Raw genomic sequence first — 111599 nt, 5'->3', positions numbered from 1 at the left:
ACGGGCTGGGTTTGTCGGCGGTGGCGGAGTGGGTGGAGCGGCCGTCGCAGGTGGAGGTGTTGCGGGGGCTGGGGGTGCGGGTCGGGCAGGGTTTTCACCTGGGTCGGCCGGTGCCGTTGCGTGACGTGGTGAGCGCGGAGCGCATGCCGCCGAATGGCGCATTGTCGTCTCGGGTGGTCGGAGCAGAGGATGGTGCGCGCTCCTGATCTCCGCCCGATGGGATGCCCGTGTCGTCTTGTGGTTTGCGTCGTCTTGAGTTGAGTGTTGCCGAGCCTGAGCTGTCGGTGGACTTCTTCGCCGGTGTGCTCGGTTGGTCGGTGATAGCGGAGCCGGGCGGGTCTTTCTCGGGCTGGGTGGGTGACAGACTCGTGGCGGGAGTTGTTGCGGGAGAACAGGGTTGGCGTGTGTTCTTCGGTGGCGACGAGCCGCGGGAGCTGAAGGTCAATTCCTCTGTGGACACCGGCAGGGTGCTGCACGGTCCGTGGGCTCCGGCGCCGCGGGCTGGTGAGCCGTGCTGGGTGGAGTTGATGACCGCGGAGCCCGATGACGAGTACTGGGTGGCGGAGCTGGGCTGGGAGGTGCGGCCCGGTGTCGAGGACTTCGTGTTGTTCACGTCGTCGCGGCACGGTGATCCGCGCCCGGTGGCGGGTCGTCTGACGACGGATCGGGCGTCGGGCTGGCAGGTGTACTTCGCGGTGGACGACGTGGAGGCCGCGTGTGCGCGGGTGTCCGAGTTGGACGGTCGTGTGCTGCTGGAGCCGACGACCGTGCCAACGGGACGGATCGCGTCGATCGAGGGTCCGCACGGTGGTGCGTGCGTGGTGCTGGAGCAGCCGAAGGGCTGGGGTGGCACCTGGGCGGTGAGCTAGGCGTCCAGTTCGGGTGGGAAGCCGCCGGTCGCGATCGGGCCCCAGGTGTCGATGGTGATGCGGACGAGGGACTTGCCCTGGCGGAGCATGGCGGCGCGGTACTCGTCCCAGTCGGGGTGTTCGCCTGCGATGCAGCGGTAGTAGTCGACGAAGTCCTCGAGTGCCTCGGGCAGGTCGAGGATTTCGGCGGTGCCGTTGATCTGGACGTAGGGGCCGTCCCAGTCGTCGGAGAGCACGCACATGGTGACGGCGGGGTTGCGGCGGGCGTTGCGGACCTTGGCGCGCTGGGGGTAGGTCGCGATGACGATGCGGCCGTGCTCGTCGACGCCGCAGGAGACGGGGGAGACCTGGAGTCCGTCGGTGGTGCTGCGGTGGGTGATGAGGACGCCGTGGTGGCGGGTGCGGAGGAACTCGAGCAGCTGCGGCCGGTCGACGACGTCGGCCGTGGCGATCTTCGGCATGATGTGCAGCATGGCACGTTTCACCTCGTTCGACGGTACGGAGCTCGCCTATCGGGAGGCGGGCGACGGTGTTCCGCTGGTCGTGCTGGCGGGTGGTCCTGGCCGGGCTTCGGAGTACCTGGAGACGCTGGGCGGGCTGGACGCGTCGCGGCGGCTGGTGATCTTGGACAACCGGGGTACGGGGCTGTCCGGGGCGCCGGTGGATCCGTTCACGTACCGGCGGGACATGCTGGTGCGGGACGTGGAGATGCTGCGCCGTCACCTGGGGCTGGACGTGGTGGACGTGCTGGGGCACTCGGCGGGTGCGGGGATCGCGATGGGGTACGCGGCGGATTTCCCGGACCGGGTGGGCAGGCTGGTGCTGCTGACGCCGGCGTTGCGGTCGGTGGGGTTGTCGCCGGAGCAGAGCGACTGGGACGTGTTCCTGGCGGCGCGGGCCGGTGAGCCGTGGTTCGAGGCGGCGACGACGGCGTTGCGGCGCACGGCCGAGGGGGACACGTCGGTGGAGAACCGGGTGGCGGCGTCGCCGTTGTTGTACGCGCGGTGGGACGAGCGGGCGCAGGCGCATGCGCGGGCTGAGCTGGGGCAGTGGAAGTACGAGGTCGCGCTGGGGTACAACGCCGAGGGTGCGTTCGTGCCGGGGGTGTTGCGGCGGGCGTTGGCGGACTTCGACCACCCGGTGCTGGTGTACGCGTGTTCGGAGGATCCGATTTCGCCGGTGCGGCGGTGTGCGGAGCTGGCTGATCTGTTCCCCGGTTCGACCCTGCACGTGCACGAGGGTGTGGGGCACTTCCCGTGGGTGGAGGAGCCGGACGCGGTGGCGAAGCGGATCGCGGAGTTCCTCGACGCCTGAGGCGTCGTCAGTGGACCTGGGCGGTGGCGACGCGGTCGCGGCCGTTGCTCTTGGCCTGGTAGAGGGCGTCGTCGGCGGCGAGCAGCAGGGGGCTGAGCTCGGTCGCGGAGTCGGGGAAGACGGCGGCGCCGACGGATCCGGTGAGGCCGGTGATGACGCGGGTCTCGCCGACGCGGTCGACGACTTCGACCTCGAGGCGGGCGATGTCGAAGCGGATGCGTTCGGCAGTGGCGCGGACCTCGTTGGTGCCGACGCCGGGCAGCAGGACGGCGAACTCCTCGCCGCCGAAGCGGCCGACGAGGTCGTAGGAGCGCACGGCGTGTTTGAGGGCGTCGGCGACGGCGCGCAGGACGCGGTCGCCGGCGAGGTGGCCGTAGGTGTCGTTGATCTGTTTGAAGTGGTCGAGGTCGAGGATCAGGACGCCGACGGTGGAGACGAGGCGGCGGGCGCGGGCGATCTCGCGTTCGGCGACGTCGTGCCAGAAGGTGGCGTCGACCAGGCCGGTCTTGGAGTCGGTGCGGGCGGCGATGCGGAACTGCGGCAGCAGCAGGCCCATGTGCAGGGCCAGGACGGTGAGCAGCAGGATCGGTGAGAGCCACGGCCGGGCGGTGGCGATGATCGCGATGCCGGAGCCGAGGCCGACGGACGCGGTGACGATGAGGACGTCGGAGGCGTGGCCGAGCGCGGTGCGCATCGGGTTCGCGGGGTTGGTCATGATGATGGCGCCGACGACGAGGGCGTAGTTGACGAACCAGTAGAGGAACCCGGCCACGACGAGTGCGACCAGCCCGCGTGGACCGTCCAGGTCGGACGGGTTTGTCGCGGAGAACATGGCCAGCACCCATTGCGCTGCGGCGCATCCAAGTACGACAGTGGCGGCGGAGAACAGTTTCCGGTAGAGAACCGCCCGGCGTTTGTACACCCGCAGCCACGCGTGCAGGTAAATGGTCACGACCAGCAGGACGACCAGTGGCATCGGGAGAACGAGCACGCCCGCGAACTGCCAGACCGACTGCATCTGCGCGTGAGGAACGCCCTCAGAGGAGATTTCGCGGATGCGTTCGATGCCGCGCGCCGCTTCCAGGTGTGTCAGCGCGGCGACGGAGAGTGCCGCGAACCAGATCCAGTGGCGCGCCTCGACAGGGGTAAGCCGTGCGGTTGCGAGCGTGACGAGTGCCGCCGCCACGGCAGTCGTCACGACGTAGGTCAGCACGACAGGAGGAAGGGACCATAACTTCCACCGGCGCGGGTCGAGCCAAGGCACGCTGCCACCCCCACCGAAATCCACTAGGAACAAACCACTGTAGCTACCGGGTCACGCGAAGTCGTGGCTCCATGTGGGGGACCTCACTCTGAGTAGTCCTCACCTTTTTCACCCCCTTCGCACAACCGCAACACATCCCACAAGGAGACGGTCATGATGAACCGCGCGCTGTCCACCGACTGGACCTTCACCTCGACGGACTGGACCTTCGCGAAGTCGACCGACTGGACGTTCACCTCCACCGACTGGACGTTCGCGTCCTCAACGGACTGGACGTTCGCGTCGACGGACTGGACCGTCTGACACTTGTGAGTGCCGCCGGTTGGGGAGGGTGCTGCGCCGGCACCCTCCAACGCCGTCACGACATGTCCTTGTCCACTTCCACTGGTTGAATCGACACCCTCGCGTGGTCAGGGGGTGTGTGGTGCTCACGTTCGGTGTGCTCGGCCCGCTGCAGGTCAGCCGGGACGGGTGTGCCGTGCACGTGAACGGCCCGAAGCAGCGGGCGCTGCTCGCGACGTTGCTGCTGCGGGTGAACACGGTCGTGCTCAAGTCCGTGATCGTGGACCGGCTGTGGGGCGTGGACGCGCCGCCGGCGGGTCGCACTTCGGTGCAGATGTACGTGCTGCGGCTGCGCAGGATGCTCGGTGACGGGGCCGTCATCGAGACCCACCCGGACGGCTACCTGCTGCGGGTGCCGCACGACGCGCTGGACCTGACCAGGTTCCGCGACGCCGTGCGGGCGGCCGCGGGCGCCGGGGGTGAGGACGAGCGGGCGTTGCTGGGGGAGGCGTTGCGGTGCTGGCGCGGGCCGGTGCTGCCGGACGTGGCGTCGGAGTCGTTGCACCGCGAGGACGTGCCGCCGCTGGCCGAGGAGCTGATGCGGGCGCGGGAGCGGTTCTTCGACGTGAGCCTGGAGCTGGGCCGGCACGGTGAGGTGATCGGTGAGCTGGTGCGGGTGACCGAGGAGCACCCGTGGCACGAGACGTTCTGGGCGCAGCTGGTGGAGGCGTTGCACCTGGCCGGTCGGCGTGCGGACGCGTTGCGGACGTATCGGAGGGTGCGGCGCAGGTTCACCGAGGAGCTCGGGGTCGAGCCCGGTGCGCGGCTGCAACGGGCACATCAGACGGCGTTGACGGCGGGGGACGGCGGTGACCTGGTGCCGGCGCACGTCATCGCGCAGGTGCCGGGTGGGGTGAGCCGGTTCGTCGGGCGCGAGGACGTGATCGCGCGGCTGGACGAGCTGGCGTTCGGGCCTGGTGCCGCGGACCGCACGATCGTGATCTCCGGTCCGCCGGGGGTGGGCAAGACCAGCTTGGCCGTGCACGTGGCGCACCGGTGGCGTGACCGGTTCCCCGACGGTCAGCTGTACGTGAACCTGCAGGGTTTCGCGGCGGACCCGCCGTTGCCGGTGTCGGCGGCGCTGACGAGGTTCCTGGGTGCGCTGGGGTTCGGCCGCGACCAGATGCCCGCGGAGGTCGAGGAGCAGGCGGCGTTGCTGCGCAGTGCGCTGAGCGGCAGCCGGATGCTGCTGGTGCTCGACAACGCCGCCGACGCGGGCCAGGTGCGGCCGTTGCTGCCCGGCCAGCCGGGGTGCGTCGTGCTGATCACCAGCCGTCACGACCTGCGCGGCATGGTCGTGGACCCCGGTGCGACGGGGCTGGCGTTGGACGTGCTCAGCGACAGCGAGTCCCAGGCGGTGCTCGCGGACCTGGTCGGCGCCGGCAGGGCCGAGGCCGAACCCGAGGCGCTGGGCAGGCTCGCCGACACCTGCGCGCACCTGCCGCTGGCGCTGCGGATCGCCGGGGCGAACCTCGCCGCGGACCCCGGCTGCAGCGTCACCGACTACGTCACCGAGCTCACGACCCGCGACCGGGTGTCCGCGCTGGCCATCGACGGCGACGAACGGTCCGCGGTGCGCGCCGCGTTCGACCAGTCCTACCTGCGGCTGCACCGCGCCGACCAGACGTTGTTCCGGCTGCTCGGTGTCGTGCCGGGCCCGGACATCGGAGTGGACGCGGCGGCCGCGCTCGCCGGCACCGGCACCGCCGAGATCCGCCGGGCGTTCGACCGGCTCGCCGCCGCCGGTCTGCTGCAGCGCACGGCACCCGGCCGGTGCGGGTTCCACGACCTGATCCGCTCCTACGCCGCGGGCCTGGCCCGTGAGGACGGCTCGGACACCGATGACGCCTTGTGCCGGCTGGTCGAGCACTACCTGCGGCGGGCCACCGCGGCGGCGCGGGTGGCGTTCCCGGTGGCGGCGTTGCGCGACGAACCCGTCGACCCAGGGTTGAGCGAACCGGACGCGGTCAGGTGGCTGGAACAGGAACGGCACAACCTGCTGGCCGCCGTCACGTGGGCGGCGACCCGGCCGCCGGCGCAGCGCCTGGCGTGGCGCATGGTCGACGTGCTGCACGGCTACCTGCGGGCCTGCGGTCACACCAGGGAGGCCATCGCGACGTTCGTGGCGGCGTTGCGCGTGGCGATCACCGCGGGCAACAACGCCGCCCGGTTGTCGCTGCTGGACCTGCTCGGGCAGATCCTCTACAACGTCAGCGAGTGGGAACGGGCCGCCGAGCACCACGAACAGATGCTCGCGCTGGCCCGTGAGCTGGGCGATCCCGGCGCCGAAGCGGAAGCGCTGCTCAACATCGGCAGGCAGATCATCCAGCTCGGCCGTCCCCAGGAGGCGCTGAAGTACCTCGGATCGGCACTGGAGCTGGCCCAGGCGACCGGCAACGTCGAGCTCGAGCTGCGGACGTGGAACTCGATCGGCAACGCCACCACCTACGCCGGCCGCCCGGACGAGTCGTTGTCCGCGCACGACCAGGCGCTGGAGCTGGCCCGCGGTCTCGGGCACCGCGAACACACCCACCGCTGCCTCAACGGCCGCGGCATCGCGAGGTGGGCGCTGGGCCTGCTCGACGAGTCGGCCGCCGACCACGAGCGCGTGCTCGCCTACTGCCGCCAGGCAGGGCAGCGCATCGGTGAGGTCGCGTCACTGGCCTGCCTCGCCGAGGTCCACCTCGACGCCAGGCGCCTGGAGCTGGCCGGCCGCGTCGCGCAGGAGGCCCTGGTGCTGAGCACCGAGCTCGCCGAACGCCGCACCCAGGTCAACGTGATCATGGTCCTCGCGGGCGTGCACCACGGCCTGGGCGAGCACACCGAAGCGCTCCGTTCGTTCCAGGACACGCTGCACCGGGCCCGTGAGATCGGGTTCGGCTACGGCGAGTGCGCCTCCCTGCTGGGCCTTGCGGCCGCGCACCGCGAGCTCGGCGACGCCCACACGGCCGCAGCGTGCGCGGAGGAGTCGCTGAAACTGTTGCGCGCCAACCACCAGCTCCTGCTCGAAGCCGACGTGCTCACCGAGCTCGCCCGCGACCAGATCGCGCTCGGCGACACCGCGGCCGCGGCGGTGACGGCGACCGAGGCCGTGCAGGTCGCGGCCCGTCACGGCAGGGCGCTGGCCGAGCGGCGGGCGCGCGCCGTGCTGTCGGAACTGGGGGAGTGACCGCTCCGGTCGCTGTCAGAACGGGCAGTGTTGTCAGTCCGGCATCAGGGTCCTCTAGAACTGCGGCACCGACCGGCTGACCTTTCTCCACTCCCACGCCGCCCCCGCCGCGGCCACCGTTCCCAGCCCGGCGATCGCGGCGATGACGTGGTGCACCGGCCACCAGTGCGCCGCCGCCCCCGCCGCCGCGATGCCCAGCCCCTGCGAGACCCGCAGCGCCGTGACCGCCAGCCCGAACGCCTGCCCCCGCGTCGCGTCGGGCACCGAGCGCACGAACAACGCGTTCGCGAGCAGCTGGTACCCGCTTGCCGCCCCCGACAGCCCGAGCAGCACCAGCGACCACGCCAGCCCCGGCGAGAACGCCATCGGCAGCAGCACCGCACACGACACGACCGCCAGCCACGGCATCCACCGCAGCCCTGGCGCGCGTGGCACCCGCGCCAGCACCAGCATGCCCACCGCCGTGCCCGCCGACACCACGCCGAAGATCGCCCCCACCGCCGCCGGACCCGCACCCAGCCGGGCCGCCAGCGGTGCCGCGAGCGCCTCCGCCGCGATGTAGAAACCCGACACGCACGCCAGCGCGACCAGCGCCCTCAACTGGCGGTCACCCCACACCAGCCGCGCGCCCCCGACGAGATCCCCCGGCCACGCCCGCACCCGCGGGCCACGCGGGGCGGGGCGGTCCAGCAGGAACACCAGCACCAGCAACGCCGAGACCCCGAACGTCACCGCGTCCGCCACCAGCACCGGGCCCGGCCCGAGCCACGCCACCAGGGCGCCGCCGGTGAGGAACCCGGCGACCTGGGCGGCCTGCGTGACCGTGCTCAGCACGGCCTGCCCCATCGGATACCGCTCGTCGGGCAGGACCTGCGGCAGCAACGCCGCCCGCGCCGCCCCGTGCGGGGCACCGGCGAACTGCACCAGCACCAGCAGTGCCGCGAGCGCCGACAACGGCATCCCCGGCACCGCCATGAACAACAACAGGACCGCCCGCACGAGATCGGCGGCCACCATCACCTCTTTGCGCGCGAACCGGTCGGCCAGGCCCGAGAGCAGCGGCCCGCCGACCAGGTCCGGCAGGAACGTCAACGCATACGTCAGCGCGGTCAGGCCGGCGCTGGCGGTGCGGTCGTAGACGTGCACCGTCAGCGCGACCCTCGCGAACTGGTCCCCGGCCACCGACACCACGTGCGCCACGAACAGGGCGCGGAACTCGCGATCGCGGGCGAGCTCGCGGTAGCCGGGCATGCCTACAGAATGGACGACCAGAACCCGCACCGGTGATCTCGGGCGAAATCAGTTCCCCCGATCGTGCCCGGCGCCAGCGACTGCACCGGCGCCCGCCACCCCGGATCACCCGTCCGCGCGAACCGGCCCCACGCGGCGATCATGTAGTCCGACACCGCCCGCTGCGCCGGCGAGAGCGTGACGCCGGGGAACTCGAACAGCATCACCAGCTCCGATCCGTGATAGGCCTGGTAGTCCGGGAACGGTGGCAGCGGGAAGATCAGCGGCGCGTCCTGGTCGGCGAACTCGTACCCCGACACCCGAGCGTGCCGTCCCAGCTCCCGGCGGGCGAGCTGTGACGGGCACGACCACGACTTGTCCGTCAGCACCCGCGCGATCTCGGAGCGGGCGTCCCCGTCACCGTCGACCGGGTACCGCGCCGCGACCTTCTCGGCCACCCCGGCCCCCAGCAACGCCGTCAGCTGCCCCAGATAGGCGGTCTCGGGCACCGGCTCGGGCCAGAACAACGGCGCGAACAACGTCATCTCGTCGTGCGTCGTCCCGACCAGCGTCGGCACCCGGTTCATCCGGCCGGTGCGCTGCGCCACGACCGGATCGATCGGCAGCACCGCCGTGTCGAACGCCGGGTACGAGAACTGCTCGTGCACCGTCAGCAGCTTCTCCACCGGCTGCGCCCGCAGGCACGCCACGTCCGCGCAGCCCAGCACCCCGGCACCGGCCTTCTCGACCTGTGCCCGAGGTCGCCACAGCGTGGTGAACTCGCCCGGCGTGGTCAGTGAGGGTGAGGTCAGCCCGCACGGCCCGGACTGGATGATCGCCTTGGCGAACAACCCCGCCGCCCGCGGCGACGCCAGCTGCGCGCACACGCTCAGCCCACCCGCGGACTCGCCGAAGATCGTCACGTTGCGCGGGTCGCCGCCGAACGCGCGGGCGTTGCGCTGCACCCACTTCAGCGCCGCCTGCTGGTCGGCCAGGCCGAACGTGCCCGACCCCGCCAGACCGGGATGACCGAAGAACCCGAACACCCCGAGCCGGTAGTTGACCGTCACGATCACCGCGTCGTTCTTCGTCGCGAGCCACCGCGCGTCGTACTGCGAGGCCGCCCCCGCGGTGAACCCGCCGCCGTGGATCCACACCATCACCGGCCGCGGCTTGGCCGACGTGCCCGCCGGAGTCGTGACGTTGAGGTACAGACAGTCCTCGACGTCGGATGCGGGCAAGCCGAGCTGCGAGTTCTGCGCGCACATCGGCGCGGGTGTCGTCGCGTCCCGCACGTCCCGCCAGGGCGTCACCGGCTGCGGATCGCGCCACCGGTTCCCGCCCACCGGCGGCGCGGCGAACGGGATGTTCCCGAACGTGCGGTACGTGTCGGTGACCGTTCCCTTGACCGCACCTTTGTCGGTGCGCACCACCGCGCCATCACCCCCGGCGGCGGCCGGAGCCACCACCACGGCACAGGCCATCACGGCGGCGAGCACCGCCGTCAGCATCCTCTTCACATCGCTCCCCAGAAATCGCACTTGTGGTCCTTCACGAAATCCGTCGGCCCGACCGCACCCGCGGCCAGCGACTGCACCGGCGCCCGCCACCCCGGCACGGAATGGCGCCGAACGTGCGATACGCGGCCGTCACCGTTCCGGCGACAGCGCCCTCGTCGTCAGCGTCCTTGCCATGAGTCGTCGAACCCCTTCGGACTCGAACGTATCCATGTCCGGGAGGGCCGGAAACCGAATAAAGGCAGTTGTCCCGTCCATCGAAAGTTGATGATCCGGTTCACCCTGTTGCCGACATACCGACCGGTCGGTACCCTCACGACTCGTGGGTGACACAACGTTTCCGGAGCAGCCGGTCGTCGACGCGCTCGTCTTCGACTGGGGCGGGGTCCTGACGGTCTCCGTGCCCGAGTTCGTCGGCGCGTGGCTGCACGCCGAGGCCATCGACCGCGAGGTCTACCACCGCATCATGCGCGAGTGGATGAGCCGCGAGGCCCGCCCCGACAACCCCGTGCACCGGCTCGAGACCGGCGAGCTGACCGTGGCCGAGTTCGAACGGCTCCTCGCCGCCGAGCTGATCACCACCACGGGCGCGCGGATCGACGAGAACGGGCTGCTCAAGCGCATGTTCGGTGGCGCGTCGCCCGACCCGGCGATGGTCGAGCTCGTCCGCAAGGCCCGCGCGTGCGGCCTGCACACCGCGTTGCTGTCCAACAGCTGGGGCGAGGGCTACCCGAAGGACCTGCTCATCGAGTTGTTCGACACCGTCGTGATCAGCGGCCGCGTCGGCCTGCGCAAGCCCGACGAGCGCATCTACGTCCACACCCTCGAGCAGATCGGCGTGCCCGCCGCCCGCGCGGTGTTCTTCGACGACGCGCCGGTAAACGTCGACGCCGCCCAGGCCGTCGGCATGCACGCGTTCCGCCACACCGGCGCCGAGTCCACCCGCGCCCACCTCGCCACCCTCGGAGTGAACCTGTGACCGACCTTCCCGGCCTCGACCTGCAGGCGCTGGCCACGCACCTGGGCACAGGCCCGCTGACCGGCGAGCTGTTCCCCGGCGGCCGCTCCAACCTCACCTACCGCGTCACCGACGGCACCCAGCGGTGGGTCCTGCGCCGCCCGCCGCTCGGGCACGTCCTCGCCACCGCCCACGACATGGCCCGCGAGTTCCGCGTCATCTCCGCCCTGGAGCACACGTCGGTGCCGGTCCCGCACGCGCACCAGCTCGTCGAGGACACCTCCGTCATCGGCGCGCCCTTCTACCTCATGTCGGAGATGCCCGGTGTGGCGCTGCGCGAACGCAAGCAGTGCCCGTGGCTCAACTCCGAGAAGGCCACCGTCCTGTCGCGCAAACTCGTCGACGTGCTCGCCGACCTGCACTCCGTCGACCCCGACGAGGTGGGCCTGAGCGACTTCGGCCGCCCGGAAGGGTTCCTCGCCCGGCAGGTGAAGCGGTGGGGCAAGCAGCTCGACGCCTCCCGCAGCCGCGACCTGCCCGGCATCGACGAACTGCGCGACAAGCTCGCCGCCACCGTCCCCGACTCGCCACGCGTGGCGATCATCCACGGCGACTACCGCCTCGACAACGCGCTGGTCACCTCCTCTCCGCTGCAGATCAGCGCCGTGCTGGACTGGGAGATGGCCACCCTCGGCGACCCGCTCGCCGACCTCGGCCTGCTCTACGTCTACTGGCAGGGCCTCGGCGTGGACCCGGGAATGGGCACTGACCCGATCACCGGCAGCGTCCCCTCGATGCCCGGGTTCCTCTCCGCCGACCAGCTCGTCGCCCGCTACACCGCCCGCACCGGCACCGACACCTCCGGCCTGGGCTGGTACATCGCCTTCGGCTACTTCAAGCTCGCCGTCATCGTCGAAGGCATCCACTACCGCAACACCCTCGGCAAGACCGTCGGCGCCGGCTTCGAAAAGCTCGGCGCCTTCACCGTTCCCCTCGTGCGGCAGGGTCTCGCCGCCGCCCACAAGGAGCTCTGACCATGGACTTCGCCTACGACACCAAGACCGAGGAACTGCGCGCGAAGCTGCTCGCGTTCATGGACGAGCACGTGTACCCGGCCGAAGCCGTCCTGGAGCAGCAGCTGCACGACGCCGCCGACCCGTGGGAACGCCAGCCGATCCTCGAAGAACTCAAGACCAAGGCCCGCGAACAGGGCCTGTGGAACCTCTTCCACCCCGAACACGGCGGCCTGACCAACCTGCAGTACGCGCCGCTCGCGGAGATCACCGGCCGCAGCCCCCACCTCGCCCCCGAAGCGCTCAACTGCGCCGCGCCCGACACCGGCAACATGGAAGTGCTGACCATGTTCGGCACCGACGAGCAGAAGAAGCAGTGGCTGCAACCGTTGCTCGACGGCGAGATCCGCTCCGCGTTCTGCATGACCGAACCCGAGGTCGCCTCCTCCGACGCCACCAACATCGCCACCCGCATCGAACGCGACGGCGACGACTACGTCATCAACGGCCGCAAGTGGTGGTCGTCGGGCGCGATGAACCCCAACTGCGCCATCTTCATCGTGATGGGCAAGACCGACCCCGACGCCGACCGGCACCGCCAGCAGTCGCAGATCCTCGTCCCGCGCGACACCCCCGGCATCACCGTCAAGCGCGCCCTGCACGTCTTCGGCTACCAGGACTACGCGCACGGCGGCCACGCCGAGATCATCTTCGACAACGTCCGCGTCCCGGCCTCGAACCTCATCGCCGGCGAGGGCGAGGGCTTCGCGATCGCGCAGGCCCGCCTCGGCCCCGGCCGCATCCACCACTGCATGCGCCTGATCGGCATGGCAGAGCGCGCCGTCGAACTGATGTGCCGCCGCGCCGTCTCCCGCGTCGCGTTCGGCAGGCCCATCGCCACCCAGGGCGTGCTGCACGAGTGGATCGCCGAGTCCCGCGTCCGCATCGAACAGGCCCGCCTGCTCGTGCTCAAGACCGCGTGGCTGATGGACACCGTCGGCAACAAGGGCGCCCACACCGAGATCCAGGCCATCAAGATCGGCACCCCGCTGATGACCGAATGGGTCATCGACAAGGCCATCCAGGCCCACGGCGGCGCCGGCGTCAGCCAGGACTTCCCGCTCGCCGAGCTGTGGGCCGCCACCCGCACCCTGCGCATCGCGGACGGCCCCGACGAGGTCCACCGCATGTCGCTGGCCAAGCGGGAACTCAAGAAGTACCTGTAGTACGCACGAGTGGTGGTGTCCGCGCGGGCACCACCACTCTCCTCGTGACCGCGCACGCCACCGGGGCGACCAGGGTCGCTGCGGCTGGAAAGTGCTCAGTTGTTGAGCGCTTCTCGGGCGACCAGCGCCGCCCGGCACGCGTGCACGAAGTCCCAGAACACCTCGGTCGTCGTGTGCCGGCGATCCGACCGCGAGTTCTCCGCGAACATCGCCGTGCGCAGGGGAGTGGTCAGCTCCAGCTGAGCGCCCTGCCGCGACCGCGTGCGGTTCGCGATGTTCGCCCGGTCGTAGCCGCCCAGTATCGGGTGGTCCACCGCGTCGATCGTGTGAAACCCGGCCCGCCGCAGCCGCGTCAGCAGCTCCAGCCGCAGCAACGCGTCCCGCCCGCCGACCAGCACCGCGCGGTCGTGGTCCTCCAGTCCCGCCGCCGCGGCCGTGCACCCGTGCAGGCCCAGCGCGTGCGAGGCACCCGAAACCAGCTCGCGGGCCACGCGGTCGTCGCAGTTCGACGACGTCACGTGCAGCTCGTCGTTCGCGACCGACCGCAGGCCCTCGAACATCCAGTAGTCGTGCGTCTGCCCGATCGGCACCCGCGTCGACGGGTGGTAGCCCGCGATCGCGAGGCACAGTTCCGACGTGCCGACCTCGATACCGCCGCCGTGCGGGGCGAGGACGACGGACGGCGTGCGGGGCCGGTGCCGCTTGAAGCGACGCCGGTAATCCACCCGTTCCACCAGTCGGGGATCGGCGTAGAGGTCGGAGTTGGACGCGTAGACGTCTAACGCCGCCCACTGAGGCTGGGGTCTCATGGCGGGCGGAAGCCTACCTGGCATCACCCGGATGGCCGCCGCCCGCCAGGCGTATCACGCGTCGATCTGCTTGGGCGCGTCCTCGCCCGAGGTGATCGAGATCTTGCGGGGCTTCGCGCGTTCCGCGATCGGAATCCGCAGCGTCAGCACACCCGCGTCGTACTTGGCGTCGATGCGGTCGGTGTCCAGCGTGTCACCCAGGAACAGCTGCCGTGAGAACGCGCCCAGCGGCCGCTCCGACACCTGCATCTCGACGTCCTTGCCGATCGGCCTGCGCTCCGCCTTGACCGTCAGCACGTTGCGCTCCACGTCGAGCTCGATCGCGTCCGGCGTCACGCCCGGCAGATCGAAGCACACCACGAACTGGTCGCCGTCGCGGTAGGCGTCCATCGGCATCGCGGTGGGCCGAGACCACGTACCCGGAGTCCCGAACACCTGCTGCGTCAGCCGGTCCAGCTCACGGAACGGGTCAGTGCGCATCAACATCTGACACCTCCTGTAATTCCTCGTTGGACTGTCAATGCGCTGCACCACCGTTGTAGCATGTCGTCGAAACGATGACAAGTGCCGAGCGTCATCGGAAGGACGACACATGACGAGCGACTACGAGACCGTCCGCGCCACCGCCGCCTCACCGGGTGACGCCCGTGAGGTCCTGGCCGCGTTGATGCTGCTCAGAACCCTCCGCGACGAACTGTCGGGCTGGGAACCCCAGCTCATCGAAGCCGCCCGCGCCCTGGGCACCAGCTGGGCGGACCTCGCCCCGGCCCTCGGCGTGGCCAGCAGACAGGCCGCCGAGAAGAGGTACCTGCGCGTCCGCCGCACCGGCGAGACCGGCACCGGCGACGAACGCGTGCAAGCCGAACGAGACCGCCGCGCGGGCGACAAGGCCGTCGCCACCTGGGCCCGCGACAACGCGACCGTGCTGCGCATGCTGGCTGCGCAGGTCGGGCCGCACCACGCCGGAGTGCAGGAGGCGCTCGGCGGGGAGGACGCGGCGGGGCTGCTGGGGCCGCTCGCGGAGGCCGGGCCGGGGTTGCAGGACGGGCATCCCGGGCTGGCCCGGCAGATCGCGGCCATCGGGGAGCAGACCGACCAGCTGCGCATGGACGCGCAGAACCGCAGGTCAGGGAGCTGAGCCGTCAGCGGTTGTGGAGCCTGTGTTCAAGCCAGCAGCGCGCGCCTTCGGTGGCGTCCGTCCCGGCGAACTTCCGCTCCCAGAGGCGCACGAGGGAGGCGGTGTACGCGGTGATCCCATCTGGATCCGCTGCTCGGAAGCCGTCGAGTTGCCCGGCCCATGCCTCAGCGTCTGCCGGCTGGTGTCCGGCGGCGATGAGCCGGACCGCGATCTGAGCGCCGTCAACCCAAGGAGCGCCAGACCTCCACCTGGCCGGCGCGGTCGCCTCATCCCGCCGAGACGACCGCGCGACACCACGGCATTCCTCACCGAGGCCGACCAGGCAGCAAGTCGACTTGGCCGCGACGCGAACTACCTGTGGACCGCGTTCGGCCCCACCAACGTCAAGATCCACCGGGTCACTGCCGCGATGGAACTCGGGGACGTTCAAGTCGCGGTCGACCTCGGTCCCCGCGTCGACATCCGCGGTCTTCCGACCAGCAGGACGCACCTGAACAAGTCCGGTACCACCGGCTGTCCCGCATCCTTGTCCGCGAAATGATCAGATTGCCTCGTCCAGCCACCCACGCCGTCGAGTTGGCTCACCGGATGGGTGTTCGCGGCACCGACCCGAGTCAGTCGTAAGGTGCCTCGACATGGCGACCACCATGCTTCCCCCCGACTTGCGCGCGGATGTCGAGACATTGTGGGGATACCACGACATGGGTCACGAACCTCGCCGCTGCGACGTTGGCATCGGCCTGGGCAGCCACGACCTCGGTGTCGCCGCTTACACCGCTGAGCTTTATCACCAGGGCTTGTTCCCGCGCATCGTGTTCACCGGCGCCAACGCGCCCACCACGATCGAACGATTCCCTCGCGGTGAAGCCGTGCACTACCGCGAACACGCCATCGCACTCGGCGTGCCCGCCGAGGTGATCAGCATCGAGACCCAGGCCACCAACACCAGCCAGAACCTCACCAACAGTCGCCAGATCCTCGCCGACGCGGGAGTCCGACCCGAGTCGGTCATGCTGATCTCCCGGCCCTACCAGCAGCGACGAGCTTATGCGACCTGCCGCAAGGTATGGCCTGAGGTCAACGTCATGTGCTCGTCCCAACCGCTACCACTCGACGAGTACGTCGCCGGAATCGGCGACGTAGACCGCGTGATCAACATGTTGGTCGGCGACACCCAGCGCATCACCGAGTACCCCCGACGAGGATTCGCCATCGAACAGGACATGCCCCACAACGTCGTCGGCGCGTTCCAGCGGCTTGTTGCGGCCGGCTACACCAGCCGCCTGATCTAACGACGCTGACGCGCGACCATCCTTTCAACGACTCGGGGCGAGGGCGCGGCCGTCGGTGTTCGAGAACAGAGGCGCTCGGCCGGCGCACGGCGCCGAGTGCGAGCACGTGCGCTGGGAGTTCGTCGGCGGCAGCGGCGCGTTGACCGTCCTTGCGTGCCCGCAGCACGTCCACCATGAAGCTGGAACTGCGGTAAAGCGCTACACCAGCGTCAACGTCCCCACCGACGCATCCAACTCCGCCTCCACCCCCAGCGGCAACGACCACGAGCCCGCGCAGTGCCCGAACCCGAACTCGCCCAGCACCGGCACCCCCAGCGACCCCAGCCGGTCCACCAGCACCGAGGACACGTCACCGCACCCCGTCCACGACCCCAGCACGATCCCCGACACCGGCTCGAACCACCCCGCCCGCAGCAGCTGCGTCAGGATCCGGTCCAGCCGGTACGGCTCCTCGTCGACGTCCTCGAGCAACGCGATCGCCCCGTCGGGCGGCGGCGCCCACCGCGGTCCGCCCACGCCCGCCGCCAGCAACGCCGCGTTCCCGCCCGTCAGCACCCCGCGCGCGACGCCGGGCACCACAGGCGTTCCGGCCGTCCACGACCGGACGTCCTCGAACAACACCGAGTACAACCGCGCCTGGGCCAGCGGGTCGTCCACGAAGTCCGACGTGCCCGGCATCGGCGCGAACACCGTCGGCAGACCGACCGCGTTCAGCTCCGTGTGCAGCACCGTCACGTCCGACGACCCCACGAACACCCGCGGCGGCAGGTCCTTCCACGGCACCAGGTCCGTCATCCGCAGGCAGCCGTAGCCGCCCCGCACGCAGAACACCGCCTCCACGTCCGAGCACCAGCCCGCCACGAACTCCTCGGCCCGCGCGGCGTCGGAACCGGCCAGGTACGGCAGCGACCACGGCGTCACCACAGGTGTGGTGACCTCCAGGCCCCACGACTGCAGCACCCGCACTCCTGCCGCGAGCCTCGAAGGCAGGGCCGGGCCGGCCGGTGACACCAGCGCGACCCGGTCCCCGCGCGACAGCGAGCTCACCGAGACAGGTCCAGCACCGGCACGCCCGGCGGCTCGAAACCGAACACCTGGCCGTAGAACGACAGCTCCGCCTCCAGCGCGGTCTTGATCGTCTCGGCCTTGCGGAAGCCGTGCTGCTCGCCCTCGAACGTCAGGTACGCGTGCGGGATCCCCGACCCCGCCAGGTCCGCGGCGAACCGGTCGGCCTGCTCAGGCGGGCAGATCTCGTCCTCCAGGCCCTGCAACAGCAGCACCGGGCCCGACACCGACCGGGCCTTCGTCGACGGCGACCGGTCCCGGTAGCGGTCCGCGGCCTCGGGCAGCCTGCCGACCAGGCCCTCGACGTAGCGCGACTCGAAGTCGTGCGTCTCGCCGCCCTCCGACGTCCAGCCCGCCAGGTCCAGGATCGGGAACGCGACCATGCCGCACCGGTAGGTGTCCGTGGAGGTCAGCGACGCCGCCGACGTCCAGCCGCCCGCCGAGCCGCCGCGGATGCCCAGCCGTGCCGGGTCCGCCGTGCCCTCCTTCGCCAGCTGCTGCGCCACGAACGCGCAGTCCTCCACGTCCACCACACCCCACTGCTCGCGCAGCCGCTCCCGGAACGCCCGGCCGTAGCCGGTCGAGCCGCCGTAGTTCACCGCCACCACACCGATGCCGCGGCTGGTGAAGTACGCGATGTCGGTGTCCAGCTTCGGCAGCGCACGCCCCGTCGGGCCGCCGTGCACGTGCACCACGTACGGGGGCAGCTCACCCTCGGGCCCCGCGAAGTCCGGGTTCGACGGCGGGTAGACGTAGGCCGGGATCTCCCCGAACACCCGCTCCACCGGCACCGGCAGGTACGCGGCCTCCGGCGACTCCTCGCCGCCGGTCAGGTAGGTCAGCTCCCCGTTGGACAGGTCCAGCCGCACCACCGCGAACTCCGACGTCGGCCCGGCCGCGCCGCAGATCACCACGCCGTCGCGCACCGACAGGTCCGGTGCCCACGTCGGCAGGTCGGTCTGCACGTCGGTCACCGTGGCGCTGCGTTCGTCGAGCACCGCCAGGTGCCCGGACCGCACCACCAGGTACCGGCCCGGCGAGAGCGTGGCGAACCAGCGGTTGCCCAGCCGCCACATCGGACCGCCGAGCTCCTCGGAGCACGGCGCGAGATTCTTGCGTTCCCCGTCGGGGGAGATGCGGAAGAGGTTCCACCAGCCGTCGGGGTCGGTCAGCGCCAGCAGGGAGTCGCCCTCCCACTCGAACTGGCACACCGCCTCGGTCCGCGACCCGGCCACGACCTCGTGCTCGGAGGAACCGACCGACGCCACGCACAGCTCGGTGCCGTCCCACGGCATCTGCGGGTGGTTCCAGCCGATCCACGCGAACTTCGTGCCGTCGGGGCTGATCTTCGGGCCGGTCATGAAGTGGTGCGAGGCACCCAGCACCCGCACCTCGCCCGCGGCGGTGATCGCCACCAGGTCGCGGTGCACGTCGGTGCGCGCGTCACCGGTGATCGTCTCCCGCACGCACCACACCTCGCCGTCCGGTCCCGCGGACAGGTCGGCGTAACGCACGCCGTGGTGACGGTCCGGCTCCGGCGTCAGCGGCTCGGGTTGCGGGGAGTCCGGGTTGAACACGTACACGCGCTGGTCGTCCCAGTTCGTGAACGCCACCCGGTCCTCGGACAGCACGACGAACGGCCGGCCGCCGTACTCGTGCACCCGGTTGCGGGCGTTCCACGGTGCGGGCAGCACGTCGGCGCCGTCGCGCACCAGCGCCACCCTGCCGCCCTCGGCAGGCCGGCTCTCCGCCCACCACACCCGTTCGCCGTGCAGGTCGGCCCACTGGAACCCCCCACCCGGCTTCGACGTGTCGCCTGCCGTGATCGGCGAGGTCCAGGTCCCGTACGAAGCGATCTTCACCACAACCCGACCCTATACGCGGAGTGTTTGGTGGGGGAGGACCTGCCGACGATCTCCGCGTGGCCTAGGGTCGTAGGTGCCATGGCTCGCGTCATTCACGTATTCCGCGCACCCGACCGGTTCATCGCAGGGACCGTCGGGCAGCCCGGCGACCGCACCTTCTACCTGCAGGCCTCCGAGCAGAGCAGGTTGATCAGCGTCGCGCTCGAGAAGCAGCAGGTCCAGGTCCTCGCCGAACGCATCGGCTCGCTGCTCGAGGAGGTGCACCGCCGCTTCGGCACCGACGTGCCCGACGACGCGCCGCCCGACGACCTCGACACCGAACCCCTCGACGTGCCCGTCGAGGAGGAGTTCCGCGTCGGCACCATGGGACTGGGCTGGGACGCCGAGTCCAAGGCCGTCGTGATCGAGCTCCTGGCGATCTCCGAGGAGGAGGTCGACGAGGCCGTCGTGCTCGACGACACCGAGGAAGGCCCCGACGCCGTGCGGGTCTTCCTGTCGCCCTCGGCCGCCCGCGCGTTCGCCGAACGCGCCGACAGGGTCGTCAACGCCGGCCGCAAGCCCTGCCCGCTGTGCGCCGAACCGCTCGACGCGGACGGCCACATCTGCCCGCGGCAGAACGGCTACCGCCGCACCGAAGAAGACTGACGTGGACACCTCCGCGGCCCTGGAGTTGCTGAACCACGGCCGCATCGAGGTCGAGGGCCGTCTCGTCGACGCCTCCAACGCGACCCTGTTCTGCAAGATCTCGCTGGACGGCGTCGACGCCCAGTGCGTCTACAAGCCCGTGCGCGGCGAACGGCCGTTGTGGGACTTCCCCGACGGCACCCTGGCCGGCCGCGAGGTCGCCACCTACCTCATCTCCGCCGCCGGTGGGCTCGGCATCGTGCCGCCGACGGTGCTGCGCCCCGGCCCGTTCGGCTCCGGCATGGTGCAGCTGTGGGTCGAGACCCGCGAGGAGGACGAGCTCGTCGACATCATCGGCGTCGACGCCGTCAAACCGGGCTGGATCCCCGTCTTCCACGCCCACGACCGCTTCGGCGACCCCGCCGTGCTCGTGCACGCCGACCACCCGCGCATCGCCCTGATGTCGGCGTTCGACGTCGTGGTCAACAACGCCGATCGCAAGGGCGGCCACGTCCTGCACGCTCTCGACGGCGCGGTCTACGGCGTGGACCACGGCATCTGCCTGCACACCGAACCCAAGCTGCGCACCGTGCTGTGGGGCTGGGCCCGCGAACCCCTGCCCGCCGAGGTGCAGGAGCCGTTGCGGCGCCTGAGATCCGAGCTCGACGGAGCACTGGGCGAGGCGCTGCACGACCACCTCACCCGCGCCGAGGTCCGCGCCGTCGCCGAACGCACCGACAAGCTGCTGGCCGCCGGGGTGTACCCGGAGCCGTCCGGCGACTGGCCCGCTATTCCGTGGCCCGCGTTCTGACCCGCCTCAAAACGGCCCGACAAGCCGCGCCCGGCTCGCTAGCCTGAGTCCGGTGATCGACGAAGACGCCCGATCCCGGCTCATCCGACGCTTCGGCCCCGACGTGACCGGCTGGATCGACGCACTGCCGGACCTGGTCGCCACCCTGGCCGCCCGCTGGGACCTTACCGTCGTGAAGCTCATGCCCGGCAGCACCGGCACCACCTTCCTGTGCACCGACGCCGTGCTGAAGCTGTGCCCGCACCACGAGGTCGCGGCCCTGGAAGCGAGCGCGCTCACCGCCTGGGCCGGCACCGACGCGGTGGTGAACCTGATCGACGCCGACCTCTCCCGCGGCGCGCTGCTGCTGGAAGCGATCAACCCCGGCACACCCGCGCCCGACCCGGCCGTGGTCGTTCCCGAACTCCACGCCGCGGACCCCACCGGCTTCCCGCCGCTCGCAGCCCGCGTCGACTTCCTCTTCGAAGTCCTGCTGCCGCTGCGCACCGGCACCTACCACGCCACCGAACACCAGCACGCCCGCGAACTCGCCGGACACGACGTCGAACCCGTCCTGCTGCACGGCGACATGCACCCCGGCAACGTCCTGCAAGGCCCGCACGGACCGGTCGCCATCGACCCGCGCGCGCACGCCGGCGACCCGGCGTTCGACTGGATGGACCTCGTGCACGACGGCTACGACCTGCACGGCGCCGACGTCGACCTCGACCGCGTCCACGAGTGGCTCACCGCCTTCAAACCGTTCTACGGCTAGGGTTTGCCACCGTGCGTTCTCACGACTACGGCCGCGACGTCCTCTCCACGCCCAAGCGCAAGAAGGTCCCCGAGATCCCCGCCGAGCCCGGTCTCGTCGTCGAGGACCCCGCCAGCGGCTTCTGCGGTGCCGTCGTGAAGTTCGAACACGGCCAGGTCGTCCTGGAGGACCGCCACGGCCGCCACCGCCTGTTCCCGCTCAACCCCGCCGGCTTCCTCGTCGACGGAAAACCCGTCACCCTCGTCAAACCGATGCCGCAGCCCCAGAAACCCCGCATCAGCGCCTCGGGTTCGGTCCGCGTCGAGGGCCTGCGCGCCCGCACCGCCAAGGCCAGCCGCATCTGGGTCGAGGGCAAGCACGACGCCGAGCTCGTCGAACGGGTCTGGGGCCACGACCTGCGCGTCGAGGGCATCGTCGTCGAACCCCTCGACGGCGTCGACGAGCTGCCGCAGCGCATCGCCGAGTTCGGCACCGCACCCCACCGCCGCCTCGGCGTCCTGGTCGACCACCTCGTCGCCGGATCCAAGGAACAGCGCATCGTCGACCAGGTCCGCGACGACAACGTCCTGGTCACCGGCCACCCGTACGTCGACATCTGGCAGGCCGTCAAACCTCAGGCCGTCAAGATCGAGGCCTGGCCGGTCGTCCCGCGAGGCGTGCCGTGGAAGGAAGGCGTCTGCGCGGCGCTGGGCTGGGGTGAGACGTGGGAAGGGTGGCAGCGCGTCCTCGGCGCCGTCGGCAGCTACCGCGACATCGAGTCCGACCTGCTCGGCGCCGTCGAGCGGCTGATCGACTTCGTCACCGTGCCCCAGGACTGACACACGGGCGGCGGGCGGTGATCCACCCGCCGCACTCCTCACTCCGCCGGCACCGTTCGCCCCGCACGAACGGCCGCGGACGGTTCCGACACCGCCGGTTGATCGATTTCGTTACGGTCGAGGGCCCAGCACGGTGAATCTCGGCGCCGCGCACCCCCGGTTGGTGTATGTATGGGCCATGGCCGCGCTGATCTGGCTGATCGTCGGGATACTGCTCGTCGTCGCCGAGGTTCTCTCCGGTGACTTCGTGCTGGTCATGCTCGGCGCCGCGGCGCTGGCCGCGGCAGGCGTGTCCGCTCTGGGTGCCGCCGACCTGGTGAGCGTGCTCGTCTTCGCGGCCTCGTCGGTCGGCCTGATCGTCGGGGCCAGGCCGTTCGTGAAGAAGCGGCTGCAGCTCGGGTCGGGGATCAAGATGCACCACGAGGCACTGCTCGGCGCCAAGGCCGTCGCGGTGTCGCGAGTGGACGAGCACGGCGGACAGGTCAAGATCGGCGGCGACACCTGGAGCGCCCGCACCCTCGACGGGTCCGTGGTCGAAGAAGGCGAAGCCGTCACCGTTGTCGAGATCTCGGGTGCGACCGCCGTGGTCATAGCGGCTGTGTGACCCAGAAGGATGTGAACCGAGTTGGACCCGATCACCGCTGTGGTCGTGGCCGTCATTGCGATCTTCGTGCTGACCATCGCCGTCAAGTCGGTGCTGGTCATCCCGCAGGCGCAGGCCGCCGTCATCGAACGCCTCGGCCGCTTCCGCACCACCGCGGCACCCGGCCTGAACATCATCGTGCCGTTCATCGACAAGGTGCGCGCCCGCATCGACCTGCGCGAGCAGGTCGTGTCGTTCCCGCCGCAGCCGGTGATCACCCAGGACAACCTCACGGTCTCGATCGACACGGTCGTGTACTTCCAGGTCACCGACCCGCGCAGCGCGGTGTACGAGATCTCCAACTACATCGTCGGTGTCGAGCAGCTCACGATCACGACGCTGCGCAACCTCGTCGGTGGCATGAGCCTGGAGGAGACCCTCACCTCCCGCGACCACATCAACGGCCAGCTGCGCGGTGTGCTCGACGAGGCCACCGGCCGCTGGGGCCTGCGCGTCGCGCGCGTCGAGCTCAAGTCCATCGACCCTCCACCGTCCATTCAGGACTCGATGGAGAAGCAGATGCGGGCCGACCGCGAGAAGCGCGCCATGATCCTCACCGCCGAGGGCCAGCGCGAGTCGTCCATCAAGACCGCGGAGGGGCAGAAGCAGTCGCAGATCCTCGCCGCCGAGGGCGCCAAGCAGGCCGCGATCCTGTCGGCCGAGGCCGAGCGGCAGTCGCAGATCCTGCGGGCGCAGGGTGAACGTGCCGCCCGCTACCTGCAGGCGCAGGGTCAGGCCAAGGCCATCGAGAAGGTCTTCGGCGCGATCAAGGACGGCAAGCCGACCCCGGAGGTGCTGGCCTACCAGTACCTGCAGACGCTGCCGCAGATGGCGCAGGGCGACGCGAACAAGGTCTGGATGATCCCGTCCGACTACGGCAAGGCCCTGGAAGGGTTCGCCCGCATGCTCGGCGCTCCCGGTGACGACGGTGTGTTCCGCTACGAGCCGCCGGCCGACAACGCCGAGCGGCCGCGGCCCGAGGACGACGACGAGTCGGTCGCCGACTGGTTCGACACCGCGCCGGATCCGAAGGTCGCCGAGGCCGTCGCCGCCGCGGAGGCCGTGGCCCGCAAGGAGGTGCCCGGCCCGCTGAGCACCCCGCCCCGGTCGGTCGCCGCGGCGGCACCGATCCCGGAGCTGGAGGCGGAGCAGCCGCGTTCCCTGCACCAGCCCGACGAACAACTCTGACCAGCACCTTTGAGCGGCCCATCCCGAACGGGGTGGGCCGCTCAAGATTTTTCCGGGTTCGTGTCGATCGAACGGTGTGCCCGTTCGACCTGGGCGTGAAAGGGTCCACAACGGACCCGTACGAACCACTGGGAGAGACCGACATGAAGTTCATGCTGATCTGGCGCGTGACCTCCGACGAGGCCTGGGCCAACGTCGGCGAGATCGACTTCGACACGATGCTCGAGACCGTCGGCAAGTTCAACGAGGAGCTGATCGAGGCCGGCGTCCTGATCGCCGCCGAGGGCCTCGCGCCCGCCGAGGAAGGCGTCGTCGTCGACTACTCCAGCGAACCGCCCGTCGTCACCGACGGCCCGTACGGGGAGACCAAGGAGCTGTTCAACGGCTTCTACCTGATCAACGTCCCCACCATCCAGGACGCGGTCGAGTGGGCCAAGCGCATCCCGATGACCGGCCCCGGGTTCAAGACCGAGGTCCGCCGCGTCCCCACGATCGACGAGTTCCCGCAGGACAACGAGTGGATCAAGAAGGAACGGGCCTGGCGCGAGTCCACCGGCCAGCTCTGATCTCATAGGCCCCATGAGCAGCAGTGACCCGACGGGACGCAAGGCCGTCGCAGCGGTGTGGCGCATCGACTCCGCGAGGATCATCGGTGCGCTGACCCGCTACACCGGCGACTTCGCGCTGGCCGAGGACCTCGCCCAGGAAGCACTGGCCGAGGCGCTGGTGACCTGGCCGCGCGAGGGCGTGCCGAACAACCCGGCCGGGTGGCTGCTCACGGTCGGGCGGCGCCGCGCGATCGACGCGTTCCGCCGCCGCAGCGCCCGCGACGAGAAGTACGCCGCCCTCGCGCACCACCTGCCGGAGGGCGGCGCTCTCACCGGCGCCACCGAACCGGGGCCCGCGCCCGACGACGTGCTGTGGGACCCGGACCAGATCGACGACGACACGCTCGCGCTGATGTTCACCTCGTGCCACCCGGTGCTCTCGCGCGAGGCGGGGGTGGCGCTGACGTTGCGCGTGATCGGCGGTCTGACCAGCGACGAGATCGCGCGGGCGTTCCTGGTGCCGACCGCGACCGTGCAGGCCCGCATCACCCGCGCAAAGAAGACCCTGGGCGCGGCGAACGTGCCGTTCGAGGTCCCGCCGGTCGCCGAACGCCCGGCCCGGCTCGCGCAGGTCCTCAGCGTCGTCTACCTGATCTTCACCGAGGGTTCCTCCGCCAGCTCCGGTGACGAGGTGATGCGCCTGGACCTGGCCGGTGAGGCGCAGCGGCTCGCTCGGATCCTCTCGCGGCTCATGCCCGAGGAGCCCGAGGTCCACAGCCTGCTCGCCCTGCTGGAGCTGACCGCCGCGCGTTTCCCGGCCCGCCGCGGGCCCGACGGCGAGACGATCCTGCTGGAGGACCAGGACCGGCGCCGCTGGGACCGTTCCGCCATCGCCCGCGGTCGCGCCGCGCTCGCCAGGGCCACCGACGCCGGTCGCGGCTACGGCTACTACGGGCTGCAGGCCGCGATCGCCGAGTGCCACGCGCTGGCCGCGTCGGTCGAGGACACCAACTGGGACCGGATCGTCGTGCTCTACGACGGCCTCGGCCGCCTGGCCCCGTCCCCGGTGGTCGACCTCAACCGCGCGGTCGCGGTCTCGATGGCGAAAGGACCGGCCGAGGCGCTGCCGATCGTCGACGAACTCGCCGCGGGCGAGGCGTTCAAGGACTCGCACCAGCTTCCCGGCGTGCGCGGCGAACTGCTGCGGCGGCTCGGCCGGCTCGACGAGGCGCGGGCGGAGTTCGAGACCGCGGTGCGGCTGTGCGGCAACGAGCGTGAACGCGCCGTGCTGACCCGCAAACTCGACGCTCTGGTGACTCCAGGAAACTGAACGTGTGCGTTTCGAGGTGTGCCGGACGGGTTCCGGCGGGCGAAAACGGGAACTGCTGACCGACGTCGCGGCCGTCGTGGTGTGCGGTGGCATCGACCTCATCTCGGCGGACGGGTTCGACGAGGCGGCCTGGGTGATCGGTGCCGCCGGCCTGCTCTCGGTGCGCAGGAAGTTCCCCGCGGCCGCGGCGGTGCTGGTCGCCTCGATCGGCTTCCTCACGCCCGGCCAGCTCTTCGCGGTGCTGTTCTGCGCCCTGTACACCGTCGGCACCCACGCCCGTGTCGGCGCCGGTTCGCTCGCGGTCGTCGTGGCGCTGGCGGGACTCACGGTCCCGCTGCCGGATGACGACGAGCTGGTCAACCTCACCTTCCTCGCGTCGGAGGTGGTGTTGCAGATCGTGCTTCCGCTCGCGTTCGGTCTGTACATCCGCCGTTACCGGCAGATGGTGGTGATGCAGCGGGATCAGGCCGTGGCGCGGGAACGCGACCGGATCGCCTGCGAGATGCACGACGTGCTCGGCCACAAGCTGAGTCTCATCGCGCTGCACGCGGGAAAGCTCGAGCTCACCGGCACCGCGGACACCGAGACCGCGCGGCTGCTCGGCGGGACCAGCCGCGCCGCCATGCGCGACCTGCGTCAGATCATCGGCGTGCTGGACGCGGAACCGGTGACGGTGGCCGACCTCGTCGAGAGCTCCCGCCGCGCGGGCGTGCGGGTCGAGTCGAGGCTGTCGGACGACCTGCGCACCCTCCCGCCGCGGCGGGCCGACGCGGTGCGGCGCGTGGTGCAGGAGGCGTTGACCAACGTGCACAAGCACGCCGGAGCGGTCGACGTCGTCGTCGAGTTCGAGATCGTGCGGGGCAGGCCGCGGCTGACGGTCCGCAACAGCCCACCGGCACAGCCGCCGCGCACCTGCGGCACCGGCTCCGGCCGCGGCCTGGCGACGCTGGCCTCGGACGTCGAGAGCCTCGGCGGCACGATGAGCTGGGGCCCGCGCACCGACGGAGGGTTCGAGGTGACCGCGATCTTCGAGGCGGCGGTCTCCGAGGCGGGCGGAGGCGTCCGATGATCTCCGTTGTCATCGCCGACGACGAGCACCTGGTCCGAGCCGGCATCCGGGGCGTGCTGGAGACCGCGCACGACATCGCGGTCGTCGCGGAGGCCGCCAGCGGGTCCGAGGCGCTGCGACTGGTGCACGAGCACCGGCCCGACGTGCTGCTGATGGACATCCACATGCCCGGCGGTGACGGGCTGGCCGCGGCCGAGATGGTGTGCCGGCACGTGCCGGGCACCGCGGTCGCGATGCTGACCACGTTCACCTACGACCGGTACGTGCAGGGCGCGCTGCACTCGGGGGCCGTCGGGTTCCTGCTCAAGGACATGGAACCGCGTGCGCTCATCGACGCGGTGCGGGCGATCGCGGCCGGCGACGCGGTGCTCGCACCCCAGGTGACCCGGTCGCTGCTCACCACGTTCCGCGACCGGGACCCGCGGCGCGCGAACCGCGCCCGAGCCCGGCTGGCGGAGCTGACCGACCTCGAACGCACGGTCCTGCGGCTGCTGGCACGGGGCCTGTCGAACGCCGAGATCGCCCGCTCCTGCGAGATGAGCGAAGGCTCGGTGAAGGCACACGTCAGCCGGATGCTCGTGAAGCTCGACTGCGGCAACCGCGTGCAACTGGCGGCGGTCGCCTACGACGCGGAGGACGACTACTGACGGGCACCGCCGCCCGGGTGACCAGTGGTGCGGCATCCGGGTGGCCGGTACCGGCTGGACGATAGTTACATCCCCCGGCACCGGTTCCCGCGGCCGTGTCACGTTCGGTTTGTGAACAAACTTCGCTCGACCGCACGGGCGAGCGTGGCGATCGCGGGCGCGATCGTCGTCGCAGGGCTCGTGCTCTACCTGCTCCCGACCGGCACCAGGAAGGACGACACACCAGAGGCCGCCAAGACCGACCTGCTGTCCGAGGTGCAGCAGTTCTCCCAGGGCATGTCCGCCGAGACGGGCTACACGCGGCCGACCCAGGCCGAGCGCACCGCCATCAGCACCGGTGTGCAGCGGGTCCTGGACAACGCGCCGAACGAGGCCAAGGACGTGCTCGCCGCGGTCGGCTACACGATCAGCGAACGCGTCGACACCGCCACGCAACGCAAGTACCACGAGATCTCGGACAACGCCGGGAACCCTCGCGGCTGGGGCCGGGTCGTGATCGACACCTCCGAGAGCACCCGTCTGGGCATCGAGGTGCCGCACCCCAAGGCCGACCAGGACAGCGAGTCCCTCGGGGTCGAGCTGTTCCGCAAGGCCCCCGGCTCGGTGCTGGTGGTCGCCGGGGCACACCGCCGCGCCGCGGAGAACCTGGTGGCCGACATGGCGCACACGACCACCAGCGTCTTCGAGGACCTGCACGAGCTGCTGGTGCGGCGCCGGGTGCCGGTCGTGCAGCTGCACGGGTTCCAGAACGAAACCGCCCCCGACAGCGACGTCGTCGTCTCCGCCGGGCCGCCGCTGAGCAGCCCGCTGGCGGTGCAGACGGCGCAGCGGCTGGAGTCTGCGGGCCTGTCGGTGTGCAAGCCGTGGGTAACCGGATGTCCCGGCCTGGAGGCCACCACCAACGTGCAGGCGCGCTACTCCGACGAGCAGAAGGCCGAGTTCGTCCACGTCGAGGTGTCCAGGGACATCCGCGACAACCCTTCGGCACGGGACCAGGTCGCGTCCGTGCTCGCCGGGAAGAAGGGCGACAGATGAGCCGCACCCGAGTTCCCGGCGTGCTGGCACCCTGGCTCGTCGGGCTGATCCTGTTCTCCCTGCTCGCAGGCGGCGCCACCGCCTACCTGGCCCGTCCGCGCGCGGTCTCCCCGGTGCCCCAGTCGGTGCTCGACGCCCGGAGGGAGAGCACGATGTCGGCCGCGCAGGCCATCACGCGGTCGCTCAACGGCGGTTTGAGCAGCATGGCGGAGGTCGCCACCGTCGTGGACGAGTCGATCCGGCAACGCAACCGGGCACTGCTGATCCCGTTCCGGGCCCGGATCTGGAAGTCGCTCTACGTCCTGGACCAGACCACCAGGACCGTGGTCGCCCAGGTCGGTGAGCCCGCCCAGCCCGCGGTGCTCGGCGAGCCCCTGCCCGAGGAAGCGGGCATGAAGATCGCCCAGGTCGGCACCACCCACCAGATCGTGCAGTACACCCCCGTCGGCAAACCGGCCGACGCGAAGTACCTCCTGGTCGGGCACTACGACCCGAACCGGCTCAGCGACCTGCTCACCGTGGCGGGCGCGGAAGGCACCTGGCTGGTCGACCGGTCCGGCTCGGTGATCGCCGGCGTGGGCACCGGCACGCAGTTGCCGCAGGGCTTCGTCCCACCGGCCACCGACCCCGGCGAGAACGCCGCGGGCAGCGAGGCGCGGCGGACGGGCGACCGGATGGACGTGCTGGCCTGGGCGTCCCTGACCGGACGGGCGCCGTCGAACGGTCTCGGCTGGACCGTGGTGTCGAACAAGCCGGCCACCGACGTCGCCGTGGCCACCGACGACTCCCGGCGTCGCGCCGTCACCGTCGGCCGGGTGCTGACGGCCGTGGTCGTGGTCGTGTTCGCGGCCCTGTTCCTGTTCGTGCAACGGCCGATCCGCAGTCTGCGGAAGGTCAGCGGCGAGCCGGAACCCGCGGTGCCCGGACCCAAGTACGGCGAGGCGGGCCGCGTCGCCCAGACGTTTGCACAGGCGTTCGCCCAGGCCCGCACGACCACAGCCGATCAACGGGCCGATCACCGGGCCGACGAGGAAATGGCGGAGAAGCGATGACCACGCCGGAGCGCCGTCCCCGGCGTTACTTCCCGATCGCGCTCGTCGTCTGGACGCTCGGCGCCACCGCGTTCCTCGGTCTCGGCGCGGTCGTGGCGACCGCTCCGTCGTCGTGGCTGGTGGAGGACATTCCGCAGAGCGTGGTGACAGAACAGCAGACGCGCACGGCCTTGGCCGCCCGTCAGCTGCAACGTGCGCTGGACAGCGGCGCGTCGGACCTCAACGCCGTCGCCGCGGGCATCCGCACGCTCAACGACATCGACACACCGAACCGTCTGCTCACCCAGCTGGTGGCCACCCGGACCCGGTACCGCGGAGCCGCCTACCTCTCCCCGAACGGCACCGTGGTGGCCAAGGCCGGCGAGGACGTCGACGCGGGCGCGATCGCCGCGTCGGACAAACCGGCGCTCGCGGCCGCCGCGCCCCAGGGCGTGTCACCGCGGGTCTTCGTCGCGGTGCCGGTCACCGGTGACCGTGCGGGCCGGATCGTCGCCGAGTTCAAACCGCAGGCGCTGATCTCGCCGCTGGCCCTGGCCGGTCCTGGCAACACGCGACTGCTCAACGCCGACCGGCTGGTGATCGGCGCGACGTCCGGCTTCACCGCGTTCGAACCGCTGAGCAGGCCGGACCTCGACCAGGCCGCCCAGTCCGCGAAAACCGCGGGAGCGGGCGCCGCCCTGCACGACGTCGACGGCCGCCGGCACCTCGTCAGCTGGGCTCCGGTCACCACGGCGGAACAGACCCGGCAGCTCGGCCTCGTCCTGGTCACCGACCGGCCGGAGACGTCGCTGACGCTGCCGCACTCGTCGGAGCGCAACGAGCTGGTGCTGCTCGGCGTGCTCATCGCCAGCCTGACCGTCGTGATCTTCGGCTGGCTCTACGCGGTCGTCATCAGCCCCCTGTGGGCACTGGCCCGCGATGCCCGGCGGATCGCGGGCGGCGACACCGCCTCACCGGTCATCGTCCGCCGCTACGACCACCTCGGCCTGGTCGCGCGAGACCTCGAACGCGTCCGCCGCGGCCTGCTCGGGAGGAGCTGACATGTTCTTCCTGTACACGGTGTACGCCGGAATCCTCGGTGTGCTGCTCGTCGCCGGGATCGTCGAGCAACGCCGGCACCTGCGCAGCCTGCGCAGCATCCCCGACCGGATCCTGGTCAACGGCATCCGGGGCAAGAGCTCGGTCACCCGGCTGTGCGCCGGGGCGTTGCGCGGCGGTGGCCTGACGGTCGTCGCGAAGACCACCGGCACGGCGGCCCGGTTCATCCACCCCGACGCCACCGAGGAGCCGGTGTACCGCAAGTTCGACATCGCCAACGTGGTCGAGCAGATCGGCATCGTCCGCCGCGCCGCGGCGGCCCGGCCGGACGTGCTGGTCATGGAGTGCATGGCGGTCATGCCCGCGCTGCAGGAGGTCAACCAGACCAAGCTCATCCAGTCGACCATCGGCGTGCTGAGCAACGTCCGCGAGGACCACCTGCAGGAGATGGGCCCGACGCTTCCGGACGTGGCACGGTCGCTGTCGCGGTCCATGCCCGTCGGCGGCGTCTGCGTCACGGCCGAACGCGACCTGCTGCACATCCTGCAGGAGGAAGCCGACAAGCGGTCGTGCCGGCTGATCGCCGTCGACCCCGAGGACGTCACCGACGAGGAGATGGACGGGTTCGCCTACCACAGCTTCAAGGAGAACGTCGCCATCTCGCTGGAGGTCGCCCGCCTGGTCGGGGTACCGCGCGACCTGGCGCTGAAGGGCATGTGGCAGGCACCGCCCGATCCCGGCGTGCTCACCGTCGAGTCCTACCGCTTCGGCGAGAAGACGTTGCGGTTCGCCAACGTCTTCGCCGCCAACGATCCGAGGTCCACCGTGATGAACGTGCAACAGCTCATCGAGCGCGGGCAGATCTCCTCCCCGGTCTTCACCCTGATCAACTGCCGGCCCGACCGGGTCGAGCGCAACGGTCAGATGGGGGAGATCGTGCCGGAGCTGCTCACCGACAAGCTCTTCGTGATCGGCCACCCCAGCCGCTCGGCACTGGCCAAGGCGCCCTCGACCTGGCGGGGCGAGGCCTTCGACCTGGGCGGTGCGAACCGGCCGGTCGAGGAGATCCTGAAGGCGATCGCCGACCAGATCGACGGCGAGGCGTCGCTGGTCGCCATCGGCAACATCCACGGCCAGGGCGAGCTGCTGCTGCACCACCTCGAACAGGAGGTGGAACGGTGCTGACCGCGACGTTGACGCCCGAGGTGGCGGTGCTGGCCATCGCCATCGGGCTGGTGTTCTCGCTGGGCTGCTACCTGGTGTCCAACCTGTCGCCGGGCGGGATGATCACCCCGGGCTGGCTCGGCCTGGCCCTGATCACCGACCCGCGCAGGCTGTGGATCATCGCCGGGGTCACCGTCGTGACCTACTTCGGCACCCGGCTGCTGCAAAAGCTGGTGATCCTGTACGGCAAGAGGCTCTTCGCCACGGTGCTGCTGCTCGGTGTGTTCCTGCAGCTGACGATCTTCCTGTTCCTGTCGAACGACAAGCCGTTCCTGTTCTCCCACGGCACGCTGGGCTTCATCGTGCCCGGCCTGATCGCGTACCAGTGCGTGCGGCAGCCGATCAAGGCCACGCTGATCTCGACCAGCGTGGTGACGATGCTGTCCTACGTCGTCCTGCTCACCGGCGTCCTGCTCAACTACCTGCCCCACCGCTAGCTCCACGTTCGGGTGGCACACGCGGGGACCTTTCGTACGGCCAGAGCGAACGAAAGGTCCCCGCGTGCGCAACGGCAACGACGCGGGGTGAACCTTAAATCCGTTAGGGCGACATCTGTGGCACTCGACCGGGTGACGTGGGAATGATGTTGTGATGAACTCGCTGCCCACCACCGTGGCCTCCGCGCTCGCTGAGGCCAACAGCGAGAACACCGACTGGCCGGCGCACTGGCAGTCGCTCACCGCCGTGTCGATCGAGCTGCAGTCGCTGCTGGTCACCGACCCCGGCCCGGAGCTGGTCGGGCTGATCGAGCACATCGTCACCCAGCTGGCCGACGGAGTGGCCGCCAGCCGAAGACACCGGGTCGAACTGGCCGAGCTCGCCCACCGCGTGCTGGCCACCCACGCCCGCGCGTGCGCCGAGACCCGCCCGGACCCGGTCCGCCTCGCCGACTGGCTGCTCGACCTGCAGCTGCACCACCCCGACGCCCCCGACGTCAGCCTGTCCGCGTACGCCGACGCGCTCGACGACGAAGGACTGGCCCACTACCGCGAACGCGCGGTGGAGTTGTTCGAACCGCTGCCGGTCATCGGGTTCGGCGAGACGGGCCGCTACGACCGCGCCCGCTGGGCGTTGCTGCGGGTCATGGAGGAACTCGCCGAGTACACCGAGGACGTCGACCTGCAACTGCTCGTGCTGTCCAAGGACCTGTCCTCGGGCTGGCACTACCTGCAGGTCGCGACCGTGCTGCGCGACAACGGCCGCTCCGAGGAGGCCCTGGAGTGGGTCGAACGCGGCCTGCGCGCCGTCGGCGGCCGGGGCGCGGCACTGCGGCTGATCGACCTCGCGGTGGAGGAACACCTGCGGCGAGGCCACCCCGAACGCGCGGTGCAGGTGTGCCGGGAGGCGTTCTTCGCCCGGCCCAACCTCGACCTGTACCTCAAAATCCGCGCGCTGGTCGTGCACACCGACGAGTGGCCGCCGCTGCGGGCCGACCTGGTCGACCACCTGGTGCGCGACGGCAGCCGCCTGGCCGTCGAGGTCTACCGGCGCATCGTGGAGGTCGAGCTCGCCCGCCGCGGCATCGAGGAGCAGGAACTCGTCGTCGAATGGCTCGAACAACTGCGCGGCCTGCAGCCCGACGCGTTCGCCGACTACCTGGACCACATCAAGTCCCGGCACGTGGCGGACCGTCAACTGCTCGACGAGTTGTCCAAACGAGGGATGTAGGCGTTTCCGGTTCGGATAGTCCGTTCTCGTACTATCCTATTTCGCATGACCGAGGCCGGAGGGGGTCCGGTCCGCCCACGGCCGAGCGCGCTCGAGCTGGGCGGACACCGACAGCAGCGTGCACTCGTCGTGCTGGCGGCCCACCAGCTGCACCGCGAGCGGCAGACCGGTCGACGTGCGGCCGGCGGGTACCGCGGCGGCGGGGTTGCCGACGATGTTCCACAGCGGCAGGAACGTCGTGTAGTGCGCGGCCGCGAGCAGCGCCGACACGACGTTGCGGCCGTCCCACTCGCCGACGCGGATCGGCGCGCGGGTCAGCGCCGGGGTGAGCAGCACGTCGATCGAGGTGAAGATCCGGTTCGCGTACGCGGTGAGGTCCGCGTCGTCCTTGGCCGCCCAGCGCACCGCGGCGCGCGGCAGGCGGCGGCCCAGCTCGCCGACCGCGCGGGTGCGGGACTCGACCAGGTCCGGGAGCTCCATGCCGGTGCGCGCCAGGTAGGCGTTGTGCAGGTAGCGGGCGGCGAACTGGGTGGACGCGGTGACGTCGCGCATCGGCGGATCGAGCCGCACCACGTCGTGGCCGAGATCGGTCAGCAGGGCGGCGGTGTCCTGCACGACGTCGCGGACCTCGTCGGCGAGCGGGATGCCCGGACCCCACGGCCGCAGCGACACCCCGATCCGCAGCCGGCCCGGATCGGTCCGCGCGGCCTCGGTGAAGCTGGTGCGCGGCGGGTGCGCGACGTGCGCGTCACCGGGAACGGCGCCGCGGAGCTGGTCGGCGACCAGCGCCCAGTCCATCACCGTGCGGGTGATCGGCCCGGCCACGACCAGGCCGCCCCACATCTCGCGTTCGGGGGCCAGGGAGATCCGGCCGCGCTGGGGCTTGAGCCCGAACAGGCCCGTCACCGCGGAGGGGATGCGGATCGACCCGGCACCGTCGGTGCCGATCGCGGCCGCCGCCAGTCCCGCCGCCACCGCCGCGGCCGACCCGCCGCTGGAACCGCCGGGGGAGTGCGTCAGCGACCACGGGTTGCGCGTCGGCCCCGCCCAGCCGCTCTCGGTGTAGGGCCACAGCCCCAGCTCGGGCATGCGCGTCCTGCCGATGATCACCGCACCTGCCTCGCGCAGCCGCGCCACGATCGCCGAGTCCGCGGGCTCCGGTGTGCGGGCGGCGTTGGTGCCCTTGGTGGTGGGCAGGCCCTGCAGGGCGATGTCCTCCTTGACCGCGATCGGCACGCCCAGCAGCGGCAGGTCCTCCCCGGCCGCCCTGCGCGCGTCGGCCGCCTCGGCCTCTGCCAGGGCTTTCTCGGCGAACACCAGCCGGAACGCGTTGAGCTGCGGATCGACGCGCTCGATGCGGCCGAGGTGCTCGGCGACCAGCTCGCGCGCGGTCACCTCACCGGACCGCACGGCGTGCGCCTGCCTGGCGACCCCGGCGAAACACAGCTCCGTCAGCTCCATGAACCGACCCTAAGCGCCCACAGGTGATCTACGGAATGGGAGTGCACAGCATGAGAGTCCTCGCGATGGCCACCGCCGTCCTCGTCGCGGTGAGCACGACCCTGGTGTCGACGCTGCCCGCTCACGCCGCGACCATCAGCCGGGCGGACATGATCGCCCGCGCGAAGACGTGGCTGACCGCCGACAACGGCAAGCCCGTGCCCTACAGCCAGACCAGCTACTGGGGTGCGGAGGGCTACCGGCAGGACTGCTCGGGCTACGTCTCGATGGCCGCGAAGATCGGCGCGCCCGGCCAGCGCACCGTCGAGCTGTACGACACCTACTCGACCAGAATCGCCGCCGCCGACATGCGGTGGGGCGACATCGTCGTCGACCCGGTCGGCACCGGCACCACCCGGCACGTCGTGATCTTCGACAAGTGGGCCGACCCGTACAAGAGCGCGTACTGGGCGTACGAGCAGCGCGACGTCTACGGCACGACGTACCGCGTGCTGAAGTACGGCCTGAGCGGCACCGACGGCTACTTCCCGCGCAAGCTCAACAACGTCACGGGCTGAGACTCTGCCGGGTGCGGTGGTTGGCGACGGCCACCCGGTTCGCGCACTTGGTCGAGCAGAACCTGCGGCGGCCGTTGCGGCTGGTGTCGACGAAGACGGTGTCGCAGCCGTCGCGGTCGCACCAGCCGATGCGCCCGGCGTCCTCGCAGAACAACGCCGCCATGCCCGCCGCCGTGTAGGCCTTGACCCGCACGTCGGTGGGCGCGTCCTCGCGCGCGTAGTGCAGGTGCGGCGCGCGTCCGTCGTGGGTGGAGATGTAGTGCGTGGTCGACGACTCGGCCAGCAGCTCGTTGAGCAGCTCCACGGTCGGGTCGCGGAAGACTCTGCGCAGGCGCTCGATCCAGTCTCGTACGTCACGTTCCTGGCGGGCGTCGAGCGACCCGAGGGGCTTGTAGTCCGACGCTTTCAGCACGTCGAGCAGGTGCGCGGTCTCGTCGGCGTTGACCAGGGTCGCGGCGAGCTCGGCGGCCGCCCCGCCGTAAGGGTTGAAATGCACTAGACCATGACATCAGGCTGGGGTCATGATCGCCACCTGCCCCGCCTGCCGCTGGCCCTGCTCCTCCACGATCTCGGCCCACGGTCCCGTGTCCTACGTGCGCTGCGTGTGCGGCCTGTTCCTGGTCGTGGAGCGCGGGGTGGTCACCGCGACCGCCGGGACCAGCACGTTCGCCCCGATTCACCACGGGTGTGGTGATCTTGCTAGTGTCCCGGACCGTGAGCCGTCGTGATCTTCTGTGCGACACCGCGATCCAGATCCTCGCGGTGGAAGGCGGCCGGGGCCTGACCCACCGCGCGATCGACCGCGAGGCCGGCGTCCCCATCGGCACGACGAAGAACTACTTCCCGACCCGCGAGGCGATCCTGACGGCCACCGCGGCCCGCATGACCGCCCTGCACCGCGCCGCCGTGGACCGCCTGCGGGAGACGACACCGGCCGACATCAGCGCCTCCGATGTCGCCGAGCTCTACCCGGCCCTGCTGCGCCGCGCGGTCGCCGACGACCCGACCCAGATGCTCGCGATGGTCGAGCTGTACCTGGAGGCCGTGCGTCGGCCGGGCGTGCGCGAGGCGTTGTCCGGGATGGTGCTCGCCAACGCCGAAGCGGCCGCCGCCCTGCAGCAGGCGGCTGGCCTGCCCTCGACCGTGCGCGACACGGGCCTGCTCGACGCCTACTTCCTGGGCGTGGCGATCTCGCTGCTCGCGCTGCCGCTGGACACGCTGGAGACCGTGGGCCTGGACGACCCGTACGCGCTGGGGATCGGCGTGTTCTCCGCGACCGCGCCTAGTCCGGCCGAGGCGCCAGCAGAACGGCGATCAGCGGAATCCCGGTGAGCACGGTGGTCGCGAAGCCCACGACCGCGAACATCGCGAGCCCGAAGTGAATGGCGCCGTCGCCCTTCGGCGTGGTGGCGAACACCCACGCCGCCACACCCGCGCCACCGGCCCCGGCCAGGGTGATGGCGCCCATCGCGCTGACGAGGGCTGCGCGGCGTTCGCGCTTGGCCTGGTGCTCCAGCGCCTGCGAGCAGTGCTCGAACAACGCGTCGTGGATGGCGAGGCTGTCGTCGGTGTCGAACCCCGAGAAGCTGACCAGCTCGTCGTCGTCGAACCGGACGGCGCACATCAGATCGGTTCCCCGCGTGGTCACGTCGATCGCGCGGACCTGGTCCCACGTCCAGGCCTGCCGCACACCCGCCTTGACGCGGGCCAGCCCGCCTTCGTGCAGCTCGAAGGTCTCCTTGATCCGGGCGTTGCGCAGCATCACCACGGCGGCGGGCACGGAGATCAGCATCGGGTACCCGGCGGCCAGCAGAGCGAGCTCGGCGCCGCCGAAGTCGAGGACGAACGCCAGGACGATCAGCAGAGAGCAGAACAGCGACACGACCAGCGCGACCACGGCGCCGAAGTGACTTCGCGCGACGGGATGCGTGCTCAGCAAGGGACCCATTCGATCAACCTACCTATGGGGTCCGACACTCCCCGAGGATCGCGATCAGGGTTTCGTATGTCTCGTCGACGCTGGTGCCGGCGGTCTGGACGACGGTGGTGTCCGGGGTGAGGTAGGCGGCGAGGTGCTCGTGGATGCGGCGGATCACCGTCGCGCCGCCCAGAGCCTCGACGGCGGGGTCGACGTGGTGGCCGCGGCGGCGGAACCGGTCGATCGTGGTCTCGGGCGGGGCGAGCAGCACGATCTCGACGTAGTCCGCGCCCGCCGACGCGGCGGCCTCGGCGAAGCTCGCGCGCTGGCCGCGGTCGGTGACCAGCTGGGGCATCACCACGTCGTGGCCCGAGGCCAGGTGGGTGGCGGCCATGGTGAGGGCGAGCGGGCGGACGAGTTTCACGGTGCCGCCGAAGTCGTCCTGCCAGCCTCCGACGAGGCGGACGATCTCGTCGGCGTCGAGGTTGAGCGTTTTGGGGTGGTCGGCGGCGTAGCGGGCGGCGAGGGTGGACTTGCCGACGCCGGTGGGGCCGTTGAGGTGGATCAGCCGTGGCACTTGATCAAGGCTAGTGGCCGACCTTCACCAGCTGGTCGATCGCCGTCGCCACCAGCGCGATCGCGATGTCGGGCGACTTGCCGCAGCTGGCCGGCCGCGGCGGCACCGGCTTCTCGGTCAGCGTCACCCGCCACTCCCGGCCGTCGGTGTGCCGCACGGTCGCGGCGTCGTGCGTCTCGGCGACGACGGTGAGCACGTCGCGGGTCTCGCCGATCTGCTGCCGCACGGCGACCTCGGCGACCTGGCCGCGCGGGGTGAAGCAGGAGCGGCCCCGGCAGCGGTCGGCGACGATGCCGTCGGTGAGCACGCGCTGGGCCAACTGGTGGTCGAGCCGCCCGTACAGGTGACCGGTGGGCAGCAGGACACCGGTGGGTGCGAAGCGGTGCCCGCCGGTGTGCGTGCACTCCCACAGGTTCAGCGCGGTGGCGATCGGGCGGCCGTACAGGGCGCAGCACACGTCGCGTTTGCTGTTGGTGCAGATCAGCAGCAACGGGTCGTTCACGGGGGTGCCGAACGCGGTCGAGCGGCCCGCGCCCAGTGCCTCGAAGTCGAGCTCGAGTGCTTCCTCCGGCGCGGCGAGGTCGGCCTGCTCCAGCCAGGACGCGCCGGGCCGCGTGGAGGCCAGGTACACGCGCCGCGTCGCGGGCTGGTGGTCGTCGGCGTGCTTGCCGGGGCGGCGGATCAGCAGGATGCGCACCCCGGTGCCAGCGGCGCGGCGTTGCAGCTCGGCGCCGAGGTCGGGGTCGAGGTGGCTCTCCAGCAGGGCGTCGCGGCCCCAGGGGCCCGGCTGCTCCAGGCACAGCCACGCCGTCGCGGTCGCGGCCGTGCCGGCCAGCGGTTCTCCCGCGAACTCGGAGAGTATCGAGCACCTCATCTGCACACTCTATACGGCCGTTCGGGTGACGGATTAGGTCACCCTTACCTTCAGGGTCCTGAACGGGGTTCACGAAGATCGCCCGCTCAAAACAGGGCTCAGTGTTCGAGTTCGGCGATCCGCTGCCGCAGTGCGGTCTCGAGCCGGGCCCGGTAGCCGATGAACAGCTTGTTCGCGAGGTAGGGAGCCCAGTTGCCCTGCGGGGCGATGTTGTAGACGCGGTGCACGAGCAGCGCGCCCTCGGGATGCGGGTGCAGCGAGTCCTCGCCCCGGTACCACCAGTCGCCCCAGGTGGCGATCACCCCGGCCTCGCGGTCGACGAGCCGGTGCGACCCGGACTCGCCGGCGTCGGCGAACAGGCGCTCGCGGACCTCCTCCAGGGGTGCGCGCACGACGCCGGACACTTCGAACAGCAGTCTCATCGGTGCTTGTCCTCCCAGGCGCTGTACCCGCCGACGGTGCCGTCGCGGGTGGCGGTGGCGAACCAGGTGAGCCAGGCGCGTTCGGCGCGCAGCATCGCCATCCGGTAGTCGAGCTCGATCCACGCCAGCTGCGGCAGGCCCATGCCGGCGAGCCGTTCCAGCAGCACGGCCAGTGCAGTGAGCTGGGCGTCGACCCCGGCGCTGCGTTGCTCGACGGCGGCGAGCGCGTCGTCCGGTGGCATGAGGCCGACCAGGGAGATCCCGGCCTCGAACCGCCGGTACTCCGTGGCGGGCACGGCGATGAGCTCGCGCAGCCAGTCGTGCAGCTCGGTGGTGCCGGGGTCGGTGATGGCGTAGACGGTGCGTTCGGGGCGGTTGCCGGCCTTCTGGGTGGCGCTCGCGGTGATCAGCTCGTGGCGGTGCAGCGACTCGACGACGGTGTAGAGCGAGCCGTAGTTGAGCTTGATGACCTCCTCCTGGTGGCGTTCCCGCATGGTCTGCGCCATCTCGTAGGGGTGCATGGGGCGCTCCGACAGCAGCGCCAGCACCGCCAGTGCCAGGGGGTTCGTGCGCTTGAAAGGCATATCCGCTCCCGAATACTCGGCACCGAATATAGCGGTTAGGGTGGCGGTCATGACAACGGTGATCACCGGGGGAAGCCGGGGCATCGGTGCCGCGACCGCGCGCAGGCTCGTGCGCGACGGGCACCGGGTAGTGATCAGCTATCGCCAGGCCGAGGACGAGGCGCGCCTGCTGGAGAAGGAGCTCGGCGTGCTGGCCGTGCGGGCCGACACGGCGAACGAGGACGACGTGGCGCGCCTGTTCGACGCCGCCGGCGACGACATCACCGGCGTGGTCAACAACGCCGGCATCACCTCACCGTCGGGCCCGCTCGCGGACCTGCGGACCGAGGACCTGCGCCGGGTCGTGGACGTCAACGTCGTCGGCGCGTTCTTCGTGGCCCGGGAGGCGTCACGGCGGATGACGCGCGGCTCGATCGTGAACGTGTCCTCGGGCGCGGCGACGCTGGGCAGTCCGGGGGAGTACGTGCACTACGCGGCGACCAAGGCCGCCGTGGACGCGATGACGATCGGCCTGGCCAAGGAGCTCGCGCCGCGCGGGATCCGGGTGAACTGCGTGCAGCCGGGCACCATCCGCACCGAGATCCACCAGCTCTCGGGTCAGCCGGACCGCCCGGACCGCGTCGCCGGTCGGGTGCCGCTGGGCCGTGCCGGGGAGGTCGACGAGATCGCGAACGCCATCGCGTGGCTGCTGTCGGACGAGGCGTCCTACGCGACTGGGGCGATTCTGCGGGTGACCGGCGGGACGTGACGCCCTCGTGAACGTGCGGACTTTCGCCTCTGAAACGCCCTTGCGCGAGGCCCCTAAGCTTCTCCGTCATGTCCGCGCCCACGCTCACCGAGTTCGTGCTCACCCACACGACACTGACCCCGGTGCCGCTGGTGCCGGAGGTCGTCCTGCACAGCGCGGTCGAGGCGATGGACCTGTGGGAGCTCACCCGCCACGACCAGCCGCCGTTCTGGGCGTTCCCGTGGGCGGGCGGCCAGGCCCTGGCCCGGCACCTGCTCGACCACCCCGGCCTGGTGCGCGACCGGAAGGTCTTCGACCTCGCGTCGGGGTCCGGGCTGGTCGCGATCGCCGCGGCGCTGGCGGGCGCGGACTCGGTGACCGCCAACGACATCGACCCGCTGGCGCTGGCTGCGGTGGAACTCAACGCCGCCGCGAACCACGTCGTGGTCCGCACGCTGGAGGGCGACCAGCTCGACAGCGACGCCCACGGCGCGGACGTGGTGCTCGCTGGTGACGTCTTCTACGACGCGCAGATCACCGCACTGGTGCTGCCGTTCCTGACCAGGGCGGCCGCACGCGGCGCGCTCGTGCTGCTGGGTGACCCGGACCGGGCGCACCTGCCGCGCGACCGGTTCGTCCGCAGGGCCCGCTACGACGTGCCGGTGCCGCTGACGCTGGAGAGCACCGAGACCCGCAGCGCCACGATCTGGCGCGCCTAGTGGCGTGGCGCTAGTTCGTGACCAGGCAGAACGGGTGCCCGGCCGGGTCGGCGTAGACGCGGAACCCGGTGCTCTTCTCCGAGCCCTGCAGCAGTTTCGCGCCCAGGGCGAGCACGAGCGGTTCGGACTCGTCGAGGTCGGTGACCATGACGTCGAGGTGGATCTGCTGCGGGTGCTCCTGGCCCGGCCACTGCGGCGGCGAGTAGTCGTCGACCTGCTGGAACGACACGCGCATGCCTGATGGAGTGCGCATGGTCATCCACTGCGGCGTGGGGTCGACGATCTCGCCGCCGAGCACCTTGACGTAGAACTCCGCGACCACGGCGGGTTCCGGGCAGTCGATCACGACGTCGTACAGATAGCCCACCGCCACAGCGGGGTCCCCCTATCCGATCGAGATGGCCTCGAGCTTGGCCTTCAGGTACTCGCCGCCCACCACCTGCGGGTAGCGGCCGTCGAGCGAGACTATCCGGGCGTCGCTGTCGGTGTTGTAGAAGAAGATGAGCGAGACCAGGTCCTCGTCAGGGGCGGAGGCGTCAGGCGGCAGCACGCGGTGCGGGGTGGAACGCCAGCGGTCCGACACCCAGCGGGCCATCAGGTCGCCGATGTTGACGGTGAAGGCGGCGGGGTCGAACGGCGCGTTCTCCCACACGCCGTCGAGGGTGCGGACCTGCAGGCCGCCGACGCCGTGCTGGCGGTCCAGGATCGTCACGGTGCCGAAGTCGGTGTGCTCGCCGATGCGGAACTGTCCCGGCCCGGCGGGACCGACCTGGCGCAGCGGCGGGTAGTGGTTGACGTTGAGCGTGTAGGAGGACCTGGTGGTGTGCCGGGTGAACAGGTCCTCGGTCTCGCCGAGCGCGACGGCGAAGATCGTGAGCAGCTCGTCGGCCAGCGCCCGCATCCGCCGCACGTACTCCGCCACCGCGGGTTGCAGCCCCGCGACCTCGGCGGGGAAGACGTTGGGGCGGAAGAAGAACGGGTCGTCGCCGGCCGGGTCGTCCGAGCCGAACGCCAGCGTCTCCTTCAGGTCCGGTGGCGCCATCGCCCCGCCGGCGCGTCCGGTCGCCTGCTCGTCGGGCGGCATCCAGCCCCGCCCGCCGGTGCGCACGGCGTAGGGCTGCTTGGCGGTCGTGGGCAGAGCGAAGAACTCGCGGGTCAGCCCCCGCACCCGCTCACGCAGCTCGTCGGGGACGCCGTGCCCGGTGATCAGCAGGAACCCCGACTCCCGCAGCGCTGCGTCCACCCGCGCCGCCACCTCGGCACGCCGCGTGCCGTCGAACCACCCGGACAGATCCACCAGTGGAACACCCATGGCTGCACTCCTACCGCCACCACGCGATCGGCGCCAGCGATCTAGCCCAGCCGTTCCACCACGAACGCGGTGAGGAACCCGGCGGTGGTGCACAACCCGGTGTAGAGGCGGGCGCGTTCGTAGGCCTCGGGGATCATCGTGTCCGCGATCATCGCCAGGATCGCCCCCGCGGCCACAGCCGTGATCACCGCGATGAGCTGCGGCGACGCGGCGTCGAGCAGCACGTTGCCCAGCGCCGCCGACACACCACCGGCCACGGCGATCGCACCCCACACCCCGAACACGTAACCGGCCGAGCGGCCCGCCTGCTTCATGCCCGCGACGCTGGACAGCCCTTCCGGGACGTTGGAGATGATCACCGCCGCCAGCATCGCGACCCCGATCCCGCCGCCGCCCAGCAGCGACACGCCCAGCACGACCGATTCGGGCACGCCGTCGAGCAGCGCACCGACCGCGATGGCCGTGCCGCTGCCCGCCTGGTCCTGTTCGGACGGCTGGTTGCGGCTGCGCTTGCGGTGCCGGGCACCGCGCCGGGCCAGCAGCACGTTCGCCAGCACGTAGATCACCGCGCCGCCGAGGAACCCGGCCGAGGTGGCGAGCAGCCCGCCGTTGCGCTCGGCCTCGTCCATCAGCTCGAACGCCGCGGCCGCGGTCAGCACCCCCGCGCCGAACGCCATCACGACGGCGACCACGTCCCGCGGCACCCGCACGAACCAGGCGACGAGCGCGCCCAGCACGAGCGCACCGCCGCCTGCCAGTCCCCACAGACCCGCTTCCACCCACTGTGACATTGCCTGGGGATGTCCTAGATCTTGGCGAAGTACACCTTGAGATCATCGGCGAGCAGCTCCGGCACCTGGTGCCCGGAGTAGTGACCGCCGCTGCCGAACTCCGACCAGTGAACCAGGTTGTGGTGATCGCGCTCGGCGAAGCGGCGGATGGTCTGGAAGTCGTCGGCGAAGATCGCCACGCCCATCGGGAACGTCGTCGGCTCGGTCGGGGTGTCCTCGCGGTGCGCGTCCTCGAAGTACAGCCGCGCCGAGGACCCCGCGGTGCCGGTGAACCAGTAGATCGCGACGTTCGCGAGCAGGAAGTCCTTGCTCACGGCCGGTTCGCCCATCAGCTGCATCGTCCACGCGAGCTGCCCGGCGGGGGAGTCCGCGAGCGCGAACGCGACGTTCTGCGGCCGCGCCTGCTGCAACTTCGCGTACCCCGACAGGTTCTCCCAGAAGTTCTGCAGCACCCCGAGCCGCCGGAAGTCGTCCTCGGTCAGGCCCTCCATCTCGGCCGGGTCACCCGACGGGAACGAGAAGATCTGCGTCACGTGCACCCCCGCCACGTGCTCGCCGCCCACCCGCCCGACCTCGGGCGCGATGATCGACCCGGCGTCGTTGCCGTGCACCCCGTAACGCCCGTACCCCAGCCGTGCCATCAGCTCCGCGAACGCCCTCGCGATCCGCCCCGAGTGCCAGCCCGTGTCCGTCGTCGGCCCGGAGAACCCGTAACCGGGGATCGAGGGGATCACCAGGTGGAAGTCCTCCCGCAGGTGCTCGATCACGTCCACGAACTCCATGACCGAGCCCGGCCACCCGTGGATCAGCAGCAACGGCAACGCTTCCGGGTTCGTGCTGCGCACGTGCAGGAAGTGCACGTTCGTCCCGTCGATCTCGGTGACGAACTGCGGGAAGGAGTTCAGCCTGCGCTCGACCGCCCGCCAGTCGAAGTCCTGCGCCCAGTACCGTGCCAGCTCCTGGACGTCCGCGACGTCGTCCCCGTACCGCGAGCCCGCCCCCGGAACCTGGTCGGTCCACCGCGTCCGCGCCAACCGGAACTCGAGCTCCTCGACGTCGGCGTCGTCGATGGCGATGTGGAATTCCCTGATCTCCGTCATGACACCGAGGCTATTGGGCATTGCGGCCAGCCTCTGTCCTAAAGTCTGCTCCATGTTGGAAACCTCGGCACGCCTGCTGCGCCTGCTCGCCCTGCTGCAGTCCCGCCGCGACTGGCAAGGCAGCGAACTCGCCGACGAACTGCAGATCAGCCCCCGCACCGTCCGCCGAGACGTCGACCGCCTGCGCGAACTCGGCTACCCCGTCAACGCCACCACCGGCAGCTTCGGCGGCTACCGCCTCGGAGCCGGCGCCGAACTACCCCCGCTCCTGCTCGACGACAACGAAGCCGTCGCCGTGGCAGTCGCCCTGCGCACCAGCCCCGTCACAGGCCTGGAAGAGGTCTCCCTGCGCGCCCTGCTCAAACTCGAACAGGTCCTGCCCTCCCGCCTGCGCCACCGAGTCTCCGCCCTCGAGCACGTGGAACAGGTACCCCGCGACACTCAGGCCCCCGCCATCGACCCGGACCTGCTCTCCACCCTGGCCGCCGTCTGCCGCGACCACGAAACCATCCGCTTCGACTACAACGCCCACGACGGCACCCCCTCCCGCCGCCGAGCCGAACCCCACCGCCTCGTCAACTGGGGCCGCCGCTGGTACCTCGTCGCCTGGGACGCCGACAAACAGGACTGGCGCAGCTTCCGAGTCGACCGCATCACCCCACCCACGCCACCCCACGGCCCCCGCTTCACCCCACGAGACTTCGACGCCACCTCCTACGTCGCCTCACGCGTCTCGTCCGCAGCCTGGCGCTTCCAAGCCCGAGTCCACGTCCACGCCCCAGCCGACGCCGTCGCCGCCCGCATCAACGCCGCCGTCGGCACAGTCGAAGCCGTCGACGAGACCTCCTGCGTGCTCGTGACAGGCGCCGACTCCGTCGAAACCCTCGCCGTGTGGATCGGCATGCTCGGCTTCGACTTCGAAGTCACCTCACCCCCGGAACTCGTGGCACACGTTCGCTCTCTTGCGGCCCGCTACGCCCGCGCCGTACAAGACTGACCATGGCCATCACCGGACGGGACATCGAGCACCTGCTCTACACCGACACCCCCGACCCGATCCTGGTCCTGCACAACGGGGAACCCGAGATCGTCGCCGCCGCCCGGCTCGGCGGGTACACCGGCGCGGTGGTGGTGTGCTCTCGGTCGGAGATCTTGAGGAGGGTGGGGGAGAGGGACCTCAGCGAAGAAGATCTTGCAGGTCTTGCGGCGGTGCTGACGGAGGCCATTCAAGACCCAGCTCAGCAGCGGCCGCAATGGCCCGCTTGACCAGATCAGGCCGCCCTTTGAGGTGGCCGGGCTTGGTCTGGCGCAACATCACCACGATGTCCGGATAACGCAGGGGTCCGGGAAACTGGAAACCCCCCTCGTACAGCCGCAACCACGCGTCCACCATCTCAGGCCACGGCTCTCCGACGGCCCAGCTACCCGTGAGCTCCAGCATCGCGTGATCATCACCGCCCTTGCCGAGCAGCTCGATCAGCTCGGGAAAGAACACCCCGTCGTCGTCGTCGTCGTCATCGCCCCATGCCAGGTCGGCCTCGTGGAGCCGGCGCAGCACCGGTAGGCACTTCTCGACCGGCGTGACCATCAATTCGATCCGCGCCGCCGCGATCTGGATAGCGCTGCCCGACAACAGCGGGGTCACCGCATCCCGCAACAGCGTGCTGACCTCGTCCAACGTCACGTACGGTTCTGACATCAGCAACCACTCCGCCTGCGCCTCACGTTCGCGGTTGCTCAGGCTCACCGCGAAGTGCCGGTCGGCGTCGCGCTCCATCCAGAACCACAGCACCACGCTCGCCCACTCGCTCGACGACAGCCGTGACTTCCAGAACAGCGCGAGCCGCTGCCAGTCGTCCACGCTCAAACCCAGCTCATCGGCGTAGACCTTCGGCCGCAACACCAAGGCCAGTACGACCAGGTTCAGCGAGTACTTGGCATCGCGTGCGGAATCCACCAGCGTCACGGGCACGTAGTCGCCCCGTGATCCGCGGGTCTCGTCCCGCACCGCGAACAACCTCGACACCAGGTCGAACAACCCGTCCCGGTCGGCCTTCTCGGCGAACTCCCGCAGGAAGTCCAGCACCGGCTTGCTCGTGGTGAGCGCCATGAACGACAGCACCGAGTACAGCTCTGTGTCGTCCACCGTGGACTTCCGCTTGGACCGCGCCGCGTCTTCCTTCCGCAGCTGCGTCAACCTGTCCCACACGAGCCGCGCCACCAGGTACTCGCCGAAGGTGGCGTGCAGGAACTCGTAGGTCCGCAGCTTGGTGCGGTCCTCCCGCACCGCCTCTGTCTTCTGCACGAAGAAGAACCGCCCCAGCACGGTCTCACCAGCAGACAACCGGGTCTGCGCGCCGACCATCCGTTCCGGCGAGTCGACACCCAGCAGCTGCACCAGATCCGCCGTCACCTCGTGCTCGGCGACCCACTGCACGCCGCGGTTGAACATCGCGAGCGCCACCACCGACAGCCGTTCCAGCTCGTACTCGACGTCGTCGTCCAGATCGGCCTCGGACCGATCGGTGCCCGCCTTGGTCACCTCACGCCGCGCGAACCGGTCAAGCAACCGCTCGTACAACTGCCCGCGGCTCATGCTCAGGTGATCGCGCTGGAAGGAGCTGTCGACAGCGTCGTACAACGCCAGCATCAACAGCAACAACGGTTGGGTCGCCAGGTCGGGGTACAGCAACACCGTCTCGGCGGGCAGGGGAGGGTTGACCGAGTTCCACACGTCCAGCCAGGTCCGCACCTGGTCGTCGGAGAACGGCATCAGCCGCAGCACGTGCGTTCCGAGGGGCAGCTCCAGACCCGCGCACACACTCAGCCTGCTGGTCACCACGAACACCGCCGGCCTGCCCATGTCCTGGAGCTCCTGCTGGAACTCGGAGATCTGGGTCAGGTAGCGGGTCTGGCTCACGCCGGTGGCCTGCAACAGCTCGTCGAACCCGTCCAGCACCACCACCGGCACTGCGCCGCTGTTCTGCTTGGTCTGCCGGGAGAACTCGGCGAAGGTCACGCGTTCGTGCAGCAGCCGGTGCAGGCCGTGCTCGATCTGCCGCACCAGGTCGGCGTCGGCCGGTGTGCTGCGCAGCTCTACCCGCACCACGGCGAAGTCCGACTCCGGCAGCCGCGCCGCCAGCATCTCGGTGAGCACCGACTTGCCCGAGCCGGGGTCACCGAGCACCAGCAACGGCGTCGCGAGCGCCTGAGGTGAGGTCAGATAGCCGGCCAGGTAGGCGTAGAGGTCCTCGCGGACGTCGACGTCGTCCCACCACGCCTGCAACGACGGAGCTCCGCGCCGCTCGATGCCGACGACGACCTGGAAGCGCGGATCGACATAGGCGTCGGCCAAGGTCGGGACGTGTACGTGCTCCGGCACCTCGGACGGGTTCACCAGGGGCCGGTTGAGCGCTCCCCGGTACTTGCCCGCGAGTTCCGCCAGGCGCGTCTCCGGCGTGAGGTCTGTCGTGGTCTGCGCGAGAACGTCCTCCAGTCGCGCCAACGCGGACCGCGTCACCCGGCCGTCGTGGATCGAACACCAGAACCTGATCTCGGGGTACTCGGCGGCGAGCTGGCCGAGCAACTCCTCGTACCGTTCCACCGCGCGCTCTGGAGCGGTACCCATGGTCACGGCCTGTGCCCGATCACGTTGGGTCTCGTTGAAGTCGTCCCACAAAGCCAGAGTCGTCAGCGACTCGAAGAGTGCGCTGCCGAGAGCGCGGTACAACACGCGTACGTGGTCGAGATTCTCCTCGTACGGGCGGTTGACCGAGGGGAGCGGCAGCTCCAAGGCCCACGGGTTGTAGGACGTGACGAGTTCCCGATCTTCAGCGGTCAGCTTCACGCCGAGTTGCTGTTCCTCGAACGCCTCGAAGAACGCCGTCATCACCAGCACCGCGTGCGCCGCGTGCAGCTGCTGTGTGCGGGTGTAGCGGCTCACGCCCCGGCGCTTGCCCGACACCTTGGAGATCAGCTCGTTGCTGAGCCGGATGAAGTCGGGCTTGGCGTCGAAGAGGCTCAGCACCTCCCACAGTCCCAACGAGCCCAGGAGCAACGCGCCGCCGAGCAGCTTGTCCATGGTGGCGATGACCGGGTGGTCCTTGCCGCCGAGGATCTTCACGGCCTCGTTGTAGCTGTAGGTCTTTCGCACCCGAAGTGTCTACCTGACCGCGGGCCCGTTCAGCCCGAGAACAACACCAAAAGACCAATCGCGATCAACACCACCGGCAACGCGATGTGGCCCCACCTGGCCAGCGCCTGCGCGACCGGGCGGCGGGAGGCCAGGAACCAGCCCGCCAGGCACCACACGCCCACCAGGATCAGGAACACCGCCACGTAGACCCACAACGAGTCGGCGACGGTGAAGACCGGCACGTAGACGCCGATGTTGTCGCCGCCGTTCGCCAGCGTCACGCCGGCCACCGCCAGGACGCCGGGGGCGGCATCCGGCTCGTCGTCGTCATCGCTGTTGCGCCACAGGGACCAGGCCGCCTTGAGGCCCAGGGCCAGGGGGATCAGGCCCAGCCACGGGCGGAACTGCTCGGGGAGCAGGGACGCGCCCAGAGCGCCGACCACCGCGACGGCCAGGATCCTGGCAAAACCGAGGTACTGCCCCAGCACCACCTGCGCAGGCCTGTGTGCCCGCGCGAAGAACAGCGCGAGGAGCACCAGGTCGTCCACGTTCGTCACCGCGAACATGCCCGCCGCCTGGCCGATCACCCCAAGATCCACGGCAGCATTCTCCGCCACGATGAAGCGGATAGCTCATCCGTATCTGTGCTAGCGTCGTAGATAAGCGGATCAACTATCCGGATTGGGGCTTGTCATGACACGCAGAGCAGTGGTCACCGCGGGAACCGGCGGCATCGGGCTCGAGACCGCACTGGGACTGACCCGCGCGGGATTCGCCGTCACCGTCGTCGGCCGCAACGCCGAACGCGGGGCACGAGCCGTCGACACCATCAACGCAGGGGGAGGGGAGCCCGCGCGATTCCTCCAGGCCGACCTCGCCTCACTCGACGAAGTGCGCGCACTGGCCGAACGCATCGCCGGCGAAGGAGAGCTCGACGTCCTCGTCAACAACGTCGGCGCCATGTTCGCCGACCACACCGAACTCGGCGGAGTCGAAGCCTCCTTCGTCGTCAACCACCTCTCGCCCTACCTCCTCACCGAACTCCTCCTGCCCGTGCTCACCGACCGCGTCGTCAACGTGACCTCCGGCGCCGTCGCACTCGCCAAGAAGACCTTCAACGCCGTCGAACCACCCGGCGGCTACTACGGCTTCCACTGGTACGGACGCGCCAAGCTCGCCAACCTCACCTACACCCTCGACCTAGCCCAGCGACTCCACGACACCGGCGTGAAAGTCCTCGCCGCCGACCCCGGCGGCGCCGCCACCGACATGACCGACAACACCATGCGCAACCCCAAGATCGTCTCGCCCGCACTGCGCCTGCTCTGGCCCCTCGTGCGCCGCAAGTTCGAACGATCCACCTCCGGACCCGCCTCGCACGCCGCACGACCCTCGATCAGGGCCGCCACCGACGACACCCTGCCCACCGGCACTCTCATCGGCCCGCAAGCCACACCCGCCACACCCATCCGCGCCGCCACAGACCCACGCCTGATCCACGCCGTGCGCACGCTCAGCGAGAGGCACGCACCACTCACCCCAGTACCGGATGGGATATCCAATTAGGCTGAACCCATGACGCCGCAGCGGAAGGACGCCGCCCGCAACTGGGACCGCATCACCACCGTCGCCAGGGAACTCGTCGACGAAGGCACCCCGCTGCAACTCAACGACGTCGCCCGCCGCGCAGGACTCGGCGTCGGCACCGTCTACCGGCACTTCCCGACCACCGAAGCACTCCTCGAAACCGTCGCCACCCCCTGCCTCGAAGCACTCGGCGACCACGGCCGCCAGGCGCTCGCCCACGACGACGCCTGGCACGCCTTCTCCACATTCCTCACCCAGCTCGTCGAAGCACAGGTCACCGACCCCGCCCTCGCCAAGGTCTCCGCCACCGCGACCGACGTCCTGCCCCGCACCACCGAGCTCAAGCGCCAGATCATCGCCATCGGCACCGAACTGCTCACCCGCGCCCGCGCAGCCGGCACCGTCCGCCCCGACCTCGCCGACGGGGACCTCGTCCCGCTCATGTGCGGCATCTCCTACGCCACCTACGTCCACAGCGAGACCCCGGCCGACCGCCTGCCCACCGCGCGCCGCTACCTCGACACCCTCCTGCGAGGCCTCAGCGCCTGAACGACCGCGGGGACCGGCCACCACGAACCCTCTCAGTCCATCCGGCTCATTCAGCTCCTCCGTGCTGCCGACGGTCGACATCCACACCCTTCCCGGTCCGCACCCCCCGCGCTCCTCTTCCTTGCGGGGAGCGGTTGATCAAGAAATCCGGACATCTACAAGACGCCCCCACGCTCAGATCCGGACGACATTCACCCGGCCGAGTGACCCTCACCTTCCGCCGACGCCGACACCCGACGCCCCCAACAACGTCACCAACGGCTCAGACGCAACGATGTCCACCCCGCCACCGCAACTCCGCATGCACCGAGTGTCGCAAGCACCCCCGACAAGATCGTTTCAACGAGCCCTGTCAGGCGAAACGCCCGTCGCGCCATCGATCTGCTCCCGCAGGATGTCCGCATGCCCCGCGTGCCGACACGTCTCCGTCAACACGTGCACCAACACGTTGAACAGCATCACGTCAGGACGCGGCCACCACGGCACATGACCGGGGGAGTCCACCGCAAGAGAGGAAATCGTCGCGTCCGAATGCGCCCACACGCGGCGATAGCGACCAACGATGTCCTCACGTGACTCCTCGTCAGTCGCCCTCATGTCCGAACCTCGCGCGGCGACGTCGTCCCACCGCGGCATCGGTTCGGGGAACGGCCGGCCGAACACCTCACCGAAGTAGCGCGACTCCGACAACGTCAGGTGCTTCACCAGACCCAGCAGGTTCGTGCCGGAAGCCGTCAGCGGACGACGTATCTCCGCCTCGGACAGACCGTCCAGCTTCCACACCAACGCCTCGCGGACCTCGCGCAGATCCGAGTGCAGGTACTCCTTGGCGAATTCATCGATCATGAACTCGAGCTTGCCACGCGGTCACATCGCCCCGTATCGCCACGGTGACGAAAGCGGGGAGCAGTCAGGTGGTGGAGCAGGCCCGGAGGAACTGCCAACGGACCCGCCGAGCGAACTCCACACCGCGCGAGGACGCCAACCGGGCGCACTGGGGCGCCACCACGGAAAGACGCGACACAGAAAGATGCGGCACCTACGCGCCGAACGAAGCCACGGAAGAGTCAGGCCGAAGCACGTCACGGGAAGGTCAGGAGAGACCGTCCAGGCGAGGCCAGATCTCCGTTACTTGACATAATGTAGATTATCGGCGAAACGGTGACCTGCGAAGATCGTTCCCAGAAGGGGCTGAAAACCGTGTTGGCGCGTCTGCAAGCGTCGACCAACGGGCAGGTCGGCCGGACTTGCAGACGCCACAACATCCCACACCCTCAGCGGTGCCGGAGCGCGGTCGACACCGACGAGTCATCAGTGAGACGTACGTGGCGGGGCGCCATTACGCTCACAATCCACGACAAGTCCCCGGCAAGTGACGCCACCTGGTCCAGCGCCCGGCGAACTCGGGCGAAACGGACATTTCATGCATAATCGCCATTATCCAGCACGGAACACGGGATTGTCGGTGCCGTGCGGTACAAGATCCATATGCACGTGCTCGCCGCCCAGGACGCCTTCTTCCTCGCTCGCCGGACGCGCAAGGACTCGCCGCACACAACGGCGGCCTACCAGCGCGATCTCACCGGCGTGAACACACTCCTGGCCGAAACCCTCCTCTCCCCCGTCGAGGACCTCACCACCGCCCACCTGACCGGGTCCAACCTCCGCCGAGCCTTCGGCCTCTTCGCCGACACGCACGCCAAGAGCTCCGTGCTGCGGGCGTGGTCGACGTGGAACCAGTTCCTGACGTTCTGCGTGGCCGAGGACCTCATCGCCGGCAACCCGATGGGCGCGGTCGCCCGTCCCAAGACCCCTCCGCTCGTCCCCAAGCCCCTCCGTGGTGAGGACACGCCCGAACAGCTGCTCACGGCAGCCGCGGAAGGGGCCCGGAAGGGGCGTGACCCGTGGCCGGAACGGGACGTGCTGGTGATCGCCCTCGGCCTGGTCGCGGGCCTGCGAAGTGCGGAAATGCGCACGCTGACCCTCGCGTCGATCGTCGGGCGGGAAGGTGATCGCAGGCTGCACGTGAAGGGCAAGGGCAACCGGGACCGCAGTGTGCCCATCGAGCCGCCGATGGAGCGGATCGTCGACGCGTACCTCAAGAGCTGCAAGCAGCGTTTCCCGCAGGGGCGGTTCGACCGGGACAGCGCGTTGCTCAGGGATCGTCACGGTGAGCCGATCGGCCGGGGTGGGCTGGAGTACCTGGTGAAGTCGTGTTTCCGGTGGGCGGGGCTGAACGACCGGGTCCCCACGGGCGCGAATCTGCACGCTTTGCGGCACACGTTCGCGACGCGGCTGGCCGAGGACGGGGCGAGCGCGAGCGAGATCATGGCGTTGCTGGGGCACGCGAGTCTGGCGACGAGTCAGAACTACATCGAGGCGACGGCGCGGGAGCGGCGGGCGGCGGTGGCGAGCAATCGGACGTACCGGGCGCTCAAGGACATCTAGCGGGGCTCCACCGGCGTGCGGGACCCTCGGGTGCGAACGCGAGTGTCGGGGGTCGCTCAGTTGCCGGATCGTTAGGCCAAGTGGGTGACCTGATGGTGCGAAAACCGCATTTCAGGGGTACCCAATGAGGATGAGATCCGTGTGGCGTGGGGCCATCTCCTTCGGGTTGGTGACGATCGCCGTGCGCCTCTACACGGCTGTCGAGGAGCACGACTTCCGTTTCAACCAGGTGCACCGGGAGGACGGCGGGCGCATCAAGTACAAGCGCGTCTGTTCGGTGTGCGGCAACGAGGTGGAGTATTCGGACATCACCAAGGGCTACGAGTTGGACGACGGCCGCATGGTGATCATGGAGAACGAGGACTTCGAGAAGCTGCCGGTGAAGACCGACAAGTCGATCGACGTTCTGGAGTTCGTGCCGGCGGAGGAGATCGATCCGATCTACTTCCAGAAGACGTACTACCTGGAGCCGGACAAGGCTGCGGCGCGGCCGTACGTGCTGCTCAGGGATGCGTTGGTCAAGACGGGTCAGCTGGCGGTCGTGAAGATCACGATTCGGCAGAAGGAGACGCTGGCGACGATCCGGGCGCGTGATGACGTGCTGGTGATGCACACGATGTTGTGGCCGGATGAGATCCGGAAGGCGGAGTTCGACTTCCTGGACCAGAACGTCGAGGTGCGGCCGCAGGAGTTGAAGATGGCGACGTCGCTGGTGGAGTCGATGGCCGGTGACTTCGATCCGGACACGTTCACCGACGACTACCGGGATGCGCTGGAGAAGGTCATCGCGGCGAAGGCGGAGGGTGCGGAGTTGCCCGAGCAGCCTGAGGCGGAGGACAAGGGTGATGTCATCGATCTGATGACGGCTCTGGAGCGCAGTGTGGAGAAGGCGAAGGCGGGGCGTAAGAGCGCGAAGAAGGCTCCTGCGAAGAAGAAGGCTTCGTCGGCGTAGATGGCCGGGCTCGACGAGTACCGGCGCAAGCGGGATCCGGGGAGGACTCCGGAGCCCGTGCCGGCTGCTGCGGATGAGCTGCCGAGGGGCGATGACGACACGTTTGTGATTCAGGAGCATCACGCGAGCAGCTTGCATTGGGACGTGCGGCTGGAGCGTGGTGGTGTGTTGGTGTCGTGGGCGGTGCCGAAGGGTTTGCCGCCCACGACTGATGTGGTTCGTCTGGCGGTGCACACCGAGGATCACCCTCTGGAGTACGCGGAGTTCTCGGGTGAGATTCCGAAGGGTGAGTACGGCGGCGGCGAGATGTTCATCTGGGATCGCGGCCGGTACGAGACGGTGAAGTGGTCTGACCGTGAGGTGGACGTGGTCCTGCGCGGTCATCGGGTTGAGGGTCAGTTCGTGTTCTTCCGGTCGGGCAGGGACGGGAAGAACTGGATGGTGAAGCGGCGGCACGCGCCGGCGCGTCCGGACTGGCAGGTGCTTCCGGAGCTGGTGAAGCCGATGCTGGCGGTGCCTGGTCCCCTCCCCCAGGACGATGATGATCTTTGGGCTTACGAGTTCAAGTGGGACGGCGTCCGGGCGGTTTTGCGGGTCGAGGGTGGCCGGGTGCAGGCGTGGTCGCGGCTGGGCAACGACATCACGGTCGCGTATCCCGAGCTGCAGGGTGTCGGTGAGCAGCTGGGGTCGACGGAGGCGTTGCTCGACGGTGAGATCGTGGCGTTGCAGAACGGGCGGCCGAGTTTCAGCGCGTTGCAGAACCGGATGCACGTGAGCAAGTCCGATGCGGCGCGCCGGGCCGCGCGGCAGTACCCGGTGACGCTGCTGTTGTTCGACCTGCTGCACCTCGACGGGACCTCGACGTTGCAGCTGCCCTTTCGGCAACGTCGTGAGCTGCTGCGAGAGCTGGAGTTGAGGGGGCCGAACTGGCTGACTCCCCCGTCGTTCGACGCTGATGGCGCGGCGGTGCTGGCGGCGAGCCGGGAGCAGGGCCTGGAAGGTGTGGTGGCGAAGCGGCTGGACTCGGCTTATCAGCCGGGGATGCGGTCGCCGGTGTGGCGCAAGATCACCGATCTGATGGCGCAGGAGGTGGTGATCGGCGGCTGGCGGATGGGTGAAGGCAAGCGGGCCGGGGTGATCGGCGCGTTGCTGCTGGGTATTCCTCAGGACGGCGGTCTGGCGTTCGCGGGTTCGGTGGGTACCGGGTTCAACGACGCGGAGCTGGCGGTGTTGACGCCGCGGCTCAAGGCGTTGGCGCGCAGGTCGTCGCCGTTCGTGACGGAGATGCCGAGGGAACGGGCGAAGGGCGCGAAGTGGGTCGAGCCGGAGCTGGTGGCCGAGGTGGTGTTCCGGCAGTGGACGCCGGACGGGCGGATGCGGTTTCCGGCGTGGCGTGGTTTGCGGCCGGACAAGTCGCCCGGGGAGGTGCGTCGGGTTGAGCAGTGAGGCGACGGTTCGGGTCGAGGGCCGGGTGTTGAAGCTGACGAACCTGGACAAGGTGTTGTATCCGGGGTTCGGGTTCACCAAGGGTGAGGTGATCGACTACTACACGCGGATCTCGGGTGTGCTGCTCCCCCACCTGAAGGATCGTCCGGTGACGTTGAAGCGGTATCCGAACGGTGTGGACGGGAAGTGGTTCTTCGAGAAGAACGCGCCGGAGCATCGTCCGGAGTGGGTGCGGACGATGCGGTTGGAGTCGCCGGGCAGTGCGAAGGGCAACGAGACGGTCAACTACGTGATGGTGGACGAGTTGGCGACGTTGGTGTGGCTGGCGAACTTGGCGGCGCTGGAGTTGCACGTGCCGCAGTGGACGGTGGGTCCGCGTGGGGGCAAGAGGGATCCGGATCTGCTGGTGTTCGACCTGGATCCGGGGGCGCCGGCGACGGTGGTGGAGTGTTGCCGGGTGGCTGAGCTGGTGCGGACCGTGCTGGATGACGACGGTGTGGACGCGTGGGCGAAGACGTCGGGGAACAAGGGGATGCAGGTGTACGCGTACGCGCCGGCGAAGGACACGTCGGAGTACGCGAAGGAGGTTGCGCGGCGGTTGGCGAAGGAGCATCCGAAGCTGGTCGTGGCGACGATGGCGAAGGCGGCGCGGACGGGGAAGGTGTTCATCGACTGGTCGCAGAACAATCCGGCGAAGACGACGGTGGCGCCGTATTCGTTGCGGGCTCGGGAGCGGCCGACGGTGTCGACGCCGGTGACGTGGGACGAGGTCGAGGACTGCGAGGTCGTGGAGGATCTGGTGTTCACGGCGGACGAGGTGCTGGAACGGGTGGATTCGGCGGGTGATCTGTTCGGGAGTTGATATTCTGGCCGACTGCCTACGTGGGGGTTTGCCGTGAATGTCGAGCTGTCCGATTACGACGTTGCCTGGCCGGGTTTGTACGAGCGGGAGCGTTCGAGGGTTCTGGGTGTGTTGCCGGGTGCCGAGCTGGAGCACATCGGGTCGACGTCGGTGCCGGGGTTGTGTGCGAAGCCGGTGATCGATCTGTTGTTGGTGGTGGAGGATCCGGACGACGAGGCGGCGTACGTGCCTGCGTTGGAGTCGGCTGGGTACTGGGTGCAGGTGCGGGAGACGGACTGGCATCTGCACCGGATCTTCAAGGGTCCGGACACGAACGTGAACCTGCACGTGTTCGGTCGTGGGTGTGCGCAGGTGCGGCGGCATCTGTTGTTCCGGGACTGGTTGCGGGCCAACGACGGTGACCGTGAGTTGTACGCGCGGACGAAGCGGGAGCTGGCGGCGCGGGAGTGGGAGCGGGTGCAGGACTACGCGCGGGCGAAGAGCGCGGTGGTGCTGGAGATCCTGGCGCGGGCGTACGTGGGGTCGCGGTTGCCGAGCGATGTGGAGTACGTGACGCCGTCGCAGGTGGGGAACGTGCGGATCACGTTGGAGGAGCACAACCCGGAGTGGGCTGCGTGGTATGCGAAGCAGGAGGCGCGGATCCGGGGTGCGCTCGGGGATCGGGTGTTGCGGCTGGAGCACGTGGGGTCGACGTCGGTGCCGGGGCTGGCGGCGAAACCGTTGATCGACATCGTGCTGGTGGTGCCGGATTCCGGTGACGAGGACGCGTATGTGCCGGCGTTGGTGGCGGCGGGTTATTACCTGCGGTTGCGGGAGCCGGGCTGGTACGCGCACCGGTTGCTGAAGGACCACGGTCCGGAGGTGAACCTGCACGTGTACTCCCCCGCGTGTGAGGACGTGGAGCGGATGCTGGTGTTCCGGGACCTGCTGCGCGGTGACGAGGCGGCGCGGGCGGAGTACGAGGCGGTGAAGCGGGACCTGGCGACGCGGACGTGGGAGCGGGGTCAGGACTACGCGGACGCGAAGACGCGGGTGGTGGAGCGGCTCATTCTGCGGGGGCTGGAGTCGGCTGAGGTCCGAACCTGCGCCGGTACGCCGAGGGGGTGAGGCCGGTTTCGCGGCGCATCAGCGCGCGGAGGTTGGCGGTGGTGCCGAGGCCGGTGCGGCGGGCGACGACGTCGAGGCGGGTCTCCCCCAGTTCGATGAGTCTGCGGGCGAGGGTGATGCGTTCGGCGGTGAGCCACGCGAGTGGTGTGGTGCCGAGCTGAGTTTGGAAGCGGCGGTGCAGGGTCGCGGGGCTGACCGCGGCCCGTGCCGCCAGTCCGGCGACGGTGAGGGGTGTGTCGAGGCGTTGCTGGGCCCAGGCGATGACGGGTGCGAGGGAGGCGTCGGGCAGGTCGGGGACGGGGCGTTCGACGAACTGGCGTTGGCCGCCGTCGCGGTGGGCGGCGAAGACGAGTCGTCTGGACACGGAGTTGGCGATTTCGGCGCCGTGGTCGCGGCGGACGACGTGCAGGCCGAGGTCGAGGGCGGCGGCGCTGCCGGCGGAGGTGAGGATGTCGCCGTCGTCGACGAAGAGGACGTCGGTTTCGAGGTGGACGGCGGGGAATCGGGTGCGGAAGTCGTCGGCCCACTGCCAGTGGGCGGTGGCGCGGCGGCCGTCGAGGACGCCGGCTTCGGCGAGGGTGAAGGCGCCGCTGCAGAAGCCGATGAGGCGGGCGCCGCGGGTGTGGGCGCGGCGGATGGTGTCGAGGACAGCGGGGCGGCGTCGTGCGTCGACGTTGGGGCGGTTGGGGACGATGAGGGTGTCGGCGTTCTCGGCCGCGTCGAGGGGTGCGACGCCGGTGAGGGTGAAGAAGCCGTCGCGCATGAGGGTGTGGGGTTCGGGGGCGCAGAGGCGGAAGTCGTAGAGGTCGCGGCCGATCTCGGGGCGGTGCAGGCCGAAGACCTCGGTGGCGCAGCCGAGCTCGAAGGGGTTCGAGTTCTCGTCGACGATCACGACGACGCGGTGAGAGGATTCTTGCGGCATGTGCGATTCCTAGCACTCACGGTCGTGGTGCGGTAGCGGCGAGGCTGGGCGGGTGAACAGTGAACCCCTTGCCCTGAGTCAGGCGCTGGCCTCGTTCGACGCGTTGTGGAGTCCGCGGATCGTCACGCGGGTGAACGACTACGACGTGCGTGTCGCGAAGGTCTCCGGTGAGCACGTGTGGCACGTGCACGACCACACCGACGAGTTCTTCCTGGTGCTCGACGGCGAGCTGCACATCGCGCTGCGCGAGGCCGCCGGGGAACGGACGGTGGTGCTCGCGCGGGGTGCGGTGTTCACCGTGCCGCGCGGGACGTTCCACAAGCCGTCCGCGCCGGGTGGTGCGTCGATCCTGATGTTCGAGCCGTCGGGCACGGTGACGGTCGGCGATCGTCACGACGAGGTCCCGGCGCACGTGGACGCGACGACCGGGCACGAACTGGCCTCCTGAGGTCGTGCGTTGCGGAACAATCACGCGCTGTGTGGGTGGGGGTGCTGGGGCCGGTCGAGGTGCGGGACGAGTCGGGGGCGCGGGTCGTTCTCGCCGCGCCCCGGCAGCGGGCGTTGCTCGCGATGCTGGCGCTGGAGGCGGGCCGGATCGTCGGTCACGAGCGGCTGGTCGACGGGCTCTACCCCGAACCGCCGGCGGGTGCGGTGAACGCGGTGCAGTCGCAGGTGTCGCGGCTGCGCAAGGCCGTGCCCGGGCTGGTGGTCGAGCACCACCCCGCCGGGTACCGCCTGGTCGCTTCTCCGTCCGAAGTGGACTCGCTGCTGTGCGTGGAGCTGCTGGACGCCGGACGTGGCGCGGAGGCGTTCGGGTTGTGGCGTGGTACGGCTCTGGCCGACGTCGACGCCCCTTTCGTGGCGGGCGCTCGGTCCCGGCTGCGTGAAGTGCTCATCAAATGCGCACTTTCCGGCGGGACCGAAAAAGACCTCCACGACCTGCTCGAGCAAGATCCACTTCGGGAGGACGTGCGGGCGGGGCTGATGCTGGCCCTGCACCGCGACGGCCGCCAGGCGCAGGCGCTGGAGGTCTTCGCGCGGGGCCGTGAGCTGCTCGCGGACGAGCTGGGAGTCGACCCCTCCCCCGTGCTCGCCGCCGCCCACCAGGAGGTGCTGCGGGCCGCGGCACCGCACCGGGGCGTGCCCGCGCAGCTGACCAGTTTCGTGGGACGGGACGAGGATCTGCGCAGGGTCGGCAAGTGGCTGCGGGACAACCGCCTCGTCACGTTGATCGGACCTGGTGGCACCGGCAAGACGCGGCTCGCGGTCGAGGTCGCGCACCTGCAGTCGGGTGAGGTGGCGTTCGTCGATCTCAGCGCCACCACCGACGTCGCCCGCGCACTGCTCGACGGCGTCGGGGTCCGCGAGGCCGGGCTGCTGACGGCGGGACCGGTGAGCGTCGAGGACCGGTTGCGCGCCGCGCTGGCCACCCGCGCCGCGCTGCTCGTCGTCGACAACTGCGAGCACGTGATCGACGAGGCCGCTCGTGTGCTCGGCGGGATCCTGGCAGCCTGCCCGGACGTGCGGGTGCTCGCGACGAGCCGGGAACCGCTCGGCCTCACCGGCGAGACTCTCAGTCCCGTCACCGCGCTGGACGACGAGGCCGCCACCAGGCTGTTCCTGGACCGCGCGCAGGCGGTCCGGCCCGGGTTCACCGCGCCACCGGACGTCGTCGCCGAGGTCTGCCGGCGGCTGGACGGGATCGCGCTCGCGATCGAGCTGGCCGCCGCACGGGTGCGGTCGTTGCCGATCGGTGAGATCGCGGCCCGGCTCACAGTGAGAATCGATGGTCGGTTCGGGTTGCTGTCCAAGGGCAGCCGCACCGCCGCGCCCCGGCACCGCACGCTGCACGCCGTGGTGGAGTGGAGCTGGGACCTGCTCACCGGAGCCGAACGTGACCTCGCCGCCCGGTTCACCGTGTTCTCCGGCGGGGCGAGCCTGGCCGCGGTCGCCGGTGTCACGGGCTCCACCGTGTTCGAGTCCACCGTGTCTGATTCCACGGTGTTTGATTCCGTTGGCGACACCCTGGCGTCGCTGGTGGACAAGTCGCTCGTCGAGATCGCCGGTGACCGCTACCGGATGCTCGACACCGTCCGCGCGTTCTGCGCCGCCCACGCACCGGACCTGCGCGAGCGGCACGCGCGCTGGTTCCTGGCGCGAGCCGTGCAGGCCGAACCGCACCTGCGCGCGCACGAGCAACTTTCGTGGTTGCGCGAGCTCGGTGCCGACCACGACAACCTCACCGCCGCGGTGGCGTGGGCCACCGGTCACGACGTGGAGCTCGCACTGGAACTGGTCGCGGCGCTCGCGACGTACTACTGGTGCCGCGGCCTGCGCACCGAGGCCGCCCGGCAGGCCGAGGCGGTGCTGCGCGCGTGCGGCGAGACCCCTCCGGCGGGGCGGGAGCAGGAGTACGCGCTGTGCCTGCTGATCGCGTGGCCGGTGGCGGCCGGTGACCAGTCGGCGCGGCAGCGGCAGGCCGACGCGTTGCTGGGCGAGCTGGCAGGACCGCCGCGGTATCCGATCCTGACGATGATGTGGGGCATGGCGCTGGGGGCGCCGGAAACCCAGTCGCAGACCTGGCTGCGTCGTCACCGGCTCGTCGGGTCCGATCCGTGGAGCAAGGCGCTGTCGTTGGTCGGCGACGGGCTGATGGCGTGGCAGCAGGGTGATCCCGGTCAAGCCGCACAGCTGCTGCGCGAGGGCGCGGAAGCGTTCGGACGGGTCGGTGACCGCTGGGGCGTGGCGCTCGCGGTGAACCAGCTCGCCGAACTCGCGCTGGCCGCGGGCGACGTGGACACCGCACTGGTGCACATCGACCGCGCGTGCAGGCTGCTCGAGGAGCTCGGCGCGACCGAGGACACCGCCGAAGTGATCGTCAACCGTGCCAGGGCCCGGCTGCACCAGGGCGATTCCGACGGGGCGCGGGCCGACTACGCCGAAGCGCTGCGAGCCGCCCGGCGAGCGGGTGCGCCGCTGGTGGAGGCGAACTGCCACCTCGGGCTGTCCGTGCTGGCCCGGCTGGACGGTGACCTGCGCGCCGCGTGGCGGGAGTGCGAGCGGGCGTGGGAGCTGTGCCCGGGAGGCTGGTACGGGCCGGACGAGACGCGCTGCCACATCGCGGTCGAACGCGGCCGTGTCGCGAAGGCCTCCGGTGACCTCGGCCAGGCACGGCAGCACTTCGACGAGGCGCTGAGGCGGGCCGCGGGGCAGCGCAACGCCGTGACCGAGGCCGCCGTCCGCGCCGAACTCGCCGCCCTGTCCGTGCCCTGATCCGCCGCCACAGCCACGCCGGCAGTTAGTGGTGTGCGATGAACGTCCCCAGGTCGTCCTTGTCCGGACGGTCGGCCGAGGTCCGAACCTGCGCCGAGTACACCGAGGGGGTGACACAACTCTGTCGTGGTCCTCCACAGAGGGCGTATTCGCTCCGCGCAGTAACCGGAAGGATCGTCACCTGCTCCGACCAGGTGACCAAACCATCTTCACTCCGAGGCCCGTGCACTCAACGCATCAGGACCGCGTCGACCGCTGCTCTTTTCGGAGGAACCGCGATCATGCATTCTCGAAAGGCTCTCGATTTCGCTAATGTCGGGTTCCGGGGGCGGTCGCTGGTCGACTGGTAAGAATTCGAACTGTGCCACGTGAGCAGCAATGCCCCCTTTGTCGTTGCCGAAATGGGGGTCTCATCTGATGAGAAAAAGCAAGGTTGTTTTCGCCGGTTTTGCCGCGGCCGCGTTCGTGCTGACCGCGACACCGATGTGGGCAGCGGCGACACCGGTCGTGTCGTACGAGCACGCCGTTCCTGGTCTCGCACCAGCCGGCGCGACCGGCGGTGTGTACACGGACGAGACGGGCAACGCCCTGATCGGGTGCACACCGGAGACGGGGGTCGACAACCCTCACCGATCGAGCACCGGCGTCGCGGTGTCGGGCCACGGCTGGTGGAACAAGGGAAACTGCACCGGCGACACCGCCACCGTCCAGACGTGTCTCTACGAGTACTACACCGACGGCACCTGGCGCCGGAAAGCGTGTGGCGAGAACGGCAATCTCAAACCAGGAGGGGGTAGCGTCAGCCGCGTGCCCGCGCGACGTGATTGCGACACGACGGAAATGACGTCCTGGCGCAATCACGTGGATGTCGACGTCAATTGGGAGGTTGACAGCGGAGAGGTGCGGTACCGTCAGGCGGACGTGGCGTGCCGGGTGAATGGGCCCGACCAGTGAGTTGACCCGATCGGGACCAGGCGAGTGGTGAAGTGACGAGCAACAATGCGGAAATCGGGCCTGGCCTGGTCGAGGGTGCCCGCGGATTCGCGGGCACCCTGTTCGCGGCCCTCTACGGCGACCTGGTCCCCCACGCGTGGCCCGCACCGGACCCGGACCGTGACCTCTACCGGGTGTTCCACGAGAGGTCGACCGCGATGGGCTGGCTGCACGACACGGGTCCGGCAGGACTGTGGCAGATGAACGACGCGGGCCGGCAGCACCCTCTCGCCGAGGCGTCTCTCGCCGCGTGGTTCCAGGTCGAAGCCGAACCAGTGCCGGGCGATCGGCCGCTGCCGCTGCAGCCGTTCCTGAGTTGCGCGGGTGACGCGCTTGCCCGCGTCGGTGACGTGGCACTGGACGCGGTGCAGGTGCTGCTGCCCGTCCAGTGTCTGGACACGACGTCACGGCCCGAAGCGAGCCGGTCTCCGTCGCTGCTGACCGCGGCCTGGTTCGACGACGTCGACCCGGCGCTGCGAACGCCCGTCCGGATCACCCTGGACGGCGGGCAGTCCCCGGCCGTCCTGGCGATCGCCGACCGGCTGGCCGTGATCGACCAGGCGGTGTTCGCCTACGAGGCCCACACGACAGACCGCACGGGCATCGTGCCGCCGTTCGACGACAGCTTCTGGAACGGCCCGCCCCAGCACGCGATCACCTTCCGCGGAACGCTCGCCGAATGGTCACTGGACGCCATCGGCTGGTTCGCTGCTCTGCTGGCCGATCTGAGCGCCCGGCACGGTGTGGCCACTCCGCTGCTGTTCACCGCGAGCCGGATGCGAGCGCGCGTGGAGGACCGCGTCCCCGCGCCCTGAGGTTCGAGGCGAACCGCCACGCCGCGCCGGCCCGTCTCGGCGGGAAGAGGCCGGGCTGAGCGCAACGCCCGTAACCGAGGCCGCCGTCCGCGCCGGACTCGCCGCCCCAGCCGTGCCGTGATCCGCCGCCACCACAGCCACGCCGGCAGTTTGTGGTGGGCGATGAACGTCCACAGATCGTCCTCGGCCACCTCGTCCGGGTGGCGCCGCAGCACCTCCAGGCACTCGCGCGACACCACGCCGTGCAGGCGGGCCACGTGCGCGAGCGCTGTCGCGCCCTGCCGGCGGACCTCGATGCGGTTGTGGTCGAGTGCCCGTGCGACGCGGTGCAGCACGACCAGCGGGTCCGGGTAGGACATCGCGAGGCCGATCACCGACACGCCGACCATGTCCTCGCCGCGGTCGAACGCCGCGTCGACCTCCTCGGGGCGGTCGGTGCCCATCAGCGCGGAGTAGCTGCGCCAGTCCATGCCCTCACCCCGCATCGCCCGGTCCAGCAGGAAACGCTGCCTGCCGTCGGACCGCTCCCCCGTGCGTTCCCAGTCCGCGGCTAAGTACCGCCACACCGCGGCGGTGTCGGCGCGGGAGGTGGAGGCCAGGATCCGGCACAGCGCGAGCACGTGCTGCGGGTCGGTGGCCTCGGCGAGTTCGCCCAGGACTCCTGGTGGGCGTCCCAGGTCGTTCCACGCCAGCCAGGCCAGCGTCGGCACGTCGTCGACCTCCACCCAGCCGTCGGCCCCGCCCCGCCCGATCTCGGCAGGCGTCAGCGAGGCCCGGTAGCGGGCGTGTTCGATCGGGATCACGTCAGACCTGCGGCACCGCGCGCACCAGGGCGCGCGTGTAGTCGTGAGTCGGGTCGAGCAGCACTTGTTCCACTGAGCCTTGTTCCACGATCTTCCCCTGGTGCATCACCGCGACCCGGTCGGCGATCTGCCACGCCAGCCCTAGGTCGTGCGTGATGATCAATGAAGCAAGGCCCAGTTCGCGGCGCAACCGGAGCAGCAGCGCCACGATCTCCCCGCGCACCGAGGCGTCGAGGGAGGCGACGGGTTCGTCGGCGACCAGCAGACGGGGTTGCAGGACCAGTGCTCCGGCGATCACCACCCGCTGCTGCTGACCCCCGGACAGCTCGTGCGGCAGCGACTGCAGGTACTCGCTCGCCGGGCGCAGCTCCGCACGTTCGACAGCGGCGGTGACCAGGGATTCCTCATCCCCGGGAAGGCCGTGCACGCGCAGTCCCTCGGCGACGGCGTCGATCACCTTGTGCCGCGGGTTCAGGGCGCTCGCCGGGTCCTGCAGGACGAGCTGGACCTGCCGGCGGAAGGCTTTGAGCGCCCTGCCTTTGCGGGGCACCTCACGACCGTCGAAGATCACCCGACCGGAGGACGGATTTCGCAGCCCCATTATGGTACGGGCTAGTGTCGTTTTTCCGGATCCGGACTGCCCGACCAACGCCACGATCTCACCGTGCCCGATCGTCAGGTCCACCCCGTCGACCGCGCGCGTCCGACCGTAGTCCACCCGCAGGTCCCGCACCTGCAGCAGCGGCTCCGCCGCCGACGGCACGCGGGGCCCTTCCGTGCGCTCCTGAAGTACGAAAGCTCCCCGCGTACTTTCGCCGGGGCCGGCGAGCCGGTGGTTCGGGTCGCCGATCACGGGGAACGCCGCCGCCAGCGCCGCGGTGTGTGGGTGCCGCGGGTTCGCGATCACTTCCCGCGTGCCGCCGCGCTCCACCAGCTCGCCGCGGTGCATCACCGCGAGGTCGTCGCACGTCTCGGCGAGCACCGACAGGTCGTGGCTGATCATCAGCAACCCGAGGTCCTGCTCGGCCACCAGGCGTTTCACCAGACCCAGCACCTGGGCCTGCACCACGACGTCCAGCGCCGTCGTCGGCTCGTCGGCGATCACCAGGCGCGGCCCGCACGCCAGCGCCATCGCGATCATCACCCGTTGCCTCTGCCCGCCGGAGAGCTCGTGCGGGTAGGCGCGGGCCTTGTCCTCGGGCAGCTCCACCTGGCTCAGCAGCTCGGTCACGCTGCCCGGGGTGTTGTGCAGGCGCATCGGCTCGGCGATCTGGTCACCGACGCGTCTGACCGGGTTGAGCGAGTGCATCGCGCCCTGGAACACGATCGACGCCGACGCCCACCGCACCGCCCGCAGCCTGCCCCACGACATCGCCCGCACGTCGTCGCCGTCGAGCAGGATCTCGCCGTCCACCCGTGCCGACTTGGGCAGCAGGCGCAGCACCGACATCGCCACCGTCGACTTGCCCGACCCGGACTCTCCCGCCAGGCCCAGGGTCTGTCCCGGTGCGAGCGCGAGGCTCACGTCGTTGACGACGCGTTTGTGTCCGTAGTGGACCGTGAGGTTCCTCAGTTCCAGACCCGTGTTCTTCATTCCCGGGGCTACCTCTTCGGCGTCACGACGGCTTCGAGGGCGCGGCCGACGAGCGTGAACGCCAGCACGACCACCACGATCGCCGCCCCCGGCGGCAACAGGAACCACCACGCCCGCTGCGGCACCGCGCCGTGCAGCTGGGCCTGGTGCAGCAGCGCGCCCCACGAGATCCGCGTCGGATCCCCCAGGCCCAGGAACGCGAGCGTCGACTCCGCCACGATCGCCGACGCCACCGCGAGCGTCGCGTTGACCAGCACCAGCGGCACCACCGACGGCATCACGTGCCGGGCGATGACGTGCCCGTGGCCGCCACCCAGGGCTCGTGCGCGTTCCACGAACGGGCGCGCCTCGATCGTGAGCGTCTGCGCCCGCACCACCCGTGCCGTCGACGGCCAGCTCGTCAGGCCGATCGCGAGCACGATCGTGCTCAGGCCGCGTGGGAGCACCGTCGACAGCGCGATCGCCAGCACCAGCGCGGGCAGCACCAGGAAGAAGTCCGTGACCCGCAACAACGCCCCCGCCAGCAGGCCGCCGAAGTGGCCGCTGACGACCCCCACGAGCGCGCCGATCGCGACCGCGAGCACCGCCGCCGTCAGACCGACGAACAACGACGTTCCCGCGCCCTGCACCATCAGCAGCGCGATCGAGCGTCCGGTGTGGTCGGTGCCCAGCCAGTGCCCCGCGCCCGGTGCCTGCCACGGCGGGTCGGTCACCCGCGTGACGTCGAGCGCGTCCGCGGGGATCAGCAGCGGCGCGACCACGGCGACGAGCGCGGCCACCGCGAGGATCGCCGCACCCGCCACACCCGCCTTGTGCTCCAGCAACCTCGCTGCGTTGAACCCGTCTGCGTTGAACCCGTCTGCGTTGAACCCGTTCATACGGCCTTCACCCGCGGGTCCAGGACCCCGTGCAGCAGGTCGGCCAGCAGGTTCATCACCACGACCGCGCCCGCCGTCACCAGCAGGAGCCCCTGCAGGAGGAAGTAGTCCGGGCCGGTCAGCGCGTCGTAGAACAACAAGCCCAGCCCCGGCCACGAGAACACCGTCTCGGTCGTGATCGCACCGGCCACCACGAGCCCGAACCGCAGGAACACCAGCGTGATCGCCGGCAGCACCGCGTTCGGCACGGCGTGCCGGCGGCGCACCAGGTCGTCGCGCAGGCCCTTCGCCCGCGCCGTCACCAGGTACGGCGCGTGCATCTCCTCCAGCAGCGACGACCGCATGATCAGCACGTACTCCGCGCACACCACCGCGACCAGCGTGATCGACGGCAGCACCAGGTGATGGGCGACGTCGAGGGCCTGCGAGACGAAGTCCGGTGCCGTGTCGGTGTCCCGCATGCCCCGCGACGGGAACAGATCACCCGTCACCATCATCAGCAGCATGCCGAGCCAGAACGTCGGCACCGCCCACAACGTCAGCGACACCCCCGTCGTGGCCCGGTCGAACGCCGAGTCGCGCCGCCACGCCGCCCGCACCCCCAGCCACAGGCCCAGCCCGACCGCGATCAGCGTCGCCGTGCCGACCAGCAGCACCGTCGGCCCGAGGCGTTCGCCGATCACCTCCGCGACCGGGCGGCGGAACGTGAACGACGTCCCCAGGTCACCGTGCAGCAACGAGGACACGTAACTGAAGAACTGCTCGTGCAGCGGACGGTCCAGGCCGAACTGCGCCCGCAGCTCGGCCTGCATCGCCGCCGTCGTCGGCCGGCCGCGCGTCATCGAGACGACGGGGTCGCCGGGCACCACCCGGAACAGGAAGAAACCCAGCACCGCCACCATCACCAGACTCAGCGCGGCCCCACCCAGCCGACCGGCGAGGCGCACCTACTCGCGCTCCTCGGCCGTCGCCTGACGCCTGTTCGTGCGCACCATCACCGTGAGCACCACGGCCATGAACCCCACGAGGAGAACGCCCCACCCGACCCACGACGTGGCCGACGTCGCCCGTACCACCGGCTCGGCGCCGTAGTAGCCCCACATGCCGTTCTGCGCCATGATCACGCCGCCCTGCGCGGGCTGGGTCGTGAATCTGGCGAAGCGGTCGGAACGGTAGGCCTCCAGCGCGTTGTCGTACGCGAGCACCACCGAGGGCACCTGGTCGTAGAACCGCGCCTGCATCTGCTTCACGATCTCGACCCGCTTGCCCTCGTCGAACTCCGAGAGCTGACGCGCGTAGAGCTCGTCGTAGGTCTTGTCGCAGAAGTAGGCGTCGGTGGTGCCGCCCTTGCCGTCCGCGCCCGGCCGCTGCGCGCACGTGTGCAGCCCCAGGACGAAGTCCGGGTCGATGTTGGTCGCCCAGCCCGAGAACGCCAGGTCGTAGGTCGCCGCCGTGGTCACCTCGTTGAGCTGGTTGTCCGACACCAGCCGCACGTCCAGCGGGATGCCGATGTCACCGAGCTGGCGCTTGAGGAACTCCGAGGCCTGCTCGTCGTAGGCACGCCCCGCCCGGCCGGTCAGCCGCAGCGAGAACCGCGTGCCGTCTGCCTTGCGGGGGAAACCGGCGGCGTCGAGGGCGGCGTTCGCGGCCGCCGGGTCGAACTTGCGCTCCTCGGAGGGGCTCGGCTGCCAGTGCCACTTGCCGAACACCGGCGGCACCAGCCCGGCGCCCTTCTCCGCGTAGCCGAGGCTGACCCGCTGCAGCAGGGCATCCAGGTCGATGGCCTGCGCGATCGCCCGCCGCACCCGCACGTCTTTCAGCGCCGGGTTGCCGTCACCGATCGGTTCGCCGGCGTTGGTCTGCGCACCGGGGTTGATCAGCAGCTCGGTGAACCGGCGGCCCTGCGCCTTGTTGCGCGCCACGTCCGCCTTGTCCCGCAGCGAGTCGAACTGCGCGGGCGTCATCCGGTTGACCAGGTGGACCTCACCCTTGCCCAGCGCCTGGACCGCGGCGTCGGAGTTCTGGAAGTACACGAAGTGCAGCTCGTCGATCTTCGCCGCGCCGCGCCAGTAGGTGTTGTTGACCCTGAGCTTGATGAACTGCCCCGGCACGTGCTCGGTCAGCACGAACGGGCCGGAACCCACGACCGGCATCTGGTCGTTGGCGTAGTCCTTGATGTCGCCGACCTTCTCCCACACGTGCTTGGGCACGATCGGGATGTCCAGCGCCAGCATCGTCACCTGCGGCGCCTTCGTCTTGATCACCACGGTCTGGTTGTCGGTCGCGGTGACGGACGAGAAGTTGGTGACGAAGCTGCCGTTCGCGGTCCGGGCGACCTCGTTGGTCAGCATCAGGTTGTACGTGAACGCGACGTCCTGCGCCGTGATCGGCTCCCCGTCGGACCAGGCCTTGCCCTTGGGAACGGTGAACGTCCACGTGAGCTTGTCGGCCGAGGGCTCCCACCTGTTCGCGAGGCCCTCGGTGACCCGCTGGTCGTCCGCGGCGTAGGCGGTCAGGTAGTCGTACATCAACCGGCCGATCTCGGTACTCGACTGGAACACCGCGAGGAACGGGTTCATCGAGTCGATCTGCTGCACGATCGCGACCTTGAGGATGTCCGGTCCCTCGGCCGTCGCAGGAGGTGTCGCCAGCCCCAGTGTCGCTGCTGTCGCCAGCAGCGCGCACAACTTCACCCGCACGAAATACCCCTCTTCCCCAGCAGCCCACCGCTAACTTACCGAGATGTGCGGATCCTGATCTCGGCAGACATGGAAGGCGCCACCGGCGTCACCTGGACCGGAGACGTCGTCCCCGGTACTGAGCAATGGCAACGGTTTCGGCGCCTCTTCACAGGAGACGTCAACGCCTGCGTGGAAGGTTTGGTTGCAGGCGGCGCGACCTCTGTGATCGTCAACGAGGCCCACTCCTCGCAACGCAACCTCCTGCTCGAAGACCTCCACACCTCGGCCCGCCTGCTCACCGGCAGGCACAAGCCGCTGTCGATGATGCAGGGCATCGAGTCCGATGTGGACGGTGTCGTCTTCCTCGGCTACCACACCGGCGCCGGCGCACCCGGCGTGCTCGCCCACACCTACCTCGAGAACTCCATCACCGGCGTGTGGCTCGACGGAGTGCACGCCTCCGAAGGACGCCTCAACGCCGCACTGGCCGCCGAGCACGGCGTACCCGTGCTGCTGGTGACCGGTGACGACCTCACCTGCTCCGACGCCGAGTCCTACGCGCCGTCGGCCGGCACGGTCGCGGTGAAGGAGTGCGTGTCACGGTATGCGGCCGTGTGCCTGCCACCGACCGTGGCTTTTTCACACATCACAGAAGCGTCCACCGCCGCGATGACTCGGGCCGGACGCGTCCCCGGTGCCGTGGCGCCACATCGCATCGAGGTCGAGTTCGACGCCACGCACCTGGCCGAGGCCGCCGCGGTCGTGCCGACCGTGGAGCAGGTCGACGTGCGCCGGGTCGGGTTCGACGCGGCGTCGATGACCGAGACGATGAAGGCGTTCAAGGTCGTCACCCACGTCGCCGCGGGAGCGATCGAGGGCATCTACGGCTGAGGTTGCCCGGCGAGCCCACCCCGGATTCCTGAGCCAGGCACACCGCCGCCCGCGGCCTTCCCGGGCGAGGCCGTCGCCCAGCGCCACGGCCGAAGCGGAACGGGCTGTGACGATTCCACCCGACACGGCCGGATACGGTGGCCTCATGACGCTGGACGTGGCGCAGCTGTGCGCGCAGCTCATCCGTTTCGACACCACCAACCGCGGTGGTGGTGACAGCGCGGGCGAACGGGAGGCCGCCGAGCACGTGGCGGCGATCCTGCACGACAACGGCGTCCCGCCCACGCTGCTCGAACCCGCCCCACGCAGAACCAACGTCCTGGCCCGCGTGCACGGCACCGACCCGACGCTGCCCGCCGTGCTGGTCCAGTCCCACCTCGACGTCGTGCCCGCCGACGCGGCCGAGTGGAGCTTCGACCCGTTCGCCGGCGAGATCCGCGACGGGTTCGTGCACGGCCGCGGCGCCGTGGACATGAAGGACATGGCCGCGATGACGCTGGCCGTCCTCAACCGCTGGCACACCGAAGGCCGCCGGCCGCGCCGCGACGTCGTGCTCGCGTTCGTCGCCGACGAGGAGGACCAGGGCGTGTACGGCGCGCACTGGCTCGTCGACCACCACGCCGCGCACTTCGCCGGCGTCGAGGCCGCGATCAGCGAGTCCGGCGGGTTCTCCTACGACGTCGACGGGGTGCGGCTCTACCCGGTCGGCACCGCCGAGCGCGGCACCTCGCACCTCAAGCTCACCGCCACCGGCCGCGCCGGCCACGGCTCACGGCGCAACCCGCAGAACGCCGTCACCGCGCTGGTCACCTCACTGGCCCGCATCGCCGCGCACCAGCACCCGGTCCAGCTCACCCCGACCGTCGAGGCGTTCCTCGTGGGCGCCGGCAAAGCCCTCGGCGTGGAGGTCGACCTCGACGACGTCGACGGCACCATCGCCCGGCTCGGACCCGCCGCGAAACTCGTCGAGAACACCGTGCGCTGCTCGACCACGCCGACGATGCTGCAGGCCGGCTACAAGGTCAACGTCATCCCCGGCACCGCCACCGCCCAACTCGACGTCCGCACGCTGCCCGGCGCCGTGGACGAGCTCATCGCCACCGTCGACGCGCTGCTCGAGGACGGCGTGACCCGCGAGTTCCTCGAACACCAACCGGCCGTCGAAGCCCCGATCGACACGCCCTGGTTCACCGCGATGGCCGAGGCGCTGCGCGACGAGGACCCCACCGCCACCGTCGTGCCGTACTGCCTGGGAGGCGGCACCGACGCCAAGGCGTTCAGCCAGCTCGGCATCCACTGCTACGGCTTCTCACCGCTGCAGCTGCCCGCGGGGTTCGACTACCGCGCGATGGCCCACGGCGTCGACGAACGCGTCCCCGTCGCGGGCCTGGAGTTCGGCGTGCGCGTCCTGGACCGCTTCCTGTCGAGCTGACCGCTGCGCCGCCAGCTCCTCCACGGCACTGGGCAGCGTGGTCTCGAAGTCGATCAGCTTCGCCCACGTCGGCGTCACCACGATCCGGACCATGCCGTCGTAGAGCGAGCGGACCTCGCGCTCCCACTCCACCCGCTGCTGCGCCGACATCCCCCCGGTTGAGCGGTTGGCGGAGCGGCTTGTACAGTCGTCGCGCCCGGTCGGCGACAAGCACGTCGGCGGGGTCTACCGCCGGGCTGGCGGGATGTCAGGTCTGTGGAGCTCGTGTAAGACCGTGGGCGGTACACCGCCCCTGTGCTGGGTAACCCCTGGCGGCAACGGGCTGTGAAGCAGAAAACTCGACCCGCGAGGGAAGAATCTCCCTGCTTCAGCTGGGAGAGAGGTCAACCGCAGGAACTCCTCCGGGATGCCGTCGACCATGTCCAGCTCGGCGCAGCCGCGGATCAGCAGGATCGGCGGGTGCGACTCGGCGTCGATTGTGAGCGCGACCGCCGGGTTCGCCCGCAGCTCCTCGCTCCACGCCGGGTCAGCACCCCGGTGATCTCGTTCTGCCGCATCGTCGTCACGTCTGGGGGACGAAGCCGGCACGACGTTCTCGACATCGACCGGCCAAGATCTTTTCAGCGGGGCGGCAACGGCAGCGGAACCGCGGGCAGACCGTCGATGCTCGCGATGTTGTACGGCTTCTTGTTCGTGTACTCGCGGAACTCCTCGTCGGTCTTGCGCCCGAAGTAGTCCGCGTGCAACTCCCGCTCGGTGCGGTAGTCCATGAACGGCACCGCGAACCCGCACGAGTCGCTGATCAGCTCCGCGGTCACGACGATCACCGCCCGCAGCGCGGGCCCGTCCGCCTCACCGAACCCCGCCACCAGCTCCGCGAACCGCGGATCGTCGCGGAACACGGGCTCACCACTGCCGTGGACCCGCAGGATGGTCGGCGGCCCCTCGAACGCGCACCACATCAACGTGATGCGCCCGTTCTCCCGCAGATGCGCGATCGTCTCGGCGTGGCTGCCGCCGAAGTCGAGGTAGGCCACCGTCCGGTCGTCGAGAATCCGCAGCGTGCCCTGCCGCCCCTTGGGCGAGAGGTTGATGTGCCCGTCCCCGGACAGCGGAGCGCTGGCCACGAAGAACACCTTCTGGCTCTCGATGAACTCCCACAGCCGCGGCTCGATGCGCTCGTATTCCTTACCCATGATCCGCAGTATCGATGCCGCCGCCGCCCCTGTCAGCCACGATTCCCAGCTCCTGAACGCCGCACGGCCTCCGATCTGTGGCCGATCCCGTGTCCCGCGTCTCCGCTGCGTCCTCATCGGCGCGGACGGGGTGCACTCGAACGTGCGGCGGCTGGTGTTCGGGGAGGTCGCCAAGACGTTCGTGCGAGCCGCTGCCTACCGATTCCCCGCCTTCGCGCGGTCCGCCGCCTCCCGCGCGGCCTTCTCCACCCTGTCCCGGTACGCGGCCCAGTCCAGCTCCGGCAGGTTCGAGTTCCCGGCCCGCAGCCCCGCCTCCCCGTCCAGGCCCTCACGCAGGATGTCCGCGTGGCCGGCGTGCCGGTTCGTCTCCGCGATCAGGTGCACCAGCAGCACGTGCAGCGTCACGTACTTGCGCTCCTCCGGCCACCACGGCACCACACCCGGCGCATCCAGCGGCAGCTCGGAGATCACGGCGTCGGAGAACGACGCCACCCTGGCGTAGAGCGACAGGACGTCCTCACGCGTCTCGTCCGCGGTGGCGTACATGTCCGCGTTCGGGTTGTTGTCCTCGTCCTCCAGCCACGGCAGCGTCTCGGGGAACGGGCGGCCCATGCACGCACCGAAGTAGCCCTGCTCGCAGCTCGCCAGGTGCTTGATCAGCCCCAACAGGTTCGTGCCCGTCGGGGTCAGCGGCCGCCGCGCGTCGTACTCCGACAAACCGTCGATCTTCCAGAGCACGGTCTCCCTGGCGGCTTTGAGATAACGGTGCAGGTCGGCTTTCGGGTCTGAGGCCATGCCGGTCAGCCTTGCAGAGAGCGGCCCGCGCCGACCGCGATTTTCTCCAGCACCAGCAGATCCAGATGATCGACGACCGGACCGGTCTCCACCGCGGCGGCCTCGAGCAACCGCGCACGGCCCGCCGCGAACTCCGAAGCCGACAGCGACCTCAGCAGCGTGTCGGCCTCCTGCCGCAGCGTGGCAGCCTTGTCCGCCAACGACGACGCGCTGACCTGAGGTACCGCCTCCAGCCGCGACACCGCGAACCCCGTGCCGGACGCCACCTCGGCAACGGTGGGGAACCCGGACAACGCGCGCACCGCCTCCGGGAAGAAGCGGAACAAGCCGATGCCCGAGTGCCGTTCGCGGAACAACGACCGCAACACCACCACTCCGCCCGGACGCAGCACCCGCCGCAGCTCCGCGCCCGCGGCGGGCAGGTCGCGCACGTGGTGCACCACCGTCGACATCCACACCACGTCCACCGACGCGTCCGGCAGCGGGATCTCGTACGCCGAACCGTCCAGCATCGGCAGCCCCGACGCCGCGCGCATGTCCGCCGACGGCTCCACCGCCACCACCGGCACGTCCGGGAACCACTCCCGGAACGCCCGCACGAACAACCCCGTGCCCGCCCCCAGGTCCAGCACCGTCCTGCCCGGCAGCAGGTACGGCTGAAGGACCTCCCGCCACGCCCGCAGCCCGGTCAGCGAGATCTCCCGGGCCACCCGGTACGAGGCGGCCTCGGCGGCGTCGTAACGCGTCATCCCACCAGGTAACCCCATACGTATGGCGGGATGACAGTGAGCCTTAACACGGACTACACAGAGCACAGCCATGTCCCTGCCGTGGTCCGAAAGGGTTGCCCTGCATGCGAAAGACTCATCTCAGACCCCTGATCGGGGTCACCGTCGCCGCGAGCGTCGTGTTCGCGATGGGAGGCGTGCCCACCGGCGCTGCTCCCAGCGCTCAGGAGACGTCGACGAACTACCAGGTCAGCAACGTGCGTTCCGCTGAACAGCGTTCGAAGCTGGCCAAGTCCGGTGCCGCCATCGACTCGGTCGAGGAGCACGGCATCGTCGTGATCACCGCGACCGAGCGCGAGGTCCGCAACCTCAAGGCTCAGGGCTTCGACGTCGCCGAGCTGCCCAAGCGGATGGAGGCCAACGCGGAGGTCGGGCCGTTCGACTTCCCCGCCGCGGACTCGAACTACCACAACTACGCGGAGATGACCGCCGAGATCAACGCGGCGGTCGCGGCCTACCCGAACATCCTGAGCAAGCAGGTCATCGGCAAGTCGTACGAGAACCGCGACATCATCGCGCTCAAGATCAGCGACAACGTCGGCGTCGACGAGGACGAGCCGGAGGTGCTGTTCACGCACCACCAGCACGCCCGCGAGCACCTCACCGTCGAGATGGCGCTGTACCTGGTCAAGGAGTTCACCACCAAGTACGGCTCCGAAGCGCGTCTCACGGACCTCGTGAACACCCGCGAGATCTGGATCGTCCCGGACGTCAACCCCGACGGCGGCGAGTACGACATCGCGACCGGCACCTACCGGTCGTGGCGCAAGAACCGGCAGCCCAACGCCGGTTCCAGCAACGTCGGCACCGACCTCAACCGCAACTGGGACTACAAGTGGGGCTGCTGCGGCGGTTCCTCTGGCAGCACCGGCAGTGAGACCTACCGCGGCCCGAGCGCGGCGTCCGCGCCCGAGGTCAAGGTCGTGTCCGACTTCGTGCGCGGCCGCAACGTCGGTGGCAAGCAGCAGATCACCGCGTCCATCGACTTCCACACCTACAGCGAGCTCATCCTGTGGCCGTGGGGCTGGACCTACGACGACGTCGCACCGGGCCTGACCCAGGACCAGCGCGACACGTTCGCCAAGATCGGCCAGGACATGGCCGCCACCAACAACTACACGCCCGAGCAGTCCAGCGACCTCTACATCACCGACGGGTCGATCCCTGACTGGCTGTGGGGCACGCAGGGCATCTTCGCCTACACCTTCGAGATGTACCCCGGCAGCTCCGGTGGCGGCGGCTTCTACCCGCCCGACGAGGTGATCCCCGCACAGACCTCCCGCAACAAGGAGGCCGTGCTGCAGCTGCTCGAACGCGCCGACTGCCCGTACGAGGCGATCGGCAAGGAGGGGCAGTACTGCGGTGTCACCCCGCCGCCGGGCAAGTACTTCGAGAACACCACGGACTTCCAGATCGCGGACAACAGCACCATCAACTCCCCGATCGCGGTGTCCGGGGTGGCGGGCAACGCCCCGTCGACCCTCAAGGTCGCCGTGGACATCAAGCACACCTACCAGGGTGACCTGAAGGTCGACCTGGTCGCCCCGGACGGCACCGTCTACACCGTGCACAACCGCTCCGGCGGCGGCACGGACAACATCAACACCACCTACACCGTCAACGCCTCCAGCGAGGTCGCCAACGGCACCTGGCAGCTGCGGGTCAACGACAACGCCGCCCAGGACACCGGGTTCCTCGACAAGTGGAGCCTGCAGTTCTGATCGGCTGAGCCGTCAGGGCGCCGGTACGCCGGCGCCCTGACGCTCGTAGTCCTTGACGTCCATCGAGTCGTGCAGCCGGATGCCTTTCGAGTTCAGCTTCGCCAGCGGCCGCACCAGCCACGACGGCAACGACGTCATCAGCTGCATGCCCCGCGTCAGCGCCGTCACGCCCAGACGGGTCGTGGGGATCAGCGTCTTCGCCACCCCCAGCGCGAACGCTCTGCTGGCGTGCACCAGCTCCCGCATCTCGTTCTCGTAGCGCGCGAACGCCGCCTCGTGGTCCCCGCCCGCCGCCAGCTCACCGGCCAGCACGTAGGCGCCCAGCACCGCGAGGCTCGTGCTCCCGCCGATCGCCGGGCCGGGGCAGTAGGCCGCGTCGCCGACCAGCGCCACCCGCCCGCGTGACCAGGTGTCCTCCCGCAGCTGCGTGATCGAGTCGAAGTAGAACACCCGGTCGCTGTCGAGGTAGGTCATCCACTCGTCGACCTGCGGGTGCAGCCCGGCGAACGCCTCGCGCAGCAGCTGCTTCTGCCGCGGCACGTCCCGGTGGTGGTACTCGAGTTCGGGCGAGCGGAACAGGAACACCGCCCGCGCGTCGTCGATGTGCCGCGCCCCGTACACCTGCGCACTGCGGCCGGGCCCGATGTGCCCGCTCATCGCTCCCGGCACACCCAGCTCCCGCGGCACCGACAACACCGCCAGATACGCGCCCACGAACGTCTTCTCGACCTCCCCGAACACCAGCCGCCGCACGTTCGAGTGCAACCCGTCCGCGCCGATGACCAGGTCGAACCGCCGCGGCGCACCGACCTCGAACGTCACGTCGCCGTCCTGTCCGATCGAGGTGATCGAGTCGCCGAACACGTACTCGACGTCGGCGCGCCCGGCGTCGTAGTAGATCTCGCTCAGGTCGTCGCGCATGACCTCGACGTGCCGGTCCGACGCGGCCGCGAAGATCTTCGTGACGTCACCGGTGATCGGCTTGCTCGTCCCCTCGCGCAGGAACGACAGCCGCTGCGTGCCGGTGGCCAGCGACTCGATGCGCGGCAGCACGCCCATCTTCTCCGAGATGTCCATCGCCGGTTTGAACAGGTCCACCGCGTGCCCGCCGGTCTTGCGCAGCACCGGGGAGCGCTCCACCACCGTCACCTCGTGCCCGTGCCGGGTCAGCCAGTAGGCGAGCACCGGGCCCGCGATGCTGGCTCCCGAGACCAGAATCCGCACCTGAAATCCCCCTTACTTAACGGTCGGTAAGTGACCTGGTGGCGAGCCTACACCCGCCCTTACCGACTGTTAAGTAAGATTCGGCGCGTGGCCCGACAGTCCGACACCAAGCAGCGGATCCTGCAGACCGCGCGCGAGCTGTTCGCAACCAAGGGCGTGCAGCAGACGAGCCTGCAGGAGATCGCCGACCGCCTCGGCATCACCAAACCCGCGCTCTACTACCACTTCTCCTCACGCGAGGACCTCGTCCGCAGCATCGTCACACCGTTGCTCGACGACAGCGAGGCGTTCATCGGGCGCATGGAGGCACGGGACGTCCTGCCGCCGGCCGTCGAGATCATCGAGGGCTTCTTCGACTTCCACCACCGCCACCGCGGCGACGTGCTCCTCATCCTCACCTCGATGACCACGCTCGCCGAGCTGGGCGTCATCGACGTCGTGCTGTCCTGGCGCGCCCGCCTCACCCGGCTCGTGTACGGCCCGGCGCCCACCCTCGAACAGGAAACCCGCGCGGTGCTGGCCTTCGGCGGCATCCAGGACGTCACGATGCAGTTCCCCGACGCACCCGTCGACGAGCTGCGGGCCGCGACCGTCCGGGCGGCGCTGGACACGCTCGCCCTGGATGTCAGGCCACTCTCCTAGGATCGAAATCGGGGGAACCCGGCGACAGTCGTGTGTGTGGTGCGAGACCATCAGACTGTGCGCCTCCACCACGCCTGGGTGCTGCCACTGACGCCCGTCGCCGTCGTCGTGCTCATCGCGGCGACCCTGATCCCCGTCACCGCAACCGGCGAAGACGATCGCCCGTGGCTGTTCGGCCTCCTGATCACGGCCGCGCTCCTGGCCGCCGCGGTCGCCACCGCCGCCGGACGTCTCACCGGCGAACCCGCCGGACGGCCGTGGATGATCGCCGCGGCGACCGGACTTCTCACTGCCGCAACACCGTTCGCGGTCAGCGGCCTGCTCGGCGGACCCACCGCCGCGCTGATCGCCCTACCGTGGCTGATCTTCGGACTGGCCGCCGCGTACTGGCAGCTGCAGCTGTGCGAGGGAGCGCGTTCACGCCCGCTGCACGCCACCATAGGATTCAGCCACACCTTCGTGTTCACCGCCGCGACACTGTTCTTCGCAGTCGTCTCGGCACGGCTCGTCGACTAGTGAGAATCCGGTCTCGAAACCGCTCTCACTTCACGGGCACGCGGGGTAGGGTCCGGACACCGAGTCACGCGGGGAGAGAAATGCGCGCCGTCGAGATCAGACCTGGGGTCCGGATCCGCTGGGTCGAAGTACCGGGCGCCTCGCCCGCCCGCGTCTACCTGCACGGCCTCGGCGCCTCCTCGGCGCCCTACTACGCGGAAGCCGTCGCGCACCCGCTGCTCACCGGCCGCCGCAGCCTCATGATGGACCTGCTCGGGTTCGGCATCAGCGACCGGCCCAGCGGTTTCGCCTACTCGCTGGAGGGCCACGCCGACGCCCTCGCCGTCGCGCTGGCCAAGATCGGCCTGCGGCGCAGCGAGATCATCGGCCACAGCATGGGCGGCGCCGTCGCCATCGTGCTCGCCGCGCGCCACCCCGAGATGGTGCGCTCGCTCGTCCTCGTCGACCCCGACATCGACCCCACCACGCCCGCGCTCGGCGCTCCGGGCAGCCGGGGCATCGCCGCCTACGGCGAAGCGGACTTCCTCAGCCACGGTTTCGAGCGCGTGCTGCGCGACGTCGGCCCGCACTGGGCCGCCACCATGCGCATGGCCGGCCACGAAGCCCTGTACCGCAGCGCCGTCGACCTCGTCCGCGGCACCTCGCCGACCATGCGGAAGCTGTTGCTGGAACTGGAGATCCCGCGCGTCCTGCTGCACCCCGAGGACGCACCGCCCACCGGCGGCCGCGAGCTCGCCTCGGCCGGCGTCCAGCTCGTCTCCGTCCCGCACACCGGCCACAACATCATGATCGACAACGTCGAGGGCTTCGCCCGCGCGGTCGCCCAGCAGCGCCTGTCGGTCTAACCGAGCTCACGGCCGATCGCGCCGGCCAGCAGCTCCCGCGCGCGCTCGGGCGTCAGCGACCCGCTGTGCCAGCGTTCGCTCAAGCCCTCGACGAGCGCGGTGAGGCGTTCGGCGGCCGCGAGCGCGTCGAGACCGGGATTCGCTTGCCGGACAAGGGCCGCGACGTCGGCGTTCCACGCGTTGGTGGTCGCGAGCAACGTCGGGCGCAGCTCCTCGTGGAACGCCGCGCTCGCCCGCAGCTCACCCCACACCACGCTGGTCTCCCGCACGACGCCGGTGTCCTGCAGCTCGCCCAGCAGCATCTGCTCCAGCCGCGTGCGAGGGTCGTCCGACGTCGTGCCGGCGCAGGTCTGCGCGCGGTGGTTCGCGTGCTCCAGCGCGGCCCGCAGAATCCCGGCGCGGTCCTTGAAGTGGTAGTAGATCAACGCCGTCGACACCCCGGCCTCGGCCGCGAGTTTCTCGACGCGCAGCCCGCGCACACCGTCCTGGGCGATCACGCGAACGGCAGCCTCGAGCATCCGGATCCTGCGCTCCGACACGAAGTCCTCACCGTGTAGTTCTTGGGTTAGTTGTCATCGGGAGTGCTGCTGGGGCGTGCGGTGGATGCGGTCACCGCCCGCGGCGATCGCGTCGATTCCGATCTGCGCCGTCGCGGGCGTGACTGACGTGGTCAGCACTTCCTGGTGGTGGAGGAGCTCCAGCCGTCCTCGCCGAGCGCGCGCGTGCACCGGTCGATCGTGGACGTCGCCTTGGACCACGCCTCGCGGTCGTTGAGGCCGCCGCCGTCCTTGCCGTGGGCCCTGCCGTCGTCGGTCGTGACGGCGACGGTGACGTGGAAGAGGGTGTGCCGCGAGGCCCAGTCGGCCCAGACGAAGACGTATCCCCAGTTCTTGCCGCAGCGCGCGAACTGCTTGACGCTCGCCGCCGTGGTGTCGTCGGCGAACTTCACGCGCGCGGTGGACCCGATCTGCTGCGCCGACGCGCACCCCGGCGGCGTCTCGGCGTGCGCGACGCCAGGAGCCAGCAGGCCCACCAGCACGCCGACGATGACCAGTAGTGCCTTCCTCATGATCAGCACTCTGACAGCGGGCGCTGACACCGCCCTGACAAGCGGGTCAGCGCCGCCGCGCGGGAACCTCTGTCCAGTGCGCCGGACGCGACAGCGCGGCCGGCAGCTTCGTCCGCGCGTTGCCACGTGCGGCGTTGACCTGCGGCTGCGTGAGGAACAGGCAGGTGCTCAGGTCCGCACCCGACAGGTCCGCGCCGCGCAGATCAGCACCGATCATGTCCGCCCGCGACAGGTCGGCGTTCGTGAGGTCGGCGCCGATCAGGTAGGCACCGCGGAAATCCGCGCTGCTCAGGTTCTTGTTGCGCAGGCGCGCGCCGATCAGGTCCGCGCCCCGGTAGGACTTCGCACTGCTGCGCAGCCGTTCGCTGGTGCGCAACAGCAACACGTTCACCTTCGCCCGGATCTCCGCCACGTCCAGCCGCAGGATGGCGTCCGGGTCGGCCTTCGTGTGCCGCTCGACCTCGCCGTAGGCCGCGCCGAGGTCGTCGTGCGGGTCGAGCCGCCGCGCTTCGGCCAGGTACCACAGCAGCTCGTGCAACTGCCGGACCACCGGAAACACCGCGAACATCTTCTGCCGCTCACCCGTGCGCCAGTCGACGCCGCGGAACACCGTCTGCGACACCCGCTGCCCGGCACCGAAGCAGTCGTAGACCGTGCAGCCGGGATAACCCTTCTGCCGCAACTGGTCGTGAATCCCGCACCGGTGGTCGGCCAGCAGGTTGCGGCACGGCGTGCCGGCGTCCTTGGTGGCCGCGAAGTCGGCGGACTTCGCGAACGGCAGTGCGACGCAGCACAACCCGAAACAGTTGGCGCAGTCGCCTTTCAGCTCGTCCATCGCGATCAGCCTACTGCGCCGCACCGACCGGGATCTCGCCTGTTCCGCGCCGGACGACCGTGCTGGGCAGGGTGACGGTGCGGGCAGGACGGGCGGGGTCGCTGATCCGCTCGATGGCGAGCCTGGCCGCGTGCCGGCCGATCTCCTGCGGATCCCGCACGATCGCCGACACCCCGAGACCGATCGACAGGTCGTGCTCGTCCAGCGCGATGAACGCGTACCGCCGCTGCCCGGCGATGCGGTCGAGCAGGACTCCGGTGCTGATCCCGAGGTTGAGGGCGAGCACGGCCGTCGGCGGCGCGGGCAGCGCCGCCAGACCGGCCATCGCGGCCCGTGCCTGCCCGGAACTCGTCAGACCCGCGACCACGAGGCCGGCGTCCGCGGTGACACCCCGCCGGGCCAGGCCCGCGTGGAAACCGGCCAGCCGCTGTTGCGCGCGAAACGAGTCCGGACGACCCGCCAGCACGGCGATCCGCGTGTGCCCCAGATCCACCAGGCCCGCCACGGCCTCCTCGACGGCGCGGTCGTCGTCGGTCATCACCACGTCCGCGGCGAGGCCGTTCGCCGGACGGCCGACGAGCACCACCGGCGTGCCGAAGAGGTGCTCCGGCGCGAGAAAACCCCGCTCGTCACCGTCGGGCATCATCATCAGGGCGCTGACCCGGCGGTCCACCATCGCCCGCGCCAGCTCCGGTTCCCGGGCCGGATCGTCCTCGGTGGAACCGATGAGCAGCTGCAGGCCGGCGCCGCGCAGCTCCCGTTCGGCGCCCGCGGCGACGCCGGCCTGGAACAGGTTCGTGAACCCCGCCGTCACCAGACCGACAGCGCCCGCCGGACGCCCGTGCCGCAGCTCGCGAGCCATCGGATTCGGCGTGTACCCCAGGCGCTTGACGGCGTCCATGACGCGAGTGCGGGTCTCCGGAACGACACGAGGTGAGTTCTGCAGGACGCGGGTCACCGTCGCGGTGCTCACCCCGGCTTCCTTCGCCACCTCGCGCAGAGTCACCCGCTGATGATCGAACTCGCTCAACCCGTACCGCCCTCCCGCGCGCGTTACGCCTGTCGTCTCCGAATGTAAACGTTGACATGGTCAGAAGTCATATCCACAATCGCCCATGTTGACGTTTACATGCAGGTGAAGGAGAGATGACATGGGCGCACGGCTCCTGGCGGTGATCGTGGCGGCTGCTTCCGCGGCGGCCGCTCTGACAGGCTGCCAAGCCGGCGGCGGTGACAACGCGAACCCGAAGGTGCTCACCTACTGGGCCTCGCAGCAGTCGCCGAGCCTGGACAGGGACAAGCAGATCCTGGAGCCCGAACTGCGCCGCTTCACCGAGCGCACCGGGATCAAGGTCGAGCTGGAGGTCATCCCCTTCACCGACCTGCTCAAGCGCATCCTCACCGCGACCACGAGCGGCAAGGGACCGGACCTGGTCAACCTGGGCAACACCTGGACGCCGTCCCTGCAGGCCACCGGCGCGCTGCTGGAGTGGGACGGCGCGATGATGGCCAAGATCGGCGGCGCGGACCGGTTCGAGAAGGTCGCGCTCAAGACGACGAGCGCGGAGGGGACCACACCGGTCGCCGTCCCGCTGTACACGAAGGTGTTCCAGCTCTACTACAACAAGAAGCTCTTCTCCGAAGCCGGGGTGAGCCGCCCTCCCGCCACCTGGGCCGAGCTCGTCGACGCCGGCAAGCAGCTGACCAGGGACACCACCGGGGACGGCAAACCCGACCAGTGGGGCCTGGGCCTGCGCGGCCAGGCCTACACCACCGCGCTGCACTACGCCTACATCCTCGGCTCGGCCCGCGGAGCGCGGTACTTCACCGGCGGCAAACCCGCGTTCGACTCCGCCGAGGCCGTCAGCGGGATCGAGCAGTACCTGTCCTGGATGGGCAAGGACAGGATCGTGAACCCGTCCGACGCCGAGAACGCCGACTGGGCCGACGTGTACGAGGCGTTCTCCAAGGACCGCGTGGCCATGATGCTCGTCCAGACCCTGGGGCAGACGCTGAAGGACTACGGCCTGTCCGAGGACCGCTACGGCGTCGCGCCCGTGCCCGCGGTCACGCCGGGAGGCAAGGACGTGGCGTCGTTCCTGGGCGGCACCAACGTGGCGATCTTCAAGAACACCGACAACCTCGACGGCGCCACCGAACTGGTCCGCTTCCTCACCAGCGTCGGCGAGCAGACCGTCCTCAACACCGCCTACGGCACCATCCCGCCCGTCAAGGACGCGGGCGACGCCGCGTTCCAGACCGACGAGGCGAAGGTCGCCCGCCAGACCATGGCCGATCGCGCGATCCCGTTGCCCCGCGTGGCGCAGGAGGCGCAGTTCGAGACGCTTTTGGGCAACGCGGTCACGTCCTGGCTGGCCGCCACCGCCACCGGCAAACAGCCCAGCGCCGAGCAGATCCGGTCCGAGCTCGCGTCGCTCTCGCAGAGGGTGGCGTCGGGCGGATGAGCATCAGGACCGACGTGAAACCGGAGACCCGCCGTCCCCCGACGGTCTCCGCCACTGCCCCGGCACCACGCCGCCGCCGGACGTGGACCCCGTACCTGTTCCTGCTGCCCGCGCTCGCGCTGGAACTCGTCGTCCACTTCGGACCGATGCTCGCGGGCCTGGTGATGAGCCTGCTCAAGCTCACCCAGTACCAGCTGGCGCGGTGGTGGGAGGCCCCCTGGACCGGGTTCGGCAACTTCGAGGTCGTGCTGGACGTCGACCAGCCGGTCGGCGCGTCGCTGCTCAGCTCGTTCCTGATCACCCTCGCCTTCACCGTCATCGTCATCGCGGCCTCGTGGGTGATGGGAACGGCGGCGGCGGTGTCGCTGCAGAACGCGAGGGTCGGACGAGGTGTGCTGCGCACGCTGTTCCTCGTCCCGTACGCGCTGCCCGCGTTCGCGGCGGTGATCACCTGGCGGTTCCTGTTCCAGCGCGACAACGGGATGGTCAACCACGTGCTGGTCGACCAGCTGGGCGTCCTCGACGAGAACGCGTTCTTCCTGCTGGGTTCCAACGCGTTCTGGGCGCAGTGCGTGGTGGCGGTCTGGCGGCTGTGGCCGTTCGCGTTCCTGATGCTGATGGCCGGTCTCCAGTCGATCCCCGGCGAGCTCTACGAGGCCGGCACGCTCGACGGCGCGGGCCCGTGGCGCCAGTTCCGCGAGATCACCCTCCCGTTGCTGGCACCGGTGAACCAGGTGCTGGTCCTGGTGATGTTCCTGTGGACGTTCAAGGAGTTCGAGACCCCGTTCGTGCTGTTCGGCGGCAGTGCGCCCGAACAGGCACGGCTGATCAACGTCGAGATCTACCAGAACTCGTTCGTGACGTGGAACTTCGGTCTCGGTGCCGCGATGAGCGCCGTGCTGCTGCTGTTCCTGCTGCTGGTGACCGGCGTCTACCTGCTCGCCACGAGGAGGAAAGTCCATGAGGCATGAGACCTCCGGCTACCGGATCTTCCGCTGGAGCACCCTGACCGTGCTGACGATCTTCGTCTGCGCCCCGCTGTTCGTCATGGCGAGCACCGCGGTCAAACCGCTCAACCAGGTGCAGAGCGACTTCACCTGGCTCCCGGCCGAACCCACGCTCGCACCGTTCGTCGACATGTGGTCCACCGTGCCGCTCGCGCAGTACTTCGCCAACTCGATCATCGTCGCCGGCGCCACCACGGTCGCGTCGGTGACGGTCGCGATCCTGGCCGCGTACGCCATCAGCAGGTGGCGGTTCCGGGGCCGCGAGGCGTTCCGGCTGGCCGTGCTGTCCACCCAGATGTTCCCCGGCATCCTCTTCCTGCTGCCGCTGTTCCTGCTGTTCGTGCTGGTGGACCGGTACACCGGCCTCGGCCTGGTCGGCAGCCGCACCGGCCTGACGATCACGTACCTGACGTTCTCGCTGCCGTTCGCGATCTGGATGCTTGTCGGCTACTTCCAGACCATCCCCCGCGAGCTCGACGAGGCCGCGAAGATCGACGGAGCCGGACCGCTGCGGTTGCTCGTGGGCATCCTCGTACCGGCGGCCAGGCCCGCCATCGTCGCGGTGTCGATCTTCTCGTTCATGGTGGCGTGGGGCGAGGTGCTCTTCGCCTCCGTGCTCACCGACGAGCGCACCCGCACGGTGGCGGTGGGGCTGCAGGCCTACGCCAGCGAGTCGAACGTCTACTGGAACCAGGTGATGGCGGCCTCGCTGGTCGTGTCCGCCCCCGTCGTCGTGGCGTTCCTGCTGCTGCAACGACACATCGCCTCAGGAATGACCGCGGGAGCCGTGAAGTGACCTTGACCGATGGCAGGCTGGGCGCACGCCCGGCCCGATCGCTGGTGGACCACGTCAACGCCGTGGAACTGACCGACGAGCTCGACGCCGTGCGCGAGTTCGTGCTCATCGACCTGGCCCACGCCCTCATGCTCACCCAGCAGGGCATCTTCACCCGCCACCACGGCCGATCCGTCGTGGCGGCACTGCTCAAGCTGCTCGACCACGACCCGCGCACCCTGCTGGCGTCCGACCCGGAGATCGGCACGATCACGTTGCAGCTGGAGCGCTACCTGCACGACGAGTGCGGCCCGGCCGGGCTCGACATCCAGCGCGCCCGCAGCCGCATCGACCAGAAGGCCACCGGTGTGCGCATGGCCGACCGCCGCGCGCTGCTGGAGGTCGTGACCGAACTGCTGCGCCTGGCCGAGACCCTGCTCGAGTGCGCGGACAGCTACGACCAGGTGATCGTGCCCGGCTACACCCACCTCCAGCACGCCCAGCCGACGTCGCTGGGCCACTACCTCAACGCCCACTACTGGACCACGTCGAGGAACCTCACCCGGCTGCTGCAACTGCACGAGCGTCTCAACGAGTGCCCGCTGGGCGGTGCGGCGTACAGCGGCACGGCCTGGCCGATCGACCGGGACGCGACCGCCACTTACCTGGGGTTCGCCCGCCCGGTGCGCAACGCCCGCGACGCCGGGCTGGCCTCGATGGACACGTCCGCGGAGCTGGCGGGCGTCCTCGGGCTGGTGCTGTCCGGCCTGAGCAGGTGCGCGTCGGACCTGTACTACTGGTCGTCCTCCGAGATCGGAGCGGTGCGCCTGCACCCGTCGCTGTGCGGAACGTCGAGCATGATGCCCCAGAAGCGCAACCCCATCGTCCTGGAACGCATCCGCGGCCTGGCGGGCGACGCGGCCGGGTGGGGCGCGAGCAGGCTGGGGCTGCTGCACTTCGCCACGTCCACCGACGCCGACCAGGGCTACGTCCACAACCGGATGCCCGAGTACTGCCGGGAAACCGCGGGCGCGGCAGGTCTGCTGCGGGAGGTGCTCGCCACGCTCAAGGTCGACGTCGAGCGGCTCGAGTCCTCGGCGGGGCGTCACTGGTCGACGGCGAGCGCGCTCGCCGACGACCTCGTGAGCACCCGCGACCTCAGCTTCCGCGCCGCCCACGAGGTGGTCGCCAGGTTCATCGCCGCACACGAGGCGGCCGGTGAACCGGACGGTGCCGTGCGACCCGAACTCGCCGAGGAACCGTTGCGGCAGTACTCCGCGGCGCGGCTTTCGTCCGTCCTCGACGCGCGGTCGTTCGTGGAGAGCAGGACCAGCGCGGGAGGCACGTCCACCGCCCGCCTGCGAGAACTCGCCGCCGAGGCCGCGGACGACCTCGACGGGCACCGGTCCAGGGTGAACGCCCAGCTCAAGGGCATCGACCAGGCGACGCGCCGACTCCTCGCCGACGCCAGGGCACTGGTGGCCAGCGACTGAGGTGTCGCGGGCGGCTCATTTCGGTGTCGCCGCCCGCAACGCCCGCGGCTCAGTCATCAGCTCGTCCAACTGCCTCTCGGCACGCTCGGCACGGGTCACCGTCTGGGCCCGCGCGTCCTCCACCACGCCCAGGGCCTGACGCACCGTCGCGAGCTGCTCGACGCCCTCCTGCTCGGCCTGCGCAAGCCGCACCTCGAACGGCCGCCAGTCGCGCAGGCGCGCGCCGATCAGATCCGCCCTGGTACGACATCGCACTGCCGCCCAGCCGTTCACTGGTGCGCAACAGCGGGGAATTGCTTTCCGGAATTCCACCTCACCGAATGCGCGCGTAACACCACGGGAGTTCGCGACGACTTCCGCACGGACCGACTATCCGGAAGAGGTGGGGCGAATGCCGTCGACGCGTACGACCGAAGGACTGTGGAGGAAGATCCCTTACACCACGAAGGACAAACTGCGCGCCATTTCGTTCGACCAGGACAAACTCGACGTGAAGTTCAGCGGCAACGGCGCCTGGGTCTACCTGGAGGGCATGGAGGTCACGCTCGGCAAGGAGGTCTTCGGCGCCCACATCACCATCACCAAGTCACCGGTCGGTGACCTGCGCACGGACAGCGACCCGTGGACCCTGTGCCACCTCACCCTGCAACGCGCCCACAACAACCACGTCTTCTACAAGTACGACCCGGAAACAGAGACGTTCAAGACGACCAGTGAGGTCATCGACCCCGACGGCAAGCACCGCGCGGCCAAAGACCACTTCCGAATCGAGGAGTCCCAGATCAACGACTCGAAACTCGTTTCGGCCGTCAAGGACGACATGGTCCAGATCTTCGTGAACATCATCTGATTCTTCTTTTCCCGGCACCTGCCTGAACCCATTGCCCCGGACGGCTCAACGAATTCGCCGACTTCGTCCGGGTATTTCCGCGCGCCGCGTTCACCTGCGGCTGCATCAGGAACAGGCAGGTGCTCAGATCCGCACCAGATCAGGTCCGCGTCCCGGTACGACTTCGCGCTCGACCGCAGTCGTTCGCTGGTCCGCAGCAGCAGGACGTTGACCTTCGCCCTGATCTCCGCGACGTCCAGCGCCAGAACGTGGCCGGGATCCGCGATCGTGTGCCGTTCGACCTCGGTGTGGGCGTCGTCGTGCGGGACGAGCCGGTGGGGTACCAGAGGAGCTCGCACAACTGCCGCACCACCGGGAACACCGCGAACATCTTCCGCCGCTCGCGGCGATGAACAGCGCCCTGGCGCGGGTCAGGGTGGGCTGGGGCGCCGTGGCCAGCGCCCGTTCGAACTGCTGGCGGCCCTCACCGAGGAAGCCGCCCGCGTACCAGTGGTAGCGCAGCGCCGCCGCGAGCGCAAGCCTGACCTCGTGGTCGGCGTCGCAGTCCAGCGCCGCCAGCAGGTTGGGGTGTTCGAGCCGCAACCTGGCCAAGGCCTCCACCTGGCCGTGGCCGAACCAGCGGTCGTCGTTGCCCTGGGCCAGGGCGAGATAGAAGTCGCGGTGCCGCAGCAGCAGCCGTTGCTCCTCACCGGACTCCGCGAGCCGCTCCCGCGCGTACTGCCAGAGCGTCTCCATCAGCCGGTAGCGCGGCCGGCCCTCGACCTCGGTCGGCACGACGACGGACTGGGCGACCAGCCGGTCGAGCAGGTCCAGCACCTCCTGCTCGGCGATGCCGTCACCAGCGCAGACGCATTCGACGGCGTCCAAGGCGAAGGTGCCGACGAAGACCGACAGCCGGTTCCACAGCAGCCGTTCCGCGTCGGTGCACAGCTCCCAGCTCCAGTCGATCGTCGCGCGCAGCGTTCGCTGGTGCGGCCGGGCAACTCGGGAACCACTCGTGAGCAGCGCGAACCGGTCCTCGAGCCGATCGGTCACCTGCTCGACCGTGAGAGTCTGCAGCCGGGAGGCGGCCAGCTCGATCGCCAGCGGAATCCCGTCGAGCTCGGCGCACAGCCGGGTGACCACCGCCCGGTTGGCGTCGGTGATCTCGAAACCGGGACGCACGGCGGCAGTCCGCTCCTGCAGCAGGTCGGCCGCCTCCTGCGCTGCCAGGGGCGCAACGGCGATGATGTGCTCACCCGTGAGACCCAGACGTTCCCGGCTCGTGGCGATGACGTGCAGTTCCGGGGCCGCGGACAGCAGGGTGTGGGCCAGCTCCGCGCACGCGTCGACGAGGTGCTCGCAGTTGTCCAGCACCAGCAACGCCCTGCGCGCGGCCAGCAGAGCCGTGAGCTGCTCCAGGGCCGGGCGGGCGTCGCGCTCCGGCAGATCCAGCGCGGCCGCGACCGCCCTGGCCACCGCCGCCGCGTCCCGCACCGGAGTCAGGTCCACCAGCCACGCCCCGCCGGGGAACGCGTTGACCACCGCGGCAGCCGCCTCCAGCGCCAGCCGGGTCTTGCCGACCCCACCCGTCCCGGTGAGCGTCAGCAGCCGTGCGGTGCTCAGACGACTGCGGATCTCCCTGATCTCGCGGGTCCTGCCCACGAAGGAGCTGAGGGGCGTCGGCAAGCTCGTGGCCTGCGGTGCGACGACGGTCATTTGCCCGTCTCCCGTTCGCCGGAGAACCCTCATGCAGCGCAGCGCCACACGCCCGGAGCTGGCATTTTAGGTTTGCCACCGCCCGCCCGCATCTTCAGCTAACGCCGCAACGCCCGCAGTTCTCCCGCCGCCTCGTCGAGCTGACGCTCCGCCCGTTCCGCCCGGACCAGCGTCTGCGCCCGCGCGTCTTCCACCGCCGCCAACGCCTGCCGCATCGCCGCCACCTGCTCCGCGCTCTCCTGCCTGACCTGCGCCAACCGCGCGTCGAACTCACCACGAGTCCGCTCCAGCTCACTGCGGGCGTCGGCGGCGGTCTGCTCGGCGCGTTCCGCACGCACGACGGCGGCGTCGCGGGCCTTGGCCGACCGGCTGACCGTGTCGGCGGCGTCGGAACGTGCCTGCTCAGCGGCCTGGACGGCGGCGTCGGCGGTGGACTTGGCCTGTTCGACCTCCGCCTGGGACGCGGCACGCGCCTGCTCGATCTCCGCCGCCGCACCGGCTTCGACCTGATCGACTTCAGCCGCGGCAGCGGCTTTGACCCGTTCGATCTCGGCTGCGGCAGCAGCTTTGACTTGCTCGACCTCGGCCGCGGCACTGGCTTTGACCTGGCCGATCTCGGCTGCGGCAGCGGCGCGGACCTGCTCGACCTGAGCCGTCGCCGCCGAGTTCGCCTGCTCGATCTCCTTCGCCGCCTGCCGCCGTGCTTGCTCGGCGTGCTTCACCGCATCGGCCCGCGCCTGGTCCGCCGCCTCCTGCGCCTGGCGCACCTTCTCATCCGCCTCGGCCCTGATCTCTTCGATCACGGCCGCCGCCTGCACCCTGACCTCGGCGATCTCCGCCTCGGCCCGCTCGGCCGCCTCCTGTGCGGCCTGCCTGGCCTCGTCCCGCTCGGTCAACGCCCTGTCGGCGGCCTCGTCGGCTTCCTCCGCCGCCCGCACCGCCTGTTCGGTCGTCTCCTCGGCGGCCTTGCGCGCCTGCTCCGCGGCGTGCCGGCGACGTTCGGCGGACGCCAGCTCGGCCTGCGCCTCGGCAACCCGTCGCGCGGCCTCGGCTTCGGCCGCCTGGATCTGACTCTCGGCAACGCTCGGGTCCGCCATCGCGTTCAGCTCGCCGACGGCCCGTCCGAGCGTCTGCGTCATCTGCTCGGACAACACCCGGAAGCGGTCGAGGATCTCTTCGGCCCTGATCTTGGCGGTACCGGAGACCCTCGGGAGATTCGTCACGGTGACGACCTCCAGATTTTGCTCGGGCTCCGCGGCCAGCCGCTGACGCTCCCTCCACGCCCGCCACCGCGTGTGCTCCGGCAGGTCGCAGTACTCCGAGGGCCTGCCGGGCCCGCCACCTCGAAAAACGGGGCGGTCACAGCCGGGGAAGTTGCAGCTCGTCTCCACCGCAATATCGTAGCAGCATTACGTGTGCAGTTACGTTATCCAACGCAACGCTACCCAATTGGGCACCGAAAAGCTGACCGCCGATAAGTGAACGTTATCGGCGGTCAGGTCCGACGAGGGTCTGCCCCGGAATCAGCTCGCCGAGCACGGAGAACCGGCTGCCGGGGCATGAGGTCAAAACATGGGCCTCGACTTCGGCGGCGACGTCTGTGCGCACCCGCCGGCCGCTTCCTCAACGCGGGTCGTCAACCTCTGCGCCCCGGTGGAATCACGGTGCTCTGCCTGACAGACCACCCGGAGTTCCCCGCCGTCGTCGACGGCATCGCCGACTACGCGCGGATGGCGGCGAACCCCTGGGTCCGCCCTGAGCCAAGGGTTTGAGCACCACGCGAAGGCACCCCTGTCCCCGTTAGGCCGAACGGGCGGCATTGAGGAAATCGGACTAACGCACTGCGGAGGGTGGGCGAGGCAGTAGTACGACAGAAACGGGGGGACCGTGACCACAGTGCTGCTCGTCCGCCACGCGGACATCGACCTGCCGCCGAGCTCCGACGACCCGCCGCTCAACGAGCCCGGCCGCCACCGCGCCGAGCTGCTGGCGCGGATCATGGCCGAGGCCGGGGTGACCGCCATCGTCACCTCGGTGTTCCGGCGCACCAAGCAGACCGCACAACCCCTCGCATCACGAACGCAGCTGCACCCCGTTGTCGCCGGGCCCGGGCTGGCCGACGAGATCCGTTCCGGATCGCTGGGCGAAGTCGTCCTGGTGGTCGGTCATTCCAACACCGTTCCCCCGCTCGTCGGGGAGCTCGGTGGTACGCCGAGCCCGATCGGCGAGAGGGAGTTCGACAACCTCTTCGTCGTCACGGTGGACGCGGGCGGGGTGCGGCTCAAGTACGGAGAGAGGGAACCCTGATGGTCTGCTTCATCCTGCCCACCCACGTCCTGCTGGAACTGGCCGAACGTGGCGAGATCGACCTCCGTGAGGCCGCCAAGGCCGCCGTCGCCTCCGCCGGCATGCACGCACGTCGTGCTGCCGTGACCGCTCTGGTGCAGAGCCTCGGGGTCGAGGCCGAGCTGATGCCGCCGCCGCAGGAGAGGAAGGTCGTCTACGACGCCCAGCACGGCGTCGAGCTCCCCGGTGTGCTGCGGCGCGGCCCGGACGACGGCCCCCACGCGGACAAGGCGGTCAACGACGCGTTCGACAACGCCGACAGGACCTACGACTTCTACCGCGACGTGCTCGGCAGACACAGCGTCGACGGCAACGGCGCCGATCTCATCTCGACCGTGCACTACCGCCGCGGATTCGACAACGCGTTCTGGGAAGGCACCCAGATGGTGTACGGCGACGGCAGCGGCAAGATCTTCAAGGTCGGCAGCCTCGCCGCCGACACCTCCGTGGTCGCGCACGAGATCACCCACGGCGTCGTCCAGTTCACCGCCGGCCTGGTCTACAGCAAGCAGTCCGGCGCGCTCAACGAGTCGTGGGCCGACGTGTTCGGTTCGGTGATCAAGCAGCACACGCTCGGACAGACCGCCGACCAGGCCGACTGGCTGCTCGGCGCGGGCATTCTCGGCACCCAGCTGCCGGGCAGAGCACTGCGGTCGATGAAGGACCCGGGCACGGCGCACGACTTCGACCGCCAGCCCGCCCACATGGACGACTACGTCGACCTGCCCGACAACGGCGACCCGCGCAACGACAACGGCGGTGTGCACATCAACTCGGGTATCCCGAACAAGGCGTTCTACCTCGTCGCCACCGCTGTCGGCGGGCACTCGTGGGAGAAGCCCGCCCTGATCTGGTATGACGCGCTGGCCACGCGACTGCAGCGGAACTCGCAGTTCAAGGACGCGGCGGAGGCCACTGTCGCGTCGGCGAAAGAGCTGTACGGTGACGATGAAGCCGGCATCGTCCGCTCGGCATGGCGGGAGGTCGGGGTCCTCTGAAAGTCACAGTCGTTCGCGGCGGCGGGCTCGCGGGACTCGTGAGCTCGACCGCCGTCGACACCTCCGCACTCGCCTCGGCCGACGCCGCGGCGCTGCGAGCACGCGTCCAGCGCGCCTCGCTGGCCGACACCCAGGCAGGCGCCCCGCAGCCGGACCGCGAGCTCGTCGAGATCCTCATCGAGGACGACGACGGTGCCGTGACGGCGATGAACGCCGATGAACTCTCCCCCGGTGTGCGCGAGCTCATCGAGTGGGTCGAGTCGGCTCCTGACCGGACCGAGCAGCTGGGGCCTCCGGGACCGTAGGCAGGCGGCGCGCACCGGAACCGTCGCGTCCCAGCACGTCGCGCGGGTTGGTCAGGTGGCACACCTTCAGCGACAGACAGCCGCACCCGATGCATTCGGTCAGGTCGTCGCGGAGCGCGTGCAGCTGCGCGATGCGGGTGTCGAGCTCGGTCCGCCACGCCGCGGACAGCCGAGCCCAGTCGTCACGGGTGGGCGTGCGCTCGCTGGGCAACCGGTCCAGGGCTTCCTTGATCGCGGTGAGTGAGATGCCGACGTGCTGCGACGCGCGGATGAACGCGACCCGGCGCAACGTGTCGCGGCTGTAGCGGCGCTGGTTGCTGGCCGTCCGGGTGCTGCGGATGAGGCCTTTGCGCTCGTAGAAGTGCAGCGCGGAGATGGCGACGCCGCTGCGGTCGGCGACCTGTCCGACGGTGAGCTCGTGGAACGTGGTGTGGGCCCTCGGCATGGAAGTCGACCTTAGCGCTTGACCTCAACCTCGGTTGAGGCCAGAGGATCGGTGGCGCCCACGACTCACGATCAAGGAGCCTCCGTGACCACCGTTCTCGTCATCGGCGCCACCGGGAAGCAGGGCGGCGCCGTCGCCGAGCTGCTGCTCGACCACGGCCACGACGTCACCGCCTACGTGCGGTCGCCCGAGTCGCCGGCCGCGCGCCGGTTGTCCGCCGCCGGGGCGCGGCTCGTCATCGGCGACCTGGCCGACGCGCAGGCGCTCGACAACGCCGCGAAAGGCGTGGACGCGATCTTCGGCCTGTCCGTTCCGTTCGGATCTGGAGGGAAGGATGAAGAGGTCGAGCAGGGGCGTCTTCTGGTCGACGCCGCCGCACGGACCGGCGCGCACCTCGTCTACTCCTCGGTGCGCGGAGCCGGGCGGGTGGCGACGACCGACATCGACCACGCGGACAGCAAGCAGCTCGTCGAGGCGTACCTGCGCGACCAGCCGGTGCGCTCGACCGTGCTCGGACCGGTCTACTTCATGGAGAACGTGCTGAACGTCGGGTTCAGCCGCCTCACCGACGGCGTTCTGGCCAACCCGTTGTCCGCGGGCAAGCCGCTCGACCAGGTCACCGTCCGGGACATCGCGGGCCTCGCCGTGCACGCGATCGAGAACCCGGACCTGCTCGTGGGCAAGCGGATCGACGTCGTGTCCGACCGCGTCACCGGTGAGGAGGCGGCCCGGATCCTCAGCGAGGTGCTCGGCCGGGAGATCCCGTACCGGCAGATGCCGCTCGACCAGGTCCGGCAGTGGGCGGGCGACGAGATCGCCGACATGTTCGGGCGGTTCGAGGCCAACACGGACTTCGCCGACCTCGACGCGCTGCACGCCGCGCACCCGGCCGTGCGGTGGCACAGCTACGCCGACTGGGCCAGGACCGTCGACTGGGACCGCGTTCTGCACTCCTCAGCGAGCTAGCACGTCGATCGAGCGCAGGGTCGCCACTACCAGGGCTTGCGTCACGGTGACGATCTCGCTGACGCTGACCTGCTCGCGGGGGCCGTGGGCGAGGCGGACGTCGCCAGGCCCGTATTGCAGCGTCGGAATGCCCGTCCCGGCGTAAAGCCGCAGGTCACTGCCGTACGGCGCGCCGCGCTCCGGTGGCGGCGCCGCACCGGTGACGTCGGCGTGCGCGGTCCCGACCAGGAGCGCGAGCGGGTGGCCGGAGGGGAGCCGCCCGCTCGCGAACTGGCCACCTGGCCACGTCACGACGGCGGGGTGGGAGCGCAGCCACGGGTCGGCCGCGCACGCTTCCGCCACGCAGGCCTCCAGTTCGGCGCGGGCGTCGGCGGGATCCTCACCGAGCTGCACGCCCAGCCGTCCCTCCGCCACCAGCAGGTCGGGGACGCTGCTCGCCCAGTCGCCCGCCTGAACCGTGCCGACCGAGAGCGGGTACGGGATCGGGTACTCGGACATGAGCGGATCGGGGCGTGCGTTGCGGCGGGTCTCCAGCCGGGCGAGCGCCTGGTGGACGGGCAGGTAGGCGTCGATGGCGCTGACGCCCGCGTACCGGGTGCTGCCGTGGGTGGCGCGGCCGGGCACCTCGACGCGGAACGTGAGAGCGCCCGCGTTTGCCGTCATGAGCGCACCGCTGGTCGGTTCGGTGATGATGCAGGCGTCACCGGTGTGGCCGCGTTCGAGGGTGCCGAACGCGCCGAGCCCGCCGTCCTCCTCGCTCACGACGAAGTGCGCGGCAACCCTGCCGCGTGGCTGCACGCCGGCCGCGCGGATCGCGGCGAGCGCGGCCAGGATCGCGACGACACCGGCCTTCATGTCGCACGCACCTCGGCCGTGCACGACGTCTCCGGTGACCCGCGGGCGGAACGGATCTCCCTCCCACTGCGCGAGGTCGCCGGGTGGGACGACGTCGACATGGCCCTGGAGGATCAGCGTCGGTCCGTCGCCTCGCGTCTCGCCGACCAGCCCCCACGCCTCCGTGCGCGGTGCCTCGCTGCCGGGAAAGCGTTCGTGCGCGCGCAGTTCGGGCAGGTTCATCGACCACAGGTCTACGTCGAGGTCCAGGCGTTCCAGGTGCCCGGCGAGCAGGTGCTGCAACTCCGACTCGGCGGCACTGCCCGTCACGCTGGGCACCTCGAGCAGCTCCAGCAGAAGCCGTCCGATCGCCGCCTCGTCCACCGCGGCCAGCGCCGCTGCTTCGACATCGTTCGTGGTCACAGGCCGAAGACTAGGTTCGCGTCGGCCGTGCATACAATCGCCATTTGCGGCGCACTACGGCGTCTTTTTTGCATAGAAGCCGCAGGTCTGGCGGATTTTTGCGCCATGCCGCACGCTCCCGGCATGGACTCCATCGACGAGGCGATCATCCAGTGCGTCGTGCGCAACGCCCGCGCCACCTACGCCGAGATCGGCAGGGCCGCCGGACTGTCCCCGTCCGCGGCCAAGAGACGCCTGGACCGCCTGGTCAAAACCGGCGCGATCCGCGGCTTCACCGCGCTGGTCGACCCGCAGGCCCTGGCCTGGCACACCGAGGCGTTCGTGGAGGTCTACTGCGCGGGCAACCCGACTCCGGCCGACCTGCGCGAGGCGTTGGACGGCATCCCGGAGGTCATCGAGGCCTGCACCGTCTCCGGTGGCGCCGACGCGATGCTCTACCTCCTCGCCAGGGACATCCCGCACCTGGAACAAGCCATCCAGCGGGTGCGGTCCACCGCGCCGATCCAGCGGACCGAGAGCGCGATCGTGCTGTCCCGGCTGCTGAGCCGGCCGCGCCTGTGATCAAAGGGTCGTGGGCCGTCGCGGCTTAGTTGTGCTCCCGGCTGCGGATGAAGGGACCCTTCATCCACGGTGTAAGCGCCAGAACTGAGCCGCGACACACTACTAGGCGGGCCAGGACCTCAGCAGCGAGTCGAGTCCGTCGAGCGCCCGCGTCCACGACGCCTCCACCCCGCGCGGGTGGCTGTGGAACGCCCCGGCGCGCTCCAGTGAGACGTAGCCGTGGAACGTGCTGTGCAGCAGCCGTACGGCGTCGGTTTGGTCGGGTTCCCACAGGTCGTAGCCCCGCAGGATCGCGCGGGTCATCTCGGCGTGCTTGCCCGCCGCGCTGGTGGCGGCCGTGTCCGGGTCCAGCGCCATCTGCGTCGCCGTGTACCGGCCGGGGTGCTCGTGGGCGTAGCGCCGGTACGCGTTGGCGAACGCCACCAGCGCGTCCTTGCCCGAACGGCCGGCCAGCGCGTCCGCGACGCGGTCGGCCAGCTCGGCCAGGGCCAGCACCGCGAGCCGGACGCGCAGGTCGTGGGCGTTGCGGATGTGCGAGTAGAGCGACGCGTCCTTCACACCGAAGTGGCGGGCGAGCGCGGACACCGTCACGTTCTCGAAGCCGACCTCGTCCGCCAGCTCCGCGGCCGCCTGCGTGAGGCGGTCCGCGGTGAGACCCGCGCGTGCCATGCGCCACCCTTCCTAAGGTCCTTAATAATTTGCCTAGGACCTCTAGGCAAGCCTAGCGTTCCTCGACGTGAAGCCACTGACCGAACCCGACATCCGCGCGTCCTTCGTCAATTCCACCAAGGGCGAGGCGAAGCGCATGCACGTGCCCAAGGATCTCGCCGACCGGCCGTGGGACGACCTCGACTTCCTCGGCTGGACCGACCCCGCCGCACCCGACCGCTCCTATCTGGTGGCCGACCTCGACGGACGGCTCGTCGGCATCGCGCTGCGCCGGGCCGCGCAGGCCGGGCGGGCGCGCAAGACGATGTGCGCGTGGTGCCTGACCACGCATCCGGGGGACGGCGTGTCGCTGATGACGGCGCGCAAGGCCGGGAAGTCGGGCCAGCTGGGCAACTCGGTCGGCGCCTACGTGTGCGCGGACCTGCAGTGCTCGCTCTACCTGCGCGGGAAGAAAAGCGCGGGACCCGGCTCGCGTTTCCACGAGTCGATCTCGCAGGACGACCAGGCCGCGAGGATCGTCACCGGGGTGGCGGCGTTCCTCGCGCGGGTGGAGTCCTGATCAGAGCTCGAGCACCAGTTCGGCCGTGCAGGCACGGGCGCACGGCCACGGGTCGCCGCACTCGGTGCAGCCGGTCGTCGCGGGCAGGTGCGTGTCGAGCACCTGGACCGCTCTGGTCCGGTAGCGCTCCAGGTCCGACTCCCAGTTGTGGCGGGAGGACGCGGTCGCACTCGTCATGGTCATCAGTCCTCGGGTTGAGCTGCTGGACATCAGCATGCACCCGAGACGCGGTTTTGTGACGTGCATTACGCGAATCAAGACCGTGTTGCGTGAAATTCGGAAAAACGGGTAGCAAGGCAACCGGATCTGGACGACGTCGGGCGGCATCATGTCCACATGGACATACCGGCGTCGCTGGCCGCGGCCGCGCGTGGTGACCAGGCCGCGTGGGACGCGCTGGTCAGGCAGTTCAGCGGACTGCTGTGGTCGATCGCCCGCGCCCACCGCTTCAGCGACGCCGACGCGGCCGACGCCGTGCAGTGCACGTGGATCAAGCTGGTCGAGCACCTCGACGGCATCGCGGAACCCGAACGGCTGGCGGGCTGGCTCGCCACCACCGCGCGGCACGAGTGCCTGCAGCTGCTGCGCCGCGCGGGACGCCTGCCCGAACCCGCCGAGGAGATCGCCGACTCCCCCGACCCCGCCCCGGACGTCGACCACGCGATGCTCGTCGGCGAACGCAACGCCGCGCTGTGGCGTGTCTTCGAGGAGCTCCCGGACCGCTGCCGGCGTCTGCTGCGTGTGCTGATGGCCTCGCCGCCGCCCGCCTACGCCGAGGTCGCCCTCGCCCTGGACATGCCGGTCGGCAGCATCGGCCCGATCCGCCAACGGTGCCTGGGCCGGTTGAAAGCGCTGGTCAGGGGCAACGAGGTGCTGGAGGAGCGGTCATGAACGACGACGAGTTCCTCGACGTGCTGCGGGCCGCGGCCGACGAGTTCGACCCGGTCCCGGCGGGCGTGCTGCGTGACGCGAGCGCCGCACTGGCACTGCGGTCGCTCGACGCGGAACTGGCCGAGCTCGTCGAGGCCGAGGCCCTGGTGCGCGGCGACGAACCGGTGACGCTCGCGTTCGAGTCCGCGCACGTCACGCTGAACCTGGAGATCAGCGACGGCGTGGTGCGCGGGTTCGTCACCGGCGCCGAGGGCGAGGCGGTGGTGGAGACGCCGCGCTCACGCCGTGCGGTACCGATCAGCGACGGCTGGTTCACGGCGGCCGAAGTGCCGTCCGGGCTGGTGCGGGTCAGGGTGACGTCGCTGGACGGCACTCCGGTCGTCACGGAGTGGGCTCGCGGTTGATCCCTGTCCTGCGGCTGTGGGGACCGCCCGGCGCGTGGTCGTGCCAGGCGTCACGTGAACACCGACCGCCTGCCGCCGAACGAGATCGCCCGGCTGATCACCACGGGTCGGGAAGGCCTCGCCCGGTCGTGATCAGGCTGTGCAGGCTGCCACCGACGTAGTGCAGCCAGCCCGTGGAGCACGCGCCGAAGCACTCGACGTCCGGCACCAGGCCGACGTGGGTGAACCGCAACTCCGTGCCGCCGTCCACCGCGGCGATGTCGAACACGATCTCGCTGCCGGTCCACTCGTCCGGCACCGAGACGAACGACAGGTGGCTGTCGGTGACCCGCCAGACCACGCGGCGACCCGGTTCGAGCTCGGTCACGCGCTGACGGCTGTAGTGCTGCGGAGGATGCCGGTAGGTGAACTCGGCGCCTTCCTCGTCGGTGCCGCCTTCGACCTCGCCCGTCCACCAGGACCGGACGTCCAGGACGGCCGCGTAGACCTCGTCCGGTGACTGCTCGACGGTGTACGAGGTCGAGTAGCCGCGCTCTGTCCGTGTCGTCATGAGATCTCCCCCGTCTGTCGTTGGATCCGTTCGGCGATGCGCTTGATCCGCTGCAACCGGGCGTCCCAGGTCGCGCCGACCGAGGACAGCTGCGCGACCGCGCGGGCCAGCTGTGCTTCGTCCACCTCGTAGCGGCGCTCCCGTCCCAGCGGCGTCGCGTGCACCAGGCCGACGCGGTCGAGCACGCCGAGGTGCTTGGCGACCGCCTGCCGGGTGACGGGCAGCTGCTCGCTGAGCGTGGTCGCCGTGCCGCCGCCGTCGACGAGCAGCAGGTCGAGCATCCGACGGCGGGTCGGGTCGCCCACCGCGGACCACAGGTCGTCGTCGATCACGGCCGCGCGACCAGGCTGTTGGCGCGGGCGACCAGGCGCGGCAGGAAGTGGTCCCAGCCCTGGACGTGATCGGCGTACGCCTGCTCCAGCACGGCCGCCTCCCACCCGCGCTCGCGGAAGCCGGTCTCCTTGAAGCGCAACAGGGTTCCGTCGCCGGACGCGATGATGTCCATGGTGACGAGCAGCGAGTTGTCGTCTTCGTAGACCCAGCGGAACGCGAACCGGTGGGGCGGGTCGGCCTCCACGACGGTGAGCCGCTCGACCTTCGCGTCCGGCGAGTCCGGGTCGCCGAAGACGAGCCTGCCGGTACCGCCGGGCACCGGGTCGAGCTCGGCGTCGTCCGGCCACCACTCGCGCAGGTGCTCGGCGGAGCTGACCACCTCGTAGACCACCTCCGGGGTGGCGTCGATGTGCAGCTCGCGTTCGATGCTTCCGTACTCCACGAGATCCTCCCTTGAATGCAACCATCGGTTGCACGTCAACGTAGCCGGGAGGGATCGTTCGCGCAACCTTCAGTTGCACGTGTATTTGTGGGGCGGCCCGAGTCCTCCTCTCCGGGTACACGGGGAAACAGAAGGGGGAAACGACTCATGACCTGCTTCATCCTGCCCGCCCACCTGCTCATCGAGCTCGCCGAAACCGGCGGCATCGACATCCGCGACACCATCCCGACCCTGCTCGCCTCGGCCGCGCTGCACGCCCAGCGCGACACGCTCACCGAGGCGATCCAGTTCCTCGACCTCAACGCGGGCCAGCTGCGCGGGCCCGCGAGCGAGTTCAAGGCCGTCCACGACGTCCAGGGTGGCGACGAACGAGCCCTGCCCGGCGTCATGCGGCGCAAGGAAGGTGACGGCCCGGTCGGCGATCCCGCCGTCAACGACGCGTTCGACAACGCCGACAGGACCTACGACTTCTACCGCGACGTGCTCGGCAGGCACAGCGTCGACGGCAACGGCCTCAAGCTCGTGTCCTCCGTCCACTTCGGACGCGGCTTCGACAACGCCTTCTGGGACGGCACCCAGATGGTCTACGGCGACGGCAGCGGCAAGGTCTTCCAGTCCGGCGCCCTCGCCCGCGACCTGTCCGTCGTGGGGCACGAGATCACGCACGGCGTCGTGCAGTACACGGCCGGTCTGCGCTACCGCAAGCAGTCGGGCGCGCTGAACGAGTCGATGGCCGACGTCTTCGGCTCCCTGGTCAAGCAGCACGCGCTCGGACAGTCCGCCGACCAGGCCGACTGGCTCATCGGCGCCGGCATCCTCGGCACGCAGCTGCAGGGCGTCGCACTGCGGTCCATGAAGGACCCCGGCACCGCGCACCAGCTCGACCGCCAGCCCGCCCACATGCGCTCGTACGTCGACCTGCCCGACGACGGCAACCCCCGCAACGACAACGGCGGCGTCCACATCAACTCCGGTATCCCCAACAAGGCGTTCCACCTCGTCGCGACGCGGCTCGGCGGCAACGCGTGGGAACGCGCGGGCAAGGTCTGGTACGACGCGCTGGCCACGAAGCTCCGGGTGAACTCGAACTTCGCAGAGGCGGCCGCCGCGACCACGGCGTCGGCGCACGCGTTGTTCGGGAGTGCGGTCGCCGACGTGGTGCGTTCGGCGTGGAACGACGTCGGGATCGATCAGTAACCGATACAGTCCCGCCATGGACGGCGTACGGAACGAAACGAACAGCCAGCCCTCGGTGGTGATCCAGGTCCGCGACCTGCTCACGAGCCAAGGAGGGCTGGCTCTGCCCGCCGAGCCACCACCGCTGGCCGTCACACCCAGCGTGAAGTGGGCGAAGGAGCGCTACGGCATGCACGCCGTGGTCAACACGTCGATAGACAAGGCGCCGGACGGCGGCCTCCTGAAGGAAATGATCGGGTTCCTGCACCACAACGAGGTCGTGACTCCGCCCGACAACACCAGGCTCACGCTCCTGGTCGAAGGCACCCGCGAGCAGGCCGTCCTGCTGACGGACCTGGTCTTCGCGGTGCGGGCGCGCCGTCCGGCGGCACCGGCCTCCGGCATCGAGGTCTTCTCTGCGCAGCTGTTCCACAAGGTCGAGCCGAAGTGGTTCTACGCCGACCTGACGAGGCAGGACCGCGTGCCGGTGCGGCCGAACTCGGCACGCGGTGAGCGCGGCGAGTTCCCGTACTCGGTGCACGTCAGGGAACCCGAGCACTTCGCGGTCGATCTGGAGCTGGGCGACCAGGAGGTGGAGTGGGTGGCAGAGCTGCACTGGACCTGCGCGGGACGCTCGGGCGCGCTGGAGATCAGCAACCAGGGAGCGCCCTTCGTCAGCCGCCCGGCCCTGGGACGGCCGCGCTACGACTGGGACTTCAACACCCACCAGTGGCGCCGCGTCTGACCGTCACGCGAGCTCGGGGTGGATCGTGTCCCGGGTGACCGGCTGACCGCAGTGGCGGCACACCAGGTCGACCTGGACCGGCTGCCCGCAGGAGTGCCGGCGGATCAGCGCCGGACTGTCCACGGCCCACCGGTCGCCCCACTCGGTCAGCGCGAGCATGACGGGGAACAGCTCCCGCCCCGCCTCGGTCAGGTGGTACTCGTGCCGGGGCGGGTGCTCGCTGTAGAGCCGGCGTTCGACGATCCCCGCGGCCTCCAGCTTGCGCAGCCGGTCGGCCAGCATGTCGCGGGACGCGCCCGTGTACCCGGCGATGCGGGCGAAGCGGTGCACGCCGTAGCCGATCTCCCGCAGCGCCAGCAGCGACCACCGCTCACCGAGGACCTCCAGCGCCGCCGCGAGTGAGCAGGGGCGAACTCCCAGCGGCAGGTCGCCCATGCGCACGGGCTGCGGTTCGGTCATCTTCCCAGCGTAATCCAGTGTGTTGTGTTTTCCAACTCACTGCCCTACCGTGACGTCCAGTCGGTTGGAAAACACAACACACTCGTCGCGAGGTGCAGATGAGCGCGCAGACCAGCGAGTCCCGGATCAGCATCCCCGGGACGAGAAGCCACTTCCTCGAACCCGGCCGGCTGCGGTACCTCACCGGCGGCAGCGGCCCGCCGCTGGTCCTGCTGCACACCGTGCGCACCCAAGCCGAGCACTTCCGCCACCTGATCCCGTTGGTGCGGCAGCGGTACACCGTCTACGCGCTCGACCTGCCGGGGATGGGCTACTCGCAGATCGTGCCGGGCGCCTCCTACGACGAACCGGCCCTGCGCGCCGCCGTCACCCAACTCGTGACGCAGCTCGACCTGCACGACGTGACGCTGCTCGGCGAGTCGATGGGCGCCGTCCTCGCGCTCACCGCGGCGGCCGACCTGCCCGGCCGCGTCCGGCGGGTCGTGGCGGTGAACGCCTACGACTACGCCGGCGGCATCGCCAGATCCAGCCTCCTGGCCAGGCTGATCATCACCGGCGTGATCGCGCCGGCAGTCGGCCCGCTGCTCGCCCGGCTGGAACCCCGACCCGTCATGCGCGCCATCCTTCGTGGCGGCCTCGGCGACCCCTCCGCCCTGCGCGAGGACTACCTCGACGAGCTCCTGCGCGTCGGCAGCCATCCCGGTTATCCGGCCCGCGCCGTCTACCGCAACCTGCCGAGCCTCGTCGCGGCCCGCTCCCGTTATCCCGAGGTCACCGCGCCGATCCACCTCGTCTACGGGGAGAAGGACTGGTCGAGGCCCTCCGACCGGCAGGCCAACAGGCAGCTCCTGCCCGCCGCGGAGTTCACCGAGGTTCCCGGCGCCGGCCACTTCATCGCCCTGGAACGGCCCGACGTGCTGGACGCGGTCGCATGAGCGCGCTCCCGGCGAAGCTGACCGCCCACCCGTCGGTCCAGGCCGTGCTCGCCCGCCCCAGAACGACCCCGCCGACCGTCATCGACGCGACCTGGCTGCGTGACCTGTGCCTCGCGGCGGGCGCGGACGACGCGGCCGTGGTCAGCCTCGACCACCCCGACCTGGCAGGCGAACGCGAGCACGCGCTGACCGCGTTGCCCGGCACCCGCTCCCTGATCGCGATGGCGTTCCGGATGAACCGCGACAACCTCCGCTCCCCCGCCCGCAGCGTCGCGAACCAGGAGTTCCACAGACCGACGAACAGGCCAACCACGCCGCCCGCGCCGTCACCCAGGCGTTGCAGGACACCGGCTACCGCGCGCTCAACCCGTCGGTCGGCTTCCCGCAGGAGATGGACCGCTACCCCGGCCGCATCTGGGTCGTCGCGCACAAGACCGTCGCCGTCGCCGCGGGCCTCGGCGTGATGGGCCTGCACCGCAACGTGATCCACCCTCGTTTCGGCAGCTTCGTGCTCCTGGCCACCGTCCTGGTCGACGCGGAGGTGAGCGAGTACGGCCAGGCGCTGGACCACAACCCGTGCATCGACTGCAAGTTGTGCGTCGCCGCCTGCCCGATCGGCGCCATCCGCAAGACCGGGGAGTTCGACGCCCTGGCCTGCGCCACCCACAACTACCGCGAATTCATGAGCGGCTTCACCGACTGGGTGCAGACCGTGGCCGACAGCTCCGACGCCGCCGACTACCGCTCACGCGTCACCGACTCCGAGAGCGCGTCGATGTGGCAGAGCCTCGCCTCGCCGCCGGGGTACAAGTCCGGCTACTGCCTGGCGGTGTGCCCTGCCGGGGAGGACGTGCTCGGGCCGTACCTCGACGACCGCAAGGCGTTCATGGACACCGTGTTGCGGCCGTTGCAGGAGAAGAAGGAGACGCTGTACGTGCTGCCGGGGTCGGCCGCGCAGGAGTACGCGCAGCGGCGGTTCCCGCACAAGCCGACCAAGGAGGTCACCGGGGGCTGGCAACCACCAGCCGCAAGAAAGTCGTCCACTGGTGAGGCGTGAGCGGGAGTTCGGTGGCAGGCGACTTGCTGTCCCGGATGCCGACGCCGCGGCCCACTTCCACGCAGTTGCCGTCGCTGGCGCTGTAACTACTCTTGCGCCACCTGGTCATCACGAGCCTCCTCACCGATGATGTCGGTGATCAGCTTCCTCGTCTCGACTTCGTCCAACGCCGTCCGATCGAGTGACTTCAGCACCGTCTCGTAGCGTCCGACGGAAGCTCGATCCTCGAGGAAGACGTTGGCCCCTTCGCTCTCGAGGTAGACGATCTCCGGGATCTTCTTGAACTTGAGCAGATCGAAGTCACCCGCGAGGCCGGCATGTGGGCCGAGCGCGGTGGGAACCAAGCGAATCGTGAGGTACGGCCGCACCGACAGGCGGAGCAGGTGGTGGAGTTGCTCCGCCATCACGCTCGAGTCCCCGACCGGCAGCCGCAGAGCCTGCTCGTGCATGTAGATCTGGACGGTCCGGTTGCCGTCGAGCACCGATGTCTGCCGGATGACCCGGTTCTCGACGACCAGCCGCGCGTCCAGTTCCGGCAGCGGCTTGGCGAGGGCGAGGTGCCAGGTGTAGTCGGGCACCTGGAGGAGGCCGTGCACGACGTTCATCGACCAACCGGCGATCCCGGAGGCGATCTTCTCGTGCTCCCGCAGCGTGCGCACCCGATCCGGAACGCCGGAACCGTTGGGCTGCAACCAATCCCTGATGTGCGCATCGTGGTGCAGGCTCATCAGGTGGTCGAACTCGGCGGGCGGCGTGCGCAGCAGACCGAGCAACTTGGCCAGCTCGACGTCGGTCGTGCCTTCCTTGCCGTTGACCAGCTCCGAAACTTTGGCCTCCTGCCAGCCCAGCAGGTCGGCGGCGGCACGGTTGGTCAGGTCGGCCGCCCGCAACAACGCCCGTATCGCGTCACCGAACTCGCGGCCGCGCACCGTTGATCTCCGCAATGGCATGCGGGGACGGTAGAGCCGCTCTTCCGTTTGGCTCCACCCATTCGCCGCAGGTCAACCTGAAAGCATGTCGTTTGGCGGCCTTCCAAACTCACGGACACGTCTCCCGGTACGGCAGGCCGGGCACCCACCGCGCCCAGTCCTGTTCGGACAGACCTTGGCCCAGGATCCCGCAGGCGACTTCCAAAGGCTTGTCCAGCATGGAGGTCAGCGGCCTCAGGTTCCACAACCGCACGCCGTCCTCCACGTCCGAGGTCGCGAGCGCAGTGCCCTCCGGGCTGAACGCGAGCGGCCCTCGCGCGCGAGCGGGCAGCGACGGGCCGAGGCGGCGTGGTGTGGACGAGTCCGTCAGGTCCCACAGGACGACAGTCCCGTCGGGGCTGCTCGTCGCGAGAAGCCTGCCGCGTGGCGCGAAAGCGGCCTGTGCGACGGCGCCGCCGCTGAGGGGCTGGCCCACGCGGGGCCCGCCTTGGTCGCCGTTGGTGTCCCACACGAGTGCCGGGCCGCTGGTGCCGCCCGCCACGAGCACCCGGTTGTCGGCGGAGAAGGTCACCGTGGTGGCACCGGAGACGTTGCCAACGAGCGGGTCGGGTGCGCGTTCGGGATTGGCGGCGTCCCACACGCGGACGGTGCCGTCCGCGGCCACGGTGGCGATCATCGAGCCGTCCCTGGTGAACTCGACCGCCTGGACCTGGGTCCCCTGCCCGGCGAGCTCCATGACGTGCCGGGCTGGATCGTGTGCGTCCCACACGCTCGGGGTGTTGCCGGTCGCGCCGATCGTCGTTGTCACGTAGCGGTTCCCGTCCGGGGAGAACCTCGTGAGCGCGGTCGAGGGTTTCAACTGGTGAGACTGCCGGGGGTGACCGGGGTCGCTGATGTCCTGCAGGGTCTCGCCCGCCGCGAGCGTGCGGCCGTCCGGGGCGAACGCGACCGCGGCGGGCCGCTGGGGCGAGATGCGGGTCAGGGGCTCACCGAGCAGTGCGGGTGTGCCGGACAGCCGCCACAGGGCGGCGCGGTCCTCACCGCCGATGGCGAGCATCGTGCCGTCGGGGCTGAACGCGACGCTGTGCGCGCCTCCTCCAAACGGCGCGCCGATCGGTTGCGGGCGGAATCTTCCGGTCAGGTCCCAGATCGAGTCGTCCACGACGAGGCTGCGTCCGTCCGGTGAGAACGACACCGACTCGGCGGTGACGGCGGGCACCACGTCGTCGACTCGCCTCGGGGCCAGAGGGTCTCTGACGTCCCACAGCGTGGTGCCGCCGGGGCCGCCGGCGGTGGCGAGCAGGTGGCCGTCCGGCGAGAAGTCGAGGTCCTTCATGAACTCGGACCTGAGCGGCAGCACCGACACGATGCGTGGATTGGCCGGGTCGGAGACGTCCACCAGTGAGGCGCCGCCGTCGGTCACCACCGCGGCCAGCCCGCGCACCGGGGAGAACGCCGCGTCACGAACCTCGACCGGCAGTCGGCCCGCCAATCGGGGTCGTGCCGGCTCGCTCACGTCGAACAGGTCCCCTCCGACCGCCAGCAACTCGCCTCCTGGGGCGAAGCCCACGGCGGTGATCGCGCTCTGCCCGCCTCCCGGGGAGAAGGACCAGCCGACCACGAACGGTTGCCCGGGATCCGAGGTGTCCCACAGCCACACCTCGGAGCGGGTGGCGATGGCGAGCGTCCGGCTGTCGTCGGCGAAGGCCATCGCCGTGATCGGACTCGAGTACCAGCCCACCACCGGGCCGACGCGGTGTGGCGTGGTTCGCGTCAGCTTCCAGAACAGGGCCCGGCCGCCGCTGTCCGAGGTGACCACCATCCGCCCGTCCGGCGAGAAGACCGCCCGCCGCAGGTCCCAGCCGGGCACGGCGAGCCGGTGTTTCGGGCGGGGCAGGTCGGAGGCACTCCACAGCGTCACCGCACCGTCGGTGCCGGCACTGGCCAGCACCTTCGCGTGGCGAGCCCTCACAACGTGGGACTGACCCGGCAGACCGCCCAGAATGCCGCTGCCGGCCAGCGCCTCGCTGATGGCGGCATTCGCGGTGGCGTTGCCCGGATCGATCCGCGCGGCGGCCACACCGAACGCCAGCGTGAACCCCGGTGCCACGGTGGCGAAGGTCCTGGACTGGGCGATGAGCTGCTCGACGACCGCGACGCGTTGGCGTTGCTCGGCTTCGGCCTGCCGGTCCTGGGCGATGAGCTGCCGGTTGTAGGCGACCGCCGCGGCGACCACCGCCAGGACCAGCAGGAACGACAGCACGGTCACGGTTCGCCTGCGCAGCCTCCAGTCGTGCCGGACGCTCGCGTGCAGGAAGTCCTCGGCGGTGGCGGAGAGTTGCACCCGCGTCACGTCGTCCCGGGCCGAGTGCAGGTGGGCTCCCTGCCACAGCCGCGAAGGTGCCTGGCCGGAGGTGCGCCAGTCGGCGGCGGCGTGCTCGACGGCGCGGCGCGTGCGGAGTGCGGCTGCGTGTTCGGTGATCGCTCCGGCCAGAGGTGGCCACTCCGTCAGGAACGCCTCGTGCGCGACGCCGATGACCGTCTCGCCAGCGATCGTGTCGGTGGTGAGCAGGCGGCGGGCGACGAACTCGGCGAGTTCCGGGAACGAGCCGCGGTGCACGTGACGGCGTGTGGGCTGACCGCGTTCGTCCACGGTGACCAGCGACAGCAGTGCCGCGAGGACGTCGCGTTCCGGGCGGCCCGACGCGCGCAGGGCTGCGTCGGCCTCTTCGAGCAGTGCGCCGCGGACGCCTCCCAGGGCGTCGTAGCGGGCGGACGAGAGCTTGCCGCCGCGCCCGACGCCGTCGCTGAGCCTGGCCAGGGTGAACGCGAGCAGCGGCAGCGCGGTGCCATCACCGGTGTCGTCGATCATCCTGGCGACGAGCTGCTCGTCGATCGTGATGCCAGCGACCGCGGCAGGCCGTTCGATGACCTGGCGCAGCGCCTCCCGGCGCAGCGGGGTGACCGGGTAGACGCGGGTGCACAGGTCGCCGAGGTGGGGATCCGACAACAGGTCGGTCAGGTACTCCGGGCGAATCGTGCACACGAGGTGGACGTCCGCCGCGCGCAGCCGTCGCGCGAGGGCGCTGCGGCCGAGCGCGTCGGACTGCGTGAAGACTTCTTCGAGCTGGTCGATCACGAGCAGCGGGCGTTGCGGCGGGTCACGGTCGAGTACGTGGTCCAGCGCGTTCGACGGGTGCGCCCCCGGTACGACGACCGGCAGCGGGAAGACACCGGGCACGCCGGCCAGCGCGGGAACGAGACCAGCCCGCACGAGCGAGGACTTGCCGCAGCCGGACGATCCGACGACGAGCGTGCCGCCACGGCCCTCGACGACGAGCTCGACCAGGTCCGCGATCTCCCGTTCACGGCCGAAGTAGACGCGGTGGCGATCGACGTCGAGCGGGACGAGCCCGGGGAACGGCGAGCGGCCGTCCGGCCAGTGCGGATCACCGGCGGCGTCGATCTCGGCGAGGGCTCTGGCGACGCGGGCGCGGGCGGCGGCTCTGTCGGTGAGGTCGGTGTGCTGGACGTCGTCGAGCAACGGGTGCACGACGGTGCCGGAGCGCAGCGGCAGGATCCGGGTGCCGAGCAGGCGGGCGGTGTTCAGCTCCGCGGTGCACCAGGCGGACCCCCGGTAGTCCTTCGTGATCACGCACAGCAGGGCGTGCGCCCAGCGCAGCCGCTCGTGCAGGCGTCGGACCCACTCGTCGCCGATCGCGATGCCGCTGCGCGGGTCGCGGTCGAGGAAGACCTCGTGGCCGGCGGACTCGAGCCAGCCGTGCAGTTCCTCCGCCAACGCGAGGTCCGCGCTCGCGTAGCTGACGAACACTCTCGCCACCTGGCACCTCCGTTCGGATACGAATGGTATTCGCTTGACCTCCACCTTGGTCGAGTTCCTACGGTGGGTCGCGACCGAGTTGATCGAGGTAGGGGGATGTGGTCGTGGTGCGTGCTGTGCGTGTGCACGAGTTCGGCGGACCGGAGGTGCTCGTCGCGGAAGAGGTCCCGGAGCCCGTCGCCGGTCCCGGTCAGGTGGTCGTGGGGCTCGACGTCGCCGACGTGATGTTCCTCGACACGTTGCTGCGCGGCGGCTGGGGGCAGGAGTACTTCCCGCGGACGCCTCCGTACGTGCCCGGCGGGGGCGGAGCGGGACACGTGCTGTCCGTCGGCGAGGGCGTGGATCCCGCGTGGGTCGGTCGTCACGTCGTCGCGCGCGGGTCCGAGGGCTATGCGGAACGGCTCACCTACGCGGTCGAGGAGCTCGTCGCGGTTCCGGAAGGCCTGAGCTCTGCCGAGGCGGCGGCGATGATGCACGACGGTGTCATGGCGCTGAACCTCTTCCGCCAGGCGAAGGTCGCGGAAGGCGAGGTGGTCCTCATCTCGGCGGCCACGGGCGGTGCGGGTTCGCTGCTGGTGCAACTGATGCACAACGCCGGCGCACGGGTCGTCGCCGCGGCTCGTGGCGAACGCAAGCTCGCGCTGGCCCGTGAACTGGGCGCGGAGGTAGCTGTCGACTACTCGCTCGACGGCTGGCACGAGCAGGTCCGAGACGCGGTCGGCGGTGTCGACCTCGCCTTCGACGGTGCCGGTGGGTCACTCGGCAGGGAGGTGTTCGAGACCGTCGCCGCGGGCGGGCGCTTCGTCACCTACGGCACCGCGAACGGGTTCACCGACATCGATCCGGAGGTGGCGAAGGAGCGGGACGTGGACGTGCACAACGCGCTGGCGGCCGGTCCGCCCGACGTCGCGACGGTCAGCGAACTGATGACCGAGGTGCTCGCGCACGCCGCTCAGGGGCGGCTTCGTCCGTTCATCGGGGCGACCTATCCGTTGGAGCAGGCGGCTCAGGCGCACCGGTCGCTGGAGGAACGGGCGACGCTCGGCAAGTCGCTGCTGCTGATCTGAGCCACTTCACCCGGCGCAGGCGGCGACTGGCTACGCTGGATCACGTGCCCGGCACCCGCAGCTCGCGAACCCGCGCGTATCTCGCGCGGGTTTTCGCCGTGCTCGCGCTGGTCGCCGGCGTCGCGATGATGCAGGGCACTCCGTGTGAGACCGAGTTCGCCTGGACCGCGCAGTGCCCCACGTCGAGCACTCACGTCGTGGCGCACTCCGACCAGTCCGACGACTCCGGGCTGATCGAGGGCATTCTCGTCGCCGGCGCCTGTCTCGTGGTGGCGCTGGCGGTGCTGATCGGTTTCGCGGTGCTGCGGCGGTCCGGGTCGTTCCGGGCGCCGCTGGTGCGTCTGCCCGTGTGGTCTCGTCCTTCCCGTCGGCTGGAAGTGCGGCTGGCGCAGCTCTGCGTGCTGCGCGCCTAGACCGAACCCGTTCTTCGGGTCCCGGTTCCGTCAGCCTTCGTGGAGTTCTGCCATGTCCAAAAACGCTCGTCTGTCCCTGATCATCGTCGCCGTCGTCGCGGTCGTGATCGCAGGGTTCGTCCTGTTCTCCCGCAACAACAACACCACCGCGGCACCGCAGTCCGGTGGTGGCAAGGTGTCCGTCGTCGAGTACCTCGACATGGAGTGCCCGTCCTGCCGGGCTGCCTTCCCCGGCGTGCTGAAGCTCAAGTCCGAGTACGGCGAGCGCGTGACGTTCGACGTGCGGCACTTCCCCATTCCCAGCCACCGCAACGCCGAGCTGGCCGCCGTCGCGGTCGAGGCGGCGGGGGCGCAGGGCAAGCGGGACGAGATGTTCAAGCTGATGTTCGAACGGCAGCAGGA

At 70.1% G+C, this 111599-nt stretch carries 119 protein-coding genes and 1 pseudogene (2 of these 120 running past the window's edge); 70 read left to right on the top strand and 50 right to left on the bottom strand.

Features of this window, described 5'->3' with window-relative positions; translation table 11 throughout:
• Both AOM45_RS28850 and AOM45_RS28845 read left to right on the top strand, forming a co-directional pair.
• A protein-coding gene (locus tag AOM45_RS28850; protein WP_236703865.1) for a putative bifunctional diguanylate cyclase/phosphodiesterase crosses the window boundary here: on the top strand, positions 1-206 show its 3' end. Its footprint begins 1795 nt before the window's first position; only the last 206 of its 2001 coding nucleotides appear in the window; its start codon lies beyond the left edge, outside the window; its stop codon occupies positions 204-206.
• Positions 207-221: 15 nt separating this feature from the next.
• The gene (locus tag AOM45_RS28845) at positions 222-869 is read left to right on the top strand and encodes a VOC family protein (protein ID WP_081901909.1); all 648 of its coding nucleotides are present in this window, start codon (positions 222-224) and stop codon (positions 867-869) included.
• Here AOM45_RS28845 and AOM45_RS28840 read toward each other — a convergent pair.
• Positions 866-1330 (bottom strand): PPOX class F420-dependent oxidoreductase, encoded by a 465-nt coding sequence (locus AOM45_RS28840; RefSeq protein ID WP_030466125.1) that lies wholly within the window; start codon positions 1328-1330, stop codon positions 866-868. The genes AOM45_RS28845 and AOM45_RS28840 overlap by 4 nt on opposite strands.
• Positions 1331-1340: 10 nt before the next feature.
• On the opposite strand from AOM45_RS28840, the gene AOM45_RS28835 reads away from it, so the two are divergent.
• Positions 1341-2183 carry an alpha/beta fold hydrolase gene (locus AOM45_RS28835; protein ID WP_030466124.1) on the top strand — a complete coding sequence of 281 codons (843 nt, stop codon included), beginning with the start codon at positions 1341-1343 and terminating at the stop codon, positions 2181-2183.
• 7 nt (positions 2184-2190) lie between these two features.
• On the opposite strand, the gene AOM45_RS28830 is transcribed toward AOM45_RS28835, so the two are convergent.
• Positions 2191-3447 carry a GGDEF domain-containing protein gene (locus AOM45_RS28830; RefSeq protein WP_051782925.1) on the bottom strand — a complete coding sequence of 419 codons (1257 nt, stop codon included), beginning with the start codon at positions 3445-3447 and terminating at the stop codon, positions 2191-2193.
• Between the two features lie 153 nt (positions 3448-3600).
• On the opposite strand from AOM45_RS28830, the gene AOM45_RS51150 reads away from it, so the two are divergent.
• Positions 3601-3750, top strand: coding sequence for a hypothetical protein (locus AOM45_RS51150; protein WP_156093646.1), 150 nt, complete (start codon positions 3601-3603; stop codon positions 3748-3750).
• 121 nt (positions 3751-3871) lie between these two features.
• Positions 3872-6958 (top strand): AfsR/SARP family transcriptional regulator, encoded by a 3087-nt coding sequence (locus AOM45_RS28825; RefSeq protein WP_236703864.1) that lies wholly within the window; start codon positions 3872-3874, stop codon positions 6956-6958.
• 54 nt (positions 6959-7012) lie between these two features.
• Here AOM45_RS28825 and AOM45_RS28820 read toward each other — a convergent pair whose 3' ends face one another.
• Both AOM45_RS28820 and AOM45_RS28815 read right to left on the bottom strand, forming a co-directional pair.
• A complete protein-coding gene (locus tag AOM45_RS28820) occupies positions 7013-8209 on the bottom strand; it encodes an MFS transporter (protein WP_030466121.1) in 1197 nt (398 codons plus the stop codon).
• A gap of 2 nt (positions 8210-8211) precedes the next feature.
• On the bottom strand, positions 8212-9699 hold the full coding sequence (locus AOM45_RS28815; RefSeq protein ID WP_236703866.1) for a carboxylesterase/lipase family protein: 1488 nt from the start codon (positions 9697-9699) through the stop codon (positions 8212-8214).
• A 328-nt stretch (positions 9700-10027) separates the two neighbouring features.
• Here AOM45_RS28815 and AOM45_RS28810 point away from each other — a divergent pair, with 328 nt between their 5' ends.
• The 3 genes from AOM45_RS28810 to AOM45_RS28800 are packed head-to-tail and all read left to right on the top strand — an operon-like array spanning position 10028 to position 12902.
• A complete protein-coding gene (locus tag AOM45_RS28810) occupies positions 10028-10684 on the top strand; it encodes an HAD family hydrolase (RefSeq protein ID WP_030466119.1) in 657 nt (218 codons plus the stop codon).
• Positions 10681-11697, top strand: a complete 1017-nt coding sequence (locus AOM45_RS28805) for a phosphotransferase family protein (RefSeq protein ID WP_030466118.1) — start codon at positions 10681-10683, stop codon at positions 11695-11697. The genes AOM45_RS28810 and AOM45_RS28805 overlap by 4 nt, the downstream gene beginning before the upstream one ends.
• Positions 11698-11699: 2 nt before the next feature.
• Positions 11700-12902 (top strand): acyl-CoA dehydrogenase family protein, encoded by a 1203-nt coding sequence (locus AOM45_RS28800; RefSeq protein ID WP_030466117.1) that lies wholly within the window; start codon positions 11700-11702, stop codon positions 12900-12902.
• A gap of 95 nt (positions 12903-12997) precedes the next feature.
• On the opposite strand, the gene AOM45_RS28795 is transcribed toward AOM45_RS28800, so the two are convergent.
• Together AOM45_RS28795 and AOM45_RS28790 are read right to left on the bottom strand one after the other, a co-directional pair.
• The gene (locus AOM45_RS28795) at positions 12998-13711 is read right to left on the bottom strand and encodes a poly-gamma-glutamate hydrolase family protein (protein ID WP_236703863.1); all 714 of its coding nucleotides are present in this window, start codon (positions 13709-13711) and stop codon (positions 12998-13000) included.
• 54 nt (positions 13712-13765) lie between these two features.
• On the bottom strand, positions 13766-14197 hold the full coding sequence (locus tag AOM45_RS28790; RefSeq protein WP_030466115.1) for an Hsp20/alpha crystallin family protein: 432 nt from the start codon (positions 14195-14197) through the stop codon (positions 13766-13768).
• Positions 14198-14303: 106 nt separating this feature from the next.
• Here AOM45_RS28790 and AOM45_RS28785 point away from each other — a divergent pair, with 106 nt between their 5' ends.
• Positions 14304-14849, top strand: a complete 546-nt coding sequence (locus AOM45_RS28785) for a hypothetical protein (RefSeq protein ID WP_030466114.1) — start codon at positions 14304-14306, stop codon at positions 14847-14849.
• A 635-nt stretch (positions 14850-15484) separates the two neighbouring features.
• Positions 15485-16141, top strand: coding sequence for a YdcF family protein (locus tag AOM45_RS28775; protein ID WP_030466113.1), 657 nt, complete (start codon positions 15485-15487; stop codon positions 16139-16141).
• 198 nt (positions 16142-16339) lie between these two features.
• On the opposite strand, the gene AOM45_RS28770 is transcribed toward AOM45_RS28775, so the two are convergent.
• Positions 16340-17188 carry a S66 peptidase family protein gene (locus AOM45_RS28770; RefSeq protein WP_030466112.1) on the bottom strand — a complete coding sequence of 283 codons (849 nt, stop codon included), beginning with the start codon at positions 17186-17188 and terminating at the stop codon, positions 16340-16342.
• The gene (locus AOM45_RS28765) at positions 17185-19071 is read right to left on the bottom strand and encodes a prolyl oligopeptidase family serine peptidase (protein ID WP_030466111.1); all 1887 of its coding nucleotides are present in this window, start codon (positions 19069-19071) and stop codon (positions 17185-17187) included. The genes AOM45_RS28770 and AOM45_RS28765 overlap by 4 nt, the downstream gene beginning before the upstream one ends.
• Before the next feature lie 78 nt (positions 19072-19149).
• Here AOM45_RS28765 and AOM45_RS28760 point away from each other — a divergent pair, with 78 nt between their 5' ends.
• From AOM45_RS28760 to AOM45_RS28685, 16 genes are all read left to right on the top strand, one after another.
• Positions 19150-19716, top strand: coding sequence for a DUF3090 domain-containing protein (locus AOM45_RS28760; RefSeq protein ID WP_030466110.1), 567 nt, complete (start codon positions 19150-19152; stop codon positions 19714-19716).
• Position 19717: 1 nt separating this feature from the next.
• Complete coding sequence (locus tag AOM45_RS28755; protein ID WP_030466109.1) at positions 19718-20506, top strand: SCO1664 family protein; 789 nt, start codon at positions 19718-19720, stop codon at positions 20504-20506.
• Positions 20507-20558: 52 nt separating this feature from the next.
• Positions 20559-21260, top strand: a complete 702-nt coding sequence (locus AOM45_RS28750) for an aminoglycoside phosphotransferase family protein (protein WP_051782907.1) — start codon at positions 20559-20561, stop codon at positions 21258-21260.
• Between the two features lie 11 nt (positions 21261-21271).
• A complete protein-coding gene (locus AOM45_RS28745) occupies positions 21272-22078 on the top strand; it encodes a DUF3097 domain-containing protein (RefSeq protein WP_030466107.1) in 807 nt (268 codons plus the stop codon).
• Between the two features lie 178 nt (positions 22079-22256).
• A complete protein-coding gene (locus AOM45_RS28740) occupies positions 22257-22682 on the top strand; it encodes an NfeD family protein (protein ID WP_030466106.1) in 426 nt (141 codons plus the stop codon).
• Between the two features lie 39 nt (positions 22683-22721).
• Positions 22722-23909, top strand: a complete 1188-nt coding sequence (locus AOM45_RS28735) for an SPFH domain-containing protein (RefSeq protein ID WP_372497450.1) — start codon at positions 22722-22724, stop codon at positions 23907-23909.
• Positions 23910-24052: 143 nt separating this feature from the next.
• Complete coding sequence (locus tag AOM45_RS28730; protein ID WP_030466104.1) at positions 24053-24475, top strand: YciI family protein; 423 nt, start codon at positions 24053-24055, stop codon at positions 24473-24475.
• 13 nt (positions 24476-24488) lie between these two features.
• On the top strand, positions 24489-25787 hold the full coding sequence (locus AOM45_RS28725; RefSeq protein WP_030466103.1) for an RNA polymerase sigma factor: 1299 nt from the start codon (positions 24489-24491) through the stop codon (positions 25785-25787).
• A gap of 4 nt (positions 25788-25791) precedes the next feature.
• Positions 25792-26856: a sensor histidine kinase gene (locus tag AOM45_RS28720; RefSeq protein ID WP_051782906.1), complete on the top strand. Its 1065-nt coding sequence runs from the start codon at positions 25792-25794 to the stop codon at positions 26854-26856.
• A complete protein-coding gene (locus AOM45_RS28715) occupies positions 26853-27503 on the top strand; it encodes a response regulator (RefSeq protein WP_030466101.1) in 651 nt (216 codons plus the stop codon). Before AOM45_RS28720 ends, AOM45_RS28715 begins: the two co-directional genes overlap by 4 nt.
• A gap of 111 nt (positions 27504-27614) precedes the next feature.
• Complete coding sequence (locus AOM45_RS28710) at positions 27615-28538, top strand: hypothetical protein (RefSeq protein ID WP_051782905.1); 924 nt, start codon at positions 27615-27617, stop codon at positions 28536-28538.
• Positions 28535-29590, top strand: a complete 1056-nt coding sequence (locus AOM45_RS28705) for a hypothetical protein (RefSeq protein ID WP_156093644.1) — start codon at positions 28535-28537, stop codon at positions 29588-29590. The genes AOM45_RS28710 and AOM45_RS28705 overlap by 4 nt, the downstream gene beginning before the upstream one ends.
• On the top strand, positions 29587-30630 hold the full coding sequence (locus tag AOM45_RS28700) for a cache domain-containing protein (RefSeq protein WP_030466098.1): 1044 nt from the start codon (positions 29587-29589) through the stop codon (positions 30628-30630). Before AOM45_RS28705 ends, AOM45_RS28700 begins: the two co-directional genes overlap by 4 nt.
• Before the next feature lies 1 nt (position 30631).
• Positions 30632-31813, top strand: a complete 1182-nt coding sequence (gene pgsB / locus AOM45_RS28695; protein ID WP_051782904.1) for a poly-gamma-glutamate synthase PgsB — start codon at positions 30632-30634, stop codon at positions 31811-31813.
• Positions 31807-32289, top strand: coding sequence for a poly-gamma-glutamate biosynthesis protein PgsC/CapC (locus AOM45_RS28690; RefSeq protein ID WP_030466096.1), 483 nt, complete (start codon positions 31807-31809; stop codon positions 32287-32289). Before pgsB ends, AOM45_RS28690 begins: the two co-directional genes overlap by 7 nt.
• Positions 32290-32443: 154 nt before the next feature.
• On the top strand, positions 32444-33520 hold the full coding sequence (locus AOM45_RS28685; RefSeq protein ID WP_051782903.1) for a hypothetical protein: 1077 nt from the start codon (positions 32444-32446) through the stop codon (positions 33518-33520).
• Between the two features lie 36 nt (positions 33521-33556).
• Here AOM45_RS28685 and AOM45_RS28680 read toward each other — a convergent pair whose 3' ends face one another.
• Positions 33557-34981, bottom strand: coding sequence for an amidase (locus AOM45_RS28680; protein WP_030466094.1), 1425 nt, complete (start codon positions 34979-34981; stop codon positions 33557-33559).
• Between the two features lie 50 nt (positions 34982-35031).
• On the opposite strand from AOM45_RS28680, the gene AOM45_RS28675 reads away from it, so the two are divergent.
• Positions 35032-35538 (top strand): NlpC/P60 family protein, encoded by a 507-nt coding sequence (locus AOM45_RS28675; RefSeq protein ID WP_201780082.1) that lies wholly within the window; start codon positions 35032-35034, stop codon positions 35536-35538.
• Here AOM45_RS28675 and AOM45_RS28670 read toward each other — a convergent pair.
• Complete coding sequence (locus tag AOM45_RS28670) at positions 35528-36034, bottom strand: CGNR zinc finger domain-containing protein (RefSeq protein ID WP_030466092.1); 507 nt, start codon at positions 36032-36034, stop codon at positions 35528-35530. The genes AOM45_RS28675 and AOM45_RS28670 overlap by 11 nt on opposite strands.
• Before the next feature lie 25 nt (positions 36035-36059).
• Between AOM45_RS28670 and AOM45_RS51915 the strand changes: the two genes are divergently transcribed.
• The gene (locus AOM45_RS51915; RefSeq protein ID WP_035909365.1) at positions 36060-36266 is read left to right on the top strand and encodes a hypothetical protein; all 207 of its coding nucleotides are present in this window, start codon (positions 36060-36062) and stop codon (positions 36264-36266) included.
• The gene (locus AOM45_RS28660) at positions 36253-36870 is read left to right on the top strand and encodes a TetR/AcrR family transcriptional regulator (RefSeq protein ID WP_236703862.1); all 618 of its coding nucleotides are present in this window, start codon (positions 36253-36255) and stop codon (positions 36868-36870) included. The genes AOM45_RS51915 and AOM45_RS28660 overlap by 14 nt, the downstream gene beginning before the upstream one ends.
• On the opposite strand, the gene AOM45_RS28655 is transcribed toward AOM45_RS28660, so the two are convergent.
• From AOM45_RS28655 to AOM45_RS52480, 5 genes are all read right to left on the bottom strand, one after another.
• Positions 36821-37486, bottom strand: coding sequence for a hypothetical protein (locus tag AOM45_RS28655; RefSeq protein ID WP_030466090.1), 666 nt, complete (start codon positions 37484-37486; stop codon positions 36821-36823). The two genes, AOM45_RS28660 and AOM45_RS28655, sit on opposite strands and share 50 nt — an antisense overlap.
• Before the next feature lie 13 nt (positions 37487-37499).
• Positions 37500-38033 carry an AAA family ATPase gene (locus tag AOM45_RS28650; RefSeq protein WP_030466089.1) on the bottom strand — a complete coding sequence of 178 codons (534 nt, stop codon included), beginning with the start codon at positions 38031-38033 and terminating at the stop codon, positions 37500-37502.
• 10 nt (positions 38034-38043) lie between these two features.
• Positions 38044-38907, bottom strand: a complete 864-nt coding sequence (locus AOM45_RS28645; RefSeq protein ID WP_030466088.1) for a ferredoxin family protein — start codon at positions 38905-38907, stop codon at positions 38044-38046.
• Between the two features lie 98 nt (positions 38908-39005).
• The gene (locus AOM45_RS52485) at positions 39006-39329 is read right to left on the bottom strand and encodes a hypothetical protein (RefSeq protein ID WP_035909362.1); all 324 of its coding nucleotides are present in this window, start codon (positions 39327-39329) and stop codon (positions 39006-39008) included.
• The gene (locus AOM45_RS52480) at positions 39326-39913 is read right to left on the bottom strand and encodes a PadR family transcriptional regulator (RefSeq protein ID WP_051782901.1); all 588 of its coding nucleotides are present in this window, start codon (positions 39911-39913) and stop codon (positions 39326-39328) included. The genes AOM45_RS52485 and AOM45_RS52480 overlap by 4 nt, the downstream gene beginning before the upstream one ends.
• 49 nt (positions 39914-39962) lie before the next feature.
• Between AOM45_RS52480 and AOM45_RS28630 the strand changes: the two genes are divergently transcribed.
• Together AOM45_RS28630 and AOM45_RS28625 are read left to right on the top strand one after the other, a co-directional pair.
• Positions 39963-40661 carry an SDR family oxidoreductase gene (locus AOM45_RS28630; protein WP_030466085.1) on the top strand — a complete coding sequence of 233 codons (699 nt, stop codon included), beginning with the start codon at positions 39963-39965 and terminating at the stop codon, positions 40659-40661.
• 68 nt (positions 40662-40729) lie between these two features.
• On the top strand, positions 40730-41359 hold the full coding sequence (locus tag AOM45_RS28625) for a class I SAM-dependent methyltransferase (protein ID WP_030466084.1): 630 nt from the start codon (positions 40730-40732) through the stop codon (positions 41357-41359).
• A gap of 10 nt (positions 41360-41369) precedes the next feature.
• On the opposite strand, the gene AOM45_RS28620 is transcribed toward AOM45_RS28625, so the two are convergent.
• From AOM45_RS28620 to AOM45_RS28605, 4 genes are read right to left on the bottom strand one after another with little or no spacing between them, the layout of a single operon-like run.
• Positions 41370-41732 (bottom strand): VOC family protein, encoded by a 363-nt coding sequence (locus AOM45_RS28620; protein WP_030466083.1) that lies wholly within the window; start codon positions 41730-41732, stop codon positions 41370-41372.
• Positions 41733-41744: 12 nt separating this feature from the next.
• Positions 41745-42671 (bottom strand): isopenicillin N synthase family dioxygenase, encoded by a 927-nt coding sequence (locus AOM45_RS28615; protein WP_030466082.1) that lies wholly within the window; start codon positions 42669-42671, stop codon positions 41745-41747.
• 41 nt (positions 42672-42712) lie between these two features.
• On the bottom strand, positions 42713-43462 hold the full coding sequence (locus AOM45_RS28610) for a ZIP family metal transporter (protein ID WP_030466081.1): 750 nt from the start codon (positions 43460-43462) through the stop codon (positions 42713-42715).
• 14 nt (positions 43463-43476) lie between these two features.
• Positions 43477-44562, bottom strand: coding sequence for an epoxide hydrolase family protein (locus tag AOM45_RS28605; RefSeq protein ID WP_236703861.1), 1086 nt, complete (start codon positions 44560-44562; stop codon positions 43477-43479).
• A gap of 52 nt (positions 44563-44614) precedes the next feature.
• On the opposite strand from AOM45_RS28605, the gene AOM45_RS28600 reads away from it, so the two are divergent.
• Positions 44615-45559 carry a helix-turn-helix transcriptional regulator gene (locus AOM45_RS28600; RefSeq protein WP_030466079.1) on the top strand — a complete coding sequence of 315 codons (945 nt, stop codon included), beginning with the start codon at positions 44615-44617 and terminating at the stop codon, positions 45557-45559.
• Between the two features lie 180 nt (positions 45560-45739).
• Here AOM45_RS28600 and AOM45_RS28595 read toward each other — a convergent pair whose 3' ends face one another.
• Positions 45740-48715 carry an NACHT domain-containing protein gene (locus AOM45_RS28595; protein ID WP_051782900.1) on the bottom strand — a complete coding sequence of 992 codons (2976 nt, stop codon included), beginning with the start codon at positions 48713-48715 and terminating at the stop codon, positions 45740-45742.
• Positions 48716-48744: 29 nt separating this feature from the next.
• Positions 48745-49296, bottom strand: a complete 552-nt coding sequence (locus AOM45_RS28590; RefSeq protein WP_030466077.1) for a cadmium resistance transporter — start codon at positions 49294-49296, stop codon at positions 48745-48747.
• Positions 49297-49390: 94 nt separating this feature from the next.
• Here AOM45_RS28590 and AOM45_RS28585 point away from each other — a divergent pair, with 94 nt between their 5' ends.
• On the top strand, positions 49391-50263 hold the full coding sequence (locus tag AOM45_RS28585) for an SDR family NAD(P)-dependent oxidoreductase (protein WP_030466076.1): 873 nt from the start codon (positions 49391-49393) through the stop codon (positions 50261-50263).
• Positions 50264-50272: 9 nt separating this feature from the next.
• The gene (locus AOM45_RS28580) at positions 50273-50833 is read left to right on the top strand and encodes a TetR/AcrR family transcriptional regulator (RefSeq protein ID WP_030466075.1); all 561 of its coding nucleotides are present in this window, start codon (positions 50273-50275) and stop codon (positions 50831-50833) included.
• 339 nt (positions 50834-51172) lie between these two features.
• Here AOM45_RS28580 and AOM45_RS28575 read toward each other — a convergent pair whose 3' ends face one another.
• Entirely contained in the window at positions 51173-51679 is a 507-nt protein-coding gene (locus AOM45_RS28575; protein ID WP_030466074.1) for a DinB family protein, read from the bottom strand.
• Between the two features lie 624 nt (positions 51680-52303).
• On the opposite strand from AOM45_RS28575, the gene AOM45_RS28570 reads away from it, so the two are divergent.
• From AOM45_RS28570 to AOM45_RS53070, 5 genes are all read left to right on the top strand, one after another.
• Positions 52304-53281, top strand: a complete 978-nt coding sequence (locus AOM45_RS28570) for a tyrosine-type recombinase/integrase (RefSeq protein ID WP_035909359.1) — start codon at positions 52304-52306, stop codon at positions 53279-53281.
• Between the two features lie 130 nt (positions 53282-53411).
• Positions 53412-54233: a non-homologous end joining protein Ku gene (gene ku / locus AOM45_RS28565; protein WP_030466072.1), complete on the top strand. Its 822-nt coding sequence runs from the start codon at positions 53412-53414 to the stop codon at positions 54231-54233.
• Positions 54234-55679 carry a non-homologous end-joining DNA ligase gene (gene ligD, locus AOM45_RS28560; RefSeq protein ID WP_030466071.1) on the top strand — a complete coding sequence of 482 codons (1446 nt, stop codon included), beginning with the start codon at positions 54234-54236 and terminating at the stop codon, positions 55677-55679.
• Positions 55669-56541, top strand: a complete 873-nt coding sequence (ligD, locus tag AOM45_RS28555) for a non-homologous end-joining DNA ligase (RefSeq protein ID WP_030466070.1) — start codon at positions 55669-55671, stop codon at positions 56539-56541. The genes ligD (AOM45_RS28560) and ligD (AOM45_RS28555) overlap by 11 nt, the downstream gene beginning before the upstream one ends.
• 33 nt (positions 56542-56574) lie before the next feature.
• Positions 56575-57648, top strand: a complete 1074-nt coding sequence (locus AOM45_RS53070) for a GrpB family protein (RefSeq protein ID WP_236703860.1) — start codon at positions 56575-56577, stop codon at positions 57646-57648.
• Here AOM45_RS53070 and AOM45_RS28545 read toward each other — a convergent pair.
• Positions 57587-58570 carry a helix-turn-helix domain-containing protein gene (locus tag AOM45_RS28545; RefSeq protein ID WP_030466068.1) on the bottom strand — a complete coding sequence of 328 codons (984 nt, stop codon included), beginning with the start codon at positions 58568-58570 and terminating at the stop codon, positions 57587-57589. The two genes, AOM45_RS53070 and AOM45_RS28545, sit on opposite strands and share 62 nt — an antisense overlap.
• 52 nt (positions 58571-58622) lie before the next feature.
• Here AOM45_RS28545 and AOM45_RS28540 point away from each other — a divergent pair, with 52 nt between their 5' ends.
• The 4 genes from AOM45_RS28540 to AOM45_RS28525 all read left to right on the top strand — a co-directional run bounded on the left by AOM45_RS28540 (position 58623) and on the right by AOM45_RS28525 (position 63651).
• Positions 58623-59018 carry a cupin domain-containing protein gene (locus AOM45_RS28540; RefSeq protein ID WP_030466067.1) on the top strand — a complete coding sequence of 132 codons (396 nt, stop codon included), beginning with the start codon at positions 58623-58625 and terminating at the stop codon, positions 59016-59018.
• Between the two features lie 29 nt (positions 59019-59047).
• Positions 59048-61843 carry an AfsR/SARP family transcriptional regulator gene (locus AOM45_RS28535; RefSeq protein WP_059362738.1) on the top strand — a complete coding sequence of 932 codons (2796 nt, stop codon included), beginning with the start codon at positions 59048-59050 and terminating at the stop codon, positions 61841-61843.
• 387 nt (positions 61844-62230) lie between these two features.
• Positions 62231-62797 (top strand): hypothetical protein, encoded by a 567-nt coding sequence (locus tag AOM45_RS52475; protein ID WP_201780081.1) that lies wholly within the window; start codon positions 62231-62233, stop codon positions 62795-62797.
• Between the two features lie 32 nt (positions 62798-62829).
• Positions 62830-63651 carry a hypothetical protein gene (locus AOM45_RS28525; RefSeq protein ID WP_030466064.1) on the top strand — a complete coding sequence of 274 codons (822 nt, stop codon included), beginning with the start codon at positions 62830-62832 and terminating at the stop codon, positions 63649-63651.
• Between the two features lie 804 nt (positions 63652-64455).
• On the opposite strand, the gene AOM45_RS28520 is transcribed toward AOM45_RS28525, so the two are convergent.
• From AOM45_RS28520 to AOM45_RS28505, 4 genes are read right to left on the bottom strand one after another with little or no spacing between them, the layout of a single operon-like run.
• Entirely contained in the window at positions 64456-66048 is a 1593-nt protein-coding gene (locus tag AOM45_RS28520; protein WP_030466062.1) for an ATP-binding cassette domain-containing protein, read from the bottom strand.
• Between the two features lie 8 nt (positions 66049-66056).
• Positions 66057-66926, bottom strand: coding sequence for an ABC transporter permease (locus AOM45_RS28515; protein WP_030466061.1), 870 nt, complete (start codon positions 66924-66926; stop codon positions 66057-66059).
• Positions 66923-67828 (bottom strand): ABC transporter permease, encoded by a 906-nt coding sequence (locus AOM45_RS28510; protein WP_051782918.1) that lies wholly within the window; start codon positions 67826-67828, stop codon positions 66923-66925. Before AOM45_RS28510 ends, AOM45_RS28515 begins: the two co-directional genes overlap by 4 nt.
• Before the next feature lie 45 nt (positions 67829-67873).
• Entirely contained in the window at positions 67874-69625 is a 1752-nt protein-coding gene (locus tag AOM45_RS28505; RefSeq protein ID WP_236703859.1) for an ABC transporter substrate-binding protein, read from the bottom strand.
• A gap of 45 nt (positions 69626-69670) precedes the next feature.
• On the opposite strand from AOM45_RS28505, the gene AOM45_RS28500 reads away from it, so the two are divergent.
• Positions 69671-70498 carry a M55 family metallopeptidase gene (locus tag AOM45_RS28500; protein WP_030466058.1) on the top strand — a complete coding sequence of 276 codons (828 nt, stop codon included), beginning with the start codon at positions 69671-69673 and terminating at the stop codon, positions 70496-70498.
• A 145-nt stretch (positions 70499-70643) separates the two neighbouring features.
• Positions 70644-71930 carry a M20/M25/M40 family metallo-hydrolase gene (locus tag AOM45_RS28495; RefSeq protein WP_030466057.1) on the top strand — a complete coding sequence of 429 codons (1287 nt, stop codon included), beginning with the start codon at positions 70644-70646 and terminating at the stop codon, positions 71928-71930.
• Here AOM45_RS28495 and AOM45_RS53065 read toward each other — a convergent pair.
• The 4 genes and pseudogenes from AOM45_RS53065 to AOM45_RS28480 form a co-directional block, all read right to left on the bottom strand.
• Positions 71922-72080: pseudogene (locus tag AOM45_RS53065) on the bottom strand (pyridoxamine 5'-phosphate oxidase family protein); the annotation flags it as partial. The gene AOM45_RS28495 and the pseudogene AOM45_RS53065 overlap by 9 nt on opposite strands.
• Positions 72081-72550: 470 nt before the next feature.
• Complete coding sequence (locus tag AOM45_RS28490; protein WP_030466055.1) at positions 72551-73126, bottom strand: pyridoxamine 5'-phosphate oxidase family protein; 576 nt, start codon at positions 73124-73126, stop codon at positions 72551-72553.
• Positions 73127-73321: 195 nt separating this feature from the next.
• On the bottom strand, positions 73322-73921 hold the full coding sequence (locus tag AOM45_RS28485) for a DinB family protein (protein WP_030466054.1): 600 nt from the start codon (positions 73919-73921) through the stop codon (positions 73322-73324).
• A gap of 5 nt (positions 73922-73926) precedes the next feature.
• A complete protein-coding gene (locus tag AOM45_RS28480; protein WP_051782897.1) occupies positions 73927-74670 on the bottom strand; it encodes a class I SAM-dependent methyltransferase in 744 nt (247 codons plus the stop codon).
• A gap of 104 nt (positions 74671-74774) precedes the next feature.
• Between AOM45_RS28480 and AOM45_RS28475 the strand changes: the two genes are divergently transcribed.
• Positions 74775-76430, top strand: a complete 1656-nt coding sequence (locus AOM45_RS28475) for a M14 family metallopeptidase (RefSeq protein WP_030466052.1) — start codon at positions 74775-74777, stop codon at positions 76428-76430.
• Between the two features lie 12 nt (positions 76431-76442).
• Here the strand turns inward: AOM45_RS28475 and AOM45_RS28470 are convergent, their stop codons facing one another.
• A complete protein-coding gene (locus AOM45_RS28470; RefSeq protein ID WP_030466051.1) occupies positions 76443-77654 on the bottom strand; it encodes an FAD-dependent monooxygenase in 1212 nt (403 codons plus the stop codon).
• An 87-nt stretch (positions 77655-77741) separates the two neighbouring features.
• On the opposite strand from AOM45_RS28470, the gene AOM45_RS28465 reads away from it, so the two are divergent.
• The 3 genes from AOM45_RS28465 (at position 77742) to AOM45_RS28455 (ending at position 79657) form a co-directional block, all read left to right on the top strand.
• The gene (locus AOM45_RS28465; RefSeq protein WP_030466050.1) at positions 77742-78296 is read left to right on the top strand and encodes a TetR/AcrR family transcriptional regulator; all 555 of its coding nucleotides are present in this window, start codon (positions 77742-77744) and stop codon (positions 78294-78296) included.
• 57 nt (positions 78297-78353) lie between these two features.
• Entirely contained in the window at positions 78354-78812 is a 459-nt protein-coding gene (locus tag AOM45_RS28460) for a hypothetical protein (RefSeq protein WP_030466049.1), read from the top strand.
• An 80-nt stretch (positions 78813-78892) separates the two neighbouring features.
• Positions 78893-79657 carry an alpha/beta fold hydrolase gene (locus AOM45_RS28455; RefSeq protein ID WP_030466048.1) on the top strand — a complete coding sequence of 255 codons (765 nt, stop codon included), beginning with the start codon at positions 78893-78895 and terminating at the stop codon, positions 79655-79657.
• On the opposite strand, the gene AOM45_RS28450 is transcribed toward AOM45_RS28455, so the two are convergent.
• The 4 genes from AOM45_RS28450 to AOM45_RS28435 form a co-directional block, all read right to left on the bottom strand.
• The gene (locus tag AOM45_RS28450) at positions 79654-80196 is read right to left on the bottom strand and encodes a TetR/AcrR family transcriptional regulator (RefSeq protein ID WP_030466047.1); all 543 of its coding nucleotides are present in this window, start codon (positions 80194-80196) and stop codon (positions 79654-79656) included. The two genes, AOM45_RS28455 and AOM45_RS28450, sit on opposite strands and share 4 nt — an antisense overlap.
• 131 nt (positions 80197-80327) lie before the next feature.
• Positions 80328-80726 (bottom strand): hypothetical protein, encoded by a 399-nt coding sequence (locus tag AOM45_RS28445; protein ID WP_156093643.1) that lies wholly within the window; start codon positions 80724-80726, stop codon positions 80328-80330.
• A 46-nt stretch (positions 80727-80772) separates the two neighbouring features.
• Complete coding sequence (locus AOM45_RS28440) at positions 80773-81561, bottom strand: pentapeptide repeat-containing protein (RefSeq protein WP_030466045.1); 789 nt, start codon at positions 81559-81561, stop codon at positions 80773-80775.
• 10 nt (positions 81562-81571) lie between these two features.
• Positions 81572-82567: a LacI family DNA-binding transcriptional regulator gene (locus AOM45_RS28435; protein ID WP_201780080.1), complete on the bottom strand. Its 996-nt coding sequence runs from the start codon at positions 82565-82567 to the stop codon at positions 81572-81574.
• A 145-nt stretch (positions 82568-82712) separates the two neighbouring features.
• Between AOM45_RS28435 and AOM45_RS28430 the strand changes: the two genes are divergently transcribed.
• From AOM45_RS28430 to AOM45_RS28415, 4 genes are read left to right on the top strand one after another with little or no spacing between them, the layout of a single operon-like run.
• Entirely contained in the window at positions 82713-84026 is a 1314-nt protein-coding gene (locus tag AOM45_RS28430; protein WP_030466043.1) for an ABC transporter substrate-binding protein, read from the top strand.
• On the top strand, positions 84023-84997 hold the full coding sequence (locus AOM45_RS28425; RefSeq protein ID WP_030466042.1) for a carbohydrate ABC transporter permease: 975 nt from the start codon (positions 84023-84025) through the stop codon (positions 84995-84997). Before AOM45_RS28430 ends, AOM45_RS28425 begins: the two co-directional genes overlap by 4 nt.
• On the top strand, positions 84987-85829 hold the full coding sequence (locus tag AOM45_RS28420) for a carbohydrate ABC transporter permease (protein ID WP_030466041.1): 843 nt from the start codon (positions 84987-84989) through the stop codon (positions 85827-85829). The genes AOM45_RS28425 and AOM45_RS28420 overlap by 11 nt, the downstream gene beginning before the upstream one ends.
• Positions 85826-87301: an argininosuccinate lyase gene (locus AOM45_RS28415; RefSeq protein ID WP_030466040.1), complete on the top strand. Its 1476-nt coding sequence runs from the start codon at positions 85826-85828 to the stop codon at positions 87299-87301. The genes AOM45_RS28420 and AOM45_RS28415 overlap by 4 nt, the downstream gene beginning before the upstream one ends.
• A 15-nt stretch (positions 87302-87316) precedes the next feature.
• On the opposite strand, the gene AOM45_RS28410 is transcribed toward AOM45_RS28415, so the two are convergent.
• The gene (locus AOM45_RS28410) at positions 87317-87556 is read right to left on the bottom strand and encodes a hypothetical protein (protein WP_156093642.1); all 240 of its coding nucleotides are present in this window, start codon (positions 87554-87556) and stop codon (positions 87317-87319) included.
• Positions 87557-87692: 136 nt separating this feature from the next.
• Here AOM45_RS28410 and AOM45_RS28405 point away from each other — a divergent pair, with 136 nt between their 5' ends.
• On the top strand, positions 87693-88151 hold the full coding sequence (locus AOM45_RS28405; RefSeq protein ID WP_030466038.1) for a hypothetical protein: 459 nt from the start codon (positions 87693-87695) through the stop codon (positions 88149-88151).
• A 123-nt stretch (positions 88152-88274) separates the two neighbouring features.
• Here the strand turns inward: AOM45_RS28405 and AOM45_RS28400 are convergent, their stop codons facing one another.
• Together AOM45_RS28400 and AOM45_RS28395 are read right to left on the bottom strand one after the other, a co-directional pair.
• Positions 88275-89849 carry an ATP-binding protein gene (locus AOM45_RS28400; protein WP_051782896.1) on the bottom strand — a complete coding sequence of 525 codons (1575 nt, stop codon included), beginning with the start codon at positions 89847-89849 and terminating at the stop codon, positions 88275-88277.
• 98 nt (positions 89850-89947) lie between these two features.
• Entirely contained in the window at positions 89948-91240 is a 1293-nt protein-coding gene (locus AOM45_RS28395) for a coiled-coil domain-containing protein (protein ID WP_030466036.1), read from the bottom strand.
• A 496-nt stretch (positions 91241-91736) separates the two neighbouring features.
• Here AOM45_RS28395 and AOM45_RS28390 point away from each other — a divergent pair, with 496 nt between their 5' ends.
• From AOM45_RS28390 to AOM45_RS28380, 3 genes are read left to right on the top strand one after another with little or no spacing between them, the layout of a single operon-like run.
• Complete coding sequence (locus AOM45_RS28390) at positions 91737-92156, top strand: SixA phosphatase family protein (RefSeq protein WP_030466035.1); 420 nt, start codon at positions 91737-91739, stop codon at positions 92154-92156.
• Positions 92156-93193: a M4 family metallopeptidase gene (locus AOM45_RS28385; protein WP_030466034.1), complete on the top strand. Its 1038-nt coding sequence runs from the start codon at positions 92156-92158 to the stop codon at positions 93191-93193. The genes AOM45_RS28390 and AOM45_RS28385 overlap by 1 nt, the downstream gene beginning before the upstream one ends.
• Positions 93194-93231: 38 nt before the next feature.
• A complete protein-coding gene (locus AOM45_RS28380) occupies positions 93232-93498 on the top strand; it encodes a protealysin inhibitor emfourin (protein ID WP_030466033.1) in 267 nt (88 codons plus the stop codon).
• On the opposite strand, the gene soxR is transcribed toward AOM45_RS28380, so the two are convergent.
• Positions 93437-93943 carry a redox-sensitive transcriptional activator SoxR gene (gene soxR / locus AOM45_RS28375; RefSeq protein WP_030466032.1) on the bottom strand — a complete coding sequence of 169 codons (507 nt, stop codon included), beginning with the start codon at positions 93941-93943 and terminating at the stop codon, positions 93437-93439. The two genes, AOM45_RS28380 and soxR, sit on opposite strands and share 62 nt — an antisense overlap.
• Before the next feature lie 84 nt (positions 93944-94027).
• Here soxR and AOM45_RS28370 point away from each other — a divergent pair, with 84 nt between their 5' ends.
• Entirely contained in the window at positions 94028-94909 is an 882-nt protein-coding gene (locus tag AOM45_RS28370; RefSeq protein ID WP_030466031.1) for an NmrA/HSCARG family protein, read from the top strand.
• Here AOM45_RS28370 and AOM45_RS28365 read toward each other — a convergent pair.
• Positions 94898-96166 carry an ArgE/DapE family deacylase gene (locus tag AOM45_RS28365; protein WP_030466030.1) on the bottom strand — a complete coding sequence of 423 codons (1269 nt, stop codon included), beginning with the start codon at positions 96164-96166 and terminating at the stop codon, positions 94898-94900. The genes AOM45_RS28370 and AOM45_RS28365 overlap by 12 nt on opposite strands.
• A 123-nt stretch (positions 96167-96289) precedes the next feature.
• Here AOM45_RS28365 and AOM45_RS28360 point away from each other — a divergent pair, with 123 nt between their 5' ends.
• Complete coding sequence (locus tag AOM45_RS28360; protein WP_030466029.1) at positions 96290-96727, top strand: Lrp/AsnC family transcriptional regulator; 438 nt, start codon at positions 96290-96292, stop codon at positions 96725-96727.
• A gap of 102 nt (positions 96728-96829) precedes the next feature.
• Here the strand turns inward: AOM45_RS28360 and AOM45_RS28355 are convergent, their stop codons facing one another.
• Complete coding sequence (locus AOM45_RS28355) at positions 96830-97396, bottom strand: TetR/AcrR family transcriptional regulator (RefSeq protein ID WP_030466028.1); 567 nt, start codon at positions 97394-97396, stop codon at positions 96830-96832.
• Between the two features lie 67 nt (positions 97397-97463).
• Here AOM45_RS28355 and AOM45_RS28350 point away from each other — a divergent pair, with 67 nt between their 5' ends.
• Positions 97464-97955 (top strand): FBP domain-containing protein, encoded by a 492-nt coding sequence (locus AOM45_RS28350; protein ID WP_030466027.1) that lies wholly within the window; start codon positions 97464-97466, stop codon positions 97953-97955.
• On the opposite strand, the gene AOM45_RS28345 is transcribed toward AOM45_RS28350, so the two are convergent.
• On the bottom strand, positions 97956-98132 hold the full coding sequence (locus tag AOM45_RS28345) for a hypothetical protein (RefSeq protein WP_156093641.1): 177 nt from the start codon (positions 98130-98132) through the stop codon (positions 97956-97958).
• Between the two features lie 159 nt (positions 98133-98291).
• Between AOM45_RS28345 and AOM45_RS28340 the strand changes: the two genes are divergently transcribed.
• Positions 98292-98846, top strand: a complete 555-nt coding sequence (locus tag AOM45_RS28340; protein WP_030466025.1) for an RNA polymerase sigma factor — start codon at positions 98292-98294, stop codon at positions 98844-98846.
• The gene (locus AOM45_RS28335; protein WP_030466024.1) at positions 98843-99250 is read left to right on the top strand and encodes a hypothetical protein; all 408 of its coding nucleotides are present in this window, start codon (positions 98843-98845) and stop codon (positions 99248-99250) included. Before AOM45_RS28340 ends, AOM45_RS28335 begins: the two co-directional genes overlap by 4 nt.
• A gap of 97 nt (positions 99251-99347) precedes the next feature.
• Here the strand turns inward: AOM45_RS28335 and AOM45_RS28330 are convergent, their stop codons facing one another.
• From AOM45_RS28330 to AOM45_RS28320, 3 genes are read right to left on the bottom strand one after another with little or no spacing between them, the layout of a single operon-like run.
• Positions 99348-99800: an SRPBCC family protein gene (locus AOM45_RS28330; protein WP_030466023.1), complete on the bottom strand. Its 453-nt coding sequence runs from the start codon at positions 99798-99800 to the stop codon at positions 99348-99350.
• The gene (locus AOM45_RS28325; protein ID WP_030466022.1) at positions 99797-100132 is read right to left on the bottom strand and encodes an ArsR/SmtB family transcription factor; all 336 of its coding nucleotides are present in this window, start codon (positions 100130-100132) and stop codon (positions 99797-99799) included. The genes AOM45_RS28330 and AOM45_RS28325 overlap by 4 nt, the downstream gene beginning before the upstream one ends.
• Complete coding sequence (locus tag AOM45_RS28320; protein ID WP_030466021.1) at positions 100129-100575, bottom strand: SRPBCC domain-containing protein; 447 nt, start codon at positions 100573-100575, stop codon at positions 100129-100131. The genes AOM45_RS28325 and AOM45_RS28320 overlap by 4 nt, the downstream gene beginning before the upstream one ends.
• A gap of 147 nt (positions 100576-100722) precedes the next feature.
• Between AOM45_RS28320 and AOM45_RS28315 the strand changes: the two genes are divergently transcribed.
• Positions 100723-101772: a M4 family metallopeptidase gene (locus tag AOM45_RS28315; RefSeq protein ID WP_051782893.1), complete on the top strand. Its 1050-nt coding sequence runs from the start codon at positions 100723-100725 to the stop codon at positions 101770-101772.
• Between the two features lie 16 nt (positions 101773-101788).
• Positions 101789-102496 carry a hypothetical protein gene (locus AOM45_RS28310; RefSeq protein WP_030466019.1) on the top strand — a complete coding sequence of 236 codons (708 nt, stop codon included), beginning with the start codon at positions 101789-101791 and terminating at the stop codon, positions 102494-102496.
• A gap of 3 nt (positions 102497-102499) precedes the next feature.
• Here the strand turns inward: AOM45_RS28310 and AOM45_RS28305 are convergent, their stop codons facing one another.
• Entirely contained in the window at positions 102500-102955 is a 456-nt protein-coding gene (locus AOM45_RS28305; protein WP_030466018.1) for a winged helix-turn-helix transcriptional regulator, read from the bottom strand.
• 98 nt (positions 102956-103053) lie between these two features.
• Between AOM45_RS28305 and AOM45_RS28300 the strand changes: the two genes are divergently transcribed.
• From AOM45_RS28300 to AOM45_RS52465, 3 genes are read left to right on the top strand one after another with little or no spacing between them, the layout of a single operon-like run.
• Positions 103054-103890, top strand: coding sequence for an alpha/beta fold hydrolase (locus AOM45_RS28300; protein ID WP_030466017.1), 837 nt, complete (start codon positions 103054-103056; stop codon positions 103888-103890).
• On the top strand, positions 103887-104354 hold the full coding sequence (locus tag AOM45_RS52470) for a hypothetical protein (protein ID WP_201780079.1): 468 nt from the start codon (positions 103887-103889) through the stop codon (positions 104352-104354). Before AOM45_RS28300 ends, AOM45_RS52470 begins: the two co-directional genes overlap by 4 nt.
• Positions 104282-104947 (top strand): 4Fe-4S binding protein, encoded by a 666-nt coding sequence (locus tag AOM45_RS52465; RefSeq protein WP_236703858.1) that lies wholly within the window; start codon positions 104282-104284, stop codon positions 104945-104947. Before AOM45_RS52470 ends, AOM45_RS52465 begins: the two co-directional genes overlap by 73 nt.
• On the opposite strand, the gene AOM45_RS49915 is transcribed toward AOM45_RS52465, so the two are convergent.
• The 3 genes from AOM45_RS49915 to AOM45_RS28285 all read right to left on the bottom strand — a co-directional run bounded on the left by AOM45_RS49915 (position 104892) and on the right by AOM45_RS28285 (position 109717).
• Entirely contained in the window at positions 104892-105056 is a 165-nt protein-coding gene (locus AOM45_RS49915) for a DUF397 domain-containing protein (RefSeq protein ID WP_081901906.1), read from the bottom strand. The genes AOM45_RS52465 and AOM45_RS49915 overlap by 56 nt on opposite strands.
• Complete coding sequence (locus tag AOM45_RS28290; RefSeq protein WP_081901905.1) at positions 105034-105897, bottom strand: Scr1 family TA system antitoxin-like transcriptional regulator; 864 nt, start codon at positions 105895-105897, stop codon at positions 105034-105036. The genes AOM45_RS49915 and AOM45_RS28290 overlap by 23 nt, the downstream gene beginning before the upstream one ends.
• 88 nt (positions 105898-105985) lie before the next feature.
• Positions 105986-109717 (bottom strand): nSTAND1 domain-containing NTPase, encoded by a 3732-nt coding sequence (locus tag AOM45_RS28285; protein WP_156093640.1) that lies wholly within the window; start codon positions 109715-109717, stop codon positions 105986-105988.
• 107 nt (positions 109718-109824) lie between these two features.
• On the opposite strand from AOM45_RS28285, the gene AOM45_RS28280 reads away from it, so the two are divergent.
• The 3 genes in view from AOM45_RS28280 to AOM45_RS28270 are tightly spaced (at most 52 nt apart) and all read left to right on the top strand, a layout consistent with a single transcriptional unit that may run on beyond the window.
• Positions 109825-110784, top strand: a complete 960-nt coding sequence (locus AOM45_RS28280; RefSeq protein ID WP_030466014.1) for a zinc-binding dehydrogenase — start codon at positions 109825-109827, stop codon at positions 110782-110784.
• 44 nt (positions 110785-110828) lie between these two features.
• The gene (locus AOM45_RS28275; RefSeq protein WP_030466013.1) at positions 110829-111197 is read left to right on the top strand and encodes a hypothetical protein; all 369 of its coding nucleotides are present in this window, start codon (positions 110829-110831) and stop codon (positions 111195-111197) included.
• A 52-nt stretch (positions 111198-111249) separates the two neighbouring features.
• Positions 111250-111599 carry the 5' portion of a DsbA family protein gene (locus tag AOM45_RS28270; protein WP_030466012.1) on the top strand. Its footprint extends 250 nt past the window's final position, so the window shows 350 of its 600 coding nt (coding positions 1-350); the start codon lies at positions 111250-111252; its stop codon lies off the right edge, out of view.

Source organism: Lentzea aerocolonigenes, from assembly GCF_000974445.1.
In the GTDB taxonomy this organism is placed as follows: Bacteria; Actinomycetota; Actinomycetes; order Mycobacteriales; family Pseudonocardiaceae; genus Lentzea; species Lentzea aerocolonigenes.
Note: the sequence above shows the minus strand (reverse complement) of the source record. Positions and strands in the feature narration are given on the sequence as shown.

Bases quoted from the DNA above. Each gene is read 5' to 3' on its own strand.
- AOM45_RS28845 (WP_081901909.1), top strand. From the start codon at position 222: ATGCCCGTGTCGTCTTGTGGTTTGCGTCGTCTTGAGTTGAGTGTTGCC.
- AOM45_RS28840 (WP_030466125.1), bottom strand. From the start codon at position 1,330: ATGCCGAAGATCGCCACGGCCGACGTCGTCGACCGGCCGCAGCTGCTC.
- AOM45_RS28835 (WP_030466124.1), top strand. From the start codon at position 1,341: ATGGCACGTTTCACCTCGTTCGACGGTACGGAGCTCGCCTATCGGGAG.
- AOM45_RS51150 (WP_156093646.1), top strand. From the start codon at position 3,601: ATGATGAACCGCGCGCTGTCCACCGACTGGACCTTCACCTCGACGGAC.
- AOM45_RS28820 (WP_030466121.1), bottom strand. From the start codon at position 8,209: ATGCCCGGCTACCGCGAGCTCGCCCGCGATCGCGAGTTCCGCGCCCTG.
- AOM45_RS28815 (WP_236703866.1), bottom strand. From the start codon at position 9,699: ATGCTGACGGCGGTGCTCGCCGCCGTGATGGCCTGTGCCGTGGTGGTG.
- AOM45_RS28800 (WP_030466117.1), top strand. From the start codon at position 11,700: ATGGACTTCGCCTACGACACCAAGACCGAGGAACTGCGCGCGAAGCTG.
- AOM45_RS28795 (WP_236703863.1), bottom strand. From the start codon at position 13,711: ATGAGACCCCAGCCTCAGTGGGCGGCGTTAGACGTCTACGCGTCCAAC.
- AOM45_RS28790 (WP_030466115.1), bottom strand. From the start codon at position 14,197: ATGTTGATGCGCACTGACCCGTTCCGTGAGCTGGACCGGCTGACGCAG.
- AOM45_RS28785 (WP_030466114.1), top strand. From the start codon at position 14,304: ATGACGAGCGACTACGAGACCGTCCGCGCCACCGCCGCCTCACCGGGT.
- AOM45_RS28775 (WP_030466113.1), top strand. From the start codon at position 15,485: ATGGCGACCACCATGCTTCCCCCCGACTTGCGCGCGGATGTCGAGACA.
- AOM45_RS28760 (WP_030466110.1), top strand. From the start codon at position 19,150: ATGGCTCGCGTCATTCACGTATTCCGCGCACCCGACCGGTTCATCGCA.
- AOM45_RS28740 (WP_030466106.1), top strand. From the start codon at position 22,257: ATGGCCGCGCTGATCTGGCTGATCGTCGGGATACTGCTCGTCGTCGCC.
- AOM45_RS28730 (WP_030466104.1), top strand. From the start codon at position 24,053: ATGAAGTTCATGCTGATCTGGCGCGTGACCTCCGACGAGGCCTGGGCC.
- AOM45_RS28725 (WP_030466103.1), top strand. From the start codon at position 24,489: ATGAGCAGCAGTGACCCGACGGGACGCAAGGCCGTCGCAGCGGTGTGG.
- AOM45_RS28715 (WP_030466101.1), top strand. From the start codon at position 26,853: ATGATCTCCGTTGTCATCGCCGACGACGAGCACCTGGTCCGAGCCGGC.
- AOM45_RS28705 (WP_156093644.1), top strand. From the start codon at position 28,535: ATGAGCCGCACCCGAGTTCCCGGCGTGCTGGCACCCTGGCTCGTCGGG.
- AOM45_RS28700 (WP_030466098.1), top strand. From the start codon at position 29,587: ATGACCACGCCGGAGCGCCGTCCCCGGCGTTACTTCCCGATCGCGCTC.
- pgsB (WP_051782904.1), top strand. From the start codon at position 30,632: ATGTTCTTCCTGTACACGGTGTACGCCGGAATCCTCGGTGTGCTGCTC.
- AOM45_RS28685 (WP_051782903.1), top strand. From the start codon at position 32,444: ATGAACTCGCTGCCCACCACCGTGGCCTCCGCGCTCGCTGAGGCCAAC.
- AOM45_RS28680 (WP_030466094.1), bottom strand. From the start codon at position 34,981: ATGGAGCTGACGGAGCTGTGTTTCGCCGGGGTCGCCAGGCAGGCGCAC.
- AOM45_RS28675 (WP_201780082.1), top strand. From the start codon at position 35,032: ATGAGAGTCCTCGCGATGGCCACCGCCGTCCTCGTCGCGGTGAGCACG.
- AOM45_RS51915 (WP_035909365.1), top strand. From the start codon at position 36,060: ATGATCGCCACCTGCCCCGCCTGCCGCTGGCCCTGCTCCTCCACGATC.
- AOM45_RS28655 (WP_030466090.1), bottom strand. From the start codon at position 37,486: ATGGGTCCCTTGCTGAGCACGCATCCCGTCGCGCGAAGTCACTTCGGC.
- AOM45_RS28645 (WP_030466088.1), bottom strand. From the start codon at position 38,907: ATGAGGTGCTCGATACTCTCCGAGTTCGCGGGAGAACCGCTGGCCGGC.
- AOM45_RS52485 (WP_035909362.1), bottom strand. From the start codon at position 39,329: ATGAGACTGCTGTTCGAAGTGTCCGGCGTCGTGCGCGCACCCCTGGAG.
- AOM45_RS52480 (WP_051782901.1), bottom strand. From the start codon at position 39,913: ATGCCTTTCAAGCGCACGAACCCCCTGGCACTGGCGGTGCTGGCGCTG.
- AOM45_RS28630 (WP_030466085.1), top strand. From the start codon at position 39,963: ATGACAACGGTGATCACCGGGGGAAGCCGGGGCATCGGTGCCGCGACC.
- AOM45_RS28625 (WP_030466084.1), top strand. From the start codon at position 40,730: ATGTCCGCGCCCACGCTCACCGAGTTCGTGCTCACCCACACGACACTG.
- AOM45_RS28615 (WP_030466082.1), bottom strand. From the start codon at position 42,671: ATGGGTGTTCCACTGGTGGATCTGTCCGGGTGGTTCGACGGCACGCGG.
- AOM45_RS28610 (WP_030466081.1), bottom strand. From the start codon at position 43,462: ATGTCACAGTGGGTGGAAGCGGGTCTGTGGGGACTGGCAGGCGGCGGT.
- AOM45_RS28605 (WP_236703861.1), bottom strand. From the start codon at position 44,562: ATGACGGAGATCAGGGAATTCCACATCGCCATCGACGACGCCGACGTC.
- AOM45_RS28600 (WP_030466079.1), top strand. From the start codon at position 44,615: ATGTTGGAAACCTCGGCACGCCTGCTGCGCCTGCTCGCCCTGCTGCAG.
- AOM45_RS28585 (WP_030466076.1), top strand. From the start codon at position 49,391: ATGACACGCAGAGCAGTGGTCACCGCGGGAACCGGCGGCATCGGGCTC.
- AOM45_RS28580 (WP_030466075.1), top strand. From the start codon at position 50,273: ATGACGCCGCAGCGGAAGGACGCCGCCCGCAACTGGGACCGCATCACC.
- AOM45_RS28575 (WP_030466074.1), bottom strand. From the start codon at position 51,679: ATGATCGATGAATTCGCCAAGGAGTACCTGCACTCGGATCTGCGCGAG.
- ku (WP_030466072.1), top strand. From the start codon at position 53,412: ATGAGATCCGTGTGGCGTGGGGCCATCTCCTTCGGGTTGGTGACGATC.
- ligD (WP_030466071.1), top strand. From the start codon at position 54,234: ATGGCCGGGCTCGACGAGTACCGGCGCAAGCGGGATCCGGGGAGGACT.
- AOM45_RS28545 (WP_030466068.1), bottom strand. From the start codon at position 58,570: ATGCCGCAAGAATCCTCTCACCGCGTCGTCGTGATCGTCGACGAGAAC.
- AOM45_RS28520 (WP_030466062.1), bottom strand. From the start codon at position 66,048: ATGAAGAACACGGGTCTGGAACTGAGGAACCTCACGGTCCACTACGGA.
- AOM45_RS28515 (WP_030466061.1), bottom strand. From the start codon at position 66,926: ATGAACGGGTTCAACGCAGACGGGTTCAACGCAGACGGGTTCAACGCA.
- AOM45_RS28510 (WP_051782918.1), bottom strand. From the start codon at position 67,828: ATGGTGGCGGTGCTGGGTTTCTTCCTGTTCCGGGTGGTGCCCGGCGAC.
- AOM45_RS28495 (WP_030466057.1), top strand. From the start codon at position 70,644: ATGACGCTGGACGTGGCGCAGCTGTGCGCGCAGCTCATCCGTTTCGAC.
- AOM45_RS28490 (WP_030466055.1), bottom strand. From the start codon at position 73,126: ATGGGTAAGGAATACGAGCGCATCGAGCCGCGGCTGTGGGAGTTCATC.
- AOM45_RS28485 (WP_030466054.1), bottom strand. From the start codon at position 73,921: ATGGCCTCAGACCCGAAAGCCGACCTGCACCGTTATCTCAAAGCCGCC.
- AOM45_RS28480 (WP_051782897.1), bottom strand. From the start codon at position 74,670: ATGACGCGTTACGACGCCGCCGAGGCCGCCTCGTACCGGGTGGCCCGG.
- AOM45_RS28475 (WP_030466052.1), top strand. From the start codon at position 74,775: ATGCGAAAGACTCATCTCAGACCCCTGATCGGGGTCACCGTCGCCGCG.
- AOM45_RS28455 (WP_030466048.1), top strand. From the start codon at position 78,893: ATGCGCGCCGTCGAGATCAGACCTGGGGTCCGGATCCGCTGGGTCGAA.
- AOM45_RS28445 (WP_156093643.1), bottom strand. From the start codon at position 80,726: ATGAGGAAGGCACTACTGGTCATCGTCGGCGTGCTGGTGGGCCTGCTG.
- AOM45_RS28440 (WP_030466045.1), bottom strand. From the start codon at position 81,561: ATGGACGAGCTGAAAGGCGACTGCGCCAACTGTTTCGGGTTGTGCTGC.
- AOM45_RS28430 (WP_030466043.1), top strand. From the start codon at position 82,713: ATGGGCGCACGGCTCCTGGCGGTGATCGTGGCGGCTGCTTCCGCGGCG.
- AOM45_RS28425 (WP_030466042.1), top strand. From the start codon at position 84,023: ATGAGCATCAGGACCGACGTGAAACCGGAGACCCGCCGTCCCCCGACG.
- AOM45_RS28420 (WP_030466041.1), top strand. From the start codon at position 84,987: ATGAGGCATGAGACCTCCGGCTACCGGATCTTCCGCTGGAGCACCCTG.
- AOM45_RS28405 (WP_030466038.1), top strand. From the start codon at position 87,693: ATGCCGTCGACGCGTACGACCGAAGGACTGTGGAGGAAGATCCCTTAC.
- AOM45_RS28400 (WP_051782896.1), bottom strand. From the start codon at position 89,849: ATGACCGTCGTCGCACCGCAGGCCACGAGCTTGCCGACGCCCCTCAGC.
- AOM45_RS28385 (WP_030466034.1), top strand. From the start codon at position 92,156: ATGGTCTGCTTCATCCTGCCCACCCACGTCCTGCTGGAACTGGCCGAA.
- soxR (WP_030466032.1), bottom strand. From the start codon at position 93,943: ATGCCGAGGGCCCACACCACGTTCCACGAGCTCACCGTCGGACAGGTC.
- AOM45_RS28360 (WP_030466029.1), top strand. From the start codon at position 96,290: ATGGACTCCATCGACGAGGCGATCATCCAGTGCGTCGTGCGCAACGCC.
- AOM45_RS28355 (WP_030466028.1), bottom strand. From the start codon at position 97,396: ATGGCACGCGCGGGTCTCACCGCGGACCGCCTCACGCAGGCGGCCGCG.
- AOM45_RS28345 (WP_156093641.1), bottom strand. From the start codon at position 98,132: ATGACGAGTGCGACCGCGTCCTCCCGCCACAACTGGGAGTCGGACCTG.
- AOM45_RS28340 (WP_030466025.1), top strand. From the start codon at position 98,292: ATGGACATACCGGCGTCGCTGGCCGCGGCCGCGCGTGGTGACCAGGCC.
- AOM45_RS28335 (WP_030466024.1), top strand. From the start codon at position 98,843: ATGAACGACGACGAGTTCCTCGACGTGCTGCGGGCCGCGGCCGACGAG.
- AOM45_RS28330 (WP_030466023.1), bottom strand. From the start codon at position 99,800: ATGACGACACGGACAGAGCGCGGCTACTCGACCTCGTACACCGTCGAG.
- AOM45_RS28315 (WP_051782893.1), top strand. From the start codon at position 100,723: ATGACCTGCTTCATCCTGCCCGCCCACCTGCTCATCGAGCTCGCCGAA.
- AOM45_RS28310 (WP_030466019.1), top strand. From the start codon at position 101,789: ATGGACGGCGTACGGAACGAAACGAACAGCCAGCCCTCGGTGGTGATC.
- AOM45_RS28305 (WP_030466018.1), bottom strand. From the start codon at position 102,955: ATGACCGAACCGCAGCCCGTGCGCATGGGCGACCTGCCGCTGGGAGTT.
- AOM45_RS28300 (WP_030466017.1), top strand. From the start codon at position 103,054: ATGAGCGCGCAGACCAGCGAGTCCCGGATCAGCATCCCCGGGACGAGA.
- AOM45_RS52470 (WP_201780079.1), top strand. From the start codon at position 103,887: ATGAGCGCGCTCCCGGCGAAGCTGACCGCCCACCCGTCGGTCCAGGCC.
- AOM45_RS52465 (WP_236703858.1), top strand. From the start codon at position 104,282: ATGGACCGCTACCCCGGCCGCATCTGGGTCGTCGCGCACAAGACCGTC.
- AOM45_RS49915 (WP_081901906.1), bottom strand. From the start codon at position 105,056: ATGACCAGGTGGCGCAAGAGTAGTTACAGCGCCAGCGACGGCAACTGC.
- AOM45_RS28290 (WP_081901905.1), bottom strand. From the start codon at position 105,897: ATGCCATTGCGGAGATCAACGGTGCGCGGCCGCGAGTTCGGTGACGCG.